We start from the raw sequence: 112,072 nt of genomic DNA, 5'->3' as shown, positions 1-112,072 counted from the left end.
GACATCAGGGACTTCGGGCGGTGGGCGGCGGAGCAGGACGACGCTCAGCACCAGGCACAGCATGCCTATGAGCACGATGCTCCATGCGCGCGCCGGTCCGTGCAGCATCCGTCTGTCTTCCACACCGCGTTCCTCAGAAGGTCCCCTGCTTCAACACGTCCTGCTTGGAGATTGTGCCCAGCAGGCGCCGCTCTCCGTCCACGACGGGGAGCCGCTCCAGGGAGGTCTCCGTGAAGCGGACGGCGACCTCGCTCAGGGACAGTCCCGGGGTAATCGGGCGCACGCGCATGTCCATCACGTCCGCGGCGATGGTGGCGTGCAGCTGTGAGTGGTCCGGCAGATGCCCCTTCAACTGGTCGAGCACCAGCGCGCCCCGGTACCGGCCCGCCTCATCAGTGACGTAGAGGTCCTGGCCCAGGGGCTGCTCCAGTAGGAACGCGAGCACCTGCTGGAGCGGCGCTGACGGAGGTACGCGCTGGTGCACGGGCTTGAGCAGCGCGCGGGCGCCTTCCTGGCGCAGCCAGTGCGGCACGGTGGCGGGGACGCGCACGTTGCGGCGGTTGAGCACGGAGGTGTACAGCGACTCCGGCTCCAGGCGCTGGCTGACGACCGCGGACACCACCGCGCTGAGCATCAGCGGCAGCACCAGCGGGTAGTCGCCGGTGAGCTCGAAGATGAGGAGCACCGCGGACACCGACGCGTGCGTGGTGCCCGCCAGCACCGCGCCCATGCCCAGCAGCGCGTAGGCGCCGCTGGGCGCGCCGCCGGGCAGCACCCATTCGGCGAGCATGCCAAAGGCGCCGCCCAGCAGTCCGCCGTAGAAGAGGGATGGGGTGAAGAGTCCGCCGGGCACGCCGGCGCCGGCGCAGGTGGCGGTGAGGGCCAGCTTCGCCAGCGGAAGCAGCAGCAGGTGGGCCAGGGAGAGCTTGCCGAGCAGCGCCCCGTTCACCGCGTCATAGCCGTTGCCCAGAAGCTGCGGCAGCCACACTGCCGTCACGCCCACCACCGTCATGGACATCAGGGGTAGGAAGGGCGCCAGCCACGCGGCGGCCCTGTCCAACAGGTCCGACATGACGTTGATGCCGCGCACGTAGAAGGCGGACGCGACGCCCAGCACCACGCCCAGCAGCATGGCCAGCACTAGCTCGCGCGGGTGCAGCAGCGTGTAGTGGGGAATCACGAAACTGGGGTGGTCCGCGATGAGGCCGCGTGACACGAGCGTCGCCACCACGCACGAGACGACGATGGGGCCGAACAGCTCCAGCGCGAAGCTGCCCAGCAGCACCTCCAGGCCGAAGAGGGCCGCGCCAATGGGGACGTTGTACGCGGAGGCCATGCCCGCGGACGCGCCGCAGGCCACCAGCAGGCGGGCCTGGCCGGGGCCCAGCCGCAGCCAGCGGGCCAGCGACGAGCCACTGGCCGCGCCGGTGGACAGCAGCGCGCCCTCGCGGCCCAGCGGCGCGCCCATCGCCACGGCGAGGATGGAGACCAGCCCCCGCAGCAGCGCGCGCGGCAGCGACAGGCGGCCGGACTTCACCCAGATGGATTCGATGATGCCCGCGGTGCCGTGGCCCCGCATGGGCCGGCCGACGATGAGCGTCAGCAGCGTCACCAGCGCGCCGCCGAGAATCGGGATGAGCACCCGGCGCCACGTGGGGGCCGCCGCGACGCCGGCCAGGAAGTCCTCGCCCGCGCTGCGCCAGAAGAGCTGCTGGGTGAAGCGCAGCACCTTGAGTAGCGCCACCGCGCCCAACCCCGCGATGAGCCCCACCGCGACGACGAGCAGCCAGAAGCGCTGCTCCGGGCCGGTGAGGCGCCCCATCAGCGCCCGGACGGATCCGCCCCGCCCGTGGGCGCCGTCCATGCCGGGAGGGCCGTTGGCTGCGTGTCGGGCACCCACGCGGATCCAAGTTAGGCGCTGCTTTCGGGCGGGAAGGGCCGGGGGCCCCGGGCTGGCCGTCACCCGGCCGTGGGACGGGGCCCCGCGCCGCCTCGCGCCGACCTGGGAACGGCTTGCGTCCGGGGCCGTATGCCTGATGGGGAGGGGCGGGCAGGCGGCTCCTGATTGGCGCGGCGCTTGCCCTCCTGAAACTGAAACAGGTGGCAGGTGTCCGCTCGAGGGCTGCCGCCGGGGGCGGGGCGTCCGTGCACCGGGCCGTTGGTGCGCCGCCTACCGCGAGGAGCGCCAGGCGGCGTGCATCGTAGGGCTGGCGGGCCGCCGCGGCCTCGCACGTGTTGGCCGCGGCGCTCCACGTCGCCGGAGCCCACCCAGGATGTCAGGGTGGGCCCTGCGCTCACCGCGTCAGTTGCTGACGACGATGTTGAAGCTCTGCACGGCGAAGTTGCCCACGCCGTCGTTCATCCACAGGTCGATGGTGTGCGCGCCGTTCACCATCTCCCGCGTGTCGAACTGCGCCGTCCACGTCCCATCCGACTGCTGGGTGCCCACGCGGATGCCGGACATGTCGCGGCTGAAGCCCACGTTCGTCACCGGGCCGAAGTTGTCGGTGACGCGTGCGCGCACGGTGATGGTGCCGCTGACGGTGCTGCCCGCGGTGGGGCTGAGCAGCGTGGCCGTGGGGGCCTGCACGTCGTAGTTCACCCGGCGCACGAGGTTGGCCGTCATGCCCGTCTCGCTGATGACGGAGATGCCCAGCGTGTTGACGCCCGGGGCCAGCGTCACCGACGTCTGAATCTGGCCGCCGCCGCGAGGCAGGTGGAAGGGCTCCCCTCCGTTGACGCGCACCGTGGTGGCGGAGACCGTCTGCACGTTGATGGCGTACTGGAAGGTGCCGTTGGGCAGCGGGCCGTAGATTTGGCCGTCCGCGAAGTTGGTGCTCACCACGGGCGTGCCCGCGTCCACCCACAGGTACAGCAGCTTCTCGGTGACGTTGCCGGCGCTGTCGGTGGCGCGCACCAGGATGACCTGGTTGCCGTAGCTGACGTTCACCGGGTGCTCCACGGTGCCGTTGCCGAACTCCAGGAGCGAGCTGTTCACCCACTGCGTCTCCACGCGCACGGGCGTCTGGTCCTGCACGGACGAGCGCACCGTCACCACCGGCGTGTTCACCGCGGCGTTCTCCGCGGGCGACAGGATGGTGAGGATGGGGGCCACCCGGTCCACCGTGAGGTTGACCTGCTTGGTGGTGACGCCGCCGAAGCTGTCTCGCGCGGTCATCTGGATGATGTTGGGGCCTTCTTCCAGGGTGATGGAGGTGTGGATGAGGCCGCCGTTGCCCGGCGTGAGGACGATGGGCGCGCCGCCGTTGATGATGAACGCGGCGTAGGTGATGACGGCGCCCGGCGCGCGCGGCGTGGCGTAGCCCCAGATGTCCAGCGCCGTCTCCCGCGTGAAGGCCGGCGGGTTGCCGATGGTGACCATGGGCGTCAGGTGGGGGAACGGGTCGATGATGAGGGTGCTCGACGCCGTGCTGCCCAGCAGGTTGGCCAGCGGGGCCTGCCGCTCCACGCCGGAGTACACCGCGCGGTAGTCCTGCGCTCCGGTGATGGTCCAACTGTCCACCGCGGGCACCCAGTTGAAGGCGTAGATGCCGTCGCCATCCGCGTCCACGTCCGCGCCCACGGGCACGCCCGCGACGTAGAAGGTGACGACGCCATGGGCCGGGCCCGGGACGATGGCGCCCCCGTTCGTCACGCGCGCCGACAGCAGGGTGCCGTTGCCAACGGTGACGCGGGCGTTGGCCGCGGGCGTCACGATGGTGGTGACGGTGGGCAGGCCCGTCACGGGCGGCAGGGGCGGGGTGTATGCCGCCACGCGCGCGGAGCCAGTGACGCCGGGCGCGCCGCCGGACGAAGCGATGAGCGTCACCGCGGAGGTGAGCGCGGGCAGCAGCCGGGGCGGCGCATTGACGGTGACGGTGACGGTGCCTTCGCCACCCGCGGGCAGGAAGAGGGTGACGGGGCTCACGGACGCGGTCCACCCGGGCAGGCCGCCCTGGGTGCTCAGCGTGTACGTGTCCGCCTGATAGCCGTGGTTCTTCACGGTGAAGGTGAACATGGCCTGCTGCGGCGACGGGTTGTCGATGCTCAGTTCCTGCCGCTCCGCGCCGACGACGGAGACGCGCACGCTGAAGTCACCGAAGCACGACAGGCCCAGGGCCGCGAAGGTGGTGGGGATGTCGAAGGTGGCCGAGCCGGTGCGCCAGCTGCCGTCCGGCGACTGCCGCGTCTTCATCCACTCAATCGCGTTGCGCAGGCGCGGGTCGGTGGCGGGCTCACGGCCCGCGAGGCACAGCGCGTAGATGGCGCTGCCGGTGGCGAAGTCGTTGGACTCCTCGTTGGGCAGGTTGCCCCAGCCCGCGTTGCCGGGGGACGTGCGGGTGATGAGCCGCTCGGCCAGGGTGTTGATGGCGCCGGTGTTGACGTCGTTGAGGCCGGGGCCCGCGGCCTTGAGGCCCAGCACCGTCCAGGCCACCTGGAAGGTGTAGGGCATGCCGTTGCCGGGCGCGCTGGTGTCGTTGTTGTTGAGGTTGGCGCGCAGGTACGCGGCGGCGCGGTCCAGCGCGGCCTGGTACGTGGCGGCGCGCGCGGGGTCCACGCGCTGCTTCGCCTGGGCCATGCCCGTCATGATGCGCGCGGTGGTGGACACGCTGCCGTGGTCCACGGGGAAGTGCGCGTGGTCGCTCGGCCACCGGCCGCTGGGCTCCTGCGTGGTCAGCGCCCAGTTGGCCGCGTTCACCAGCGCGTTGCTGTACTGGGTGGAGACGTTCTCGTCGTAGCCCGCCAGGCCGAAGACGGAGAAGGACGTCTTCTCGTAGCGGAACGCGGTGCCCTCGTGAATCCACGAGCCGTTGGCGAGCTGGTCATTGCGGATGCGCTGGGCCAGCAGCTCCAGGTTGGCCAGGTTGGTGCGCCCGTTACCGACGACCGCGTTCATGTCGTAGCCGTTGGCGCGCGCGCTCGACAGGCCGTACACCACCGCGCCCTGACGGTGGCAGGCCACGCAGTTGTTCTCCTGCGTCCAGTGCACCACGTCCGCGCTGAGGAAGTTGATGGCCCGCTGCGTGGACTGGGTGTTCGTCTGCGTCTGCGCGGCTGAGGGAAGGGCGACGACGAGCGGGACGAGCGCCACCAGCCGCAGCAAGAGCGCGGGGAGGTGGCGCCAGGAGGGACGCCGGGGGACGTGAGCCATCTGAGGTCTCCGAAGAGAGGCGGGTGCCGGGATTGGCACCTCGCGCGACCTCCGGGAGGAGCGCTCCAGACGCACGACGGCAGCGCTGGGCGAGCGCTCTCTCCGCGCTTCACCCAGAGTGGCTGTTGCGGCTTTGAGAGCATCCCCCCCGGACTGCGCGGTTGAAGGAATACTCCTGTGTTGTTGGAACTGTCCAGTCCTGCAGGTTTCGAATGAGTCACAAGATGTACGGGGTAGGGAGGACCCACTGGGTCATCCGTTTCCGATGATGTCGAAGGACTGTCCGAGCCCTCGCGCCAGAGCGGCGTCGTAGAGGGCGCGAGCGAGGGCCACGTCCTGGAGCGCGAGGCCGGTGGAGTCGAAAACGGTGATTTCGGTCGCGCGGGTGCGGCCGGGCTTCTTGCCGGAGACGACTTCACCCAGGGTCCCGGCGATTTGCTCGGGGCGGAGGAGGCCGTCATGCCGCGGCACGTTGACCTCGCCGGAGTGGAGGGCCTGCTCGGTGTCGTCGATGAAGACGCGGCCTTCGGTGAGCAGGCGCGCATCCAGCTCCTGCTTGCCGGGGGCGTCCGCGCCCATGGCGTTGATGTGGACTCCGGGCTGGAACCACTCGCGCTTCACCACGGGGATGCGAGCGGGGGTGGCGGTGCAGACGATGTCGGCGCCGCAGGCTTCCTGGGTGCTGACGATGCGGCCGCCCTTCTCGGCCTGGAGCGCCTTGGCGGCGGCCTCGGAGGTGTCGGCGAGCAGGAGCTCCAGGTTGTCGCCGAAGAGGGCGCGGTGCGAGTCGATGAGCACGCGGGCCTGCACGCCGCAGCCGACGAGGCCCAGGGTGCGCGGCTGCTTCTTCGCGAGGAACTTGGAGGCCACGCCGCCCGCGGCGCCGGTGCGCCAGGCGGTGAGCAGGGTGCCGTCGAGGATGGCCAGCGGGGAGGCGGTGTCCGGGTCGCTGAGGATGTAGAGCGCGCGGACGGTGGGCAGGCCGTGCTTCTCCGGGTTGCGCGGATGGGCGTTGACCCACTTCACGCCAGCGGCGCCGTCGAGGAACGCGGGCATGGCGCGGAAGTCGCCGTCGTAGGAGGGCAGGGACAGGTACACCTTGGGCGGCATCAGCGACTCGCCGAGGCCGTGGGCACGGAAGGCCCGCTCGACGGCGGTGAGGCCGAGCTCGACGGTGTACAGGCTGCGGAGGTCCTTCGCGCTGAGGATGAGGGTGGGCATTGCGGCGCTACATAGCGCTCCCTAATCCGGCTGCGCATCCACCCACTCCGCCAGGATGTCCGCGTGGCAGGGGCCGGGCTTGCACCAGCAGCCCAGGCGTTTGCCACGCAACATCAGCACGGCGGCGCGGTGGTCCGCGTCATGCCGGGTGCGCAGCCCCAGGTACCAGCGGAACGCGTCGAAGGCGTCTTCGTCCGGCCCCATGCGGCGCAGGGCTTCCTGGCGGATGCGTTCCTGCTCCGCCTCCGGAAGCGTCCCCAGCCACGGCGCGAAGTAGGTGCGCAGCATGGCGCCTGGAGTGCGCACGCCTCCGGGCTTGAAGGGGTTGCCGAAGCGGCCGGGCACCGGGTTGAGCGGGCTCGGCTTCGCATAGGCGCGGAAGGCCCGGCCCACGTACACGTCGAAGCCGTCGTGGACATGGACCGCCGTGGTGCGCGTCACGGTCATCGGCGTGGCCTCGCGGACGCTACTTCTTGCGCTTCTTGCCCGCGGCGGGTGCGACGACGGGCTCCGGGGGCTTCTCCGCGGCGGCCTTCAGCGTGTCGCGCTCCTCCTGCACCTTCGCGAGCTGCCCTTCCAGCTCGCTGACGCGCTCCTTCAACGTCGCGTTCTCCCCGCGCAGCGTGTCCGCGTCCTTGCGCAGCGTGTTCGCCTCCACGCGCGCCCGCGTCAGTTCGCGCGACGACGTGCAACCCACGGCGAGGGGAACCACCGCCAGCGACACCACCGTCATCCATGCCTTCATGTGATTCAGCTCCTGGACGCCCGGGCCCAAGGCCTTGAGCCCAGTCGGCCCGGCGTCGTGGCGCGGAGCGTAGGCATGGAGCCTGCGTCACAGGAAGCCGCGTCAATTGGTTGTATCTCCAACGACACTGTCGCGGACCTCGTGAATCCAGACGTGCTCCAGGCCCCAGGTGAAGAGCAGCCGATGCTTGGAGAGGACGGTGAAGCCCGGGGCCTCCACCGGCCGAGTCACGGTGATGACGCGCGTGCCGGGGCGGCAGGTGCGGAAGCGCTCCACCAGCCGGGCCCGCGTCCGCGGCGTCAGCGCCGTCCAGTTGGTGAAGACATGCGTGGCATCCTGGAGGTCCGCGCGGGTCGCGTCGCCCACGATGAGCTGCGCGCCTGCCTTCTCCACGGACTTTCGGGCCAGGTCCACGTGGTGCTGCATCAACTCCACGCCGCGAGCCTCCGCGCCCAGCCAGCGCGCGGCCAGCAGCGTGCGGCCCCGCCCCGCGCCCAGGTCCACCAGCCGCGAGCCACGGCCCAGCCCGGCCTTCCAGAAGAGCCACACCCCTGTGTGCACTGGCATCTCGCCGTACATCAGTTCCTTGAAAATCTGCCCGCTCGTCTGGAGGACTCGCGTCGTTTCGAACGAGCGCTTCAGGCGGTAGGGCGAGACGCGCACCTCGCGCAGCCACAGGCCCAGGTAGGGCGGAAGCAGCCGGGGCCTGCGCAGCAGCACCAGGACGTCGAAGAGCCGGGTGAACAGCTCAATGAACACGATGCTGATGCGCAGGACGACCAGCGCCGGCAGGGACATGCCGTAGTCGTCGTCCTGCTCGGGCGGGGGAGAGGGGCGCTCCGTCATGTCCGTGGAGCGCATGAGGATAGCACCCTGCTGTGGGGTGCTGGTTGCTCCATGTCAGCGGATGCGCATCAACGTGGTGCCGGAGCTGAGGAAGCCTCCTCCGGTGAGCACCTCGGGGACGCCATCGTGGTCGACGTCCAGCAGGACCACATCGTGCGGTGCGTACAGGGTTCCGAAGCAACGCGCGGAACCCCAGTCGCTGTGCCACTGCGAGGGCAGGACACAGACGGCCCGGAGTTCCGGTGTCGAGACCAGGAGCTCGGGAAGACCGTCCCCATCCAGGTCGCTCGCGGTGAGCCCTGCCGCGCTGCCGCCCGTTCGAAGGAACTGGCGGTCGTAGAACACGAAGTTGCTGGAGCCGAACATCGGGACCACTCCGCCCGCGGCGGACCCCGCGCACGTCACGGCCATGTCCATGTGCTCATCGAGGTTCAAGTCCGCGAACATCAGTCCTGAGGGAGCGCAGGTGGAGATCAATGGCGTGTACTCTCGTACCTTGACCATCGTGCCGTTCGCCCGTCCCTCGAACATGACCAGCTCGAAGCTTGGGTAGGTTCTCCGCAGCACGACCAGGTCCGCCCTCCCATCCCGGTTCAGGTCCTTCAATGCGAGCTGGCTCAACGTGGAGTAGGTGGTGAGCACGCCCGCAGCCACGAAGTGCCCCTCGCCCTGGTTGTGAAGGAGATGCACGTCATAGGTGGAGAACCCGCCATCTTCGCGCCTGGTGGCCACGGCCAGGTCAAGGTCCCCGTCTCCATCGATATCGCCAGCGGCCACCAGGCTCGAAAGGGCGCCCGAAGTCACTCCCTCTAGCGAAAGCTCCTCCGCCGCGGCGAAGGTCCCGTCCCCGTTGCCGCGCAGCAGCACCAGCGAGCGGTTGGGTGGCGTGCTCGTGGCACTCATCGCGAGCAGGTCCATTGTCGGGCCGGAGTCGAAGCGGTCCGCCAGCAGCTTCCATATGCCCGGGGGAACCGGAGCTGGGCCCCGGTGCTCGAATCCACCGCCCGTTCGGGTGAGGTGGGCCTGGACGCCGCCGTCGACGAGTGAAGCCACATCGGTGTGGCCATCGCCATCAAAGTCCCCCGTTGCGAAGAGCCAGCCGATGTCCGGACGCGTGGGCAGTTCCAGGTCCCAGATGACATGGACGGTGTTGTGCATGCCGGAGAGCACCGCCAGGTCCGTCTTGCCGCTGCCGTTGAAGTCCGCCGCCACCAGATACGAGGGGTTCATCCCCGTGGCGAGCGTCCTGGATTCGAAGGTTCCATCTCCTCTTCCTTGGAGGAGGGTGAGGGTGTCGCTGTCCGCGTGCACATAGGCCAGGTCCTGCGTGCCATTCCCGTCCAAGTCCCCCGCGATGAGGTGGCTCCGGTTTCCGAAGCTGTGCCACGTGTGCTGGTGCAGACGCACGGGCGCCGTGAAGCGGCCGTGGCCGTCACCTGTCAGCAGGTGGATGGAGGACTCCCGGTTCCCCACCACGAGGGCCACGATGTCGAGGTGGCCATCACCGTTGAAGTCCGTGGTCACCGCATGGGGCACGGGGCCGTCAAGCGTGCCCAGGAACTCCTTGGTGAAGGTGAGGAGCCCTCTGCCATAGAAGCCATGGAGGGAGGGGCCCACCACCATCAGGTCCACCAGCCCATCCTGGTCGAAGTCCCCCGTGACAACGGAGCCCCTGGGCGCGAACGGCTCCCGAAAGGCCACGGCCAGCCGGCCTCCGCCGGTGTGGCGAAGAACGAGCAAGCTGTCCCGCTGGGACACCACGACTTCAGGCGCGCCGTCACCGTCTATGTCCAGCACGGCGGGAGGCGTGATGTCATAGGTCGAGGAGTGGCTGACTGCGTCCAGCACGTAGTTGATGACAGGTTGCTCGAACGCGCCGTTTCCTTGCCCGCGCAAGAAGGAGACGCATCGGCAGTAGTTGGCTTCCGCCGCAATCAGGTCCAGCACGCCGTCCCGGTCCAGGTCCGCGGAGACCAGGTGCTCGGCCGTCACGGAGAGGTGGGGGGTGTTCTCCGCCTCGAACGCGCCGTTGCCGATTCCGCGGAGGAAGGTGACCCCGGGGCTGTTGTCGTGGCGGGCGGCGAGGTCCAGCTTCCCGTCTTGATTGAAGTCGCCAAGCGCCAGTCCATGGGACATGCCCGCGACTTCCTGGGTCACCCGCTGCACGGGGCCCGTGTCCAGATTCACCTCGCAGCGCCTCTCCGGTGCGGTCAGCGCCACGGTGTGCGTGCGCGTCGCGGAGGCGGTGCCAGGGACGGTGGCGGTGATGCGGAGCCGTGCCTCGGGCGCGGTACCTGGCAGGTCCGTGGGACGGTTCCAGCGGAAGGTGTGTTCGGTGCCCTGCGTGGAGGTCGAAAGCGAGACCAGGCCGGACGCGCGTTCGTAATAGGAGTCCGCCGCTTGGGTCGCGCGGGTGAAGGCGCCACTGCCCGTGGCATCGAACTCCACCAGGACGTCCGCGCGTTCCCCGTCCACCTGCCGCAGCGTGTAGGTCACCGGCTGGCAGCCACGGACCGCCGACGGCGTGTCGAGTCGGGTGACCTCCACGGGCGTGGGCTGCGACTTCACGGGCTCACCCGCCGTGGCCGCGGGGCTGTCACCTACGGCGTTGCGAGCCACCACCGAGATTGTCTGTGCCTTCGTGCTGGGCACGTCCTCCAACACGGCGCCGTGCTGGTCCGCGCTCACCTCGATGCGCACGCCCGACGGCTGAGCCATGACGGTGTAGCCGGTGAGGCGTGAGCGTCCGTCGGACACGGGGGGCGCCCACGCTACGGTGAGCGAGCGCACTCCCGGTTCGGCCTGGACGGAGGCGGGCGCGCCCGGCGGTGCATGCGTTCGCGCGGAGGCCGTGCTGCTGTCAGGTCCCTGGCCCACGTCGTTTCGCGCGGACACGGTGAAGGTGTACTCGGTGTCGTCCTGGAGGTTCGTGAAGGTGGCTTCGCTGGCCAGGCCCTCCACCTGGTGCGTGGTGCCACCGGGCGAGGCCGTCACCACGTAGCCGGAGACAGGCAGACCGCCGGTGTCCTCGGGCGGCTGCCAGGAGACGGACACCTCGCGCACACCGGGCGAGGCGGCCACGGACACGGGCGTGCCGGGCTGGGCGGCGGGCACCACGGCGGTGGACTCGGCGGACGCGGGGCCCGCGCCCACGGCGTTCACCGCGTGCACGGTGAAGGTGGAGGCCACGCCGTTGGTCAGCCCGCTCACGGTGGTTGTCCGCACGGGGCTGTCTGTCGCGACACTCGCGCCGCTCGGGTGGGCCGTTACCACGTAGTGAAGAACGGAGCGCCCACCGTCGGACGCGGGGGCGTTCCATGTGACACGCACCTGCCGGTCGCCTCGCTCCACCCCGAGCGCCACCGGCGCGGTGGGCACATCCGGCAGGTTCACGGAGTCCACGCGCGCCACGGGACTCACGCCCACGGCGTTGCGCGCGGTGATGGTGAAGCGGTAGGTGCCTCCGGCGCGCAGGCCGGTGACGCGCGCGGTGGTGCCCTCCACCTGCACCTGGATGCCGTCCTCGAGAGGTTCGACGCCCACGTCGTAGCCGGTAATCGCGCTGCCGCCGTTCTGCGCAGGCTCGAACCAGGAGAGCGTCACCGTGCCTGGGTCCGTCATCGCGGACACCTGGCGCGGTGCGGACGGGGCGGTGGGCTCGGGCGGTTTGGGCGGCCGGAGTTGTTCGCACCGGGAGGCATCCGCCACGCAGACGTTGGCGTCGGGGCAGCACGTCCAGCCGTCGGTGCAGGGGCAGGGCCGCTCACCCTCATTCACAGGGTTGATGCAGCCGGAGAACAGCAGTGCGCCGAGCAACAGGCTCAGGACGCGGGACGGAAGCCAATGCGATGTCTTCATTTCAAGCTTCACAACGAAAGGTGTCCACGCGTTGGACGAATCAGAATGCGCCCGTGAGGCCCAGGGCCGCGCCATCCGAGCTCAGGGTGGCCAGCGGCACGGTGTCCGAGTCGGGCCACAGGAACAGCAGCGCGCCGCTCAGCACCGCCGCGCCGCCGACCCCGTAGAGCACGCCGCTGGCGGTGTTGTAGGTCCGGATGCGGCGGTTGTGCGCGGCGGCTTCCTGCTGCGGCAGTTCGGGCGAGACGCTGCTCCGGATGTCTCGGGCCTCCAGCGTGGCCCACATGCCCGCGCCCGCGGAGGCCACGCCCAGCGCCAGCGCGCCCCAGCCGAGCTGCCTCCGGAGGCTCCCTGAGTCGGAGACCTTCGTCAGCGTCAGAGGCGGCGGCTCGCGGAACGCGAAGTCGGTGACGGTGTCGCTGCCGAAGGGCAAGGTGAAGATGTGCTGGAAGGCCGCGTGCGCGGCGCCGCGTGACGCCACGCGAGGCGCTTCGGCGGAGAGGGACTCCAGCCGCACGACGTCTTGCGCGGTGGGGAGCGCGTACTCCTGTGCTTCATCGCCCATGCGCCGCAGGAAGACAGGGCCGCGAGGAGGCGGGCGCAGCAGGCGCAGGGACTGGCCTTGCGCGTTGTGGAACTCGGCCAGACGAACGCCGTTGGCGTCCTCCAGGAGGTAGTGGGCGCCCTGGGCGCCGTCGACCTCGAGCCGCCGCTCCATCCCCGGGCGCAGGTCCACCAGCAGTTCGGAGCCCTTGGGCGGCCGAGCGTGGAGCTGGGGGCGGAAGCGCTCGTTCGGAATGGCCGCGTTGGCGCGCTCCACGAAGGCGGCGATTTCGCGGTAGCTGACCTGCCCGTCACCGTCCGCGTCCGCCGCGCCGAAGAGGCCCGAGCGCACCTCATGGTTGAAGACGCCGGCCTCGAAGGCCTCCCACTCGTGGCTCTCGCGGGCGGACGAGGTGGACAGCAAGAGGCCCACGTTGTCCGCCAGCGCCAGTCCCACCGCGCGCGTGAAGCCCGCGGGCAGGGGGCGCCGCTGTCCGCCGGGCCCGCGGCTGTAGGCCAGGAAGTACGAGTAGCACGCGTCGACGATGAGGTGGACGCGGTCGGCGCCGAGCTTGCCCACCACGTCCGAGGACAGCGTCTGCCCGGTGAGGGGACCGTCCTCCAGGCTGACGTAGCCCTCGCCGTTGCGCACGTTCCCGTGGCCCGCGTAGACGACGTAGGCCACCGTCTCCACGCCACGGCTGCGCGCGAGGGCGATGTCTTCGCCCAGCTTCTTCACGGAGGAGGCCAGCTCGGGGTGCTTGGGGTCCAGGGCCTCGGCGGCGGCCTGCGGGTGTAGCCGGCGCGTGTTGTCATCCATGCGCGCGAGCAGGTACGTGCGTGCGCCGAGCATGCGGAACAGGTCCAGGTAGCGCGCGGCATCGTCATCCGCGAAGCGCAGCGCGGGCTGGTCCGGTTCATGGCTGCGATTGACGCCGATGATGAGCGCGAAGGATGCGGTGCGCGGCGGAGGCGTCGCGGCCTGTGGTGAGGCGGCGCCCGCGGCCACCGGCAGCAGGGCGAGGAGCAGGGCGGCGAATCTCATGGGATGACCTGGAGCTGGAGCGAGGTGGCGTCCGCGCCAGCGGGGAGCACGGCGTCGAGGTCGCCCTGCTCCACGAGCGCCTCCATCTGCTTCACGGTGAGCGGCGACTCCAGGAAGACAGCGTGGAGGGTGAGGGCCCCGGGAGCGAGCGGATGAGAGATGGCTTCAGGCAGCTCGCGCAAGGTGTCGCCCGGGGGAATGGAGATGGCCGAGGGGTCGCTCGCCGGGTCGGTCCAGCTCGGGTGGTACCAGTAGACGCGGCCCGCGGTGTCCCGGGCGAAGACCATGAGGAAGCGGTGGGCGTCGGGGTTGCGGAAGGCGAAGGCCAGCTCTTGCTCGGGCCGAAGTTTCGGGCCCAGGAGGGTGGTGTGCCCGCCGGGCGCCACGGCATAGGCGAGCAGCCGCGCCTGGGCCGCCGCATTGCCCGCGCCCCGGGCGGTGAAGCCCGCGTCGTCGGTGGAAGCGGAGGGCAGGCGGACCACGAGCAGCGCGAGGCAGGCGACCGCCACAGGTGCGAGCGCCAGGGGCCACCAGCGGGGAACCCGTCTGTCGGACGCCGGGGGCGTGGGCATGGGACGGCGGGACGTTGGCGCCACCGAGGTGTTCGGGCTGGGCACCTGCCGGCCCGGAATGGAGGTTCCATTCCGTGCCTCGCCGACGGGGGCGAGCCGCGCTGGAGCCGAAGGCGCATGTGGGCCGCCCATGCCGTGGAGCACCCGCTGCCAGAGGGACGCGGGCGGCCGTGTTTCGAGCCCCAGGCCCCGGGCCAGCCGTGTCCGCGCATCCGGGGCGGAAGGGTCCAGCCGGGCGAGGAGGAGCTGCCGCTCATAGCGCTCGCGGCAGTGGGCGCAGTCCGGGAGGTGCTCGCGCATGCGCCGTTCGTCCGGGGGCGCGATTCGCCCGGAGAAGTGACGGTCGACGAGGGGGAAGAGGGCGCAGGCGGGGCTCATCGGGCCTCCGGAGTGAGGAGGAACTTCTTGAGGAGTTGGCGGACGCGCAGCTCCTGGTAGGCGAGGGTTGTGCGGCGCATGCGCAGGGCGGCGGCGGCCTCGCGCTGGCTGAGCTGGAGCACGAAGCGAGCCTCGAAGACGGGGGCCCATTTGGGCGGCAGGCTTTCCTGGCGGAAGCGCTCCAGGAGGAAGCTGGCGTCAAGCCCGGGCTCGGGTGGTGTGGGCTCTTCGGAGGCGGAGGACTCCACGGCGAGCTGGGCCAGGGCGTCCGACTCACGCCGCTGACGGCGCACCCGGTCCACGGCGAGGTTGTGGGAGAGCGTGTGCAGCCAGCCTGCCAGGGAGCCGCCCTGGAAGGAGCGGCGCGCGGCCTCGTCGGACACGAGCCGGAGGAAGACGTCGTGGACCACGGTCTCCGCGTCCACAGCCGGGAGGACGCGGACGGCGGCGCGGTACACCGTGTCGAAGTGGTCGCGGTAGCAGGCGTTGAGGACGCGGGCGTCTCCGGCGTGGAACCGGGCAAGCCACGGGCCTGTCTCCGCCGAGGTGTCGTCGCTCAAAGGGCCACGTCTGGAGGGGCCTACGGGGTCCACGAAATGCCCAACGTCCGGGGCGGGGAAAATGGACGAAACCATTTTCCGACGCGCTCTGTCCCACCGCTCATGTCAGGCGTTGGCCCAGGTCACCACCGCGCGCTCCAGCCGGTTCGCGGTCAGGTCCTCCGGGGGAGCAATACATGGGCCTGGTTCGTCCCCTATGGAATCCAGAGGGGGGCGAAGCCGATGCGCCAGCGCTGAGCGTACCCTTGAAGGTTGCCGGCACACCCGGGAGTTGGTTTGACGGGGCGCCTCGCATGGCATCGAGGCCACGGGGGATGCCCATGCGGCTGTCTTGGATGCTCTTGTTGCTGCTCATCGGGCCTGCGTGCTCGACGGTGCGTGTGGTCCGTCTGGACACGGGAGACGTGGCGCCCATCGTACACACACCACGTGATGCGGAAGGCGCCAGTTCCGTGGAACTTGACGATGAGGTGTTCGAGGCCGCCGTGGTGTCATTGGCCCGGGACGTGCGGCCCTCCCTGCATCCACTGCGCGATGCGCGACACCGCTTCGGTGTGCCGGACAGGAGCGGCGTCTATGTGTACGAACGCCGAGGCCAACGGCTGATTCCCGTGGAGGAGCGCGCGGATGGTCCGCGCCTGTTGATGGCTTATGCGGACGAGAGACTGACGCGCGACTACGGTCAATGGTGCGCGCAAAAGCGGCAGCCGGGTGACTGCCTTCGACTGCTGGATGAAGGCCCTCTGCTGGCCAGCGATGGGAAGTACACACTGGCGATGGCCATCGCCATGGACTCGGTCTGGGATGAGACGGCCGAGGCACTGCGCGACATGGCGGATCCGCAGGCCTGGATGGCGACGGTGACGGCGTCCGTCAGCATGTACTTGCTGCTGTGGGCCTTGCCAGAGCCGGTGAGCAAGGGTGTTGCTGCTCTCGTGACGGCGACCGCGATTGCCTACCTGGGCGTGGACACGGTGTGGCTCTTGCTGGATGGGTGGATTGCGCTGGTGCGCCAGGTGGACCGTGCCACGACCTTCGCGCAGCTCAGCGAGGCGGGTGAGGCTTACGGCGAGGTGCTCGGGGAGAACGCCGCGCGCATCTTTGTCATGCTGGCCACGGCGGCCATCGGGAACACGGCGGGGCTGGCGGCGAAGGCGCCCAGGCTACCGGGCTCCTCACAGGCGGCGCTGAACGTCGAGGTGCAGGCGGGCTACCGGTACGCGGCGCTCGGGCGCGTGGAATCTGTGGCGATGACGGCCGATGGTTTCACCGTCGCGCTGGCACCGCATGCCGTGGCGATGGCGGCCGGTGGCTCTAGCGGTGCGGGCCGCATACAGAAGCACCACATCGCCACGAACAAGAACGACGTCTCCGCTGCGCGTGGTGGGCCGTGGACGCCGGAGTTCAGGAGAATCTTCAAGCGTGCCGGGATGGAGCTGAAGGACCCGGAGAACATCGTCCAGATTCAAGGCCACCAAGGTCCGCATCCCCAGGCGTACCACGAACTGGTCTTCAGGCGATTGAACAGCGCGACCGCGCGTTGCCGCAGCGTAGAAGAGTGCCGCAAGGTCCTGACCAAGGCGCTGCAACAACTGGCCAGGGAAGCCGCCACCCAGGGAACGGAGATCAACAAGCTCCTGACCCATGGGCACCCGCGCTAGAACGCCGCCATGGCCCCTCGCTACTTCGACCTCTCCGAGGACATCCAATCCGGGAACTGGGATTTGGGCGACCCTCGCGATGCGCAAGGCAATGAGGTGGAGGACCCCTGGATGTTCCGGGCGGGACAACCTGTTCAGGTCCAGGGGCGCCTGACCATCCCCGTCGACGCGACGGGGAGGCGGTTGGACTTCTCGACCGCGGGCATCGGTGTGACACCGGTGGTTCACGTCAGCGTGGCATCGCTCTTCGCACAGCTGGCGCCCGATGACGTGCAGCTCATTCCCGTGGATGTTCCGGGGCAGCCGGACTCGTACCTCATCCTCGTCGCCACCAAGCTCATCCGCTGCATCGATGATGAGGCGTCCCAGGTGCAGTTCTGGAAGCCCGAGGACGACCTGCCCGAGAAAGTGGGGCAGTACTCCGCGGTGGATTCCATGCACATCGACCCCTCGAAGGTGGGCGACGCCAAGGTGTTCCGCACCTGGGGCTGGGACATCGCGCTCATCGTCTCCGAGGACCTCAAGAGCGCGCTGGAACAGTCCGGCGCCACGGGGATGAAGTTCACCCCCGTGTGACGCGGGCGGCTACTCCGGCTTCTTCGCACCCGTCCGCTGCCAGAACTCGCGCAGCAGAATCGTGGCGAAGCGGGAGTCATTCAGGATGTACCGCCGCCACAGGCGCTTGGGCTCGTTCACCAGGCGGTACAGCCATTCGAAGCCCGCGCGCGAAATCCACACGGGCGCGCGCTTCGCCGTCCCGGCGATGAAGTCCAACCCCGCGCCAATGCCAATGGCCACCGTGGGGCCCAGCTTGGAGGCCACCTGCGAAATCCACACCTCCTGCTTCGGGCTGCCCAGCGCCACCAGGAGCAGGTGCGGGTCCTTCTCGCGAATCTTCGCGACAATCGGGTCGTTCTGCGCGTCGCCGCCGTCCAGGCGCACCATGGGCGAATCCCAGCCCACCACCTCCACGCCGTACTGCTCGCTGACGATGCGGCCCACCTTCTCCGCCACGCCGGGGCCCGCGCCCAGCAGGAACACGCGCCACTTGCGCCCCGCCCCCAGTTTCATTAGCGGGAGGATGAGGTCCGAACCGGCGATGCGCTCGGGCAGCGGCACGTCCATGGCGCGCGAGGCCCAGACGATGGGCATGCCATCCACCACCGAAATCGTGGCGCGTGAGTACGCCTCGCGGAACTGCACGTTGTCCTCGGCCAGCACCACGTGGTCCACGTTGGCGGTGAACACGTAGCCGCCCTGGCGCGAGTCCACCAGCCGGCCAATCTCCGTCACCGCCTCCTCGAAGGTGAGCTGGTCGATGGCGAGCTGGCCGATGTTCAGGCGCGCTCGGCCAGTGGTGAACGGGGTCTGCGGGGGTACGGGCGTCGCGGCGGAGCTCATGGCTTCTTCACCGTCAGGTCGAGCACGGTCATGGAATAGGGCGGCAGCCGCTGGGTCAGGGAACCCGCGGCCTTCGCACCGGGAGTCTGCTCGGTGAACCCCCCAGGTGCGCCCGAGTAGCCCAGCACGCGCACGCTGTCGAGTGTCCCGCAGCCCTTGAGTTGAATCTGCGCCTGGGCGGCCTGGTCCGGGTCGAAGTTGAGCACCACCGCCACCATCTTCCCGCCCGCCTCGTCGCGCGAGGCGAACACGCTGGTGCCCTCGGTGGCCTTCGCGGGCACCCACCAGTCCTGGAAGCGGCTCCCCTTGCCGTCGAAGTTCCGGAACGCGCGGAACGCCCAGAACACCGGCGAGCCCTCGGTGGGGTACTGCCAGAAGTAGGCGGAGTAGATGTTCTCCTGCGCGAAGCGGCCCAGCGCCTCGGCCTGGGCCAGGCCGCCGCTCATGTGCCGGAAGGCGCCGAAGTTGTACTCACCAATGGAGATGCGCAGGCCCGGGTAGTTGTCGGCGACCCACTCCTTCATGCGCGGAATCAGCCGGATGGGCTCGCCAATCCAGGACTCGTCCTTGTACGTGGGGTCCCACAGCCCGCGCGTGGAGCGGATGCGGCGCGCGTTGGTGGCCGGGTCCGTGTTGCCCTCCAGGCCGACACCGACGTTCGTCTGTGGATAGAAGTGCAGGTCCACGATGTCGAGCAGCCGCACGCCCGTCTTCTTCTCGTGCTCGCGCAGTTGCCGCAGGTACCAGGGCAGCAGCGGCATGTTGCCGTGCGCGCGCCGGTCGGAGTGCGGCATCTTCCCCGGCGCGAAGTCCGCCGCGGACCACAGGTAGTTCGTCCAGCCCCACTCGGCCGGGCCCGCGATGAGGCCCTCCGGGTCTTCCTTCCGCACCACCGTGCCGTAGGCAATCGTGCGCTCCAGCAACCCGTCATACGACAGCGGCTCCGGGTGCACGTCGCGGTGCGTGGAGTTCCAGAGCATGGGCTCGTTGTCCAGGATGTACGTCTGGACGCTGCGCTGCCCTCGCTCCTGGTCCTTCTTCCGGATGGCGCGGATCCACTCGGCGATGAACTCCGGTGGGGCCTCGGTACTGGTGAGCGTCGGCGCGCCGGGCTTCAGCGGCGTGCCATCCCGGGCGAGCCCGTTGCCCGAGCCATTGTCCTCCTGCTGCTGCGAGCCGAAGCGCGACACGGGGAAGCCCACCGACTTCGCGTCCTTGGCCACCCAGCCCAGGATGGGCACCGTCAGCGCGGACGTCATCCCGTGCTTGCGGTTGGACTCCAGGAAGTCGTCGTAGCTCAGGCCGATGTCGACGTTCTGGTAGAACCAGTCGTTCGCGGTGTTCCACGCGCCGCCCAGCTTCCAGTTGTAGCGGGACGTGGGGTTTCCGCCCCAGCGGCGCGTGGTGGCGCCCACCTCGTACTGGTGCTTGTCGCGCTTCTCCGTCAACCCGTCGAAGGCGATGCCGTAGATGAGCGGGCTGATGCGGTGGCTCGGCGCGGTGCAGTCGATGGTCATCGGCGCTTCGCGGCCACTGCCCTGGCCCGTGCGTCCGCCCCCCGCGGCCAGCGCGGCGGCCAGTTCGGGCGGCAGCGGCACCAGCGACACCTTGTCGAACAGCACCCATTCACGGCCCACGCTCTTGGACGCGCGCAGCACCACGCGGTCGAACGGCTGGCCGCGCGGGTTGAGCTGCTCCATGGGGATGACAATCTCAGACCACTCACCGTCCTTGCGGACCTGGAGCTCGGGGATGATGGGGACGCGTGGGAAGCTGGCGGCGCCCGGAGCGTCCAGGCGGACCTCCAGGAACTCGCCGAAGGACTCTGGAGCGCTGAACCGGAACGACAGCGCGCCGAAGGTGCCCTCCAGCTTGGGCCGGTAGAGAATCCACCCGGCGTAGTTGAACAGGCGCATGCGCGCCGGCGCGCCCTTGGGGAGCTCGCGCTGCGCCCAGCCGAGGTCCTTCCAATCGGGGGACAGGCCTCCGTCGTACAGCATCACCGGCGCGGTCTTCTCTGCGCCGGGGCCGTTCGTGCCCGAGCCCGGCGCGTCGCCCGCGCCCGGCGCCGCCGTGGCCGCGTTGCTCGCGCCCGGCGCTTCCGCGCCGACGGCCCGCGCCACCGTCACGGTGCCACCGGCCAGCAGCGCACCCGCCAGTACAGCGGCGCCAACCTTCGTCCGCGAACGCATCACTCCGTCCTCCCTGGGGGCGCCGCCGTCACCGCGGCACAGCGCGCCTTCGTCCGCGAACGCATCACTTCATCCTCCATGGGTGGCGCCCACCCCGCCGCGCTAGAGCGCGACTTCGTCCGTGTCCTTGCGCGGGAAGATGCGGGCGGGAATCCCCACGGCCACGCTGTCCGGCGGCACGTCCTGGAGCACCACCGCGTTGGCGCCGATGCGCGAGCGCGCGCCGATGCGCACCGGTCCCAGGATGCGGGCCCCCGCGCCAATCCAGACGTCATCCTCGATGACGGGATAGCCGTTGTCCTTCGCGGTGCCCACGGTGTTGTTCCCGTAGAAGCGCACGCGGTCGCCAATGCGCGCGTCGCCGCCGATGACGACGCCCAGGCTGTGCACGAAGTACACGCCCTTGCCGAGCGTGACGTCCTTGCCAATCTCAATCCCCATCACCGCCGTCTGCGCCACGCGCAGTACGTGGTTGACCAGGGGGATGCGGTAGGCCAGCGCGGCCTCGCGGGCGCGGTTGAGCGCGGTGATGCGGTACGAATCACTGGTCAGCACCACCTTGGCGATGGACTTCGCGTCCGAGTTGCCATTGGCGGCCTTCGCCAGTTCCAGCGCATCCGTGACGAGCGAGCCAATCATCGATTCCCTGGCCTTCAGCATGGTGTGTGACTACTCCCCCCGGCCCTGCAGGTAGCGGGCGACCTCGCGGGCAATGCCCGTCCAGCCGCCGGCCTCGCCGCGCGCGCCGCGCAGATACTCCATCCCGTACACCACGGAGGTGCCGGCGAAGGCGGCCTTCTCCAGGCCCAGCTTGTCCGCGGCGTTGGCGGCGTGCATCACCGCGCGCGTCAGCACGCGTGACGCGTCCGGCGCCACCAGGGTGGCGGCCAGCAGCGGGCGGGTCAGGGGGTTGGTCTGGAAGAGCAGCCGCCACGGATTGACGTCACGCACGTCCGGGTGCTTCCGGGCCACCTGCGTGTCGAACATGCCGTAGCGGTGCGCGCGCTTCAGCCAGCGCTCGAAGGACACGTGGTCACTGCCGTGCAGTACGTACGCGTCACGCGCGAAGACGAAGGCGCAGCCGGCCTTCTCCAGCCGCACGCCCAACTCCACGTCCTCCGACTGTCCCAATGACTTGTCGAAGCCGCCCACGCCCACGTAGTCCGCGCGGGGGAAGGACACGTTGCCGGTGAACAGGTGGACGCCGCGGGCGCGGGCACCGGGCGTGGAGAGCTCCTCGGCCATGCGGTTGTTGAGGTACGCGTACCAGCGCTCGAACAACGGCATGTCGCCAATGGACGGGTCCGGCCGGATGCGGCCCAGCACCACGGTTCGCGAGCCCTCCGGATGGTGCGCCAGGTGCCGCTCCAGGAAGTCCGGGGCCACCTGCATGTCGTCATCCGTGACGAGCACCACGTCGCCCCGGGCGGCCATGACGCCCCGGTGCCGGGCGGCGGCGGCGCCCGCGTTCTGCTGCACCTCCACGCGCAGGGTGTAGGGCAGGGCCAGGGCCTGCAGCGGCTCGCGAGTGGGCTCCTTGGAGCCGTCGTCCACCACGACGACCTCGAACTGCTCGGGCGGCAGCGTCTGCCCGGCCAACTGCCACAGCAGCCGGGTGATGAGGGGCAGCCGGTTGTACGTGGCGATGACGACGCTGAGCCGGGGCGCGGAGGTGGAGCTCATGCCTTCTTCTTCTGGGACGCCGCCCGGCGCTGCTTCTTCGTCAGCCGGGGAAAGGTGACGCTGCCGAGGAAGCGCTCGCGGCCCACGAACTCCAGGGTCTTGCTGGCGGCGCCGAAGTCCGTCTCGCCCAGGGTGACGCAGAGGAGGCAGCCGTCGGCGGCCAGCGCCAGCGGCAGGCTGGCCGGATGGGTCATCAACGAGTCGATGACGGCGACGACACGCTCACCCCGGGACACACGCTCGCGCAGTTCCAACACCTTCTGCGCGGCGGCCGTGGGCGACAGGCCGGTGGCGTCTTCCAGGTGGACCTTCTGCGTGTAGGCGTAGGGCGCGCCCGCCTCCAGCACCGCCGTGGCGGCTTCCAGCGCCGGAGCACCCGGGTGGGCCGGCACCACCGTGAGGAAGCTCCACGCGTGGCGCTCCAGGGCGAACCACAGCCGTTGCAACGCCGGGGACGGAATGGCGCTGTCGGTCGAGGTGGCGTCGGCGGGAGGTGCGCTGGAATCGGCTGCCATGGGGAGGGGCTCGGTATAGCGCAACGCGTGGCGCCGGCCCAACGGCCTCTCCGGGCAGTCCGGGGCGCGGCGGCCCGCCTGGCTGCCGCGGAGCGCGCCGGTGACGCGCGACAGTCACCGCCTCCCGGACCGGGCGTTCCATCGCGCGCTCCCCAGGTGGTCCGGCGGGGCTCGCGAAGCCCTCCCCACCGCGAGCGTGAAGGGCGTGTGACGGGCTGGGTACGCGCCTACCCACGCCGTGGCAGGGGCAGGCAGGCGTGTTATGCCATCCAGTGTGCAGAAGATTGGCTATTTGATTCCCGAGTTCCCCGGACAGACGCACATCTTCTTCTGGCGCGAGTTGCAGGCGCTCCAGGGGAAGGGCGTGACGCCGGAGCTGGTGTCCACGCGTCCGCCTCCCGCGCGCATCATCTCGCACAGCTGGGCGCGCGAGGCCATGTCGCGCACGGAGTACCTGACGCCGCCGGGGCCGCTGGGGGTCGCCAAGGCCGCCGCGGAGGTGGCCCGCGCCATGCCCACGGGCTGGGCCCGGTGCCTGGCCTCCATCGCCCGAGCGGAGGGGCTGGACGCAAAGGGGCGCGCGCAACTGTTGGCCTTCGCCGTCATGGGCGGCCGGCTGGCGTCGCTGGCGCGGGAGCGGGGCTGGACGCACGTCCACGTCCATTCATGCGCCAACGCCGCGCACGTGGCGCTCTTCGCGAACCTGCTGTCGGGGTTGCCCTACAGCCTGACGCTGCACGGGCCGCTGTACGACTACGGCCCCAACCAGCGCGAGAAGTGGCGGCACGCGCGGTTCGCCTTCGTGATTACAAAGAAGCTGCTCAAGGAAGTGAATGACGAGCTGGCCGGCGCGCTGCCGTCGCGCATCGAGCTGGCACCCATGGGCGTGGAGCTGCGCAAGTTCAACCGCTCCGTGCCCTACTCGGCGTGGACGGGTGAAGGCCCGCTGCGCATCTTCTCCTGCGGCCGCCTCAACCCCTGCAAGGGCCACGCGGACCTCATCGACGCGGTGGGGATGTTGCGCGCGAAGGGGCTGGACGCGCGGCTGTCCATCGCGGGCGAGGACGAGGCCGGCGGCACCACGTACCGCAAGGTGCTGGAGGCCAAAATCCAGGAGACGGGCCTGGGCGACGCGGTGACGTTGCTGGGCGCGGTGAGCGAGGACACGGTGCGCGGTGAAATCGAGCGCGCGCACATCTTCTCGCTGGCCAGCCTCCAGGAGCCGTTGGGCGTGGCCATCATGGAGGCCATGGCCATGCGCGTGCCCGTGGTGGTGACGGGCGCGGGTGGGGTGCCGGAGTTGGTGGATGACGGGGTGGACGGAATCCTCGTGCCCCCGCAGCAGCCCCGCACCCTGGCGGACAAGCTGGAGACCGTGGCGCGCGACGCCCAGGAGGCCCACCGGCTGGGTGAGGCGGGCCGCCGCAAGGTGGAGACGACGTTCAGCAGCGAGCGCAGCGCGGACATGCTCGCGCAGATGCTCCAGCGGGCGGTGGTGTAGCGGGCTACACGATAGGAGGTCCCGCCGCGCTGGAAGGTGTTACCAGGCCGTCACTGGCCTGGTACGGGCCTTCCGCGGACTGGTGGGCGTCCTGGGGCGGCACCATGATGGGGCCGTCCTGACCGGGGGGCGCTGGGTTCGCCCGCCTGGCGGAGACCCGTGGGCACGGCGGGTTGGACCCGTTGCCACATCCCCCCATGGCGCATGACTGCCTGGGGGCAGGCACGAAGGGAGGCATCGCGGGTGAAAATGCCCGAGCAACCCACGTTCCATGCGCTCACCCGGCTGGAGCCGCTCGCCACGAGTGTCCTGCTGGTGGACGACAACGCGGCCAACCTGCTCGCGCTGGAGGCCGTCCTGGAGCCGCTGGGTCAACGGTTGGTGAGGGCGTCTTCGGGCCCCGAGGCCCTGCGATGGCTGCTTCGGGAGGATTTCGCCGTCATCCTGCTGGACGTGCAGATGCCCGGCGTGGACGGCTTCGAGACGGCCCGCCTCATCCGCCAGCGCCAGCGCACCCGCTATACGCCCATCATCTTCCTCACCGCGCACAGCCGCGACGAAGCCCACCTGGTGCACGGCTACGCGGTGGGCGCGGCGGACTACGTGGTGAAGCCCTTCCATCCGGACGTGCTGCGCTGGAAGGTGGAGGCCTTCGTCGGGTTGTACCTCCAGCAGCAGCGGCTCCAGCGGCATGAATCCGCGTTGTGGGCACGCGAGCGCCGGATGCTGGAGCAGCAGGGCGAGCTGCGCTTCCGCCGGCTGGTGGACACCATGCCCCAGTTCGTCTGGGAGCTGCTGCTGGACGGCACCATCGGCTATGCCAACCGGGGCTGGCTGGACTACGCGGGGCTGTCGCCGGAGCAGGGGCGGAAGTGGAAGGACACGCTGTACTGCCTGCACCCGGAGGACGCTCCCAGCCTTCGGAGCGCCTGGCAGGAAGCCCAGCGCGAGGGCCACCCGCTGGAGCAGGAGTGCCGGCTGCGGCGGGCGGATGGCGAGTACCGCTGGTTCCTGACGCGCACCATTCCAGAGCGCGACGAGCAGGGGCAGCTCGCCGGCTGGGTCTCCACGGCGACGGACATCGACGACGCGCGCCGGGCGGTGGAGACGCTGCGGGCGGCCAGTGAGGCGAAGGACATGTTCCTCACCATGGCGGCGCACGAGCTGCGCACGCCGTTGCAGGCCGCGCGGGGGTATGCGCACCTGGCCTCGGTGAAGGCGGGCGACACGCTGGCGCCGGGCGTGGACAAGGCGCTGCACGGCATCCACCGCAGCGTGAATCGCATGGCGAAGCTGGTGGAGAACCTGCTCGACGTGGGGCGCATCCAGCGGGGCGAGCTGCACCTGGAGCCGAAGTCGCTGGACGTGGGCGCGCTGCTGCGCGACGTGGCCGAGCACTTCGAGCCGCTGCCCGAAGGCCAGCACATCGAGCTGGACGCCCCCGAGGGACTGGTGGTGCCGGGAGACCGCGAGCGGCTGGACCAGGTGTTCACCAACCTGGTGTCGAACGCGCTGCGCTACTCACCGGAGGGCGGGCGCATCCGGCTCGCCGCCCGCGAGGAGGCGGGGCGCGTGCACGTGGAGGTGGTGGACCACGGGCTGGGCATCCCCGGCGAGAAGCTGGAGAACATCTTCGAGCGTTTCGGCCGCGCGCACGGGATTTCCTACGGCGGGCTGGGCCTGGGGCTGTCGATTGCGCGGGGCATCGTCGAACGCCACGGCGGGCGCATCTGGGCGGAGTCTCCCGGCAGCCAGGGCATGGGCAGCACCTTTCACGTCGTGCTTCCGGTGGAGCCGGGCAAGCCCGCGCCATGACGCCGCCGGGCCGCCTGCCTGGGTTGGCGGAAGAGGGGGAGGCGGATGGAGCCCGAGGCCGAGTCGGTCCACGAAGACGAGCTGCGTGACGCGTGGCCGGCGCTGTCGGCGCGAGAGCGGGTGGAGGGTTTCCACCTGCTGCCGCCCGAGCGCGCGCGGGACTTCTTCGCCACCCTGAATGCTCCAGCGCAACTGGGGCTGCTCGAGGCGCTCTCGCCCGGGGAGCGGGGCACGTGGCTGCGGGCGATGGCGCCGGATGACGCGGCGGATGTCGTGCAGCGGCTGTCTCCCGAGGCGCGGGAGGCCTGGCTGGCCCTGCTCGACGCGCCGTCCTTGCGTGAGGTGCGGGCGCTGCTGGCGTACGGCGAGGACGCAGCGGGTGGGCTGATGAACCCGCGCTTCGTCCGCGTGCGGCCGGAGATGCGCATCGACGAGGCCCTCAGCTACCTGCGCCGGCAGGCCCGCGAGCAGGTGGAGACCGTCTACTACGCCTATGTGCTGGACGAGGCACAGCGACTCAAGGGCGTGGTCTCCCTGCGCCAGCTCTTCCAGGCCACGCCGGACAAGGCGGTGCGGGAGGTGATGCGCACGGAGTTGATCCGCGTGCGGGAGGACACGGACCAGGAGGAGGTGGGGCGCCTCTTCGCCCGGTACGGCCTGGCGGCCATCCCCGTGGTGGACGACCAGGGGCTGATGAAGGGCATCGTCACCGTGGATGACATCGTCAGCGTGGTGCAGGCGGAGGCCACCGAGGACATCCAGAAGGTGGGTGGCACGGAGGCCCTGGGGGCGCCGTACCTGGAGGTGGGCCTGCCCGCCATGCTGAAGAAGCGCGCGGGCTGGCTGCTGGTGCTCTTCCTGTCGGAGATGCTCACCGCCACCGCCATGACGCGCTACCAGGATGAGATTGCCCGCGCGGTGGTGCTCAGCCTCTTCGTGCCGCTCATCATCTCCGCGGGAGGCAACGCCGGCAGTCAGGCCTCCACGCTGGTCATCCGCGCGTTGGCGTTGGCGCAGGTGCGCCTGCGGGATGTGGTCCGCGTGCTGCGGCGGGAGCTGCTGTCCGGCCTGGCACTGGGGTTGGTATTGGGCTCGGTGGGTGTGGCGCGCATCCTGCTCTGGCAGGTGCTGTTCCACCTCTACGGCGAGCACGCCTTCAGGGTGGCCCTCACGGTGGGGCTGGCGGTGTTGGGCGTGGTGACGTGGGGGACGCTGGCGGGGTCGATGCTGCCGTTCCTGCTGCGGCGGCTCGGTTTCGACCCCGCGAGCGCGTCCGCGCCCTTCGTGGCCACGCTGGTGGACGTCAGCGGGCTGGTCATCTACTTCACCACGGCGGAGCTCATCCTCCGTGGCACCCTGCTGTAGCCGCCGCGCTCAGCGCGGGTTCGCGGCGGAGGATGGGGCGTCCTCGTTGGGGTAGGTGATGGCGCCTGGTGGTGGCACGGGCGCCGCGGGCGCGGGGCCCAGCAGCCGGCTGTGGGGCATGGGCCACGCGCCGGTGTGCACGGCGAGCTTCCCCGTCATGGCCACGGCCAGCGATATCTGGAACGTGCAGATGTACGAGATGATGCCCATGTCCCCGAACACCTGGTTGATGTACGTGGCCACCAGTCCCACGATGATGAGCGCGGCGGCGCGGTACTCCGAGACGTCGGTGCGGTGATACGAGCGCACCACCAGGTAGATGGTGACGGCCAGGTACATCCACACGCCCGTGTAGCCCAGCAGCCCTCCGAACGCGAACAGCCCCAGCAGTGAGTTGTGCGGGTGGAAGCGGTACTGAGGGAAGACGAAGGCGATGTCCGGCAGTGGGATGGGCTCCAGGAACTCATGCCCGTAGCCGGTGCCCAGGATGGGGAACTGGGCCCACGTCGCAATCATGTCCAGGTTCTCGATGTCGCGGTAGTCCAGGTTGCCTTCGCCGCCCTGGCCGTCAATCAGCGAGCGGATGGTCTGCACCGGCGCGAAGACGGACGAGCCGGAGTTCCACCCCGCCGCGATGTACACGATGATGAAGGGCGCGAAGAACGGCAGCGTCCGCACCAGGAACCGCTTCAGCGGCGTCCACGGGTTGATGAGGAAGGCCGCCAGCAGGCAGCCGGCGAAGCTGACATAGGCCAGGCGCCGGTCGTTGAAAATCATCCCAATGCCAATGAAGGCGATGATGGCCAGGCCGCGCAGCATGTGCGCGGACTTGGGCTTCTCGATGAAGCGCATCGTCGCCACCAGCAGGGCGAAGACGAACGTCATCGAGTCGGAGTGGGACGTGGTGTACTCCACCTCCACGCCCAGCTCGTGCACCACGACCATGGCGAAGTAGGTGCTCACCGCGGACTTGGTGAGGCCCGCCAGGATGATGGTCTTCGCGAAGGCGGGCCAGTCCTCCGGGCCCCGCATGGCGTAGTGATACATCGCCACGATGAAGGGCATCATCGCGGCCTGGTGCCATTGCCACAGCGAGTTCTTGATGTCCCCGCCCCGGGCGATGCCGCGCACCTCCATCCAGAGGATGGCGACCAGGGACAGCGCCACCACGGCGATGAGCGGCCGGGGCATGGGCAGCGGCTCCGGGTCGATGGTGGACTTCGTCACCCGCCGGTACATCGCCAGCCCCATCAACCCGAGGATGAGCACGTCCACCAGCGGGAAGCGCAGCGCCCCGATTTTGGTGATGTAGCTGAGCTGCGCGAACATCAGCTCGCCCAGCGGGTGGAGCGGCGAGGGCCACAGGCCCGACTGGGGCCGTTCTGGCACGTAGTCCACCGCCAGGACGAGCCAGGTCACCACCAACACCGGGTACTTCACCGGCACCTTCAGGATGACCCACACCACCCCCACGCACAGCACAGGGGCCAACGCGACCACGGGGTGGATGACGGCGCCGCCCACGGTGGCCAGCACCAGGAAAGCAAGCAGTGCGCCGTAGCGCAGGTAGGGCGGCCGGTCGGGTGCGTACATCGAGACCCGGAGGAGGCTACATCCGGGGAGCGGGTTGGGATAGATGGAGTGGCACGTATGCCTGCTCCCCGCCCACGCGTCCTTCTGATTGCCGAGCTGTGCAACCCCGACTGGGTGAGTGTCCCGCTCGAAGGCTGGTCGCTCTACCGCGCTCTGGCCGAGGTGGCGGACGTGCACCTGGTCACCCACGTCCGCAACCGGGAGAACATCCTCAAACAGGGGGTGCAGGAGGGCTCGCAGTTCACCGCGCTGGACTCCACGCCGGTGGAGAAGCCGCTCGACAAGGTGGGCGAGGTGCTGCGGGGAAAGACGGGGGTGGGCTGGACGACGGCCACCGCGTTGAGCGCGCTGCCCTACTACTACTTCGAGGAGGTGCTCTGGCGCCGCTTCGGCCCGCGCATCGAGGCGGGTGAGTTCGACCTGGTGCACCGTTACACGCCCATCAGCCCCACCACGCCCAGCACGCTGGCGGCGCGGTGCAAGAAGGCGGGCGTGCCCTTCGTCATGGGGCCGCTCAATGGCGGTCTGCCCTGGCCCAAGGGCTTTGGCGGCGCGCGGCGGCGGGAGAAGGAGTGGCTGAGCTACATCCGTGACGTCTACAAGCTGATGCCCTTCTACAAGTCCACGCGGGAGAACGCGTCCGCCATCATCACCGGCTCGCGCGCCACGCGGGGGCAGGTGTCGGGGCAGTGGCAGGGCAAGACGGTGTACGTGCCGGAGAACGCCATCGACACCCGGCGCTTCGGCACGGAGAAGTCGGAGGGCCCGGTGGAGCTGCCCCTGCGCGTGGCCTTCGTGGGCCGCTTCGTGCCGTACAAGGGCATGGCCATGCTGATGGAGGCCGCCGCGCCGCTCATCCGCGAGGGCAAGGTGGTGCTGGAGTACATCGGTGACGGTCAGGAGATGGCCAACCTCCGGGCGCAGGCGGCGCGCGAGGGCATCGAGTCCGGCGTCACCTTCGCCGGCTGGGTGAAGCACCAGGAACTCCAGGGCCGGCTGGCGAAGAACCACATCTTCGGCTTCCCCAGCGTGCGCGAGTTCGGCGGCGCGGTGGTGTGCGAGGCCATGGCGCTGGGGTTGGTGCCCATCGTCATGGACTACGGCGGCCCGGGGGAAATCGTGAGCCCGGCCACCGGCTTCGCCATCCAGATGGGGACGCCGGAGGAAATCGTCCTGCGCGTGCGCGAGGTGCTGACGAAGCTGGCCGCGGACCCGTCCGTCATCCGCCCCATGGGCGAGCGCGCCCGGGAGCGCATCTTCAAGTACTTCACCTGGAGGGCGAAGGCGGAGCAGGTGCTGGAGGTGTACCGCTGGGTGAAGGGCGAGCGCGGCCAGCCGGACTGGGGTATGCCGCTGGCGGACTGAGGCGCGGCCTCACTCGTCCAGGTCCAGCTTGCGGTACAGCGTGCGCCGGTTGATGCCCAGGATGCGCGCGGCGGCGGCCTTGTTGCCACCCTGCGCCTCCACCACCCGGCGCACATAGGCGCGCTCCACCTCTTCCAGGGGCGCGTCTTCTCCCGAGGCGTGGCTGAGCAGCGACGTCAGGCCGCTTTCGCCGCCGCCCGGCAGGTCGAAGTCCTCCGGCACCAGCGTGTCGTGGTCCGCCAGGGCCACCGCGCGCTCCAGCAGGTTGGCCAGCTCGCGCACGTTGCCGGGCCACGCGTGGGCCAGCAGCCGTTTCAGCGCGCTGGCGGACACGCCCAGCACCTCGCGCTGCTGCTGCTCGCCCAGGCGCCCGAGGAAGAAGTCCACGAGGGGCAGGATGTCCTCGCGCCGCTCGCGCAGCGGGGGCACCTCGATGCGGATGACGTTGAGGCGGTAGTAGAGGTCCGCGCGGAAGCGGCCTTCACGCAGCAGCACCTCCAACGGCTGGTTGGTGGCCGCCAGCACGCGGGCGCGCACGGGTGTCTCCGTGCTCGAGCCCAGGGGCCGCACGCGTCCCGTCTCCAGGGCCTGGAGCAGCTTGGCCTGCACCTCCAGCGACAGCTCGCCCACTTCGTCCAGGAAGAGGGTCCCGCCGCCGACCGACACGAAGACGCCGGCCCGGTCCTCGCGCGCGTCGGTGTAGGCGCCGCGCCTGGCGCCGAACAGCTCGCTCTCCGCCAGCCCCGAGGGCAGGGCCGCGCAGTTGAGCTGGAGGAAGGGCTGGGTGCGCCGGCCGCTGGATTCGTGGATGAAGCGCGCCAGGGCGCTCTTGCCGGTGCCTGTCTCGCCGGTGAGCAGCACGGTGGCGTCGCTGCGCGCCGCGCGGCGGGACACCTCCAGCGCCTTCTGCATGGCGGAGCTGCGAGCCACCAGCCCGCCGGGCGTGTCGCCGGGGACGGCCGCGCGCAGGCGCACGATTTCGCGGCGCAGTTGCCGCTCTCGGAAGGCGCGCTCCAGCGTGAGGACGAGCGCGTCGATGTTGAAGGGCTTGGTGACGAAGTCGCAGGCGCCGGCCTTCACCGCCGCCACCGCCAGCTCCACGCTGCCGAAGGCGGTGATGAGCACCACCAACTGGCCCGGCTTGCGCGTCAGCAGCGCCTCCAGCACCTCCGTGCCGCGCATGCGGGGCATCTCCACGTCGGTGATGACCAGGTCGAAGGACTCGCGCTCGAAGAGGGCCAGCGCCTCCTCGGGCGAGGTGCGCCCCACCGCCTCGTAGCCCCGCGCGTCCAGGGATTCGCAGAGGAAGTCCACCACCCCCGCGTCATCATCCAGGATGAGCAGGCGCTTTCTGGGAGTGCTCATACCGCCCCCGTTCCTTCTTCCTTCTCGGAAGGAATGTGCACGATGAAGTGCGTGCCCTGTCCCGGGCGTGACGTCACCGTCACGGCGCCGCCGTGCTCCGCGACAATGGCCTTCACCACCGGCAGGCCCAGGCCCGTGCCGCCGTGGGCGCTCCAGGTGGTGAAGAAGGGCTCGAAGAAGCGCTCCAGCGCCGCGTCATCCATGCCCACGCCGGTGTCCTCCACGGACAGGCGCACGCCATGGCGCTCGCGCAGGCCGGGGGCGGGCTGGAAGGTGGACGGCGCCAGCGTCACCCGCACCTCGCCGCCTCGGGGCGTGGCGCGCAGCGCGTTGGTGAGCAGGTTGAGCGCCACCTGCTGCAGCCCGTCTCCGTTCGCCAGCACGCGAGGGAGCGGCTCCTCGGAATGGAATGTCAACCGGACGTCGCGCTTGCGCGCGTCGAACTCCAGCAGCTCCACCACCGCGCGCACGGAGGCGAGCGCGTCCAGGGACTCCAGCTTCGACGGTTTGCGGCGGGCCAGGTCCAGGAGCTGGCGGACGATGCGCTCGATGCGCTCCGACTGCTCCACCAGGATGCGCGCGTTGCGCCGCACGTCGTCGGGCAGGTCGGCGCGCGCGGCCAGGGCCTGGGCCCGTCCATTGAGGATGAGCAGGGGGGAGCCGATTTCGTGTGCCAGCCCCGCGGACAACTGTCCCACGGCGGCCAGCTTGTCCACGCGCCGCAGGCCCGCCTCCAGTGCCAACCGTGACTCGGCCTCGGCCGACAGCCGCTGCCGCGCCTCGCCCAGCTCCTTCACCATGCCGTTGAAGGCGTGGACGACCTCGCCCACCTCGTCGTCACTGCCGGGCGTCACGGTGGCCGTGAAGTCGCCGCCGCGCACCGCGCGCATCGCGCCCACCACGCGCTCCAGGGGACGTTGGAGGTAGAGCATCAGCAGCAGCCAGCCCACCAGGGAGATGCCAGTGATGAGCGTCAGCACCGACAGCACGGTGGCGCGGCTGGTGGACTCCAGGTCCTGTCGCAGCCCGTCCAGCGGCTTCACCACGGCGAGCGCCCCCACCACGACGGTGCTGTCGTCGCTGTGCAGGGGCAGGACGATGAGCAGGTGCGACAGCTTCTCGGGGCCCGCGAAGTGGGTGAGGGAGTGGTGCGTCTTCAGCACCCGCCGGGAGGCATCCTCCACCAGGTGCAGCGTCTGCGAACTGCCCGGGGAGCGCACCACCGGCACGGCCTGGGCGTCGAAGACGAAGACGTCCACGGTCGGGTCCCGGTGGTCCAACGACTCGAGGATTTCGTTCACGTCCGCCGCCTGCCCGTCCCGCAGCGCGTTCTCCATGGCCACCTGGAGCGCCGTGGCCAACAGCCGCGCTGCCTGCTCGGTGGCCGTCCGCAGGTCGTGCTCCTCCTTCTGGAGTTGGCTGTAGCCGTAAGCGCCCAGGATGACGGCGCTCGTCAGTGTCAGGCCCAGGCCCAGCTTCGTGGAGATGCGCACGCCGGGCACTGTGGCGAAAGTGCACAGGTGGTTCAATAAGCACCAGTTCCGCCTGCTCGCTGAGCATCGCCGTCCTCAATGATTCTCGTGGGTTGAACATCAGGCGCGATGGACCGGGACTTGCCCAGGGGCTGGGGCATGAACAGGACCCTGCTCCTTGGCCTCTGGGCCTTCTCCGCCGCCTGCTCGGGCGCGGGCACCCCCTCCGCTTCCGCTGAGCGCGCCGCGCCCGCCCCCCTGAAGGAAGGCGTGGTGCAGCTCGCCGAGGCCTCGCGGGCCTTCATCACCGTCACTCCGGTAAAGGCGGACGCCAGCAGCGCGGCGCTCCAGGCCCCCGCGCGCGTGGCCTTCCGGGACGGGGCGCTGTCGCGGCTGGTGGCGCCCCTGGCGGGCCGGGTGGTGAGCGTCCACGTGCGCACGGGCGACACGGTGAAGCCGGGCGACGCGCTGGTGACGCTGGACTGCCCGGAGGCCGCGGCGTCGCGCACGGCGGTGGCCACCGCGACGGCGGCGCTGCGCGAGGCCCAGTCCGCCTTCGAGCGCGAGGCGCGCATGTTCGAGCAGGGCGTCACGACGGAGCGTGAGCGCCTGTCCGCGGAGACGCGGCTGGCGGAGGCGCGGGCGGAGCTGGCGCGGGCGCAGGCGTCCGTGGGCTTCGTGGGCACGGGCAGCGGCACCACCGTGGTGCTGCGCGCGCCGATGGCGGGCACGGTGCTGGGCCGGAGCGCGGCGGAGGGCATCGCCGTGCAGCCGGGCGGGGACGTGCTGGTGGAGGTGGGGGACCCTTCGGCGCTGTGGGTGATGGCGGACGTGTTCGAGCGCGACCTGCCGCTGGTGCGTGAGGGCGCGCGGGTAAGGGTGACGATGCCGTCGGTGCACGCGCCGCTGGAGGGGAAGGTGGACTCGGTGGGCGCGGTGGTGGCGAGCGGCTCGCGGACGGCGCCGGTGCGCATCACCCTGGACACGCAGGAGCAGAGCCTGCGGCCCGGCATGTTCGGGCGCGTGCGCATCGACTCGCCGGACGCCAGCCTGACGCTGCCGGTGGAGGCGGTGCTGCTGCGCAACGGCAAGGACTCGGTGGTGTACGTGCAGCAGGACGCGGGCACCTTCGAGCGGCGGCCCGTCGTCGTGGCGCAGCCGGTGGAGGGACGGGTGCAGGTCATCGCGGGCCTGTCACCGGGGGACCCGGTCGTCACCCGGGGCGCGCTGCTGCTGGATGGCGCGGCGGACCAGCTCCTCTAGGCGCGGCGAGGACACCTACCCATGCTGCGAACACTCATCGCGTTCTGTGTCCGAAGCCGCCTGCCCGTCCTGTTGCTGACGCTGGGCATCGGCCTCTTCGGTGTGAAGGCCTATCTCGAAACGCCCGTGGAGGCGTTTCCGGATGTCACCAACCTCCAAGTGAATGTCATCGCGCAGATGCCTGGGCTGGCGCCCGAGGAAATCGAGCGGCAGGTGACGGTGCCCCTGGAGCGTGTGCTCAACGGCACGCCGGGCATGGTGCAGATGCGCAGCGAGAGCCTCTTCGGGCTGTCGCTCATCTTCCTCACCTTCGATGACGGCGTGGACCCGTTCAAGGCTCGCACCATCGTCGGGGAGCGCATGTCCAACGCGGACATGCCGGACGGCGCGGACGTGCGGCTGGCGCCCGAGGCCACGCCGCTGGGCAAAATCTACCAGTTCCGCGTGCTGAGCGACCGGCACACCCTCACCGAGACGCGCTCGGAGATGGAGTGGAACATCGCGCGGCACCTGCGCCAGGTGCCCGGCGTGGCGGACGTGCTCAGCCTGGGCGGCTTCCTCAAGGAGTTCCACGTCCAGGTGGACCCGTCGCGGCTGCTCGCGCACGAGCTGACGCTGGCGGACGTCACCGAGGCGCTGGAGCGCTCCAACCGCAACGTGGGCGGCGGCTTCTTGCGCCAGGGCGACCAGGAGTTGCTCATCCGCGGTGTCGGCTACCTGCGCGGCGCGCAGGACGTGCAGAGCATCGTCCTCAAGAGCGAGGACGGCACGCCGGTGACGGTGGGCGACGTGGCGCGGGTGGTGGCGTCTCACACGCCGCGTCGCGGCTCGGTGAGCCACAACCTGGACATGGACGTCACCGAAGGCGTCGTCCTGCTGCGCCGGGGAGAGAACCCCAGCACGGTGCTGGAGGGCGTGCACGCCAAGGTGGAGGAGCTGAACTCGCGGGTGCTGCCCAGGGGCATGCGCATCGAGGCCTTCTATGACCGGAACGACCTGGTGGGGCACACGCTGTCCACGGTGCACCACAACCTGCTGCACGGCGCGCTGCTGGTGGTGGCGGTGGCATGGCTGTTCTTGCGCAGCCTGCGCTGCTCGCTCATCGTCGCGTCCGTCATTCCCCTGGCGCTGCTGACGGCCTTCATCGGCCTGAAGATGGTGGGCCTGCCCGCGAACCTCATCTCCATGGGCGCCATCGACTTCGGCATCCTGGTGGATGGCGCGGTGGTGCTGGTGGAGAACGTGCTGCACGAGGCGGGGGTGCAGCGGCCCCGGCGGCGCAAGGAGATGCTGGGGCTCATCCTGCGCTCGGCGCTGGATGTGGCGCGGCCGACGTTCTTCGCGATGGCCATCATCATCGCCGCGCTCATCCCCGTCTTCACCCTGGAGCGCGTGGAGGGCCGCATCTTCCGGCCGCTGTCGCTGACGTACAGCTTCGCGCTGGTGGGCGCGCTCGTCTTCGCGCTGACGGTGGTGCCCGCGCTGTGCGCGCTGCTGCTGCGGCCGAAGGACGCGGAGGTGAAGGAGCCGAAGCTGCTCACCACCCTGCGGGAAGGTTACGGCCGCGCGGTGACGTGGCTGATGCCGCGCAAGCCGCTGGTGTTCGCGAGCATGGCGGCGCTGGTGCTCTTCACCGGCGTGGTGGGCTCGCGGGTGGGCAGTGAGTTCCTGCCGGAGCTGGATGAGGGCGACATCAACATCTTCGTGGAGATGCCGGCCAGCATCTCCCTGGGCAAGGGCGCGGACATCCTCCTGGAGGTGCGGCGCAGGCTGCTGGACTTCCCGGAGGTGAAGGAGGTGCTCGTCGAGCAGGGGCGCCCGGAGGACGGCACGGACAACGAGGCCGTCAACATGGGCAAGACGTTCGTCCGCTTCACGCCCGAGGAGACGTGGCGCAAGGGCTGGGACAAGGAGCGGCTGGTGCGGGAGATGCGCGCCTCGCTGCTGGAGATTCCGGGCGTCAGCTTCAACTTCTCGCAGCCCATCAAGGACAGCGTGGAGGAGGCCATCAGCGGCGTGCGCGGCAAGGTGGTGCTGAAGATTTTCGGCACGGACCTGGCGGCCATGCGCGGCACGCTGGAGCAGGCCGTCACGTCGCTGCAGAACGTGGAGGGTGTGGTGGACCTGGGGCTCTACCGCGACTCCAGCGTGCCGCAGCTCCAGGTGGTGCTGGACCGTCCCGCGCTGGCGCGTGCCGGCATCGACGTGTCCACCGCGCAGGACCTGGTGGAGACGGCCCTGGGCGGCCGGGTGGTGACGGAGCTGTGGGAGCAGGAGCGGCCCGTCCCGGTGCGCGTCATCCTGCCGGGCACGGAGCGTGACGACGAGGCGCGCATCGGCGGCATCCTGGTGCCCACCTCCAGTGGCGGACACGTCCCGCTGCGCGAGGTGGCGCGGCTGGAGAAGGCGCTGGGCCGCGCGAGCATCAACCGCGAGGCGAACAGCCGCACCCTGGCGCTGAAGTTCAACGTGGAGGGGCGCGACATGGGCTCCATCATCCAGGAGGCCATGGCCACCGTGGAGCGCGAGGTGACGGTGCCGGAGGGCACGTTCCTCAAGTGGGGCGGCGAGTTCGAGAACCAGGAGCGCGCACTGGGCCGGCTGGCGGTCATCGTGCCCATCTCCTTCCTGGTGGTGTTCGCGTTGCTCTACGCGGCGCTGGGCTCCATGCGGAGCGCGAGCGCGGTGCTGGCGGGGGCGCCCTTCGCCATGTGCGGCGGCGTGCTGGCGCTGGCCGTCACGGGCATCCCGTTGTCGGTGAGCGCGGCGGTGGGCTTCATCACGCTGCTGGGGCAGGTGTGTCTGGCGTCGTTGCTGGTGGTGAGCGCGGTGGATGACCGGCGGAAGGCGGGTGAGTCCCTGGAGGCAGCGCTGCCGGCGGGCGCGTCCAGTCGCTTCCGTGCGGTGCTGATGACGGCGCTGCTGGCGATGCTGGGGTTGATGCCGGCGGCGCTCTCCAGCGGAGCGGGCAGCGAGACGCAGCGGCCCTTCGCGGTGGTCATCATCGGTGGACTGGTGACGGCGGTGCTGGTGTCGCTGTTCGCGTTGCCGGCCTTCTACTCCGTCATCGTGGGGAAGCACGTCGCGTCCACGGGCTCGCGCGACGACGAGGACGAGGACCTGGACTCCGGTGTGGAGCACATCGGGCCGAAGGGGCACGGCCCGGAGCAGGGCACCGCGGGGGTGGCGGCGTGAGGTGCTTCAATGGGACGGGCGCCCAGCGGGCGTCAGTGGCGTGGCAGCCAGGCGCGCGCGGTGGTGAGGCGCGGTTCGGAGGACTCGCCGGTGGTCACTGGCGTCAGGGGGAGGTGGCGGCATGAGGCGCTTCATTGGGACGAGAGTCCGGAGGTTTCCTCCGGGCGTGGTGTCCGCGGGTGGTGGTGCACGGCGCGGCATGGCGGGCCGAAAGGCCCGGCACCGCTGGAGCATCGATGCTCTTCGGCGCGACACCGTCTTTGGACCCGTTCTGCGAAGCGGTGTGCGTTCAGCGAACGGAGGCCTGAAGCGCTTCATGCCGGTGCGTGCCCACTGGGCGGTGCCGGAGACGGAGCCATGCGGCGCCAAGCGAGGTTTCAGCACAGAGGGAGATCCATGGCTGTCGTTGGTGTCGGAAGGCGATCAGGGCGAGGCGGAGGTGACGGAATGAGGCACTTCACCGCATGGGGTGTGTTGTGTCTGTTGATGGCCGGGCCTGCTCGGGCCGTGCAGGCCGATACGCCGTCGCCGGAGCGACTCACGCAGGAGCGGACGCGGTCCGAGGCGACATCACCGGACCTGCTCACTCAGGAGCAGCGGCGGTCTGAGGTGGCGCCTCCGGAGCACATCACGCTGGAGCAGGCGCTGTCGTTGCTGGACGAGCGCAGCCCGTGGGCCGCGGCGGAGCGCTCGCGCATTGACGTGGCGGCGGCGGACCGCGTCGAGGCGAGCATCCTGCCCAACCCCTCGTTCAGCTACGGCACGCAGCTCCTGGCTGCGGGCGTGAACACCGGTTCGTCGGTGGTGCACGAGCTGTCGCTGGAGCAGCCCCTGATGATTTTCGGGCAGCGCGGCGTGCGCCGCGAGCTGGCGGAGCGCAACGTGTCCGCCGAGCAGGCGCGCGTGAAAGCCTCACTGGCGGAGCGCGCGCTGGCCGTGCGCGAGGCCTTCGCGGCGCTGCTGACGAACCAGGAGGAACTGCGCGTGCTGGAGGAGACGGCGGTGGACCTGGGGCGCGTGGAGAAGGTGGTGAAGGGCCGGGCGGCGGCGGGTGACTCCAGCCGGTATGACGTGGAGCGCATCGAGGTGGAGAGCCGCGCGCTGGAGGTGGAGGTGCTGAACGCTCGCGTCAACGTGGCCGACGCCTCCGGACGGCTGGCCGCGTTGCTCGGCATGGAAGGGTGGCACCCGAAGGCGCAGGGCTCGTTGCGGACCACCGAATCCCTGCCGGACCTGCCACTCCTGTGGGAGTCCGCCCAGCAGCGTCGGCCGTCGCTGGTGGCGGCGCGCGCGCGGCAGGCCGTGGCACGAGGCGGTCTGGACGTGGCCCGCAGGGAGCGGCTGCCAGTGCCGTCCGTGGCGGCGGGTGTCATGTTCACCCGGAACGAGCAGAGCACCATCGCCCTGGTGGGCGTGGGACTGCCGTTGCCGCTCTTCGACCGGAACCAGGGCGCCGTCGCCCGCGCGTCCGCGGAGATGCAGGCCGAGGCCCGCGCACTGGAAGCGGAGCTGGCCGAGGCCCGCGCGGAGCTGTCCCGGGCTCACGCCGTCCTGGAGGGTCGCAAGGGCGCGTTGGCGCGGCTGGAGCACGACGTGGTGGAGCGGCTGCCCACGGTGCGCCGGATGGCCGAGGACGCCTACCGCGAGGGGCGCGGAGGCATCCTGGAGTTACTGGACGCGTTCCGCTCGCTCAAGGACATGCGCGTGCTTCACCTGAAGCAGCAGGAGACGGTGAAGCTCGCTGAAGCCTCGGTGCTCTTCGCGGCGGGGCTGGATACAGCGCCCTGACGGGAGCTTGCGTTCGCGCCTGGCGGAGGTGCCCCGGCATGGCGGGGCATCACGCCAGGCGCGGGCGCGGGGCTCAGGGCAGGGTGGGCACGCGGTCGAAGTCCATGGTGCTCATGGGCGCGAAGGCCTCGAAGCGGTCCTCGCGGTGCTCTTAAGTAGGTCGCCAGAAGCATGCACAACTTCTGGGGGATGCGACCGGCAAGGAGCCCTGCCGAACTGGGGCTGACGGCAGACGACAGGCGGAAGCTGGAGTGGGCGCTGCGGCAGACACGCGACGCTCGCCACTTCCGTCGCCTTCTGGCCATCACGCTCATCGCCGAGGGCAAGGGCCCTGGCGAAGCTGCGCACCTGGCGGCCGCTGGACCTCTCGCCACAGGAAGCCCTCTGCAAGGCAGGCTGCCTCGCCGAGGGCTTCTGGCTGCGCGATTGGTTGGAGAATTTCTTTAGGGCAGCTCGCGCAAGAACTGCACGACCACGGCTCCCAGTCGCTCGGGTTGGTCAAACGGAAGACCGTGGGCGGCGTTCTGTACCTGTTCGATTCGCACACGTGGGTTGAGGCTCCGCAGTCCCATTGCCATCTCGAGCGTGACGACGGGGCTGCGGTCTCCAATGACGAGGAGGGTCGGGACGCCAATCGCGCTCATCACGTCGCGATACTCGGGGTTGGGCGGCGTGAGAACGTCGAAGGCGCCCAGGCGGGTGTTCAGTCTCGCCTCGGCAAGAAGGTCGATGATTTCGGGCGAGCGATGCGGGTTGCGGGCTCGGGCCTGTGCAACGAGGTCAGACTTGTGCAAGCCGAGGGCCCAGCGGTGTTGGTCGGCGACGTCGCTGTCGCGCACCTCGCGTTGACGCTCGGGGCTCAAGAATGTCGGGTCGACCAGGATGAGGCCGCGGAGGCCCCCCGTCCCTCGACTCGCCACCACTGCGGCGGTCATTCCGCCCATCGAGTGGCCAAGCAGCACCGGACGAGAGAGCTCCAGACCGCGGATGATGCCCACGACGTCGTTCGCGTGGTCGTCGTACCGGTAGCCGTGGTGCGGCGTGCTCGAACCGCCGTGCCCTCTGGCGTCGGGCATGACGACGTCGAATTGACCTTCGAGCACACGCGCCAGGGGAGTCCAGCAGGCGCCGTTCCCCATCAGTCCATGGAGCAGAACGACGGGAGGGTTGGCACCTCCGGTCCGGAGGTAGTGGATGTTGATGCCGTTCGTTTCGCAGACTCCACTCATCCAGGTCGTCATGGAGCTGTTCCTACCTGATCGCGAGGCCAGCTCGCAGCGAGCCAGCGCCCTGGGTGCCCCGCTGGCGGAGGCCTCGGTGCTGTTCGCTGCCGGCTTGGACTCAGTGCCCTGAGGAATGGGAGCCGCTCGCGCCTGGCGAAAGGACCGCGCCAGGCGCGGGCGCGGGGCTCAGGGCAGGGTGGGCACGCGGTCGAAGTCCATGGTGCTCACGGGCGCGAAGGCCTCGAAGCGGTCCTCGCGGTGGTCCAGGGCGCGGGCCTTCTGGATGAGGGCGCCCAGCTCCGCCACGTCATCGCGGGCCTTCAGCGGCTGACCGATTTCCTCCCAGAAGGAGAACAGGGCGTCATAGGTCAGCGGGCGCACCCAGTAGGAACCGCGCAGCTTCTCCGCGAAGGCGGCGGCCACATAGGACAGCCGCGTGGGCGGCGCTGCGCGGCCGTAGGCGGGACGGAGGACGCTCGACGGCAGGGGCTTCTCGATGAGCTTCGAGTCCCCACCCTCCGGCGCCTTGTAGCGGATGCGCAGCGTGCCGAAGGACGCGGAGGGCTCGGTCAGCTTCACCTCGTAGAGCGCGGTGACGGCGTGGCCCGCGCCGATTTCACCCGCGTCCACGCGGTCATCGGCGAACTGCTCCTTGGTGAGCATGCGGTTCTCGTAGCCAAGCAGGCGGTAGTGGGACACGGCCTTCGGGTCGAACTCCATCTGGAGCTTCACGTCCTTGGCCACCACCTGGAGCGTGCCGGTGAGGTCGCGCACGAAGATGCGGTGCGCCTCTTCAATCCGGTCCACATAGGCGTAGTTGCCCTCACCCACCTGGGACAGGCGCTCCATCAGCACGTCGTTGTAGTTGCCCATGCCGAAGCCGACGGTGGACAGGGTGATGCCCTTCGCCGCGCGCGCACGGATGCGCTCCCAGATGCTGTTGGCATCCGTGAGCCCGGTGTTGGCCACGCCGTCCGAGCAGAGGATGACGCGGTTGATGCCGCCCTCCACGAGGTGGGAGGCCGCGAGCGAATAGCCCATCTCCAGGCCCGCCTGGGCGTTGGTGGAGCCCTCGGTGTGCAGGCTGTCGATGGCTGCGCGGATGATGTGTGCGTGCACGGCGCTGGTGGGCTCCAGCACCAGGCGCGCGGTGGAGCCGTACACGACGATGGAGACCTGGTCGCGCTCATCCAGCTCGTTCACGAGCAGGTGCAGTGCGCGCTTCACCAGGCCCAGCCGGTTCTCCAGGTTCATGGAGCCGGACACGTCGATGACGAAGACGAGGTGGCTCGGCTTGCGCTGCGGGCGGCTGACCTCCCGCGCTTTCACGCCGACGTGGACCACGTGGTAGCCCTTGCGAACGGGAGACGGGAAGCCTTCGACCTGGACGCTGAAGGGCGCGCTGCCCTGGTGCGCGTAGCCGTAGTCGAAGGTGTTGACGAACTCCTCCACCCGGACGGCCTGCTCGTTGGGAAGGCTGCCGCGCTCCAGGTAGGCCCGCGTCAGCGTGTACGACGCGGAATCCGTGTCGACGGAGAAGGTGGAGAAGCGCTCCTCCTCCGTGTTGATGGTGGGATTGACGCCGTACCCCTGGAAGTACATGTGGAAGGGGGAGACCGGCGCGGGCGCCACTGCGGGTGCAGGAGGCTCGACGTCCCTGCCGACGAACCGAGGCGCGCTCTGAGGCTTCGGGGGGCCCGGACGGCCCAGTGGCTGCGAGGGCAGGGTGGACGCCGGTGGACCGTTGAGGGACACACCGTGGGGGCGGCTCATCGCGTTGGGGGGCTCGTAGACGCGGGTCGCGCCAGTCCGGCCGCCCGGACGGGCGACGGCGATGCGCTTGATGAACTCCTGATCCACGTTCACGCCCATGGTCGTGGAGCCCACGTCGATGGTCGGTGGAGCGCCGACGACACCTACCAGCTCCGCGGGTAGAGCTGAGAGGAGTTCCACGTCGACCCGGATGGTCCGGTCGAGACGCAGTTGGATGGCCGAGCGTGTGTAGGGCTTGAACCCTTCCTTCTCGAACGTGAGCGTGTACTCACCCGGTGGGAGCTGCGGGATGCGGTAGCTCCCTTGTGCATTGGTCGAGACTCTCAATTCCCCCTGGAGGTTGGGGGAACTCGCGGTCACGACAGCATTGGCGACGGGAACGCGCCGATATGCGTTACGCACCGTCCCGATGATGGTGCTGGTGTTCGGATGTCCGCCGGCATCGGGTTGGGCCCGGGAGGGATGGGCGAACAACAGCAGGAAGACGCACAGCACACTGCGAGCGACGGAATGCATCGTGGGCCACCTCGGAGGAACAAGAGGTGGCCATCTTCCAGAGAGCGCTCGTGGCGAACGTCATGGGCGCCTCGCCTCTTCATCACGGTTCCAGCATCAATCGCGCACCAGGATGCCGGGGCTAGGGGCTGTCCCTGATCTCGTGTTCGAGAGTCGACCCGGCGTGCCGGCCTTTCTGGCACGTTGGGGCAGGGCCTCAATCGGAGTTGCTGCCTGGCGCTAGGCATGATCAACGCGGGCTGTGCGCCGACATGAACTGAGCGATGTCGAGTGGAGCCGCATCGAGCCCCTGCTGGGCTCCAGGACGGGCCCTCGCTCGAAGCGAGGGGACCGTGACTTCATCAACGCCGTGGTGTGGCGGGTGAAGACCGGGGTGCAATGGCGGGATTTGCCCGAGCGGTTCGGTCACTGGAAGACGGTCTACAATCGGTTCCATCGCTGGACGAAGACTGGGCGCTGGGAAGCCATCTTCAAGGCGCTGCGGCTCGATGTGGATGAGCTTGGCTCCCTTGCTGACGCATCGGTCGTCCGGGCGCATCAGGACGCCGCGGGCGGAAAAGGGGGATCCGAAGCAATGCTTTGGGGCGTTCTCGAGGAGGTTTTTCAACGAAAGTTCACGCCGTCACTACGACGGGAGGTAAGCCGCTCCACGTCGCGCTGACGCCCGGCCAGCAGCACGAGTCCACAATGGCCGAAGAACTTATGGTGCACGCCGAGGGCGCCGCTTTCATTGCGGATACCGGCTATGACGCCGACCGCATCCGCGCCAACGTTCGAAAGCTCGGGATGAAGCCTGTCATCCATTCAAACCCGAGCCGTAAGCGGGCGTTGCCGTTAGACCGCACCCTGTACCGGATGCGCTACCGGGTGGAGTGCTTCTTCCACGATCTCAAGCGCTTTCGGGCCGTCGCCACCCGCTATGACAAGACGGCGACGAGCTACCTCGCCGTCCTGCACGTCGCATCCATGCTTCTTTGGCTGCGCTAATCAGGGACAGCCCCTAGAGCGGGTCCGGGTGGGCTGACTAGGCAATCGCCACGTCGAGAATTTCCGGGGCCTCCGTGTTGAACCCGAGCCGTTGAAGGAGCAGGCCGGTCGACACCGGTGGACATCGAGAGCTGTTGGCAACGCTCGATACCTCACGTGATGGCATCGCCCGCGACCAGGTCCGAGCTGCATCCGCGCATCACGATGCCGAGGTCATCGCCGCGTTCGATGAAGAGGGCGTTGGATGATGTCTGGTAGGTCAATGGAAGGGGCATCGTCGCCTTCCTTGGGCTTGCCGCGCCAATCCACCCGAAGGAGCGGCTTGTCCGGCGTCAACGCCCAGTCGATGAGGCGGCGAACGAAGCCGGGGCCCACGGCGGTGGAGTCCCAGGTGGGGACTCGCACTCGAATCCAGCCGCTGCCTGCGTCTGGGAGTCCTGGAAACTCCCGGCCGTGGACGGCCAGGACGCCCTCCTCGGCGGGTTGCTCCAGCGGATACTGGACGTGGAACCGCTTGTCGTCCGCGATGACGTGCAGGACTTTTTCCGGTCCATCCGCTGCGTCCACCCACCAGATGAAGAGGCGGCCTTCCCGGTGGAGCATACGTCGTCCCTTGCTACGCACGCCCATCCGCGTTGCCTCCTCTCAAGCCGCATCGGCTGCCCGCGCCGCGCCATTCCTACACACGAAACTAAAGTCCAACTCGAGTCTCATGCAAGACAGCCTGCGCAACTGCGCCCGTCCTTCCATCGCTGACGTTGTGCGCGGCCTTGACGGTGGCGCGGGACTCGGAGCGGCCTGCCGCGGCGTGCGGCAGGGTGGCGCCGCCCCGTGTTGGTGGCGGTGGTTCCTGAGCACGACGGTGGCGCGGCTTCAGTCTCGCTCCCGTCGTCGTTACGGCTCGTCGTCGAGGTCTTCGAGTTGCCCGGCTGCAACGTCGCGGTAGAAGGGCACCACTTCTTCGGCGAGCACCTCTCTCATTTCCTGGCGGGCGCTGTCGAAGTCACCCGCGCGCTTATGCTGGTACATGCGGTGAAGCGCACGCATCAGGCGCCAGGAGCCATCCTTGATTCGGCGCATGGCTTCCCGCAGAAGTTCCGTTGCGCCCGCTTGGGTCTGTAGCGCGGTGTCCGCGTCGCTGATGGCAACCTCTCGCGCGGTGCGCCTGAGCAAGCTCCGCACGTCATCCGTCAACTCCAGCGGGATGCCTTGGTTCAACACGCCATGTGCGAGGGCGCGCACCGGGTCCCAGTCGGGGCTGTCGTCCATTACTTCCTCCGCGTCTTTCTTCCGGGCTTGCACATCGACACGGGCCACTCTTCTTGGGCCTCGCAGCGGCGTAGGCACTCGTAGCAAGGGCCCGTCCACCCAGGCTCCGTCTTGCAGTCGCCGTAGAACCGAATGCACTCGCGCCGCCATTCGGGAAGGTCCCCGTTGTGGGCGTCGTCCCAGATGACGGGTGCCTCTTCTTCCTTGGCGGCCTCGTCCATGGCTGTCTTGACGCCTGCCATGTACATGGCGGCTTCGCTCGCCGTGAGGCCGCACGCTTCGGGGACGCCAGGGTTGCGCTGGATGCAGCACGACACGGTGTCAGAGCAGGTCGCGAGCGCGTACGCATCGCGACGGCTGGCGGTGCCGGTGGCGCTGTTCGAGCGCGTGCTTGAAGCCCGCGGCGTTCGTGTACCTGCGAGGGGGCATGCGGAGGCGTCCTAGGGACGTTGGGCCGCACTCTGAATACCCGCCAGGTCTGACGTGAGAATGAGCCCGCGTGACAGGGCCTGCGCGATGGCCTGATTCAGCAGGTCGGGTGAGACCTGCGCCGCTGCGCAGTCCAGCAGCGTTCTGCGCGGCGAAGTCCCTGGGATGGGACCGAACCAGACGCGCTCCGTTTCGCCAACGTCGGCATGGTGGAGCACGGTGCCCGCGGGGGCGCGGAACCGGCGTTGTCTCCACGCGGCTGGCAGCGTCAGGTGCATCCGTGAAGGCAGGACGTCCGACAGGTTGTGGAGCGCCAGGGCCGTCTGGTGGGAGAACACACCTTGCTGCTCGGACCAGAGCCAGACGGCGACCAAGTCCTCATGCTCACCGGCCGGAAAATGCACCAGCCGGTAGATGCCACGGCGCACACGGTGGAACCTCCCGGCCCCCACATGGTGGGCGAGCACCTGCGGCGAATACCCCGCCTCCAGTGCCTGCTGCGCCGTGAACAGGCCCGATTGCCCCGCGACGATGTCGAAGAGCCGGTCCCAATCTGGCTGGCCGCGTCGTGCCGTTCCCACGCACGAAACTAAAGTCCAATTTGAGTTTCGTGCAAGTCGCCACGCTCGACTGCACGAAACTCAAGTCCAACTTGAGTTTCGTGTACGCCGCCCGCTACCGGTTCTCGCCCTCACGCGAGGTCCGCACCCACTCGCCGCGCTTCTCCGCGCCGGGGCCGCGCAGCATGAGCCACACCTTCCACACCACGTAGACAGGCGCCCAGGCCAGGTCCAGCAGGCCGCGAACGCCCACGCCAGACACCCACCAGCCGCGCAGGACATACGCCCCCAGGCTGGCCACGCTGAAGCCCGCCACGCCCAGCGCCCATGGCATCGGGTTGTGGGACCACCAGGCGAACGCCCCGGCCATCACCGCGCAACCCACCGCCGCCAGCACCAACTGGCTCAGCGGCGGCACCAGCACGTCCATGGCGATGTCCAACAGCGTGCCATCCCTCTTCCGCAGGCCGTCCTTCAGCAGCGGCCACCCGTGCAGCTTGCGCATCTGCGCGCGGCCACCCTCCCAGCGCTGACGCTGCGAGCGGCTCTGCTTCTCCGCGGACACCATCTCCCCCAGCACGTCCGCCTCCCAGACGTAGTGCACGCGGAAGCCGTTGCGGGCCAGGCGGATGCCGTACTCCAGGTCCTCCACCACGCTGAAGGCGTCATGCGGCACCTTGGCCAGCGCGTGGTGCGTGAAGCACATGCCGTTGCCGCGCAGGCCGCACGACACGCCCAGGGCCTCGCGGCCCTGTGAGCGCACCTTGTGGAACATGCCCAGGGCAATGGTCATCAGCCGCGTGCGCCAGGACGCCGTGGGGTTCATCACCCCGTAGTGCGCCTGCATGGCGTGCGCCCCTTCGGCTCCGGCCTTCGAACCCTCGACACCCTCGATGCGCTTCGCGAAGGCGGTCAGCAGGTTGGGCGACACCACCGTGTCCGCGTCCACCACCACCACCGCCTCGGCGAAGCCGTCCTGCTGGCTGAACTCGAAGGCGTGGGCCAGCGCGTAGCCCTTGCCCCGCTTCGTCGTGTCCTGCCGCTCCAGGACGAAGGCGCCCGCCTCGCGCGCCTTCTGCGCCGTCGCGTCGGAACAGTTGTCCGCCACCACGATGATGCGCCGCAGGTGTGCCGGGTAGTCCACCTCGGACAGGTTCTTCACCGTCCGGGCGATGCCCAGCTCCTCGTTGTGCGCGGGGATGATGATGTCGAACTTCCGCGGCCCGATGCGCGTCGTCGGCGGCTGGGGCCGATAGGAGAGCAGCGTCAGGGACAGCAGATAGCCACACGCCACCGCCACGGGAAGCTGCGCCACGCACAGCGCCACGTCCAGCCACGTCCACGATGTCACGACATGCACCCCCGAGCGCGCTGTTCAGCGCCGCTCCAGCTCCGCCAGCACGGGTAGCTTCAGAATCCGCTCGACCTGCCACTTCTCCAGAATGCGCCGGCGGATGATGTCCAGCGCCAGCGCCGCGAAGATGCCCATGCCGATTCCGCCCACCACGCCCGCGGCGACGATGAGCTTCACCTTCGGCTTGGACGGCCGCTCCGGGAAGGTAGGCGGCGACAGGACACTGAAGCGGTGCTTCATGGACGCGCGGGAAATCTCCAGCTCCGTGCGCGCCTGGTCCAACCGCCGCATCTTCTCCTGGTGCCGCATCACCAGCATGCGCACCCGGTCCGCCGCCACCGACACCTCCGGGTCATCCGACGTGGCCGGCCCGCCGAACGTCGCGCCGCCCATGGCCGCCGTCGCCAGCCCGGACTCCAGCTCACCCGGGTCACCGCCGTTGCGCACGTACTCGTTGATGAGCTCCGTCATCTCCGAGCGCAGCGCAATCAACTGCGGCGAATCCTCCTGGAGCGAGGAGATGCGCTGCTCCAGGTCGGTGATGATGGGGTGCTGCGGCGAATAGATGACGCGCTGCTCGGACAACTGGTTGCGCAGCTCCGTCAGCCGCCGCGAGCGGAAATCCTCCACGTCGCCAATGGCCCGGCGCTTCGTCTGAATCATGAAGCGCATCTGCGCCAGCAGGTGGTCGGTGTTGATGCCCAGCGCGGCGTTGGCCGCGGCCGCGGCACCGCCCCGCCGTCCCTTCTTCTCCTCCTCCTTCTTCTGCCGGGCCTCCACGCGCTTCACCGCCGCGTTGAGCTGGCCAATGGCCTGCTGGATGCCCGCGGCCTCCTCCACCACCTGCTTCTCCAGGATGGTGATGGCCTCCTGCACCGCGCCCATCTCCGCCGCCTGGCGCATGTCGAGGAAGTTCTGCTGCGCGGCCTGCACGATGTTGAGCGCCAGCTGCGGGTCGGTCCACTCCACGCCGATGGAGACGGTGCCCGTGCCACCCTCCACGCCGACAATCATTGCCTGCTCCAGCATGGCGGTGAGCGCGTCGCGCTTGTCGTCGTCCGACATGGCCACCGGCGGCTTGCGCAGCACCTTCTCCTTCAGCCGGTTCAGCGGCGAGCGCTGCAGCTCCCAGTACTCCACCAGCTTCGCCTGCGCGACGATGGACTTGAGGTTGTCGTGCTTCATCACCATCTCCCACGCGGCGCGCGTGGGCTGGTCCGCGTCCACGGGGATGGAGCGCCCGGGGTTGGCCAGCGAGGAGATGATGAAGTTGCGCTGCGTCAGCATCCGCGTCTCCACGCGGTACTTGCGCGGCATGATTTTGCTGACGCCCACCGCCATGGCGGACACCGCGCCCATCACCACCAGGGCGAGGAACCAGTGCCGCAGCACCGCGTTCTTCAAAAAGAAGACCGCGTCGATGGCGAAGCCCCAGTCGATGAGGTCCGCGGGCGCGTTCGTCTCCGGGCGCTCCGGAGTGAACGCGGGCCGCGGCGGCACCAACTGGGGGCGCGGCCCGGGAGCCCCGGGCGCGGGGACCGTCACGGTGCCCTCCTGGCCCCAGTGCTCTTGAGGAGCGACTGCACCCGCCGGGTGAACTCCTCCTGGGTGAAGGGCTTGCCCAGGTAGCCGTTGGCGCCGGCCTCCTCGGCGTGCGCCTTGTCCTCCGGCAAGTCCCGGGCGCTCACCACCAGCACGGGCACGTCCGCCATCGTCGCCGAGCGGCGGATGTGCTCGCAGAGGTCATAGCCGGAGATGTCCGGCAGCGTCAGGTCCAGACACACGAGGTCGGGACGCGCGGCCGTCTCCATGTGCTTGAGCGCGGCGCGGCCACTGGGCAGCTCCACGACCTCCTTGAACCCCATGTCCCGCAGGTAGTCGCCCAGCATCTTCCGGAAGAAGGGGGCGTCCTCCACCAAGAGGACCGTGTGCAGGTCGGACTCCATCCGTCGTCAACCTTTCTGAAACTCGCTCAGCCGAACCCGAGCCGTGGCACCCAGACGAGGACGCCATACGTGTATGCCGCGTTGAAGAGGACGAACCAGAGGATGGCCTTCTTCAGCCCCCGCATCGGATGCGGATCCCTCGCCGCCTTGGCTGGCAGGGCGATGGTGAGGATGAGGACGGACATCAAGATGAGCTTCGCCATGGCGCCGGCCCTCAGAGAATACCAGTTTGCCGCACGGAGAGGCCCAGCGTTGCGGCCCACGTCAGCCGGGCCGCCGGCAGTTCGGGCGAGCGGCTCCACGTCCCGCGGAGGTCGGTATCCACGGACACCCACCGTGTGAGAATCCAGGAACCGGTGAAGCCTCCGGAAAGGATGCTGTCCCCACGACTTCCGCCCACGGCCGCGGCGCCGCCGCCAATGGCGGACACGCGCACGCGGGGCCCCAGGGCCCAGGTCCCCGTCAGCGTCAGGTCCGCCCGGGGGTAGACGCGCGCCGTGAGCCGGTCCGTGAAGGGGACGAGCCGCAGGTCCGCCCGGCCGTTGAAGTCCGCGGTGCGCGAGGGAATCCGGTGGCTCACCCCGACATTCAGGTTGGGGAGCAGCTCCGTCCGGGGCGCGTCCAGCGGGCCGGGCTCGGGCTCACCTTCGCCGGGGGGCACGGGGATGGTGTGCACCACGCTCACGCCCGCTCCGGCCTCCAGGGAGGTGCGCCTGTCCACCCGGTGCCCCCAGGCCTCTCGCAGCGTGACGATGGTGTTGTTCGCCCCGGTGGAGAAGCGCGCGTAGTTGAAGGCCACGGAGGTGGTGATGGCGCTCAGGGGTGACAGCGCGTGGCTGAGGGACACATCCGCGCGCGGGCCATACTGCATGGGCACCGCTTCGCGGGCGGGCCCGTCCAGGCCGCCGCTGATGGAGAAGCCGCCGGAGCCGGTAAGGTTCCACCGCCGCCCCAGCCAGCCGGTGTCCGCCGTCAGCGTCGTCGCGGAGGAGAGGAAGTAGACGGTGTCCGCCTGGGGCAGGGGCTGCAGGGGCCCGCCGTTTCCGGGGGGCCGCAGCGGCCCGTCGGGGGTACCCGGTGTGTCGCCGGGCAGGGAGCCCAGGTCCGTGGTGAGGAGGTTGACGCTGCCCAGCACCAGCTCCTCGGACAGGCGCAGGGACAGGCCGCGCTCGGGGCGCCACAGGCCGGCCAGGCGGCCCATGTGCTGGATTTCGGTGCGCGCGCGGGCGGTGACTTCGCGCAGGCTGATGCGCGGGGCGTACTCCACCTGGAGCGCGGTGTTGCCGTCGCGAATTTCCAGGCCCAGGAGCGGGGTGACGTCGGTGTCGCCCGCGACACGGGGGGCCTCGGGGGCGGGGTCCTCGTTGGAGCGCAGGCGCGAGTCGACGCGCGCGGCCGTGGCGTAGCTGACGGAGGCGGAGGACACCTCCAGCAACGCGACGGTGAGGACCGTCCCCAGCACGGGTTATTCCACCACCACCACGTCACCGGGGCGCAGGCGGAAGGTGGGCGCGCGCCCCTCGGCGTGGATGAGGTCGTCGTAGCGGAAGCGGATGCGCTCGGGCGCGGCGCCCTCTTCCTGGCGCATGACGAAGATGCGGTCCTTGTGGGCGTACTCGGTGAAGCCGCCCGCGCCGGCCAGGGCCTGCAGCAGGCTGGCGCCCGGGTCGATTTCCAGCGGACCGATGCGGTTGACCTCGCCCACCATGGTCACCTTGATGGGGCGCGCCATCTCCAGCGCCACGGTGACGACGGGGTGGTTGATGTAGTCCTTCAGCCGCGTCTGGATTTGCTGCGACAGCAAGGCCGGTGTGTGGCCCGCTGCCTCCACGTCGTCCAGGAAGAGCAGGCTGATGCGGCCGTCCTCGCGCACGCGGGCCTGCGTGGTGAGCGACTCCTGGTTCCACACGCGGATGTTGAGCAGGTCGCCCGCGGCGATGCGGTACGCCGAGTCCACCGGGGGCGGCTTCTCCTGGTAGTCATCCACCCAGGTGTACTTGCCCAGGCCCCGGCAAGCGGGCGCCAGCAGCAGCAGCGCGGCGCAGGCGAACGAGCGCCAGGGACGGCGCGGGGCGGAAGGCGGCTGGCGGTGCGTGGACGGCATGAGCGGTGGAACTCTCCTCACGGGGTGGGCGCGGCTTCGGGCGCGGGGTTTCCACGGCGGCGGGCGATGCGCACCACCTGGAGCACCTCGCCGGGGCGCACCGCGCCGGTGGCCAGCACCGCGACGATGTACAGCACGGCTTCCACGGTGATGCGCACCCACGGGTTCAGGAAGGCCAGCAGCGTCTGGTCCAGCACGGCGATGGCCGCGCAGATGACGGCCGTCTTGGCCATCATGGACACCAGGCGCGCGTCGAAGGCCGCCTTGCCCATGCGCCCCAGCAGGCTGATGGTGACGCAGATTTCCATGAGCAGCATGGACAGCGCCGTGCCCGCCGCGCCGCCGCCGTTGCCCAGCGCCGAAAGCATCAGCGGAACCAGCAGCAGGTTGAGGAGGGGGATCAGCACCACGCTGCCAATGACGCTGGTGATGGTCACCCACCACTCGCGGTTCGTCATGGTCAGCCACAGGCCGGCGTTCATCGTCACGAAGGCCAGCACGAACAGCGGCGACATCAGCCGCAGCGGCATGGCGGATTCGGAGAACGCGCCGCCCATCAGCCCCACCCACAGCGGGGCGCCCAGGACGATGAGCATCATCATGGGCACGGTGACGGCCAGCGTGCCCTCCAGCGAGCGGCGCGTCAGGTTCGTCAGCTCCGCCTCGGAGCGCTCGGCCGCGCGGGACGCCAGCGGCATCAGCACCCAGCCGAACACCGGGTTGAGGAAGAAGGTGAGGCCCGCGATGTTCCATGCGGCGCCGTACCAGCCCACTTCTTCGTGGCTGGAGACCATGCCCAGAATCATCACGTCCAGGCGCCCGTTGGCCGCCAGCGCCGCGCCGGTGATGAAGAAGGGCAGGCTGGCCTTGAGCACCTTCAGCGTGGCCGGCACGTCCACCTTGAAGGTGAGGCCCATGTGCTCGCGGGCCAGGTACCAGCCCACGCCCAGCTTCACCGCCTCGGACGCCACCAGCGGCACCGCCAGCCACGGCAGCGGCAGGCCCGCCACTGCGACGGCCAGCAGGCCCCCGCCCCACACCAGCTTGGTGACGATGTTGGAGACGGACAGCCCCGCCACCTTGCCCTTGGCGTGCAGCAGCGCGGCCACGGAGGCGTTGATGATGATGAGCGACTGGGCCAGGGCGAAGACGTAGACGAGCTGGCGCACCTCGGGCGGCTCGTCGAAGTGGGCCATCACCAGCGCCATGGCGCCCATCAGCACCGCGGTGAGGCCCAGCCGCAGCAGCAGCGTGCTGCCGAAGAAGTCGCTGGCGTGCTCGGGCCGGCGCGACACCTCCTTGCGGATGTACATCTCCAGGCCCAGGTGGGTGGCGATGAAGAAGACGGCGGAGAAGCTGTCGGCGTAGTTGAAGCGCCCGAAGCTCTCCGGTCCCAGGTGGGCCGGCAGCAGGAAGCGCACGCCCATGGCGATGGCGTACGTGGCCAGCAGCGAGCCACCGAGTTGGAGCCCGTTGCGCACAGCGCCCATCGCCTCATGCGAGCGCTCGCGCTCGCCCGCGTCCTGCGAAATGGAATGGCTGGGACTGTTCACGGTGGGAGCGTGCGGCCCCGGCGCCGGCCAGGACTGCCCGGGTGCATAGAAAACGAGCGGGGGCGGCACGTCAATGCCGCCCCCGCAAAGGTTGGGTTGCCTGGAGGCTTGCTAGCTGGCGCCGCGGCCCGTGAGCACCACCGGCACCGTCTGCAGCAGCAGGCGCAGGTCGCTCGTCAGGCTCCAGTGGTCGATGTACTGCATGTCCAGGTACATCCACTCCTCGAAGGAGATCTGGTTCCGTCCTGACACCTGCCAGATGCAGGTGAGTCCAGGACGCACGGACAGGCGGCGGCGCTGCCACGTCTCGTACTTGGCCACCTCGGTGGGCACCGGCGGGCGCGGCCCGACGATGCTCATCTCCCCGCGCAGCACGTTGATGAACTGGGGCAGCTCATCAATGGAGAACTTGCGGATGAAGCGGCCGATGCCGGTGATGCGCGGGTCGTGCTTCATCTTGAAGACGGGGCCCGTCTGCTCGTTGAGCGCGGCCAGCTTCTCCTTCAGCTCCTCGGCGTTCACCACCATGGAGCGGAACTTCAGCATGTAGAAGGGCTTGCCGTTCTGCCCCACGCGAAGCTGCTTGAAGAAGATGGGGCCCTTGGAGGTGAACTTCACCGCCAGCGCCACCATGCCCAACAGCGGCAGCAGCGCCCACAGCGCCGCCGCGGACACGCAGATGTCGAACAGGCGCTTCATCGCCATCTGGTGCGGCTTGGGGCTCACCGCCGCGAAGTGCAGGAAGCCGTCCGCCACCGCGCGGCGCTCCACCGGGCGGGCGCGGTCCAGGCGGAAGCTGTGCGCGGGCAGCGCGAAGGGCACGCCGAAGCGCTCGGCCAGCTTGATGGCCGCCTGCATGGACTCGCCCTGCTTCAGCGTGTTGCCGGCGATGTACACCTCATCCACCGCGGTGTTGCGGAGGATGTGCTCCAGGTCGTCCACCGAACCCATGACCGGGCCGGGCAGCTCTCCCACGGAGCCGTTGTCGTCGTGGAAGCGCACGTAGCCCAGAATCTGCCGGCGGCCCCGGTTGGCCAGGTCCTCACCGGTGTAGCGGCCCATGGCGCCCGTGCCCACGATGAGCACCGCGTCCATGGGGCGCTCCTGCGAGGCCACCGGGCGGAAGACGAACAGGCGCAGGAGCAGCGTCACCGGCCAGAAGATGAACAGCAGCGGGCCCACCACCGGCGACGTCACCACCGTCGGCACCGCCACGCTGCCCAGCGTCAGCACCGTCACCACCGCCAGCGTCGTCACCGACACCAGCGCGACGTGGTCCAGCTTGCTGCGCTCGGCGAAGCGCGAGTCGTACAGGCACAGCGCGGTGCCCGTCACAATCCACACCACCCACGCCGCGAGCACCAGCCCAGACACCTTCCAACCGGACTCCGCCGACAACTGGCCGCTCAGCCACGCCGAGCCCACCAGCACCGACGACAGCAGCACGAGGTCCACCGTGAGGTTCAGCTTCGCCGCGGACCCCGGGGCCAGCTTGGGCGGCCCCTGCACCTCTTCAATGACTTGTCCCTGAGCGTTGGCCGACCCAGGAGCACCGACCACCGCCGCACTTGCCGTTGCGCCGCTCATCGTGTCCACCCCCCTCTGCTCACTTTCGTGCAGTCGAAGCAGAGGTCGCCGTTGAGGCTAAAAATGTTCAAGTCGGAAGGAAACCAGTTTTGCCCGATATCGCGGCGAGGTGCAACCCCTGCCGCGTCACTAAGACGTGACCGCATGTGAAATCTTGTGACCGCCCTACCCAGGTTCGAGTTCACCGAGCGTCACCAACACATCGTGATTCACCGCGGCTCCCCGCGTTTCCTTCGTCACGGTTTCTTTGCATTTACGGTGCCGCTCTGACGCGAAGGCACGAATGATGCGAGGCGCCGGGTCATCCCTGGAAGGGTGCCAGGAGTTTCAAGAGGTTACACCTGCGACAAGGCGTTCGAGCCCGGTGTAGACGTTGAAGCGCTCGTTCCGGACGAACGCGGCCAGCGTCATGCCAGAACGCAGGGCCAGGTCCACTGCGAGGGAGCTGGCGGCGGAGACGCCCGCGACGATGGGAATCCGGGCCATGGCGGCTTTCTGGATGATCTCAAAGCTGACGCGTCCACTGACGGCGAGCACCACGGGCTGACGCGTCAACGGGAGGCGGGGAGCCCGGGGGCCCCGCACGGTGCCGGCCAGCACCAGCGTCCCTACCACCTTGTCCACGGCGTTGTGGCGGCCCACGTCCTCATGGGCGGCCAGGAGGTGGCCGTTGGCGTCGAGCACGGCGGCGGCGTGGACGCCTCCAGTGCGGGCGAAGTTGCGCTGCACGTCGCGCAGGCGCTCGGTGGCGCGGGCCACGGCGTCGGGGTGGAGCACCGGGCCGGGCGGCAGGGCCGGGCACACGGCGAGCAGGTCATCCACGCTGCGCCGGCCGCACACGCCGCAGGCGGAGGTGGTGAGGGTGCCCCGGCGGGCGGTGCTCACGCGCTCCACGTCGAGGAAGGCGCCGGGGGCGGGGGTGACTTCGATGACGTTGCCGAAGCCCTCCTCGCCTGGCCGTCCGCAGTGTGCCAGCCCGCCCAGGTCGTCCACGCTCTGGAGGATGCCCTCGGCGAAGAGGAAGCCGGTGGCCAACTCGCGGTCATGTCCTGGCGTGCGCATGGTGGTGGCCACCGAGTCTCCGCTGACGCGAATCTCCAGAGGCTCCTCCACCGCGATGTCGTCCTCCTGGGCCGGGAGTAGCGTGGCGCCGTTCCACCGCTGGACGAAGCGGCGCGTGACGCCGCGGGCATCCACGGGGGGCAGGGGCGCGGGGCGGCTCGGGCGCAGGTGGGCCAGGATGAGGTCCGCCACGGCGCGCACGTCGTCGGGGTGCAGCACGCGCAGGCCGGGTGGGAAGTCCGTGGGGAGTGCGGGCTCGGAGGAGAGCACCGCGAGGACCTCCGGGCGCGAGGGCGCCAGCGGCGGGCCCAGACCCTCCCGCCATACCTCCAGCTTGGGGAGGGGGCCGTCCTTCCAGCCTTCGACGAGCACCAGCTCCACGGCGCCCGCGGAGCGCTCGAGCAGCGAGGGAAGCGCGTCCGAGAGGGCGGTGGCCGTCGTGAGCTGGACGCCCGCGGGCGTGGTGAAGCCGGTGAGCACGGCGCCCGCGTCCTGGTAGCGAGCGGTGTCGCTGCCGGGCCGGTGCAGCGGATGGGCGTCGGAGGAGTGCTTCACCACGGCCACGCGCAGGCCTCGCGCGGCGAGCTCGGGAACGAGCCGGGTGAGCAGCGTCGTCTTGCCGGCGCCGGACCAGCCCACCACGCTGAGCGCGGGCACGCGGCTCATGCCAATGCGCCCACGGGGGTGAAGGTGGGCCGGTCGAAGAGCTCGACGTCGACGAGGTCGTCTTCGGCGAAGTCCGCGCGGCCCGGTGGGAGGAGGGCCCAGCCCTCGCCGTGGACGTTCTGGAGGATCTGCCCGGCGCCCTGGGGACGGAGCACGGCGCGCGGCGCGAGGCCGTCCCGGGCTTCCAGGGTGGTGGTGATGAGGTAGGTGAGGCCCGCCTGCTTGCGGCGTGCTTCGGAGAGGTGGGCGCGGACGCGGCGGCGCGTCTCCAACACACCTTGGTGTTTTAGAAGGAGCGGGCGCGCGAACTGGTCGAACGCCACGGTGGCCGCGCCGGGATTGCCGGGCAGCACGACGACGGAGGTGTCACCCAGCCGGGCCACGGCCACGGGCTTGCCGGGCTTGAGCGCGACGCCGTCCACGAAGAAGCGGGCGCCGAGCGCGGCGAGCACGCGTTTCACCAGGTCCTTGTCACCCACGGAGGCGCCTCCGGTGGTGATGAGGATATCCACCTGCGGGGCCAGTCGCGAGAGCGCATCGCGCAGGGCGCTCTCGTCATCGCGGGCGCGGGCGAGCTGGCGGACATCCGCGCCGGCCTCGCGGGCGAGCGCGGCCACGAGGACGAGGTTGCTCTCGTACACCTGGTGGGGCAGGGCCGGAGTGCCAGGAGGGACGAGCTCATCGCCGGTGGCGAGCACGGCGACGCGCGGCGCGGGGCGCACCCAGACGTCCGTGGCGCCCATGGACGCGAGCACGCCGAGCACCGCGGCGCCCACGCGCTGGCCCGCGTCGAAGAGGGGTGTGCCGGTGAGGACTTCCTCTCCGGTGCGGCGGATGTCGTTGCCGGGCGGCACGGTGATGAAGACGTCCACGCGGGTGCCGTCCTCGGCGGCGCGAGTGGCCTCCTGTCGGACGACGGCGTCGGCGCCGGGGGGCAGGGGCGCGCCGGTGAAGACGCGCGCGGCTTCTCCGGGCCGGAGGGGCGTGGAGGGGAGGGCGCCGGCGAAGATGGTGCTGGTGACGCGCAGGCGCGCGGGCCGATCGCGGGAGGCGCCCTGCGTCTCCTCGGCGTGCACGGCCCAGCCGTCCATGGCGGAGTTGTCACAGCCGGGCAGCGAGCGGGAAGCCGTGACGGGAGCGGCGAGGAACCGGCCCTGGGCATCGAGGAGCGGCACGCGCTCAGGCGCCGCCGGGGCGATGGCGTCGAGCGCGGCCTGCCGGGCGGTGTCGAGGGACGTGAGGGGCATGGAAGCGCCGCAGCCTATGTCGTGGAGCGCCCGCTGTGTCCACGGGGGGAGGGGACGCTTCGTCTGGGGGCGTGCGTGGGCGGACAGATAAAGTGGCCGCGGCAGGCGCGCGAACGGGGCATGAGCATGGAGCGGATCCGCACCGATTTCCCGGAGGTGACGCTGGCCATCCTCGCGGGAGGGCAGGGCCGGCGCCTGTCTGGCGTGCCCAAGGGGCTGTTGGAAGTGGAGGGGCGCACGGTGCTGGAGCGGCTCCTGGCGCTGGCCCCGTGCTTCGAGGACGTCTTGCTGGTGGCGAACGTGCCCGGGCCCTATGCGCGCTTCGGGTTGCGCACGGTGGCGGACGTGGTGCCGGGCAAGGGAGCGCCTGGCGGTGTCCATGCGGCGCTGGTGGCCGCGCGCACGCCCTGGGTGGTGGCGGTAGCGTGCGACATGCCGTTCATCACGACGGAGGTCCTGCGGGTGTTGCTGGGCGCGCGGGACGACGGCGTGGACGCGGTGTGCTTCGAGGCGCGGGGCAGGTTGGAGCCGTTGCTCGCAGCGTACCGGTCGGCGTTGGCACCGGCGTGGGAGACGACGCTGGCGACGGATCCGTCGATGCGGGAGCTGTTGTCCGGAGTGCGAACGCGGCTGTTGTCCGAGGCCGTGCTGCACGCGGTGGATCCGTCACTCCGGTCCCTGGCGAACGTGAACACCCCCGAGGACCTGGCGCGCTACGGTGTGGCGCTGCCGTCGTGGCGGGGGTGAGGGGAGCGTGTCTCCCGAGGAAGGCGCTCAAGAAAGGGATTGGGAACGCCCAGGGGTATACTGACAGGCCGTGAGACCCGCCCTGCGCGTATGGCTTCTGGTGCTTGCCTTGTTCTGGGGCGGTTGCGCCACCGCCTCGAATGCACCTCTCCAAAGCGGAGGGGCTGATGCGGAGAAGGAGTGTCGCTCGCCCGATGAAGACAGGTGCGTCGCACTCCTGTGCCAGGGGGACGCATGTGGCTTCTACCTCTGTGAGGACATGCCCGGTGCGGTGTCGCTGGCGCGCTTTCCTCCTGCGCGTCCGCCTGCTGCTGCCGCCGCGCCTGGCAGAGGGCCTCGGAGGCATTGGGGAGGTGGGCACCACCTTCCTCGAGGGGCAGTCATGGTCTTCCCCAACTGGAATGGCGCGCCCGAGCGGATCATCCCTCCGTCACGCCAGCTCACGCCCGGGCGCTGGGAAAAGCATCACATCTTTCCCCAGGCAGAAGACCTCTCGATGTGGTTCGGAATTCGAGGCGTCAAGATCCACGACTACACCATGCCGATTCCGCGTGACGTCCATCGGCGCATTCACGGTGGAGACGGACGCGGTGGCGCGTGGAACCAAGCCTGGCGCGACTTCAAGGCGGCAAAGCCGGGCGCCAGTCCCACGGACATCTACAGGTTCGCGGGGGAACTCATACATCGCTTCCAACTCATGGGCGGTCCGATTCAGCCCTACTATTCGCGCCCGGGAGTGTGAGGACGGATGAGCCGTTTCTTCTGGATGCACGAGGACAAGGCCGCGGCGGCAAAGTACGGAGGGGAGATCAACGCGTGGCACAAGCTGTCGCTCCCCGGCGTGAGCTGCGGCACTTGCGGCGAGACATGGGCCCATACGGGACACGAGTATCCGTGCGTCGACCTGGCTCAACTGCCGGAGCGCAACGAGTTCGCGCGTCCCAGGCCCGAGCCCTTCCCTGAATTCGCGCGTCTCCGTGAGCTGGTCCGGCCTCTGGTTCCTCCTGGTGCCGAACTGCCGCCCGGTACGGGCTTCGGTCCCTTGGTCGGACGTGCCACGGGCGTATTCGGTCCCATTGCCTGGGTATGGGGGCAGAAGCTGCTCGTGCAGCGCGAAGCCCTGTCGCGGTTGCATTCGGAGGGCGTACAAGGACTCCAGGCCTGCCCGACGCAGCTTCGTTTCCGGCAGAAAGACCCGCCAGAACTGCTGGAGCTACAGATTGAGCCCCACGGCAGGCTGCATCCGGACTGCATCCCGCCCGATGAGCCGCCACCGTGCGTGACCTGTGGCCGCTTTGGCCTGACGCGGCCGGATGCGCCCATTCTCGACGCGGCCTCCCTCCCCACGGGCCTGGACCTGTTCCGGGTCGGGAACTTCTCCACGATGATTGTCGGCACGGAGCGCTTCATGGAGGCAGTGCGCCGGCTGGACCTGGATGGCATCACCTTCCAAGCGCTGCCCGCGCACTGACGGCCGGCTCGCCAAGACTCGAGCCTAAGCAAGCAACCAGGCAGCACCCCCTGCGTCACCATGACTCATGGACCACGGCGGCCGGGAGTGGGAAACAGGCGGGGGAGAACCTCATGCTGAAGACCCCTCTTGGACGTTTCCGTGCAGTGGCCCTCGCGGAGGGCCTGTCCGTCATCGCGCTCTTCTTCATCGCCATGCCCTTGAAGTACGCCGCGGGCATGCCGCAGGCCGTGAAGTTCACCGGCTGGGTTCACGGCCTGCTCTTCGTGCTCTACCTCTTCGCGCTCATGGAGGCGGCCATCACCTACCGCTGGTCCTTCGTGCGCGTGGTGGGCGGCGTCTTCGCGTCGCTGCTTCCCTTCGGCACCTTCGTCTTCGAAGCGCGCCTGCGTCGCGAAGCGGCCGAGCCGGCCGTCGAGCCCGTGCCCTGAGCCACGTCGCGCACCGGACGTGACGGGTGGGACGCTCCGCACCGAGGCCGCCCGGAGTTCGCGCGGGCGGCCAAGCTGTGCCAGCATCCCGCGCGTTCTCCGACGGGAGGTCAGCATGGAGCGCGGCAAGTGGGACACGCCAGAGGATGTGGAGCGCGAGCTGAGCTCGCGGCTCGCGCTCGTGGAAGCGTCCGAGGGCATTCGCGGCATGCACTTCGCGGCCGTCCTCGACACCGTGCGCTTCCTCGGCGGTGAACAGGCGGTGGCTCCCATCCAGCAGGGCGGTGACTACCCCGCCGACCTGGACACCACCGAGTTCTACCCCGTCCCGCCCTTCATGCGCGTGTTCTTCTCCGCGGCCCGGCTGCTGGCACCGCAGCTCGGCGGCGTCGAGGAGGCGATGCGGCAGCTCGGCGTCCAGGGCACGCTGGCCTTCATCAACTCCATGTTCGGCGCAGAGGTCCGGCAGCAGGTGGGCGGCGAGCCCAAGCGCCTCGTGGAGATGCTCCCCGAGGCCTACCGCATGGCCATCAACTTCGGAGAGCTGCAGGTGGCGTGGACGGGCCCGCGCTCGGGCCGCATCCACATGCGCCGCATCTTCACCCCCGTGGCCTACAACGAGGGCATGCTCGAAGGCGCGCTGCTGGCCGTGGGTGCCCAGGACATCCAGGTGCGCGGCGGACAGACGTCCCTGCTGGACAGCGAGTACACGCTGTCCTGGGACTCGTGACCTGCTGCGTGTCGTGGATGTGGTAGGCCGCAGTACGTGCCGCGGTTTCTCGCCTCGCGAGAATGGGCCATTGCCAGTGCTGGTCCGTACACATCTGCTGGACGAATCGTGGTGAGCCCCTCTGTCACGCGGCTGATCCACGCATGACTTCGACGCGACTGTTCACAACCATGACGAAATAAATGATGTTCCACCGCGCCCATTGGCTAGAAGTGGGCGCCGAGCGCCCGGACATGTGCACCGGGCCTACGCAACGGAGGGACGTCTCATGAAGGCAAACAACTGGAAGAACCTGGCCGCAGTGGCGGGCGTCATGGTGTCGGTGAGCGCCGGCGCTCAGGAGTCGTCGGGGAGCTTTGGTTCGGAGGGGCAGTTCGTCATCAGCACGGATGCCTCCGCGAGCCTGGGTTACTCCACGCAGGGCAGCGGCATCGGCTACATCTTCCTGGAGCCCGGCGCGGACTACTTCCTCAAGAAGAACCTGTCCGTCGGCAGCGGCCTCCAGGTCCGCGCGCTCTTCGGCAGCGGTGACACGATTGCCGCCTTCGGCCTGAACGCGCGCGTCGGTTACAACATCCCGCTCTCCGACCGCGTCTCCGTGTGGCCCAAGGGCCAGGTGTCGCTGTACATCGGCGACGACATCCTGCCCTTCGCCAACTCGGCGCTCCCCGCCAACGTCACTGTCATCCTGGAAGGCTACGCGCCCTTCCTCTTCCACGTGACGCCGCACTTCTTCGTGGGCGGTGGCCCGCGCCTGGCCTTCGGCCTGGGCGATGACGTGGAGGTGAACTTCAGCGTCGCCTCCACCATCGGCGGCTACTTCTAGCCTCCGCCCCGCCGCGTCCTTCGAGGACGTGGACGTGCGTGTGGTGCATCAGGGGCCTCGGACGAGGTGGGACGCTACTCCCACCGCGTGCCGGGGCCCGCTTCATTTCCAGCCAAGGGCCCGGGCCGCCGCCGCCGTCAGTGGCTCCGCTGTTGAACGGGGCCGCCCTCTCGCGACAGGTTCAGCGCGGTACCCACCAGCGCGAGGTGGCTGAAGGCCTGCGGGAAATTGCCCACCATCTTGTGGGCCACCGGGTCGTATTCCTCGGACAGCAGGCCCACGTCGTTGCACAGGCCCAGCAGGCGCTCGAACAGCTCGCGCGCCTCGCCCTCGCGGCCCATCAGCGCCAGCGCGTCCGCCAGCCAGAAGCTGCACGCCAGGAAGACGCCTTCGCCCGGAGGGAGGCCGTCCCGCGTCTCGTGCGTGTGGTAGCGGCGCACCAGCCCGTCCTGGCACAGCTCGCGGCGGACGGCCTCCACGGTGCCGCGCACGCGGACGTCGTCGGGTGGGAGGAAGCCCACCATGGGAATCAACAGCAGGCTGGCGTCCAGGGACTGGCTGCCAAAGGCCTGGGTGAAGGTGTTGCGGCGCGCGTCGTAGCCCCGCGCGCAGATGTCCGCGTGCATCTGCGCCCGCAGCGCCTTCCAGTGCTCCACCTGCGCGCCGCGCATGCCGCGCAGGTTCGCGGTCTTCACCATCCGGTCCATGGCCACCCAGGCCATGACCTTGGAGTGGGTGAACTGCTGTCGCCCGCCGCGCACCTCCCAGATGCCCTCGTCGGGCTGGTCCCAGTTGCGCTCCACGAAGCGCAGCAGGTGCACGCTCACGTCCCAGGCCTCGGCGTCCGAACAGACGCCATGACGGAGCGCGTGGTAGAGGCAGTCGGCAATCTCGCCGAAGACGTCCAACTGGAGCTGACCCACGGCGGCGTTGCCGATGCGCACCGGACGCGAGCCCGCGAAGCCCGGCAGCCACGGCAGCTCCAGCTCGGTGACGCGGCGCTCTCCGGCTACGCCGTAGAGGATTTGGAGCTCGTCGGGCTCTCCGGCCACCGCGCGCAGCAGCCAGTCCCGCCAGGCTTGGGCTTCCTGGGTGTAGCCGGCGTCCAGCAGGGTCAGCAGCGTCAGCGTGGCATCCCGCAGCCAGCAGTAGCGGTAGTCCCAGTTGCGCACGCCGCCCATCCGCTCGGGCAGGGACGTGGTGGGCGCGGCGACCACGCCGCCGGTAGGGGAGTAGGTGAGCGCCTTGAGGGTGATGAGCGAGCGCAGCACCTGCGCGCGCCAGGGGCTCTCATGGATGCAGCGGAGCGCCCAGGCGCGCCACCACCGCTCCGTGTCCGCGCGCGTGAGGAAGGGGTCCGGCGGCTGCCGGGGCGGAGGCAGGTGCGAAGGATGCCAGGACAGGACGAAGGCCAGGCGCTGGCCTTCCGGCACGGCGAAGTCCGCGAGCACATGGCTGTGCTCCAAACGCAGCGGCAGCTCCGTGGACAGGTAGAGCGCGTCCGGGCCGGCCTTGGTGCTGACGCCTCCCGGAATCAGGCGGGCCCAGGGCGTGCGGTCGCCATAGCCGAAGCAGGGGGCGAACTCCAGGTGGAGCGGCACCTGTCCGGTGCGGGCCTCCACGATGCGAATCAAATGCGGCGTGTCCTCGCGCAGCGGCATGAAATCGCACAGGCGCACGGTGCCGGCGTCGGTGTGGAACTCCGTCTCCAGTACCAGCGTGTCGCGCACGTAGCGGCGGTGGACGCGCCGCACGGGCACGGTGGGGGCGATGCGCCAGAAGCCATGCCGCGGCTCACCCAGCAGCGCCGCGAAGCACGCGTCCGAGTCGAAGCGCGGCCAGCACAGCCAGTCGATGGTGCCGTCATTCGCCACCAGCGCGGCGCTGTGCGTGTCTCCAATGAGGGCATGGGCTTCGATGGGCAGCGCCATGCGGGAAAGCTAGGGACGCCTCCCGCGGCGTGTCCCTCCAGGAGCACCCGGGGCGGCGGGCCGTCCACGGGCCCCGCGGATGGCGGAGGAGGGGGCAGCCGCCCGCTCGCGACGCATCGACGCCATGCGACAAGACATGGGGCATGAGCAGGGAATGCCGCGGCGCGCGATTCGCTCCGGGTATGGGGTTGCCCGGACATGACTGTCCATGCGGGCCGGCCGTTCTCGATTGGCGTTGGTCCTCCGCGCGGGGGGCCACAGGGGGTGCGCGGTCTGGTGTTTCATCCGCATGTTTCACCCGCATGCGGGCCTCGCGGCGGCCCCGCACGCCAGGCGGGGAGGCGCGTACTGCTTCCTACCCACGTACCAGGTTGCGCAGAAGGAAGGCCAGATTGGCGGGGCGCTCGGCCAGCCGGCGCATGAAGTACGGGTACCAGTGCCGTCCGTACGGCACGTAGATGCGCACCGGGTGACCCTCCCTCACGAGTCGCTCCTGCAAGTCCCTGCGGATGCCGTACAGCATCTGGAACTCGAAGGCGCCGCGCGGCAGTCCGCGCTTCGCCGCGTGGTCCAGTGTCGCTTCAATCATCCGTTCATCGTGCGTGGCGATGCCGTGATACACGCCGCTGTCCAGCAGCACCCGCATGGTGCGAACGAAGCTGGCATCCACGTCCTGCTTGTCTGGGAAGGCCACGTCGGGCTTCTCCAGATAGGCACCCTTGCAGAGGCGGATGCGGATGCGCTGTGCGCACAGTTCCTTCGCGTCCTGCTCCGTGCGCCGCAAGGCGCTTTGCAACACGGCGCCGACATGGGGCTCGCCGAACTCCGCGCGCAGCCGTCGCACGATGTCCAGCGTCACCTGCGTCATCGAGCTGTCCTCCATGTCGATGCGCACGAAGGAGTCGCGGGCCGCGGCCTCGGCCACCACCGTGCGCGCGTTCTCCAGGGCCAGGGCTTCATCGAACAACAGCCCGCACTGGGTGAGCTTCAGCGACACGTTGGCCCGCACGCCCACCGCGTCGATGCGGGCCAGCAGCCGCTGGTACTGGCGCACCTCCTCCCGCGTCTCCTCGGGCGTCTGGACGGCCTCGTTCAGGTGGTCGAACGACGCCATGAGCCCGCGCGCGGACAGCGCCTTCACGGCGTCCACGGCCTCCTCCAGCGTCTCTCCGGCGATGAAGCGTGAGGCCAGCCGCCGGAAGGGGCGCAGGCGCATGGCGGCGTCCTCCAGTCCAGGGCGGCGGGCCAGGAACAGCAGGGCGGAACGGGGCAGGTGGGTGGCGTCGGTGCTCATGGTGTGGGTGGCGGCTCAGTCCGGGGGCTGCCGGAGGAAGTCCCCGGCCAGCGTGTTGAAGGCATCGGGGTGGCGCATGTAGGGCAGGTGGCTGGCGCCCCGGATGCGCGCCAGCCGGGCTCCGGGGATGTGCCGGGCCACGTCGCGGGCGGCGCGGGGCGGCACCAGCAAAGTCCCGGCCGCCCTGGATGACGAGCGTGGGCACCTGGAGTTCATGGAGCCGGGGCATCAGGTCCGTGGCCAGGATGTCCCGCAGCCGGCGCAGCAGCTCCACCGGGGACAAGCGCCGGGGCTCGCGCTGGAAGGTCTCCCACGCGCTCCCCGGATGGCAGACAACCCGTGAGCCCGCCCGAAGCGCCGTCATGGCGTTCGCCCGAGTCCCCTCCACGCCGCCCAGCCATGGCAACACCGTGTGGATCAACGGGATGCGGAAGAACCCCCGTTCCGTCAGGCGCAATGGATGGCGGCCGGTGCCCTGGTGGATCAGATGAAAGAAGGCAGGTGTCTCGTAACCCCAGACGCCGTGGTTCCCCGCCAGCAGCATCGGGCCTTTCAATGGCTGGTGCTCACAGCCCAGCAGCCGCGCCCGGTGGTACAGGGCCGACAGCGCCGCGCCCTGCTCGGCGAGTCGGAATACGGCCCGGCGCAGGCTGGCGAGCGGGGCATCCATGATGGAAAAACATGGGGATGCGTGGCGTCCCCAGCAGGCGGCGCCCTCCTCCTGGCCGCCGGGCAGCCGGGCGCCCCTGAGACGGCGGCGGCCCTGACAGTGGGGGTTCGTAGGAGTTTGAGTAATGTCAGCTCGCAGGCATACTCAGGTTGTCTGCTTCCTGGTGCATGCCGAATGTTCCGGCATGGGCAGCCCGTTCGACATCCTCATCGACCAGCATCGGGAACTGGAAGAGCGTCTCGAGCGTCTGGCATCGGGTGTGGAACCCGATGAGCTGAGGGGATTGACGGCGGAGCTGCTGGCATTGCTGAGGCTTCACTCACGACTGGAGGAGCGCTGCCTCTACCCGGTGATGGCAGGGGTGGAGGGCCGCGAGTCTTGTCGTGAGCAGACGGAAGACCATCTCACGATGCGTGAGCTGATGGCTGAGCTGGAAGAGCTGCCCTCGGGCCATCCCGAGTGGCAGGCGCGTCTGTTGACACTGGAAGATCTGGCGGTGGCTCATTTCCAAGAAGAGGAGAATGCACGACTGCCCCAGCTCATGACTGCCCTGGATTCCCTGTCGTTGGGCGACCTGCGTCGTGATTTATCGGCCACTTGGGACGAGCTGCTGTCACGCCCCCAGGTGTCCCAGGTGGCGGGGGAGGCCCCCCTGCTGGAGTCCCTGTATTGGGACGGCTAGGCCACTGTTGCCGCCGGGAAACAGGTGAGACCTGCGACAACGGGGCGAATGGTCCGTTGCTCAGTCACAACTTTTATCTCTTCCTTTAGACAAAACCATTTTTGGAAGGTAAGGGTATGGGCAGCATCACAAGCATCGAGCATCAGCCCCCCCTAGTACTGCATTACTCTTGTCGTTCCCCAGGTGAGGATTCAACGAATGTCCGTGGATAAAGCGTTTCGCGACATGATCCGCAATGAAATCGAGGTCCAGCTCAAGCCGCTGCGTGACGTGGTCGCGCGGCTGGAGGAGGGCACGGCGGACTTGGACGCGCTCCGCAACGTGGCCGAGCGCCTGGCCCCGCTGGCCGAGGTCGTCGGGCCCCTGTTCGGCGCCCAGATTCCCGCGGCCGCCAAGGCCGGCCGTCGTGGCCCGGGTCGCCCTCCCGCGGCTCGCAGCGCCGTGACGGCGGCTCCCGCGGCCGTGGGTGGCAAGCGTCGTGGCCGCAAGCCGGCGGCGGCGGGTGCTGACGGCTCGCGCGCGTGCGCCATCATCGGCTGCGGCAAGCCCAGCCGCACCAAGGGCTACTGCGCGGCCCACTACCAGAAGCTCCGCATGCTGGAGAAGACCAACCGTCGCCCGAGCGACTGGAAGGACTACGCCGATCCGGACAGCGTGGACGACATCAAGCTGCCGCGTGGACGCGCCGCGTCCAAGGCGTTGGCGGCTGCCGCTCAGGCTGGGCACGCAGGCTAGCCAGCGGCACGCTGCCCCGGCCCGGGCAGAGAGTGACCGCGCCCCCGTCGTTCCGCTCTGTTGCTGGGAGAGGAATCGGGGTCCGCCCATGCGGGAGAGACTTGCCCGTGGGGGCTTGCACGAGCATGAATGCCCGGGCCCATGAACAAACGCGATTTGGAGCCTGGAATCATCACCGACCTGGCCGGAAGGACCACGTACGGTGATTATCTGCAGCTCGACCGGCTCTTGTCGGCGCAGGTGACGCGCTCGCAACCGCCTCACCACGACGAGCTGTTGTTCATCATCCAGCACCAGACGAGCGAGCTGTGGATGAAGCTGCTCATCCACGAGCTGGGCGCCTGCATCCGTTACGTGCAGGCGGACCGGCTGGAGCCGTCGTTCAAGATTTTCGCGCGCGTGGCGCACATCCAACGGATGCTCTTCGAACAGTGGAGCGTGTTGGAGACGCTCACGCCGAACGAGTACCTGGAGTTCCGCGACACGCTGGGCAGCTCCTCTGGCTTCCAGAGCTTCCAGTACCGTGCGGTGGAGTTCCTGCTGGGCAACAAGGACGCGCAGGCGTTGATGCCCTTCCGCCACGTCCCCGCCATCCATGGCGAGCTGGAGCGGCTGTTCGAATCCCCCAGCCTGTATGACGAGTTCCTGCGCCACCTGTCGCGCATGGGGCATCCGGTGCCGCAGAGCCACGTGCAGCGTGACTGGCGCAAGCCCTACGAGAAGAGCCCGGAGGTGGTGGAGGTGTTCCGGCGCATCTACCAGGACGCCGAGGCGCACTGGGATGCGTATGAGATGTGCGAGAAGCTGGTGGACACCGAGGAGCGTTTCCAGCTCTGGCGCTACCGCCACATGATGACGGTGATGCGCATCATCGGCTTCAAGCAAGGCACGGGCGGCTCCTCGGGTGTGGGCTTCCTGCGCAAGGCGTTGGACCTGCGCTTCTTCCCGGAGCTGTGGGACGTGCGCACGGAGCTGACGCCGCCTCCTCCGCGCCACCGGCCCTGAACGTTCGCTCGACTGAAGACAGTCCAGCGCCTCGCGGGGCCGTCCATTCCGGTACGGCTCCGCGGAGGGAATGACGACTGTCTGGCATGCCAGGGTGGCCGGCCACGGATTGTCATGGGCGCGGGTTAGGCTTCACGCACCATGGACGCTGCCGAACCGCTGCTCTTCGATAAGGCGTACGTCCTCTGCTACCGCACCTTCGACATCGCGGAGGAGCTGGACCTGGAGCGCGCGCGCCGGGTGCTCACGGAGGACTCGCGCCGGCTCAAGCTGTCACGGGAGAACAGTCAGTACATCCAACTGCCCAACCCGCCGCTGGCCTATGAGCTGGGACGCCGGCCCCTGGCACTGCGGGACGGGCCCGTCATGGTGGATGTCACCGCGCGCCTGTTCGACCATGGCGCCGTGTCCATCATCCTCCAGGTGCCTGTCGTTCCGGGCACCTCGTTGAAAGCGCTCACGCGCATGGCGGACGAACTCTATGACAGCCAGGCGTTGGAGGACCTGGCGTTGGAATTGGTGGAAGGTGTGCGCCGCACCATCGCCCCCGCCGCGCAGGCGCCGCACCTGTGGGAGCAGAACGAGAGCTACACCGTCATCTTCGCCGAGCACATCCGGGGCAATCCCACCGCGGATGAGCTGGTGACGCGCGCGGACCTGGCCCGGCTGCTCCTGGGCGAAAGCGGCACGGTGCCGCTGTCTCCGCGTGAGAGCGAATCCGTGCTCCAGTCGCGCTTCAGCTACACCATCCAGGACCTGGTCGTCATCGACTGGAACAGCGCCTTCGTCTACGAGCCGTCCGGCTCGCGAGACATCCCCGACCTGTTGGAAATCGCCAACGCGCAGTTGTTGGAGTTCCGCTACTACGACGAGCGGTTGGACGCGCACATCACCCGCATCCACGAGAAGGTGCAGGCCGCGCGGCATGGGTGGGCCACGTTGTTCCGCAGCCCCTACCGCAGCCTGGCCCGGCAGACGCTCTCCACGCTGGTGGACCTCAACGAGTTCATCGAGCGCGTGGAGAACAGTCTCAAAATCATCGGCGACTTCTACCTGGCCAAGGTCTACGAGAGCGCCGTGCGCCGCATGCGCATCCCGCCGTGGCAGGCCGCCGTCACCCGCAAGCAGCAGTTGCTGGCCCAGACGTATGGCCTGCTCAAGGGCGACGTGGACATCGACCGCTCCCACACGTTGGAGGCCGTCATCGTCCTGCTCATCGTGCTGGAAATCTTCTTCGCCTTCTTCCGCGTCTTCGAGCACTGAGGCACCCGAGGGGAATCCCGTACTTCAGGGCAACGCGCTGTGCGGTTTCCACGCTTCGTCCGGCATGGGAGAATGAGGCTTCGAGGCAGGGAGCCATGCGTCCGTGCCGGGGGGAGTGGGGCATGAATGTGCCCGGAAAAAACGTGGGAGCCGCGGTGGACCGCATGTCGCGGGCCCTGGAGCGGCTGTCCGCAGCACCGCCGGTGGTGGCGGTGCTGGAGGAATTGCTTTGCCAGGCGTCCGCCACGCTGGGGGCTTCGGGTGCCTTCCTGTGCTGGTGGGGCGGGACGGGCGACTTGAGCACGCTCACCACGCACGGTGTGGATGCGGAGGCGGCCGCCATCTGGGCTCAGCAACTGCTGGCCCAGGCGCCCGCGCCGGGTGAGCCTCGGCTGCCCCGGGTGGTGGAGGACGTGTCGCGAGACGCGCTGCTGGCCTCCGAGCCGGACGCCCTGCGGCGCCTGGGGGCCACGGCCTTGCTGTCCCAGCCGCTCTTCTTCGCCTCCGGCATGGGCGCCGCCGGTGTGCTGGGCGTGCTCTTCCGCGAGGCGTGGCAGCCACGGGAGGAGGACCTGCGGCGCTTCGGCCTCTCGGTGAAGCTGGCGGCGCTGGCGCTGGAGCGCGAGCGCATGGCGGAGACGCTGCGCCAGTCCGTGCTGTCCGCGCGAGCGGAGGTGGAGGAGTCGGAGGTGCTGCGGCTGCGCCGCTTCCAGGCGGTGACGGAGGCCTTGGGCGGCGCGCTGTCCTCGGACGAGGTGGCGCGCGTGGTGCTGGAGCAGGGGCTTCCCGCGGTGGGCGCCGACGTGGGCCTGGTGCACCTGGTGGAGCCGGACGGGACGCTGGCGTTGAAGGCCGCGCTGGGGGTGTCCAACGCGCAGCGGGAGGCGCTCCGGGTGCCGCCCTGGCGAATCGGTGGTGTGCCGGGGCACGGCGCGGGGGCACCCGTGCGGCTGGAGACGCCCGCCGCGGCGCGAGACGTGGTGCTCGTGCTCGGGGCGCCGGTGTGGCTGGAGACGTCCGCCGCGGCGCGAGATGTGGTGCCCGTGCTCGGGGCGCCGGTGTGGCTGGAGACGCCCGCCGCGGTGCGGGACGTGGTGCCCTCGCTGGGGGCACTGCCCGCGCTGGTGCTGCTGCCCTTGCAGGTGGAAGGGCATGCCTTTGGCACGTTGTGCCTCGGCTTCTCGGAGGCGCGGCGCTTCTCGGTGCTGGAGCGGGCGTCCATCACCGGTCTGGGGCATGCGTGTGGCCAGGCGCTGGAGCGCGCGCGGCTGTACGCGCGGGAGCGCACCGCGCGGCTTCAGGCGGAGGCGGCCGGACAGCGCCTGCGGCTCCTGGCGGACGCGAGCGCGCTCGTGTCGGCGTCGCTGGACTGGGAGGAGACGGTGGCGGGCGTGGCGCGGCTGGCGCTGGGGCACTTCGCGGATGGCTGCGCGGTGGATTCGTACGAGGACGGCGTGGTGCGGCGGCTGGCCGTGCTCTATGAGAATCCACAATCGGCGCCGCGCGGGTTGGAGCTCCTGCGCTTCGCTCCGCAGGAAGGCAGCCCTACGTTGCTGGCGGAGGTGCTCGCCTCGGGGCGCCCGTGGATGATGGCGCGCCCCACCGCGGAGCCCGGGGACACCCGTACGGCGGCGGCACGGCTGTACGCGGCCGCGCGCGAGCTGGGCGTGGGCTCGCTCATCCTGACGCCGCTGGTGGCGCGGCAGCGCACGCTGGGGGTGCTCACCTTCATGCGGAGCGAGACGTCCGCGCCCTTCGACATCCCGGACCTGTCCCTGGCCGAGGAGCTGGCGGGGCGCGCGGCGCTGGCCATCGACAACGCGGACCTGTTCCGCAAGGCGCGCGCGGCGGAGGAGGAGAGCCGGCGCGGGGCGGCGCGGCTCCACGTCCTGGTGCAGGTCAGCCACCTCATCGCGGAGGCGGGGTTGGACCTGTCCATGGTGCTGGAGGTGCTGGTGCGCAAGGTGTCGGAGGCGCTCGGAGACGCGTGCGTGCTCCAACTGCTCTCCGAGGACACGACGCGCTTGGAGCTGGTGACGGTGCACCATCCCAACGCGGAGGCCCGCGCGGTGCTGGACGCATCCATGCGGCGCTGTCCGGGGCGGGTGGGAGAAGGGCTGTCGGGCCGGGTGGCGGCGACGGGGCAGCCGCTCTTCGTCCCGCGCCTTCAGGCCGAGGACCTGCGCGATGAGCGCGTGCCGGAGGGCATGCCCTTCCTCCGGCACTATGGGCCCCACAGCGTCATCGTCGTCCCGCTGGGCGTGCGCGGCCGGGTGCTGGGCACCCTGGGGGTGATGCGCGAGGCGCAGGGCCGCGAGTATTCGGTGGAGGAGCGCGCGCTACTGGAGAGCCTGGCGGCGCGCGCGGCGCTGGCCATTGAAGACGCGCGGCGATACGGCGCGGCCACGCAGGCGGTGAAGGCGCGGGACGAGCTGCTGTCGGTGGCGGGGCACGAGCTGAAGTCGCCGCTGAACGCGCTCCAACTCCAGATTCACCTGCTGGCGCGCATGGCCCGCGAGGCGATGGCCGTGGACGGGCTGGCGGAGCGCGCGGAGCGGGCGGCGAAGGCGGGCCAGCGGCTGGGGCTGCTCATCGATGACCTGCTGGATGTCTCGCGCCTCAGCTCGGGGCGGCTGGGGCTGAAGCGTGAAGAGGTGGACCTGGCGGCGCTGACGCGCGAGCTGGTGGGCCGCATGTCCGAGGAGCTGGCGCTGGCGGGCAACGAGGTGCGGCTGCTGCTGGACAGGCCGGTGTCGGGGCACTGGGACCGGCTGCGGCTGGAGCAGGTGCTGGTGAACCTGCTCACCAACGCGGCGAAGTACGGCGCGGGCCGGCCGGTGACGGTGGAGGTGGAGGCGGTGGGCCCGGTGGCGCGGCTGTCCGTGCGCGACGAGGGCATCGGCGTGTCGCCGGAGGAGCAGGAGCGCATCTTCGAGCAGTTCGAGCGCTCCGCGTCGGTGCAGCACTTCAAGGGCCTGGGCCTGGGCTTGTGGATTACCAAGCGCATCGTCGAGGCCCACGGCGGCAGCATCCGCCTGACGAGCGAGCCGGGCAAGGGCTCCACCTTCACCGTGGAGCTGCCCTTGCCGGCTTGAGCGCCTGGACAGCTCGCACTCGCTGCGCTCTGGTTCCGCGGATGATGAAGACGCGCGCACTCCACCGACTGGCCTTGCTCGCCGCCGCCGTGCTGGCCGTGGCCGCCCCGGGCTGCCGGCACGCGCCCCCGCTCGACCCGGGCCTGGACGCGGATGGCGACGGCGTCCTCAATGGGGAGGATGCCTGCCCCACCGTGCGCGGGCTCGCGCGGCTCCAGGGCTGCCCCGCGAAGGACACGGACGGCGACGGCGTGGAGGACGCGTTGGACAAGTGTCCGCGTCACGCCGGGCCCGCGTCGCGGGAGGGCTGCCCCATCCGCGACTCGGACGAGGACGGCGTGGAGGACGCGAAGGACGCCTGCCCGCGGGTGTTCGGCCTGCTGGAGCGGCAGGGCTGTCCCGTCGACGACCCGGACCGCGACGGGGTGGAGGGCGCGGCGGACAAGTGCCCGGACGAGCCCGGACCCGCCTCGCGCGAGGGGTGCCCCATCCGTGACGCGGACGGGGATGGCGTACCGGATGAAGAGGACGCCTGCCCCGACGAGGAGGGACTGCCCTCGCTGCGCGGCTGCCCGGAGCGGGACGTGGACGGCGACGGCGTGGCGGACCACCGGGACAATTGCCCGCGAGAGCGGGGCGCGGTGGACAACCAGGGTTGCCCGGCGGCGCGCAAGCAGCGCGTCGTCATCCGCCCGGACCGGCTGGAGCTGTTGGAGCGCATCACCTTCGCGCCCGGCACCGCCGCTCTCCAGCCGCGGGTCCAGCCGGCGCTCGACAACGTGGCAGACGTCCTGCTGGTGCACCCGCGGCTGGGTGTCATCGCCATCGAGGGCCACACGGACAACCGCGGGGACCCGGACGTGCAGCGGGAGGTGACGCTGGCGCGCGCGGAGGCGGTGCGGGACTACCTGGTGGAGCGGGGTGTCCCGCCAGACCGGCTGGAGGCGTGGGGATTCGGCCCGGACAAGCCCGTCGAGTCGAATGAGACTGCCCAGGGACGCGAGGCCAACCGCCGTCTGGACCTCCGGGTGGTGGCGCCGCGCGGACGGCCGTAAGTCCCGGACTCCCCGTGGGTGGGGGGTGTGATGTACACTCACCCACCATGAGTGCTTCCAGCCCCCTGTTCGGTGATTTGCTGCTCAAGCTGGGGATTGTCTCGCCCGGTCAGGTGCAGGAGGCGCTCGCCCTCCAGGCCCTCACCGGGCAGCGCGTGGGGGAAGCCCTCATCTCCCTGGGCTACGTCACGCGAGAGCAGATTCAGGACGCGCTGGGAGAGGCGCTCGGGCTGCACCAGGACAAGAGCCCCCTTCAGCCCGCGCTGGGCGAGCTGCTGGTGGGGCTCAAGTACGTGACGCTGGCGCAGCTCGACGAGGCGCTCGCGCGCCAGCGCCGCGACGGCCGCAAGCTGGGCGAAATCCTGGTGGAGCTGGGCCACTGCACCTACAAGCAAATCTACGAGGCGCTGGGGCTGCAGAACCGCATCGCCGGGCGGCAGGACCTGCCGCGCCCCTCCTCTGACGGCCGTCGCCGCGTGGTGGTGGTGGACGACAGCCCGCTGGCCTGCGCCTTCGTGCAGGAGGGCCTGGTGGCGCTGGGCTACGAAGTCCTCTGCTTCCAGGACCCGTTCGAGGCCCTGGAGAGCATGGGCCGTCTCCAGCCCGTCATCGTCCTCAGCGATTTGGAGATGCCCGGCCTGGACGGCGTGGAGCTGTGTCGCCGCCTGAAGGAAGGCCCCAGCCACGCGGTGCCCGCCATCATCCTCACCGCCAACGACGTGGAGGCCGAGCGCGTGCGCGGCCTGCGCGCTGGCGCGGATGACTACGTCAACAAGTCCGCGTCCATGGACGAACTGGCCGCGCGCATCGAAAGCGTGGTGCGCCGCACCGGCGAAACGGAGCGCATGCGCAAGCTGTTCGCGCGTTACACGTCCGACGCGGTGGTGGAGGAAATCCTCAAGAGCGCGGACGCGGTGGTGCTCACCGGCGAGAAGCGCGAGGTGACGTTGCTGTTCGCGGACATCCGCAACTTCACCGGCCTGGCGGAGAGCCTGCCTCCAGAGCAGGTGGTGGGGGTGCTCAACCAGGTGCTCGGGCGGATGTCGGACGCGGTGCTCACCTGCGGCGGCACGCTGGACAAGTTCCTGGGCGACGGGCTGATGGCCGTCTTCGGCGCGCCGGTGGCCCGTCCGGATGACGCGCTGCGTGCGCTCCAGTCCGCGAAGATGATGATGGATGCGCTGACGGACCTGCGCATCGAGGCGGAGGCGGAGTGGGCGGCGGGCGGGCGTGAGGGCCAGCCGCTGGTGCTGGAGCTGGGCATCGGCATCAACTCGGGTGTGGTGGTGGCGGGCAACATTGGCAGCACGGTGCGCGCCGAGTACACCTGCATCGGGGACGCGGTGAACGTGGCCGCGCGGCTGTGCGCGCTGGCGGGCCCGGGGGAAATCCTGGTGGGGGAGCGCACCCGCGAGCTGGTGGACGCCAACGAGACGGCCTTCGAGGACTTGCCTCCCGTGCGGCTGAAGGGCAAGCAGCAGCCCGTTCCACTGTTCCGCGCCTTGTAAGGGGTGAAGTCCACGCGCGCCTCGCGACCGGAAAGCGGCTATAGGAAGGGGTCATGAACGCCTCGTCTGACGAGCCCCCTCCGTCCCGCCGCTCCCCCGTGTTGTTCGTGGGGCTCGTCTTCGGACTCGGGTTGGTGGTCGCCGTCCTGGTGGGCGCGCTGAGCGGCTCCAAGGCCGTGCACGCCGACCGCATCCACCAGGACCTCGCCCTGCTGGAGGAGGCCCTGGGCCGCTACCGCGCGGACAAGGGCACCCTGCCGGAAGACGCGGACGTGGAGGAGCTGCTGGTGCCCGCGTACCTGCCCTCCGTGCCGTTGGACCCGTGGGGCCGGCCGTACCGCTACACGAGCAACGGCGAGGAAGTGTTCCTGTCCACCTTCGGCAAGAGCGGAGACCGGGGTGGCTCGGGCGAGGAGCAGGACCACACCAACCACGACGGGCACGCCGTGCCCAAGGTTGAGCCCGAGCGGACGTGACGTGCGGGCGGGCAGGCGCTGGGGCGTGCCCAGGCCCCGCGAGCCCGCGGGGGCGGTGTGCGCCGGGCCCTGGAGCGAGCCAGCGTAGGGCGGGTGCCCGCTTCCTGGCGTCGCCATGGCCACTGTTTCCTTCACGGGGAAGGGTCTTCCCGAACCTGGAGGGCAGCCATGGCCATCGTGTGCGTCACCAACCTGTCCCCTGAGTCCCTCGCGGCTGCCCACGTGGCGGCGGCCGTGGCGGGGCGGCTGCAAGAGTCGCTGCTGCTCCTGGGCGTCGCGGAGGGCGACGCATTCCTCGACGACGGCACCGGCGCGCTGGTCCTCACCCAGCAGCGGTTGGAGGCGGAGGCCGCGCGGCTCGAAACGCTCGCGAGGGTGGTGCACTACCGGCTGCAGGCGGGCACCTCCGCGGACGAAGTGCTCAGTGACGAGGAGTGCCGGCACGCGCGCTGGATTGTGGTGGCCGCGTCCGGCTGGCGCACCCCGGCGTGGCGGCGGGCCACGGTGCCCGAACGCCTGTCCCGTTACGGCTGCGCGCCGGTGCTGGCCGTGCGCAGCGACACCGCGCTGACCGACTGGGCGCGGGGCCGCAGGCGGCTGTTGGTGCTGGTGGGCGTGGACCCCGGCTCCTCCACCACGGGCGCCGCAGTGTCCTTCTTGCGCGAGCTGCGCCGGGTGGGGCCGTGTGACGTGCTGGCCACCTACGTGTGCTCGCCCATGGACGAACGGGAACGGCTGGGCATCCACAGCCCCGTGCACGTGGAGCTGCTGGAGCCGGCGCTGCAGGGCATGGAGGCGCTGGACCCCATCGTGGAGCGCGTGCTGCAACGCGAGGTGCGCGAGCAGGTGGGGGACCTGGTGGGCGAGGGCCGCGTGGAGGTGGTGCTGGAGCCCGGCTTCGGCCGTCCGGCGGACCACCTGATGCACGTGGCGCACACGCGCGGCGCGGACCTGATGGTGGTGGGCACGCACCAGCGCAGCGGGGTGAAGCGGCTGTGGCATGGCTCGGTGTCCGCGGGGGTGCTGCGGCACGCGGCGCAGTCCGTGGTGTGTGTGCCCCCCATGGTGCAGGCCCGGCGCGCGGACCGCCCGCCGCGAAGCGTGCTGGTGCCCGTGGACTTCTCCGAGGCCTGCACCAAGGCCATCTCCCATGCGCGCACGCTGGTGGGGCCCGGGGGCCGGGTACACCTGCTGCACGTCCACCGCCGCAAGCTGGAGGACCGCGGCTTCGCGGACCACTACGGCGTGCTGCCCGAGCCCGCCAGGGACAGGGACCAGGTGCTCCAGCGGCTGTGGGAGTTGGTGCCGCGCGACGAAACCGCCCAGACGGTGCGCTGGAGCGTGGAGGGTGTGACGGGCGAGGACGTGACGCTGGCCATCTGCCAGGCCACGGAGCGCGAAGGGGTGGACCTGGTGTGCGTGGGGACGTCCCTGGAGCCCTCGCGCCTGCGGGACGCCCTGGAGGGCGAGGTGGCCCATGAGCTGGTGACGCGTTGCCGCCGGCCCGTCATGGTGGTGCCCTCCGCCTGAGGCGGGTGTTTCAGACGGGGGATACCTGTCATCACATGAAAGGACTGTCAGGTGGTGGCGGCTCCGACGTGCCCGGTAGGGCACGTCTGCATTAGAATCTAGAAATCACGCATTTCCAGACGCAGGGGGGCCGCCGGTGACACCGCAGGGTTATCGTGAAGTGGAGCTCGTCTGTAACCGTTCCTCGCTGCTCCTCCATGGAGGTACGGAAGAGGAGCGGCGCTGCTGGGCGCAGGAAGCCGCGCGCAACTTCAACGTGGAGCTGGTGGAGGTGCGGCAGGCGGCCGAGCTGCCGCAAGCGCTCCGGCAGCCCAACGGGGTGGTGTTCATCCCTGACGTGGCGAAGCTGGGGCGGGACGCGCAGTTCGTCCTGCTGCAGTGCCTGCGGACGCAAGAGGAGCGGCCAAAGCTGGTGCTGGGCGTCTCCGGCTCGGCGGACGCGGCGCTGGCGCGCGGCACGCTGCGCGAGGACCTGCACTACCGTCTGCACAAGGCCCAGGTGGACTTGCAGAAGGACGGGCTGCGGGACGTGTTGAAGAGCCGCTGGGCGCAGCAGGCCGAACAGCTCGCGCTGAAGGCCGCCGCGGCCCGCGCCGCCGAGGAAGCGGCCCGCGAAGCGGCCATTGCCCGGCGTCCGGGTACGGTGACGCGCATCGCTCCCAAGCAGAAGAAGGTGAGCGGCGGCGCTCGAGCGAAGGCCGTGTCCAGGAACGCCGCCCGCTGAAGCCGCGCCTCAGTGCCGGTGCTTCTGCCCGCGCTTCGCCCTGGTGGCGGGGCGCGGCGTCTTCGCGGTGCCGCGCCTGGCGGCGGCGGCCTGTCCGGGCACGGACTTGCGGCCCACCTGATTGTTCGCTCCTGCCGCGGAGGCCGTCTTGGTGGACGGTGATTTGCGGCGCGCGGGGGCCTTCGTGGGCTTGCCACTCTCGATGACGCCGCGGGCCGCCTTGGCCGTGCGCCGCGTCCCCGTTGCCGCCGCCGTCTTCACGCGGCCGCGGGCCGGGGTGCCCCGAATCTTGGACTGGAGGTTGGCCACTCCCCGCGCAGTCACCACCGCGGTGCCCAGGAGGACCCGCGCGCCGCGCGTGCCTGCCTGGACGGCCACCTCCTTCACCCTGTCCACCAGCCCCCGCTTGGAAATCGCCATGGCGCGCCTCGTCTCCGTGACTGTCCTTCGCTGCCGCCAAAGGTAGTCACGGGCACACGGGCGTGAAGCCGTCCCCCTCCCTCTCCCGCACGCTGGCTCCGGCCATTCCAAGGTGGGCGGGAATGTGTGAAGCGGGGAAACTGGGCTAGAGTCCGGCGCACTGTCCCAATTCCTTCTCGGAGCAAGAGCATGTCCCAGGAAAACACCGGAAAGCCGAAGCGCGGCCTGAAGCGACCCATCGAGGTCGTTCGCGCGGAGCTGCTCAAGGATCCGGAGACGAAGAAGATCGCCGAGGCCGTGAGCATGAAGCTCGAGGACTACGTGGAGCTGGTCCTCAAGTACGCCCAGGACAAGGACAAGGAGGCCGAGGTCGCCGTCATCTCCGACGAGGAGCTGCGCCGCAACGGCTTCAACCCCCTCTCCTCCGAGGAGGCCGCCAACATCCTCATCAAGGGCATGAAGGGCGAGCTGCCCGGCTCCCCCCCGGACTTCGAGGCCTCCAAGTTCACCCAGGACAAGGCCTCCACCGCCGGCAAGCCGTCCCTCACCTCGCCTCCCGTGGGCGGCGCCGCCCCCACCGGTCCGCAAGATCCAGCCGCCCGCCAGGAACTGATGGATCAGCTCAAGAAGGGCAGCAGCGGCGGTAACCGTCCGTAATCCCTGGGACCACGGGCGGAGTCCGGTGGGGAAAATTCGACGAAAAAGGTGAGAGGAAACAATTCCCCACACGCACCGAGAATCCTCTCGAGTTTTCCTTCCGGCACAAATCTCCGCCTTCCAGGCATCTAGAATCCAAGGGGTACGATCATGGGCGCACTCAAGTCCGTTACGAACGTCATCAGCAAGGTCGCCAGCACGGTCAGCAAGATTGCCGGTGGCATTGCGAACATCGGCGGCAAGGCCATGGAGTTCCTCCAGAAGCCCCTGAGCTCGCTGGTGGACCCCATCGCCAAGTTCATCGGTGACAAGGTCGGCAAGCTGCCCCTGGTCGGCAAGTTCCTGGGCCCCACGGCGGAGAACCTGGTGAAGCAGGGCGCCGCGTCCTTCCTGGGTGAGGGCACGCTGGGCAGCCTGGGCTTCCTGTCCAAGATCGCCCCCAAGGTGCAGGACATCACCAACATCGCGCAGGCGGTCAAGGGCGCGGCGGACAAGGTCGGCGCCTTCGCGGAGAACCCGCTGGGTCTGCAGAACTTCCAGAACATCATCGCGCAGAACCACGCCCGCTTCGTGGAGTGATGATCCGCGCCTCTGGCGCGAACTGGTAGCAAGCCCCAGGGCCGGTCTCCCGCGAAGCTGCGGGGCCGGCCCTTCGGCTTTGCGGGCGACGCGGCCCCCGCGCGGCGGCGCTCAGTGCCCTGTCTGGGCCAGGCGCCGGGTGTCGCGGATGAGGCGCTCGGTGGAGTCGCTGTCCGCGCTGTCGTAGTAGCCGCGAATCTGCCCGGCGTCGTCCACGAGCACGAAGTGCGTCCCGTGGAAGATGGAGAGCAGGTCGTCCTCGGGCGCGCCGGGCTCTCGGCCCATGCTGACCTTGAAGCCCTGGACGATGGTCTCCTTCAACTGCTCGTAGTCGCCGGTGAGGAAGCTCCAGCGGGAGAAGTCCGCGCCGTGGCGCTCGCCATACTCGGTGAGCCGCTCCGGGGTGTCGTACTTCGGATCCACGGAGAACGACACCAACTGGAGCCCGGCGCCATGGGACGCGGTGGCGTCCTGCACGCCCACCATCTTCCGCGTGAAGGCCGGGCAGATGGTGGGACAGCGCGTGAAGATGAAGTTGGCCACGAAGGGCTTGCCCCGGAGCTGTGTGCTCCCGAAGGGCTGGCCGTCATGCCGGGTGAAGGTGAAGTCCGGCAGCGCGCCCAGCTGGGGCAGGGGCTCACCGCTCTGGCCGCGGATCAGCATGGCCCCCATGGTGGCGGTGACGCCAAGCGCGGCCACGGCGACACCCGCCCAGAAGCCCGGGCGCTGCGTGAGACGGGCCCGAGGGGCCGGAAGGACGGAGTCAGCGGACATGGCCCCGGAGGTAACGGAACCCTTGGAGTCACACAAGCGTGGCCGCTGGGGTGCGACATCCTGGCTACTTGGGGGGGATGATGTCACGAGTCTGTGACGACCCATCCCTTGTGTCACAATTTCGTGATTTCAGTGTTTTTGCATAAGTTTATACATAAATAACTGATCTTGCGGGGAAACATCCTCTCAGTCGTTACGAAAATGTGGGTACGTCGCCTCTCTGTTTTCAGGAGTCTGCCCCCCGTGACGATCTACTCCGTTCGCCGTGGCGATACCCTCAGCGCGCTGGCCCAGCGCTTCAACACCTCGGTGTCGTCGCTCGCGAAGAGCAACGGCATCTCCAACCCGGATCTCATCTACGCGGGGCAGCAGCTCCGCATCCCGGACGGCTTCGACGCGCCTCGTGCTTCGGGTGGCGGTTCGTACACCGTGAAGTCGGGCGACACGCTCAGCGGCATCGCGGGTCGGCACGGCACGTCGGTGGGCGCGCTGGCCAAGGCCAACAACATCTCCAACCCGGACCGCATCTACGCGGGCCAGCGGCTCACGATTCCGGGCGCGGGCGGCGCGGCGCCTTCCTCGGGTGGCGGTTCGTACACCGTGAAGCCGGGCGACACGCTCAGCGGCATCGCGGGCCGGTACGGCACGTCGGTGGGCGCGCTGGCCCAGGCCAACAACATCTCCAACCCCAACCTCATCTACGCGGGTCAGCGGCTCACGATTCCGGGTGGGGGCGGTGCGTCGCCCACCCGGCCGGCGCCGAACCAGCCGCCGGTGGGGGGCGTGGGTGGCCCGAAGCCGCCGACCGGTGGATCCGCCGGCGTGACGGTGCAGCAGCTCCGGGCGGTGATGCCCAACCTGTCCCAGGCGAAGGCGGAGCAGTACCTGCCCCACCTGAACCGGGCCATGGCGGAGGCGAACATCACCACGCCCATGCGCAAGGCGGCCTTCCTGGCGCAGCTCGCGCACGAGAGCGGCCAGCTCCGCTACATGGAGGAGATTGCCTCCGGCGCCGCCTACGAGGGCCGCAGGGATCTGGGCAACACCCAGCCGGGCGACGGCGTCCGCTACAAGGGCCGTGGCCCCATCCAGTTGACGGGCCGCGCCAACTACCGCGCCGCGGGCCAGGCGCTGGGCATCGACCTGGAGGGCAACCCCCAGCGCGCCAAGGACCCGGACGTCGCGTTCCGCATCGCCGGCTGGTACTGGTCGTCGCGCAACCTCAACACCTACGCGGACGCGGGCAACTTCCGCGAGGTCACCCGCCGCATCAACGGTGGCTACAACGGCATGGCGGACCGCGAGATGTACTACCGCCGCGCGCAGAACGTCTTCTGAGCCCGCGCTCCCAACGCGCGGTGCGGTGAAGCGGGGACCGTGGCCAGGGAGGCCCCGGTCCCCGTCGCGTTTCGGGCGAGCCCCATCCCGCCGGGGAGATGCCACGTCCATCCGGGGCGACCGCCGAACGCGCGTGGCCCCGGGAGACCCCCTGGTGTGCCGGCTGCATTGGACAGGCCGTTCCCACACGGAGCGCGTCCCATGCCTCGTATCGATTCGTCCGGCAGTTCCTCGTTGTCCACCATCGACACCCCCGCGGAGGCCGGAGCGGCGCCCCCGTCTCCATCGCGCGCCGCGGAGCCCCGCGCGCAGGCGTCCCCTCAGCGTAACGAGGTGCGCGCCTTCGATGGATCCGCCGCCAAGACGCCGGAGCCCTCGTCTCATGGACCCACGCCTGCTGGGGCGGGCCCCGCCCGGTCCGCAGGGGAGATGGTCGTGCTGGGAGGCTGGTCGCGCCCGGAGGGCTCGAAGGAGGCGCCCACGGACGTGCTCGAAGGCATCCGCGCGCGCCTGACGCGGAGCCTGGAGAACTGGACCGTCGGTGCCGACGACGTGCGGGCGGTGCACACCGCGCTGGGAAGTCTCCCGGCGGGCACGTACCGGGCCGCGCTGGAGCGCTTGCAGCAAGACGGCCTGCTGGGCGCATACGTGAAGGCGCAGGACGCGGGCTCGCGGCTCGCGTTCCTGGAGCAGGCGGAGTCGAAGGGCGCGCTCCATCGGCGCAGCGGGGAGTCGGGCCCGGTGGGCCCCCTGGGCTACCCGGCGGTGCCGGACGTCTTCGTCAATGACCGGCGGCTGCCGGGGGCGATGCGTGACGCGGTGAATGCACACGCCATCGACGTGGGCGCGGGCTTCTACCGGGCGCACACCGAATACCTCGGCCGGTATGCCCGCGCGGTGGATGGGGCCCAGAGCCTCCAGGAACTGGGTGCGCTGGGACCGCCACGCGCCGCGCACCTGTCCGAATCCCTCCTGGGCCTCGAGTGGAAGGACCCGTCGCGGCGGGACTACGAGGCGGCCTGGAAGGCGGGCATCGGCCAGCCGAAGACGCTCAACCTGACGGTGCAACACGTCAGCGCCCGGCAGCGGGAGCTCTCTGGGGAGCGCGCCGGGGGCACGGTGCAGCTTCACGGCAAGGTGGGTGTCAGCAGCGAGAGCGCCCAGTGGAGCGCGAAGGCGGCGCTCGACACCCGGGGACACGGGGAACTGAAGGGAGACGTGGGCGTCTCCGCGCGCGCGGGCCCCGTGGGCGTCGAGCTGTCACACGACAGCTCCGGCGAGACGGAGAGGAAGGTCAAGGTGAACCTGGGACTCGTGGAGCTCAGTCTGGCATCGGACGGCGAGCAGCGGGTCGCGGTGGGTGTCGGCTCGCTGTTCCAGGTGCACGCGACACTCAACGCGAAGAAAGCGGAGCTCGGGGGCGGCGTGTCAGCGAAGCTCAAGGCGGATGGGAGCCAGGCCAGCGCGGAGGCGGGCTTCTCCATGAAGGGCCTGACGGCGGAGCGGGCCCAGCAATCCTTCGGCCCAGGGCATCGGAACGTCTTCCAGCCGCCCGCCGAGCTGGCATCCCGCACGGCCTGGGATGCGCTGCCGGAGTCCACACGAGCGGCCTATGCGAAGGAGGGGTGGAATCGGGATGCGTGGACCCGGGCCTTGCCGCGCTGAGGATCAGGAATCCGCCTCGGGGGGCGGCAGGGGGCGAGGCCACACCAGGTAGCAGGCGATGAAGGGGAGGTACCAGGGCGCGGCCACCCACAGCCACGGCACTTTCGACGCCATCCGCGTCAGCATGAAGACGCCGCCGAACCAGAACAGGCCCTGGATCCCCAGGCCCAGGCTTCCGAGGTACTGGAGCGGGCGCGTCTTCGTCCAGGTTCCGAGGATGGCCAGTAGCGCGGGCGCGATGACGGGCAGTAGGTAGGGCGTCAGCAACGCACCCACATCGTCGAGCGTGCGGACATCCGGGAGGGCCATCAGGATGAGCTGCAACGCCAGGCAGAGGAGCGTGGCGGTTGTCGCCAGGATGGGCGAGCGGAGGAGGCGGGACGTGGGGGCCGCCGTCGTCGGCAGCCTCTGCTCACGCCGGGCCCGCTCCAGGGCGTCCGGGGGGACCTCCAGCGCATACGGGTAGCCCAACTCCAGCAGGGCCTCCACCGCCGCGGTGCGCACCGTGATGCCGGCGCTCCCCGTCAGGACACTGGCATCCCCCGGCAGCGTCATCAGGGACAGCAGGTAGTCCGTTCGCTCGCGCAGGGCCTCCGGGTCTCCAGCGGGACGCTGGGCAATCGCCGCGATGAGCGCGTCCACCTCCGAGGGGATGACGCCGGGCGAACTCAGGGCGTCCCGCAGCGCGGCCAGCGAAGGGGGGGCGGGAAGCGGCGCCAGGGATTCCACAAGGGAATCGCTCGTCGGCTCGGCGGGGCGGGTATGCGTGGAGGTCATGGCCGCGGAGACGTGAGTCTACCACCGGGCTCTGCGGCGAGTCCCCCGCGCGACCGTCCGGAGGGCGAGGGGCCGGGCCCTTCGGAGGGACATGTCCTCGAAGCGTGCGCACCCTTCCCCTGGGTGACTCTTTCACGAGGAGCGAGGCAGCGCATGGCGACGGAGCGAGCGCAGCGGTTCGTGGATGCACTGGCGAAGCTGGAGAAGGAGGGGGACCTGGAGGCCCTCGTCTCCCTCTTCAGTGACGACGCACAGGTGAGCAACGTGGCCTCGCCGCAGGTCTTCTCCGGCCAGGAGGGCGCCCGGCGGTTCTGGCGTGAATACAAGGGCACCCTCCAACGCGTGGAGTCCACCTTCCGCAACATGATTGAGGCGGGCTCCCGCGTCGCGCTCGAATGGGAGACGCAGGGCACCGCCCACAACGGCGCGGCGGTGGCCTATGAAGGCGTGTCCATCATCGAGTGGGATGGCGACCGGATCCGCCGCTTCTACGCGTACTTTGATCCGCACGCGCTCGGCCTGGAGCTGACCTCCGGCAACGCGCCGCGCTCGGAAGTCCCCGCCACCACCCCCGCGTGAGGCGTGAGGCCGCCCCGCCTCGGGGCGTCAGGTTGTTTCCTGTGAAGTGAGCCGCCGGGCTCGCCAGCCCGGACGTGCCCTTCACCCCTGGCCGGTGCTCGACACTGAGCCGTGACCTTCAGACACCTCCCGATTCCCAAGTGCGGACGCTACCGTCAGCCGCCGCGTCCCCGGACTGCCGACGCTGTCCGGACAGGGGGCCGCGGAAAATGATGCCGGTCCGCCGATTTTTGGGCGGTACCGTTCGACGCGGTGCGTTTTCCGGAAAGCCCGGACGCGATAGCGTTTGCTCCGTCCTCGGAGAAGGTGGGTTGGTGATGGTGTGGCGGAGGACACGAGCTCGGATGACCGGTCCTGACCCGGCAGTTTGCTTTGCGTCTACACGGAAAAGCCTGATGACCCGCTTTGCTGCCTTCTTCGTCGTCCTGTCGTTGATTGCCGCCCCCCACACCGCCTGGGCCCAGCAGCGCCAGACCGAGTCCGCGAAAAAGACCCGGGCGGTGAAGTCCTCCTCGAAGACGAAGGCCACGAAGACGAAGGCCGCGAAGCCGGTCAAGGCCACGTCGAAGCGCAAGCCCGCGAAGAAGGGCAAGAAGGCCACGCCGGCCGTGGATTCGAGGGGCGTGAACGCCCCGGAGCTTCAGGCCCAGCCCATGATGCAGGTGGAGCCCGCCAAGCCCCTGTCTGCGACGGACGACGCGCCCACCGTCCAGAAGAAGTCCGGGGAGGCCCCGGCGGAAGGGGGCGACTCGCTGGACTTCGACCTGCTGGAGCCCGCCGAAGCCGCGGCCGCCGCGCAGGTGGACCCGGACCTGGAGAGGCGCATTGGCCGGCGCCGCACGATGCTCAAGCTGCACCAGGGCCTGGGCTTCGCGATGGCCGCCGGTCTGGTCGGCACCACGGTGGTGGGCCAGCTCCAGTTCAACGACTCGTTCCGCGGCGGCGGTGATGACCGCAACCTGCTGGGCCTGCACCGGGGGCTCGCCATCGGCACGTCGGCGCTGTTCGCCACCGTGGGGCTGCTGGGGGTGCTGGCGCCGGAACCCTTCGAGAAGGAGTTCCAGTGGGACACCATCACCGTCCACAAGATGTTCATGGCGCTCGCCACCGTCGGCATGGTGGCGCAGATCGTCCTCGGCATCATGGCCACGGACCGTTTTGGCCGGCTGTCCGAGACGGACATGGCCACCGCGCACCAGATCTCCGGCTACGTGACGTTGGGCGCGGTGTCGGCCGGCGTCTTCACACTGTTCTTCTGAAGCGCATGCCTTTCGTAGTGGTTCCCTGGAGGTTGACGTGATTGCTCGACGAATCGCCCTGATCGCCACCCTGGTGCTCGCGCTGCCCGCAGTCGCGCAGTCGCAGGCCCGCACGTATAGCGTCAAGAAGGACGCCAGTTCGCTCACCTACAAGCTCAAGCACAAGCTGCATGAGGTGGTGGGCAAGGCGCAGCCCAGCGACGGCAAGGCCCGCCTGCTGCCGGACGGAACGCTCCAGGTGGCGGTGCGCGCCAACGTGAAGGACTTCGATTCGGGCAACGCCAACCGCGACGCGCACATGCTGGAGACGACGGACGCGGCCAGGTTTCCCATCATCGACTTCAAGGGCGTGGCCACCGGCGTGAAGCCGCCCACCAGCTTCCCGGCGAAGGTGCCGGTGAAGGTGAAGGGCCAGCTGACGTTCCACGGCGTGAAGAAGACCGTGGAGATTCCGATGACGGTGCTGTTCAAGTCGGAGAAGCAGGCGGTGGCCGAGGGTAGCTTCGACATCAGCCTGGATGCCTACAACGTCAACCGCCCGTCGCTGTTGATGGTGAAGGTGGACGACGTCCTGGTGCTGGAGCCCAAGCTGGTATTCGAGGTGGAGGGTACGTGAGTTCGACGCGACGAGGATTCCTCAAGGGCATTCTGGGAACAGGCGCGGCGAGCGCGGCGGCGACGACGCTGCCGGGCTGCGCGCCGGACATCAACCCCGCTCCGGTGACGGACGTCACGGCCAGCGAGCAGGGGACCGTGGACATCCTGGTGTCGCGCTATCCGGATTTGGAGCCCGTGGGCGGCGCGTTGACGGTCCGCGTTTCGGGTGAGCAGGTGCCGCTGCTGGTGGTGCACTCCAAGGACGACGGCGCGCCGAACGACTTCTCCGTGCTGTCGTCGTTGTGCACCCACGTGGGGTGCCCGCTGGGCTTCGACGGCAAGGACGTCATCTGCCCCTGCCACCTGTCGCGCTTCAGCGCCACGGATGGCGCGGTGCTCCAGCGGCCGGCCACCGTGCCGCTGCAGACGTTCGCGGCGGAGTACAACCCGAACACGGGCGTGCTGCGCATCAACCTGCGCGCGGGCCAGAGCGACTTCCCGGCCGCGGTGAACGGGCAGGTGGTGTTCCCGCTCAGCCAGTTTCCCCAGCTGCGTGACGTGGGCGGCTCGGTGACGGGGGTGCCGTCCGGGTACGGCAAGCGCATCTTCGTGTTCCGCTTGCAGGACGGCGCGCTGTCGGCGGTGGACTCCGTGTGCACCCACGCTTTCTGCGAGGTGAACTACCGGGAGCAGGAGGCGGACCTGTTCTGCGCCTGCCACGCATCCATCTTCACGCGCGACGGCGCGGTGACGCAGGGCCCGGCCACCCGCCCCCTCAAGAAGTTCACGGTGTCTGAGACGGGCGACTCCGTGGTGCTGACCGGCGTGGCGTGAGCCATGCGCCGGGCGCGGGTGGGCCTGACACAGGGCCCGCCCGCACCCGAAGGGAGCGCGGCATCGCTCAGCCGAGCCGGCTCCAGAAGGAGCGCTTGGAGGAGATGCGCTCCAGGGCTTGTTGCAGCTCCTCGTCGTGGTCGGCGCGCAAGGCGATGTCGCCCAGGGAGATGATGCCCACGATGCCGTCGTCACGCTCCACCACGGGGATGCGGCGCAGTTGACGGCGTCCCATCAGCCCGATGACGTCATGGAGCGTGTCGTCCGGCGTGACGGCCTCCACGTCATCCGTCATCACATCGGACGCGCGGAGTTGTTCCGGCGAGCGGCCCCCGGTGAAGGCGCGGACCACCAGGTCCCGGTCGGTGACGATGCCCACCAGCCGGTCCCGCTCGTCCACGATGGGGACGACGCCGCAGGACTCGTCCTTCATGATTCGCGCGATGTCCCGCAGCGGACTCTCCGGGCGCGCTGTGCGCACGTTGCGCGTCATCACCTCGCGGGCCAGCAGGGCCTCGTGACGCCAGCGGCCATTGCGGGCGCGGTCGTCCCGGCGGGAGGTGCTCGTCTCGGAGCGGCCCGCGACGGCGGTGTAGATTGGGGTGCTCGCTCCGTCACGCCGTGCGCCGGTGGACGAAGGCGCGCCTGTCCCAGCCCAGCGGTGGGTGCTCGCCTCGTCGCGGCCCGGGCCGAGGGAGGCGCTCCGGTCCATCCGGTAGCGTGGGCGCGCATCTCCATGGCGCTCTTCGCCATGGGCGCCGCGTTCACGGCCGTGGAAGCGTACGTCGCGGTAGGACTCCCCCTGTGGCGGTTGGGGGCGGGAGGGCTCGCCGCCGTAGCCGGAGCGGTCCCAGGGTCGGTAGTCGGCGCGTTGGCGAGAGAGCTCGACGTCCTGTTCGCCGGTGTCGTGCCGAGGGCCCCGGCCAGTGGCGTAGTGGCTGTCCCGGTCGTCCCGGCCGTAGGGGCCGCTGTCCTCCGGGGGCGCGCCGTACACGTCCTCGCCGGGCTCGTCGTCCACCTGGGTGCGCGGCTGGGCCATGCGCATCGTCGCCGCGCGGTGGTAGCGGCCCTGGCGGATGGAGGCCTCCTCGTCGCGGGCGGGGTTCCAGCCGGTGAGGTCGGACTCGGCGCGCTCACGCGAGCCTGGAGGCGCCACGTCCGCCTCGCGGTGGGTTTCGTCCCTGCCGTTGTCCATGCTTCTGTGGGCCATGACGCTCCTCGGGCGATGTCGGGTTCAAACTGCAACGCTGGTGGTGAGGCCGCGAGCCTCCAAGGTGCGGGCGTCCAGGCGAGTGGGTGCCTGTCCCTCCCTGGCGTTCCTCACCCCGCGGCCAGCGCGTCACCCAGGCGCACCAGGCCGCTGAATTCCTCCAGCTCCGCGCCCGCGTCCGGCGCGGCCACCGCGAGCGTCCCCGAGGGAAGGTGCCGGGTGAGGCGGTCGAGCACGTCGCGGTGGGCCTGGGCCCGCGCCTGCTCCACCGAGGCCAGGCGGGACAGCGCCGCCACCGCCTGCTCCGCGTGACGGTCGCCTCCCGTGTGCTCCAGCAGTGCCTCCGGCGCCGCGAGCACGTCGTCATGGGCCCAGCTCCGGTTCAGCACGTAGCCCGCGAAGGGCAGGCCCCGCGCGGCCAGCGTCTCGCGGAACCAGGTGGCCTCGCGCAGGGAGGCGGGTTCGGGGGACGTCACCAGCAGGAAGGCCGCGTCCGGCGACGCCAACCGCTGGTGCAGCCGCTCCGTGTGCAGCCGCATGCCGGAGAAGAGGCCGCCGAAGGCACCGATGAAGCCGCGCATCTCCTGGGTGAAGCCCGCGCCGAAGATGCCCGCCAGGACGCGGTCCACCACCGCCTGCGCGCCGTGCCACAGCCGCCCGCCGCGCGCCCGCTTCTCCGGGCCGAACAGCGACACGATGCGTTCGTCCAGGAAGCGCGCCAGCCGGCCAGGCGCGTCCAGGAAGTCCAGCGCGTGCCGGCTGGGGGGCGTGTCCAGCAGGATGAGCTCGTAACGGCCGTCCGTGAGGAAGGCGTCCAGGGCCTCGGCGGCGGCGTACTCCTGTACGCCCGCCACCAGCTCCGACAGGAAGCGGTAGAGGCGGTGGTCGACAATCGCTCGCGCCGCCTCGGGTGTGGGCGCCAACTGGTGCACCATGCGCTCGAAGATGGCGCGTGGGTCCAGCATCCACACGTCGAGGAGGCCCGTGCCCCAGGGGCCGTCGGCGAAGAGGCGCTCGGAGGGAATCGACGTGGGTTCGGGACCGCTCTCTTGGAGCCCCATGGTCTCCGCGAGCCTGCGCGCCGGGTCGATGGTGAGCACCAGCACCCGCCGTCCCGCGCGCGCGGCGGCCACGCCCAGGGCCGCCGCCGTCGTCGTCTTGCCCACGCCGCCCGCGCCACACAGGACGACGATGCGCTTGTCACGCAGCAACCGGCGCAGGTCGCCCGCGCTCACGGCGTGCGCCCCTGTGACACGCGCCGGGGCCCACCGCCATGCGGTCCGTGGCTCACGGCAGGGCCTCCTGCCAGGGCGCGTGCTCCGGATGAGGTGCGAAGCCCTCCGCCAGCGCCTCGACCAGCGCGGGGCCCGTGGCGTGGAGCTCCGGCAGGGTGAGCAGCGGCGCGCGCAGCGCGCGTGACAGCCGGACGGAGGCGGCCCGGGCCCGCTCCAGCCGCTCCAGCTCACGCCACCCCTGGTGCGGTCCGTGCGCGGCGAGCATCCGGTGCAGGGCGGCGCGGGACTCGGGCGTGAAGGGGTCCTCCGGCATCCGGTTGAGGACGGCCGCGGACAGCGGCAGCTCCAGCCGGCGCAGCTCGGCGGCCACGGTGAGCGCCTCGCTGACGGGCAGCGGCTCCGGCAGGCTGGCGAGGACCATCGCGGTGCGCGCCGCATCCTGGAGGAAGTCGAGCCCCTCCCGCACGTCGCGTCCGATGGGCCCTCCGGGCATCAGGGACAGCACGCGCTGGGGCAAGGCGGCCAGCGCCAGCGCGTGTCCCGTGGCGGGCAGGTCGACGACGGTCAGCGGATGGACGAAGCGTCCATCCGGCCGCGTGCGCCGGAGCAGGGCCAGCAACTGGTACATCAGCCCCATCTCCCGGAGCGCGGGCCCTGCTTCCAGGAAGCGGCGCAGGGCGCGGGTGCGCAGCGCGGCGTCGGCCAGCCAGCGCGCGGGCAGGGCACGCTCCAGGAAGTGCCGGTGCCCTTCCGCTGCGGAGAGGCGCACGAAGTGGAGCCCGGGACGCACCCGCGTCACCTGAGGCCCCGCCTGGCGCGCCCCAACGCGCGCCGCCAGGGGCGAAGGCCCGTCCTCCTCCGGCGCCAGCTCCGCCAGCAGCACGGTGCGTCCCGCGCGCGCGGCGGCCACGGCCAGCGCCGCCGCCAGCGTCGTCTTCCCCACGCCGCCCTTGCCCGATACGAGCAGCGCACGCCTGTCCCAGAGGGCTTCGAGCACCGGCCACCGTCCTGTCGCAGCGCCCCAGGCCGCGCGCTGTTCCCAACACGGTGTGGAAGGCGAAACGCCAGGGCAACCGAGGCCCCGGTGCGGCCGTCCCAGGCACGCGGCCGCTCGCGCGCCCGGGTGGCGCTGGGACTACAGCGCCTCGATGACCTTCTTGATTCGCTCGAAGGCCCAGTCCAGCTCGGCCTGGGTGACGATGAGCGGCGGCGTGAGGCGGATGACGGAGTCGTGCGTCTCCTTGCAGAGCACGCCTTCCTTCATCAACGCCTCGCAGGCGGGCCGCGCGGAGATGTCCAGCGCCACGCCAATCATCAGCCCCCGTCCGCGCACCTCCACGATGTGGCGGTTCTTCAGCGTCTTCAGCATGGCCAGGAACGACGTGCCCATCTCGGCGGAGCGCTCCACCAGGCGCTCGTCGCGCAGCACGTCCAGGGCGGTGCGCGCCACGGCGCAGCCCAGTGGATTGCCGCCGTAGGTGCTGCCGTGCTCGCCGGGACGGAGCACGCCCATGACCTCGTCATCCGCCATGACGGCGGACACCGGGTAGAAGCCGCCCGACAGCGCCTTGCCCACCACGATGACGTCCGGCCGCACGTCCTCGTGCTGGAAGGCAAACGTCTTCCCGGTGCGCCCCAGGCCCGTCTGGATTTCATCCACCATGAACAGCACGCGGTGCTGCTTGCAGAGCTCGGCCACCTGCTTCAGGTAGCCGTCGCGCGGAATCAGCACGCCGGCCTCCGCCTGGATGGGCTCCATCAGGATGGCGCAGGTGTTGGGGGTGATGGCGCGCCGCACCGCCTCCACGTCGTCGTAGGGCACCACGGTGAAGCCGGGGGTGAAGGGGCCGAAGCCCTGCCGGTAGCTCCGCACGGTGGAGAAGCTGATGAGGCTGATGGTGCGCCCGTGGAAGTTGTTCGCGAAGACGATGACCTCCGCCTTGTCCTCGGGGATGCCCTTGACGGTGTAGCCCCACTTGCGCGCCAGCTTGATGGCCGTCTCGCACGCCTCCGCGCCGGAGTTCATCGGCAGCGCGCGGCTCAATCCAGACAGCTCGCGCAGCGCCTTGTAGAGGTGGGGAAGCTGGTCATTGCGGAAGGCCCGTGACGTCAGCGTCACCTTCGCGGCCTGCTCGCGCAGCGTCTCCAGGATGCGCGGGTGACAGTGCCCCTGGTTCACCGCCGAGTACGCGCTCAGGCAGTCCAGGTACTTGCGGCCCTCCACGTCATGAACCCAGCAGCCCTCGCCCCGTTCGATGACGAGGTCCAGCGGATGGTAGTTGTGCGCTCCATACCGCTCCTCCAGGTCGATGAAGTCGCGCGTGGAGAGGGCGGGGGCGGCGTGCTCGGTGCTCATGGAACTCCCTGGGGAATCGGGTGGCGCGAAGCAGGACCATCGATTTCGATGAAGTCCTTCGACGTGTCCACCACCGCATTGCCCCAGGCGGTTGCTTCGTTGAGCACTGCACCCGAGCCCATGGCTCGCCGCGTCAGTGGACGGACCAGCGCTCCGCGATTTCCTCGCAGGCGAGCACCACGTCGCTCAGCCGCCGGATGTGCGCCCGCGGCGCGGTGAAGACCGTCCCCGCGAAGACGTCCACCACCTGGATGAGGCGGTGGTCACACGGGCCCAGCGGGCACAGGTGCTGCTCGGTGAAGCGCTGGAGCAGCGTGCCGATGTACTGCCCTGAGCGCTCATCCAGCGGCTGGTGCTTGGAGAAGTACAGCTTCATCAGGCCCACGCGCGCGTTGCCATGTCTGTCCATGCGCTGGAGCACGACCTCCGGCCGCACGCTGATGGTGACGCCCGCCACCTCCAGCACGGGAGGCTCCGCGCCCACCGCGCTGATGAGCGTCTCCTCCAAATCCAGCCAGGGCACCAGGTCCGCGAAGCGCTCGAGCGCCTCCGAGCACAGTTGCAGCCGCTGCGCCTCGAACTCCGACTGGGGCACGCTGCACGCGAAGCGGCGCTGGTGCTCACGGAGGATGGACAGGTCCATGCCCCGGCAGAGGAAGTCCGTAATCGCATGCGACGCCTCCGGGTAGCGCAGATACTGCTGCTCCGGCGGGTGCTTCTGGTCGTGGATGATGCGCTTGCGACGCGCGGGCGTGGCGACGAGGTACTCGCCCAACTTGTTCACGGACACACGCGGCAGTTCACGGATTTCCGCCATGGAATCGCTCCCCCTGGGTGCTGGCGAATGAGCACACAGTACAGAGGGGGGCTGACATGCATTGGACGGAGTGAGGGCTCACTCTCTCTGGGGTTCGCCGTAGGGGTAGGCGCTCCAGTAGGTGTCGGGCAATGGGTTGGTGCCGGCGTCGCTGCGCGGACCATCCCCGTCCCCAATCTCATCCAGGATGGCGCCGGGCGTGCGCTCCGTCGGGTCGATGGTGCGCATGCGATGCGTGACTTCCGGCGACTCGGCGGCGTCCGCCAGGTCGCGCTTCTCTTCGCTCTCTTCTGTCTCCGGAGCGTGTTGCCGCGGTTCCTCCGTACGGCCGTAGTAATCCTCGGGTGGCTGGATGCCCGGCTGTTGCTGCTTGTCGCGCTGAGCCATGATGGATGCCCTCCGCCACCCTACGTTCGTAACGGCACGGGCCAGCGGCAACGCGTCAACGGGCATGCACGCCAGGAGGGCAGGCCGGCGGACGGGATGGACGTCCCGGGTCGGGTGCGCCAAGACTGGCGGGATGGCCGAGCAATCCCAACAGACACCGTCCGCCGTGGCCGGGCCGTTGCTCCATCTGGGGTGTCAGTCCTGCGGCGCGCGTCTGGTGCTGGAGCCCGCGCTGCGGACCACGCGCTGTCCCTACTGCGCCGCGCCCGCCGTGGTGGAGCGTCCTCCGGTGCCCGGTGTGCCCGAGCCTGTCTTCGCGCTGGGCTTCGCGCTCACGCACATGGCGGCGAAGGCGCATGTGGCGCGGTGGTTGCGTTCGCGCAGCCGCTTCACGCGCTCCGGCATCCGCTCCGCCGCGCCGGGCGAGGTGCGAGGCGTGTACGTGCCCGCGTACCTCTACAGCGTGCTGGCGCAGGCGCGCTACCGCGCATCCATTGGGGAGAACTACCAGGAGACGGAGACGTACACGACGACGGAGAACGGGAAGCAGGTGACGCGCACGCGCACCGTGACGCGCACGGAGTGGCGTTCGCTGGAAGGCGAGCTGACCAGCTACGTGGCGGACGTGCTCGTCACCGCGTCCAAGGGGCTGGACAACGCGGAGCTGGAGGCGCTGGAGCCCTTCGACCTGCGCGGCCTGGCTCGCTACACCCCGGCGCTCATCTCCGGCTGGGTGGCGGAGGAGCCCTCGCTCACGCTGGCGCAGTGTCAGGAGCTGGCCCGGAAGGAAGCGGTGGAGCGCGTGGGCGGGCTGTTGTCGCGCTTCATGCCGGGGGACTCGCACCGGGGCCTGGAGCATCAGTCCCGGCTGGACTGGGAGGCGCTCGATGTGTGCCTGTTGCCCGTCTGGGTGCTGGCGGTGAAGTACGCGGAGGATGCGCCGCCGCTGCGGGTGCTCGTCAACGGGCAGACGGGGGCCGTCCATGGCGAGGCGCCCATCTCTTCGTGGAAGGTGCTGTCCGCCGTGGTGGCGCTGCTGGCGGTGCTGGCCTTGGGCTGGCTGCTCACGGGAGGTGGGCGATGAGCGCCGAATCGGTGAGGGTGGCGCCCTGCCAGCGCTGTGACTCCGCGCTGGAGGCGGAGGACCTGCGTTGCCCCATCTGCGGGCTGACGGCGCCGCCTCCGCCGCATGCCGCGGTGGAGCGCGCGCGGGCCCGCGTGGTGCGGTGTGATAGCTGCGGCGCGGCGGTGGAGTACTCCGTGGAGGCGAAGGCGCCCCGGTGTGGCTACTGCGGCTCCGTCACCCATGTGGAGACGACGGCGGACCCGGTGGAGCAGGCGCAGCACTGGCTCCCCTTCACCGTGGACACCGAGGCTGCGCGCGGCGCGCTGATGGGCTTCCTGGGGCGGGGCGGCTTCTTCCGGCCGTCCGGGCTGGCACAGGAGGCCTCGCTGGAGTCGCTGCGTCCGGTGTGGTGGCCGGCGTGGATGTTCGACGCGGGCGTGGACGTGAGCTGGACGGCGGACTCGAACGCGGGCTCGCGGCGGTCGGACTGGGCGCCGCACGCGGGCCGGACGCGCTTCGATTTCGAGGGCATCCCGGTGCCGGCCTCGCGCGGGTTGAAGGTGCGGGAGTGCGAGGCGTTGGCGCCCCACTACCAGCGAGGCTCCAGGCTGGACACACCCCATGGACCGGAGGGCGCGCACGTCGAGCGCTTCGAGGCCACGCGCTCGGGCGCCCGGCGGAGCGTGCTGGAAGCGGTGGAGCGCCTGGCCATCGAGCGCCTCCAGCAGGGCGTCATTCCGGGCAGCCGCTTCCGGAACATCCACGTCGCCGTGGCGCTGTTCAGCCTGCGCACCCAGCGGCTGGCCCTGCCCGTGTACGTGCTGGCTTACCGATACCGCGACAAGCCGTACCGGGTGCTGGTGCACGGGCAGGATGTGCAGGTGGTGTTGGGCGAGGCGCCCATCTCCCCGTTGCGCGTGGCGGCGGTCATCCTGGCGACGCTGCTGGTGCTGGTGGCCGTGTTGTACGGCGTGGGCGTGTTGTGAGCCCGCCGTGACGCCACGCGCGTCACGGTGTGTCGGGCTCCTCGGGCGTCGTGGACTCAGGGGCCGTGTCAGAGGGCTCCGGTGGGGAAGGCGGCTGGGATGAGGAGGCCTCGGGGCGTGCCTCGTCCGGTGCCTCCGTGGCGGCGTGCTGCACGTCCGCTGCGGGTTCCACCGTCTGGGTGATGCGCGCCTCCAGCGTCAGCTCGGCCACCTGTGACAATCGGACTGCGGACCCCGCGGCTTCGCCCAGGGGCGTCTCGGACGAGGGCTCTCCGGCCAGGGCCGCTTCCTCCACGGTCAGCCCTTCCGGATGCAGCCCGCCCTCGAGCAGCTCCGCCTGGTTGCGCCGGACCGTCGCCTCCACGGCGGCCTGCTCCACCTCCTGCGCGATGGCCTGACGGCCCCGGTGGCCTCCCTGCGAATCCAGCCACGCGCGCAGCGCCTCCGCCATCTCCGCGCCCGTCTGGAACCGCTCCGAGGGGTTCTGCCGCAGCGCCCGCAGCAGGATGCACCGCAGGGGCTCGGCGACACCCGCCGCCAACCGCTCCACCTGCTCCGGGCCCACCTGGGCCATCCGCGCCGCCACCTCCTTCACGGGCATCCACGTCGGCCCTTGCGCGTGAAGCTCCAGCGGCTCCGACTCCAGCACGGGCGCCAGGTCATCCACCATCAACGGGTGCCGGCCCGTCAGCAGCTCCAGCAGCACCAGCCCCAGCGAGAACAGGTCCGACCGGGCATCCACCTTCCGTCGCCGCAGTGCCTCGGGCGAGGCGTAGGCGATGTCACCTTTCACCAGCTCCTGGCTCGTCACCTCGCGCCCGGAGAGCGACGAGGCCGCCACCGTGAAGTGGGTCAGCTTCACCTCGCCATGGACGCCCACGCGGATGTTCCGAGGGCTCACGTCCCGGTGGACGATGTTCAGCGGCCGGCTCCACTCATCCGTGAGGCCGTGCGCGTGGCTCAGTGCATCCGCCACCTCCGCCGTCACGTGCGCCGCGAACTCCGCGGACAGGGGTCGCCGCCGCATGGCCGCCAGGTTCAGCACCGTGTCCAGCGAACGCCCTTCCACGTACTCCATCACCACGTGAGGCGCGCCGCGGTAGAGCTTCAGCAGCATCACCTTGGCGATGGCGGGATGGTTGAGCCGGAACGTGAGGTCCACCTCCTCCACCAGCCGTCGCCGCTCCACGAACGTGGCGGGGTTGCGCAGCCGCTTCACCACTACCGGACCGCTCAGGCCATTGCGGTAGCGGCGCTGCGCCAGCATCAGCAGTTCCCCCGTGGAGCGCATCTCCAGCTTGCGGACGAACTCGAACACCGTGCCGGCCACGGTGAACAGCACGCGTGGCCTGTGTGGACCTCCAGGAAGCTCCTCTGTCGTCGTGTCAGGCGTCATCATGGGCTCATGGACCTCTGAGGTTGAATGAAAGTGAGTGGATTTCCCGGAGGGCCAGGCGCCCAGGCCCCTCCCAATGAATGGCGGGCCGGCTCAGCGCCACGAGCGCAGCGTGGCCCAGAGCCGTTTCAGCGCGTCCCGCCACCGCCGCCACCCGGTGCTCGCGCGGACCTCTGTCAAAGCCCAGGGTGAGGCGGGCTCTGTGGGCGGCGCGAAGGACGCTGGCGGGCGCGCTCGCTCCGGGACACGCATCCAGTGGCGCAGCTCGCGCGCTTCCTCGTCCCCGTCGAAGAACTCCAGCGCCTCCTCGGTGACGGCCTCCTCGGGAGCGAGAGGAGGAAACAGGTGCTCATCCCAGGCCGAGTCCGCGCCCGCCAGCGCCGCGTCCAGCGCGTCGAACAGGGCCGCTCCCGAAGGAGGCCGCCCCGCCGCGGAGGGCGACAGCAAGCGCGCCACGATGGCGTCCAACGCCTTCGGGACGCGCGGGTTGCGGACAGAGGGCAGGGGAAAGCCACCGGACTCGATGCTGGCCAGCAGCCCGGCGGGCGGCAGCTGCGTCGGATAGGGAAAGCTCCCGGTGAGCACCTCGTAGAGCACCAGCCCCAGCGAGTAGAGATCATCCGTGGGCGCGAACGCGTAACGCGAGCCCGCGGGCCGAGGCTGCGCCCAGAAGCGCAGGGCCTCCGGGCTGCGATAGCTGGGGGTGCCCGGCGGCAGGGTGTCCTCGGTCAGCACGGGCGAGCACGCATGGTCCCCCGAGCCGAAGTCCACCAGCACCGGCTGCCCGTCCGACGCGCGAATGATGATGTTGTTGCCCTTGATGTCGCGGTGGAGCACGCCCGCGCGGTGGATGGCATCCAGCGTGAGCGCCAACTGCTGGAACACCTGCACCGCGCGCCGGGGCGTGGGCTGCGCGGCCAGGGCCCACTCGGACAGGGTGGGGCCCTCCACGTAACCCATGATGAGGACCAGGTAGCCATCGCGCGCATCCGGCCACCGCCGGTAGCCCAGCAGCTCCACGACGTTGGGGTGCTCCAGGCGCATGAGGACGTGGACCTCCTTCCAGGTTCGCGCGTCCGCCGCGGGCGAGTCCTCCTCCGAGGGGCCCTGGAGCGCGAACTTCAGCGCCACCTGCCGGCGCGTCTCGGATTCGGCCAGGAAGATGGCCCCAAAGCCCCCGGTGGCCAGCCTCCGGACGATGCGGAAGGCCCCCACCTCCTCCGACTCCTGGAGCATCAGCGGGTGCAAGCCCTCTTCCGGCATCACGGATGGACTCCTATTGGACCTTGGAGGTCCAATTCAGACGTGGTTCCAGCGGCTGTCATTGTGAGCGGCGTCATGATTCAACCTTGGAGGTCCATAGCATGACGTTTGCCCTTTGAGGTAGTGTCCTGACTTGGGAGGTAGGTTTCGGTGGAGGGGATGCACCAGGGTGGCGGATGGAAACTTGCAGGACCCTGCGGGCGTGCAACCCTCGGCCGTCATGCGTGAGCCCGTCGACCACAAGCTGGCAGCCGTGCTGGGAGGTGCTGCGCGTGACGCCCGCCTGCGTCTGGGCCTCACCCAGGGCGACGTCGCCGAACGCATGGGCATGGCCATGGAGGTCTACAGTCGCCTGGAGCGCGGGAAGATGCTGCCCCGGACCCAGACGCTGCGCCGTCTGTGCGACGTGCTCCAGGTCTCCGCGGACACGCTGCTGGGCGTGGGCCGTCCCGACGGCGCGCCCGTCATGCCCCGCAAGACGGTGAAGGAAGACCCGGTGGAGCTGCGCCGCATGACGCGCAAGCTGCGGGAGCTCGAACCCGGTCAGCTCCGCGCGGTGTCCCGGGTGGTGAACGCCGTCGTCACCGTGCTGCCTCAGCCGGCGGCTCCGGCGCCCGCCGCCCCGGCGAAGCCCGCCGCGCGTGCGGCGCGCAAGCGCCGGGCGACGGGCTAGCGCTGCTCAGCGCCCGCCTCGCGGCACTCCCTCCACGGCCTGGGAGCGCTTCATGACGCCTTTTCCCGCGCCGCGTTCACGTTGGACATCTGGCAGGGCAGGCGCGCCGTGAAGGTGGCGCCCTGGCCCAGCGTGCTTCGCACGTCGATGGTTCCACCCATGGCCTGGACGTTCTGCCGCGTGACGTACAACCCCAAGCCCAGTCCGCCGTAGTGCCGCTCGGAGACGGCGCGCTCGAACTTCTCGAAGATGCGGCCCACCGCCTCGGGGGGAATACCAATGCCTTCGTCACGGACGCTGAACCAGGCGTGCTCCGCCGTCCTGCCGACCTGTAGGTGGACGGGGTGACCCACGCCGTACTTGAGGGCATTGGAGAGGAGGTTCGATACCGCCTGCTCCAGCCGCCCCCGGTCCCACTGGCCCACCACCACCTCGTCCAGCTTCGCCTGGATGGGCGTCCCGGTGCGCTGGGACTCACCCTCGAAGCGCGCGGCCACCTCTTGGACCAGCGCTCCCAGGTCCACCGGCTCCAGCTCCAGGTGCAGATGACCGCTGCTGATGAGCGTCACGTCCAGCAGCTCGCCCACCAGCGTCGACAGCCGCTTCACCTGCCGCTGCATGACCTCCAGGTCCGCGGGCAGCCGCTCCAGCAGCTCCGGTCCGCGCCGCTCCTGGGTGGCCCGCGCCAGCGTCTGCAGCTTCAAGCTGAGCGGCGTCAGCGGCGTCTTGAGCTCGTGGCTGGCCACGGTGAGGAACTCGTCGCGCAGCCGGATGGCCTCATCCATGGCGGCCAGCAGCCGCTCGCGCTCCTGTTCGGCCTGCTTCCGCTCGGAGATGTCGATGACGGAGCCGATGTAGCCCAGGAACTCGCCGTTCAGCCCGAAGCGGGGGCTGGCCGAGTCGATGGCCCACCGGTACTCACCATCCTTGCGCCGCAGCCGGTAATCGAGCCGGAAGGGGCTGCGCCGCGCGTTGGCGCCGAGGAACACCGCCCCTGAATGCTCGGAGTCGTCGGGATGCACGGCCTTGAGCCAGCCGAAGCCCAGGCCTTCTGCCTCCGTCTGTCCCGTGAACTCGTACCAGGTCCGGCTGAGATAGATGCAGCGGCCGGTGACGTCCGTCACCCACAGCATCACCGGCGCGTGGTCCGCCATGTTCCGGAAGCGGGCCTCACTCTCCTGGCGTGCCAGTTGGGACGCCTTCTGCGCGGTGACCTCCCGCAGGGTGACGAAGACCCGGTCGCTCCGCTCCCTCGACGGCCGGGTCAGGGTGAGCATCACCTCGATGTGGCGGCCCCCCAGGGTCTGGAGCTCGGTCTCCAGCTCCAACCGTGTGCCGCCTTCCCAGAGCAGGAGGAGCTCGGCGGTGAAGGCCTTCAACGGCTCCGGGACGAAGACGCGGGACCGGGACAGGGACAAGGTGCGAAGCACCTCATCCCGGGTGCGCGCTTCGAGCAGGCGTACCGTGGCCTCGTTCACATCCACGACCTTCACCCGCTCCGCGGCCTCCATCACGAACCCGGGATGCGCCGCGAGCCAGGCACGCAGGTCCTGGACGCCGGAGGCACGCAGGCTGTCGAGCGCGGCCGAAACGGCGGTGAAGTCCTCTTCCCAGAGGGAGACATCCGCTCCGTTGAACAGCTCCTGGTAGCGCGCGTCTCCGGCTGTCTCAGCCCCACCCAAATGTGTCTCCTCCGTACCCCGGCTCGGGTGGATTGAGTCGACAGCGCGGATGCGTCCACCGCGTCACAAGGATTCTGGAGCCGCCAGGAGTCAACGAACAGGCGTCTTCCTGGCGGCTCACGGTCGAACGCCTTCCTGGGGGGCCGTTACGTCCGCCCGTCCGCCCGTCCGCCCGCTCGCCTTCCGCGCCGGACCCGCCAAGGTGCGCAGGGGCGCTCCCGTTCGTCGTCTTGGCTGTTCCGTGGGCGCCGCTGCGTGTGGGCGCCTTGAACAACCGTTCAGGCCAGGGCGTGGCAATCCAACGCACCCGGCAACCTTCGATTGGAGACGCGGCACCTTCTGGTGAGGATGCGGGGCCGGGGTCGATGACACAGATGGAGATGCGGATGCGCAAGCTGGCGTTGCTGTTGTTCGTGGGGTTGTGGCTGGGCTGCCGTGCGGATGGGACTGACTCCACGGAAGGCACACTGCCCCTGCATCCCCAGGAGACGTACACGTATCCCGGGTGCGCCAACGAGGACTACAACTGCCCGCGCTTGAAGACGGTGCACTGCGCGCTGGAGAGCCTGCGCACGGAGCGCGATAGCTGCCAGCAGGACAGTGACTGCGTGGCCGTCTCCGTCAACGGCCGGTGCACGGGCTATGGGGAGTGCCCCCCGGCGATGGTGAACACCGCCAGCCGCGCGGAGTTCGCGACGCGGGCCGCCGAGGAGGTGCTGCGCTACTGCACCGAGTCTCCCATCTGCGCCAGCACCGGCCAGTGTGCCTACCCATCCTTCGTGCCCCGCTGCAAGCAGGGGCATTGCGTGGCGGAGCCAGGCGACGCCGGTTCCTAGGCGCTTCGACCCCGGCTCTCATGGAGCTTGGGGGGGGGGCGGGGCAGGCTGCATTCCTGCTCACCGGGTAATGACAGACGCATGCGTGCCGTCCGTGCGGGCTCCATGCGAGGTGGGTCGAGGGGGAGTCACTTGTCACGCGGACATGGGCTCACCTAGAAGGCCACGCATGCTTCGCAAGCCTTTGCTCTCCTTGCTGCTCAGCGCGTCTGTCCTTTCCGCCGCGTGCTCCGACGACGAACAGAAGCCGGCTGTGCTCATCATCGACCGGGAGACGGTCGACTTCGGTGAGCTGGAGGTGGGCCAGGTCTCCCCCGAGCATCTCGTCACCGTTCGCAATGCGTCTCCGTCGGCGGTGGAGTCCGTGTCCGTCAAGGTGGAGGGCAGCGGGTTCACCATCGCCGCCAACACCTGCGAGCGCTTCCTCGATGCGGGCATGGAGTGCGAGGTGCGGGTGCGGTTCTCGCCCCGGCTGGCGGGGCCGAGCGAGGCCCGCCTCAAGGTGGAGGGCGCTCCCGACGTGGACAGCGCGATCCTCAAGGGCATGGGCGTCGGCTATGTGGAGGTGCGGAGCCTGCCCGGTGACGGAGCGCACGTGGTGGCCGAGGAGGAAGGCTGGTTCTGCGGCGAGCCGTGCAAGGTGCCTGTCCGCAAGGCGCAGGTGACCCTCCGGACCGCGCCGGCGGGGATTCCGACCTGGGGCGGAGACTGTGTCGTGGTGGCGGGCGGCGGCTGCTCGCTCGTCATCGACGGGACGAAGGTCGTCTCCCTGGAGGCGCTCGATTCCCTCCTGCGGTGGGAGGCGCGGCGGGGCGCTCATCCGCGGAGCGTGGCGGTTTCGGCCGGTGGTGACATCGCCGTCCTGGAGGCCGGGCAGTTGCAGCGGCTCAGCAGCACCGGGGAGGTGCTTTGGTCGGTCTCCCTGAGCGACGGGGTGGCGATGGCCCTGGATGGCGCGAGCAATGCCTACGTGGTGGACTCCTCCGGGCGGGTGACCCGGTACGACCCGAGCGGGCAGGTGCTGTGGACCGCGTTGGTGGCTGTCGAGAATCCCAGCTGGCCCGAGCTCGCGGTGAGCGCCAGCGGGCACGTCTACGTGCTGTTGAGCCTGGGCAACCATGAAATTGCGCGTCAACTCAAGCTCATCGCCGTCTCGCCGCAGGCTGCCGAGCGCTGGAGCCTGCTCTTCAATGAGGGCCAGTTCAACTACACCTGGGGCTTGGCGGTGAATGCCCAGGGTGAGGTCTATCTGGCCGGCAGTGTGCACAACCGGGACGCGACGTCCGGGCAGTCGGTGTTCGTGAAGTCCTACTTGCGGAAGTACAGCGCCGAGGGCGCCATCCGGTGGGAGACTCAGGACATCGGGAGCCTCTTCGCCGTCAACCCCGAGGGCGCGACGAGCACCCTCTCCCCCGGGGACGGAACCACCGAGGGCTTCACCCAGCGGTGGATTGGTGCGAACGGGATGACGCAGTGGAACGCGGCGGTCTCGAACGTGCCGGGCGTGGTCACCCTGCAGACCTTCTCGCCCTCCGGCACGCTGCTCATCGGCGGGCACGAACTCCTCGCAGGCGGAACGGAGATTGGTCGAGGCTGGTTCGCGGCGATGAACCTCACGACCCGCGCGCTCGGCCCGGTGACCTATGTCGAGGGGAGCACAGGGGGCGGAGGCCCGGTCCGTATCAGCGGCCTCGCGCTCACCCCGGGAGGTCATGTCGTGGTGACCGGTGGCTTCAGCGCCACTTGGGACCAGGACGGGGGCTTCATCCGGGTGTACGACGGGCGCGTGCTCACGGGCGTGCCGTAGCGCCCTCTCCGCGCGGGGACCACGTCTCCACCGCTGCATCGCCAGGTGGCCGGTAACGGACTGTTCCACGGGACGGGCCAATCCCTGACGCCGGTGCGCCCGCTTCCGGGAACAGCCACCCTGGTAGAGTCCCGCCCCAGCCATGACGACCCTTCGCAAGGTGATGCTCGTTGACGATGAAGATGACATCCGCACCATCGGCAATCTCAGCCTCAGCCGTGTGGGGGGATGGCAGACGGTGCTCGCCGCGTCTGGCGCGGAGGCCCTGGAGAAGGCCCGCACGGAGAAGCCCGACCTCATCTTGCTGGACGTGATGATGCCGGGCATGGACGGGCCCACCACCTTCGGCCGGCTGCGCGCCGAGGAGTCCACGGCGCACACGCCCATCATCTTCATGACGGCGAAAATCCAGAAACAGGAGGTCGCCCGCTATCTGGAGCTGGGCGCGCTGGGCGTCATCGGGAAGCCCTTCGACCCGATGACGTTGCCCCAGGAGATTCGCGAGTTGGTGCCAGGGTGAGTCAGGGGCTTCGCCTCTCCCGTCGCTCGGGCGTGTTGGCGGCGGGCGCGCTGCTGCTCTTGTGCGGCCTGTTCGCCATGGGCCGTCCATGGGCCACCTCCGACAATGACCGCTACCGCAGTGCGCTGCGGCACCTGCGCGTGGCCAGCGGCGACCTGGAGATGGACGTGCTGCGCGAACGCATGGGCCTGCGCACGCTTCACGGCTCGGACCCGGAGGACTTCGCCGCGCTGAGGGCCCGCGCGGACGCGCTGCGACAGTTCCCCTCCTTCCTGTCCGCCATGGACCGGCGCACGATGAACGCGGCGCTGGACCTGTTCGTCAGCGCGCTGGAGGAGAGCGCCGCGCTGCTGGAGCGAGCCCGCGCCGCGGACGCGCGGGGTGAGAAGGAAGCGGCGGACGCGGCCGTCCAGGCCCTGTTGGAGGGCACCGTCAGCACGCGGGCGGAGCGCCTCATCAACACCTACCTGGAGCTCTACGAGCGCACGCAGGCGCGCAACGAGCGCTCGCGCATCATCTTCTTCATCGTCTCCCTGGCGCTGGTGGCCTACGTGCTGGTGGTGATGGTGCGGCTGTCTAGGGCCACCGCCGACCTGGCCACGCTCAACACGGATTTGGAGCGGCGGGTGGAGGAGCGCACCAAGGCCTTGTCCGCCGCCAACGACGGGCTGCGCGCCAGCGAGGCACGCAAGGCCGCGATTCTGGAGGCCTCTCCGGACGGCATCCTGCTGCTGGACGGCGGCGGGGACTTGCTGGAGCTGAACCCCTCGGCGCAGAAGACCTTCCAGGTGGTCGCCGCGGACGTGGTGGGCCGCGACTTCCTCTCCGTGGCGCTCCCGGCGGAGCTGCCGGACGGTGCCCGTCAGAAGGTGCTGGCCGCGGGGCGGAACACCGCGTCGGGGCAGGCCACGCGGTTGGAGTCGCCGTGTCTGCGCAGGGATGGCAGCACCTTCCCCGCGGAGCTGACCATCGTCCGCGTGCCGGGAGAAGGTCCGCCTCGCTACACCGTCTTCGTGCGCGACATCACCGAGCGCAAGGCGGTGGAGCGGATGAAGAACGAGTTCATCTCCACCGTCAGCCATGAGCTGCGCACGCCGCTCACCTCCATTCGCGGCTCCCTGGGCCTGCTGGAGGGTGGCATCGTGGGCGATATTCCGCCCCAGGCGCTGGACATGGTGCGCATCGCCCGCACCAACACCGAACGCCTCATCCGCCTCATCAACGACATCCTCGACCTGGAGAAGATGGAGGCGGGCAAGCTGGAGCTGAAGGTCTCCACGCCGGAATGCGCGGACCTGGTGGAGTCCGCCTTCGCGAGCGTCCGGGGCATGGCGGACGGCGCGGGTGTCTCGCTCCACGCCGAGGTGACGGGCACGCCGCAGGTGAAGGCGGACCGGGACCGGCTGGTGCAGGTACTCACCAACCTGGTGTCCAACGCGGTGAAGTTCTCCCCGCAGGGCGCGGGAGTGACGGTGCGCGTGGGGGAAGAGGAGGACGGGCGGGTGCGTTTCAGTGTGGTGGACCAGGGCCCCGGCATCTCCCAGGAGCAGCGTGCGCGCCTCTTCGGCCGCTTCCAGCAACTGGACAGCTCGGACACGCGCTCCAAGGGAGGCACGGGGCTGGGGCTGGCCATCTCGCAGGCCATCGTGGAGCAGCACGGCAGCCGTATCACCGTGGAAAGCGAGGAGGGCCGGGGCTCCACCTTCACCTTCACGCTGGAGTCGGCCCGGCCCGCGTCCGTCACGCCGCCGCCCGTCATCCCCGAGGACGTGTCCCGCCATGAGGTGCTGGTGACCACCGCGGACGCGGAGCTGGCGTCGCTGCTGGGCGGGCTCCTCGCGCACGAAGGCTACCGCGTGGTGCGCGCCACCAGCCTCATCGAGGCGGCGAAGCATCTGGACACGGCCCTGCCGGACGCGCTGGTGGTGGACATGCGGCTTCCGGAAGGGCACGCGCTGGACTGGGTGCGGCGCCTGCGCGAACAGCCGCGCACGCACGAGTTGCCCGTGCTGGCGCTGTCCGGCCGCTCGGAGGACGCGGAGGGCGTTCCGCACTGGGTGGATTGGATGCCTCGGCCATTGGAAGAGTCACGGCTGCTCAAGTCGCTGCGCTACGCCACACGGCAGCCGGGCCAGGCGCGCGTGCTGGTGGTGGATGACGACGCCAGCACCCGGCGCACGCTGTGCGCGCAGATGGAGCGGCTGGGCGTGCAAGTCTTCGAGGCGGCGGACGGCGAGAGCGCGGTGGAACTCGCGCGCGAGACGACGCCGGACCTCATCGTCCTGGACGTCGGCCTGCCGCGCCTGGACGGCTTCGAGGTCGTCGACATCCTCCGTCAAGGCAAGGGCCGCGCCACGCCGCTCATCGTCTTCACGGGCCGGGATTTGACGCGCATGGATGAGCGGCAGCTCACCCTGGGCATCACCCGGCACTTCACCAAGTCGCGCGCGTCGGAAGAGGAGCTGGTCTCCTCCGTGCGTGACCTCCTCAACGGCCTGCTGGCGAGAAAGGCACACCCCTCATGAGCAGCAGGACACTCCTGTTCCTGGAGGACGACAAGGATTTGCAGTCCCTGGTGGGCACCTTCCTGCGTGAGAAGGGCTACCGCGTGGAGCCCGCGCGCAGCGCGGCGGAGGCGCAGGCCGTGCTCGCGCGCGTGCCGGTGGACGCCGCCATCGTGGACGGCCTGCTACCGGGGATGACGGGCGCGGACTTCATTCGCGAGCTGCGCAAGACACAGCCCAAGCTGCCCATCCTCTTCGCCTCGGCCTTCTGGAAGGACTTGAAGAGCCATGAGTTGCTCACGCGGCAACTGGGCGTGGTGCGCATCATCCACAAGCCCTACAAGCCGGAGGAGCTGCTCGTCTGGGTGAACCAGCTCTTCCCCGCGCCCGCCCTGCCGCCACCGCCACCGCCCGAGGCGTTGGAGGAGGCGGAGGAAGTGAACGTGGAAGTGGACGACCTGGCCGCCAGCCTCGCGGCGCTCAACGCGGAGTACGGCGCCCGGCTGAAGGAGAAGGTGGCGGCGCTGGAGGCGCTGCTCGTTCGCGGGCGCGGGGGTGACGCGGCGGCGCTGGAGGAGGCCTACACGGTTGTCCACAAGTTGCACGGAACCGCGGGCAGCTACGGCTTTGCGGAGGTGAGCATCCGGGCGGGCCAACTGGAGGCGGTGCTCTTGCCGGCCCGGGCTGGGGCGCCCGTGGATGTGGCGGCGCTGGACGCGTCCTTCCGCACGCTGGCCGCCGCGGCCTCCGTTCCGGTGAAGCCCGCCGCCGCGCCGCCGCAGTCCTCCGAGGGCGTGCTGCTGGTGGTGGACGAGGACGCGAAGCTGCTGGCCGAAGCGGAGCGCATGGGGCGCCAGGTGGGCGTGGGCGTGGTGACGGCGCGCACGGCGGACGCGGCGTGTGAGGTGGCGCGGCGGCAGTGGGTGGATGGCGTGCTGGTCCACCTGGACCTGGGCGGCCCACTGGGCGGCCTGGCCGTGGCGCATGCGCTGCGCGCGGAGGAGAGCCTGCCCGTGCTGCCGCTGGCCGTCACGGGTGCCCGGGACGTGCTGGAGGAACGGGTGGCGGCGGCGCACGCGGGGGCGTCCCTCTTCCTGCCACGGCCCTTCACCGCGCGGGACTTCTCCGCCGCGGCCGAGCGCATGGTGGCGGCGCGCCGCCCGGAGCGCGCGCGGGTGATGGTGGTGGATGACGACCCGGATGCCATCGCCGCGCTGACGCAGGCCCTCGCCAGCGACCAGATTGAGGTGGTGGGGCTGAGCGACGCGCACGGGCTGATGGAGGCGCTGGCGCAGCACCGGCCGGACCTGTTGCTGCTGGACGTGCAGATGCCGGGGCCCAGTGGCTTCGACCTGTGCCGGATCCTGCGCTCCACGCCGGAGTGGCAGGAGCTGCCGGTGCTGCTGATTACCGCGCACCTGGGGCTGGAGTTCCGGCTGGCGGCCTTCCAGGCGGGGGCGGATGACTACCTCTCCAAGCCGGTGCTGCGCGAGGAGTTGCGAGCGCGCGTGCAGGCCCGGTTGGAGCGCACGCGTCTGTCTCGCGAGCGGGCGGAGCGGGATGGGCTGACGGGCCTGCTGCTGCGCCGGCCCTTCCTGGACGGGCTCCGCGCCCGGCTGGCCGAGTCGCGGCGCCAGGGAAAGCCGCTGGCCTTGTGCTTCCTGGACGTGGACCACTTCAAGCAGGTGAATGACCGCTACGGTCACCTGGCCGGAGACCGCGTGTTGATGTGGTTGGGCCGGCTGTTGGGCGCGCGCTTCCGCCGCGAGGACGTGCGTGGCCGCTGGGGTGGCGAGGAGTTCGTGGTGGGGCTCTTGGGAGAGAGCGCGGGCAGCGCCTCGGAAATCCTCGCTCGCACCGCGGCGGAGCTGTCGGACATGACCTTCGACGGCGACACCGGCGAGCCCTTCCACGTCACCTTCAGCGCGGGCATCGCGGTGTCGCCGGGGGACGGCGACACGGTGGAGTCGCTGCTGCGGACCGCGGACGCGCGGCTGCTGCGCGCGAAGGAGAACGGCCGCAACCGCATCGAGGCGTGAGTCCCAGGGCTCACGGCTCGTTGAAGATGAGCAGCCCGCGCGACGTGTCCACCACATAGATGCGGCCGTCTCCCGGCACGCGGATGCCGATGGCGCCGTCGGTCAGCTTGTCTGTCCGGTTCCGGTCTGACTCCCGGAAGGTGTTGTAGTGCGCGATTTCGCGAGGCTGCGAGGGATTGGACACGTCCAGGACGCGCACGCCCTCATGGTAGTACGCGACGTAGAGCCGCGTGCCCACCAGCAGCATGTTGTGGACGGAGGTGAGGCCCCGCAGGCGGTATTCACCAATCTTCACGATGTTCGCCGGGTCGGTGACGTCCAGCACGCGGATATGGGAGCCCATCGTCTCGCCGCCCTCGAAGGCCACGGTGCGGCCATTGAAGGTACCCACCGCGTTGGCGTGGCTGAAGGCATGGGGATAGGTGTAGCGGCCGAGCAACTCCGGTGTCTCGCCGCCCAGCCCTGCGATGAGGAAGCCATCGTCGAGGTGGTTGATGTAGAGGCGCCCCTCATACGCGAAGGCGTCATGCGGATAGCCCACACTTCTGGGATACGTGAAGCGGGTGAGGAGCTGAGGCTCCAGCGGTTGGGTGATGTCGAAGATGAGCGTCTGCTTGTGGGATGGCGACATGGCATAGAGCCGGTTTCCATCCACGAAGAGGGTGTGCACGTCGACTGGGCTGCCACCGCTGGGGTGGTTGCGCACGAAGGCGGGCAACCGCGGGTCGGCCAGGTCGAACACGAGCAGGCCGGAGCGCGCGCTGCCTACGTAGAGCGCATTGTCTCGAGCCCACACGGCATTCCAGTAGTCGCTATGGCCGAAGCGGATGACCGTCTGCTGGACGGGGATGTAGGGATTGCTCACGTTGAAGACGGCGAGGCCGCCGCCGACGCCGCGCCGGTCGATGGCCACGACATAGGCGTGGCCATGGGTGACATACACGTCCACAGGCGTGTCCAGGCCCACGGGCATTTCGGACAGGAGCTGAAGGTTGGCGGACTCGGGCTCGCCCTCTCGCCACGTCATGCGCTCGGCGCGGAAGCTACCGCTCTGGCGCAGTGTGCTGCCTCGGCACCAGAGAACGCAGCCGGTGAGGCTCCGTGGCCCCTGGGCGTGACAGCCGATGAACGTGTAGCGGTCTTGGAGCCCGGTTTGGCTCGTGGGCTCGGAGGAAATGAAGAACCGCTCGCCATTCATGGTGGCTGCATGGGGCTTGCGTCCCATGACGGACATGGGCTGGCCCGATGCATCGAACTGGAAACCACCGTTCTCCGGGAGGACTCGTACGGTGCCGGGCTGCACCTGGGTCTCGTACCGGATTTCCGCGCGGTAGATGGCGCCCTGCCGCTCCAGGCCCGCGAGCGAGCCGAAGTCACAGTCTGGCATCACCAGTGTCTCCGGCGCGTTGCACGCCGCCTGGGACGTCTGCGCGGGACAGGACTCGAAGGCCCCGGGGTCCACCCATTCCCCCAGCTCCGGAAGCACCTCCCAGGGGCCGTTGTAGGCCGGTGGCGTGGGCCCCGGTGGCGTGGGGTCCGAGGAGGAGCATGCGGACAACGAAACGGCGCAAACAATCGCCAGCAGCGGGCGCGCGGCACGAACAGACATGAGGTGCAGCCTCTGGAGGAGGAGAATGGGCGCCCGCATCGTTTCGCGGGCGCCCTGTGTTCAGCATAGAAGCCATCGCGAGCGCCGCGAAGTGGCGCCCTCTGCTGGCTCACGGCTCGTTGAAGATGAGCAGCCCGCGCGACGTATCGACGACGTAGACGTACCCATCCCCGGGCACGCGGATGCCAATGGCGCCCTCGAAGGCGCCGTCCGCCCGGTGCGGGTCCGTCTCCCTGAAGGTGTTGAAGTGCGCCACCTGCCGGGGCTGGGTGGGGTTGGCCACGTCCAGCACGCGCACGCCCTCGTGGTACCAGGCGACGTACAGCCGCTCGCCCTTGAGAATCATGTTGTGGATGGAGGTGGAGTACCGCATGCGGTGCTCGCCAATCTTCACGATGTTCGCCGGGTCGGTGACGTCCAGTACGCGCAGATGCGAACTCGGCGACGAGCCGCATCCCGCCGGACGACTCGGCTTCGCCGCGCCGCTCCGCCCGCTCGGCCTCGAAGGTGCCCATGCTCCGGGTGGAGGACCGGGGCGTCTCCGTGCAACGGACATAGCAGCCGGTGATGACGTCGGGCCTGGGCGTCTCACAGCCCGCCAACGAGACGACGCGCTCTCCGGTGTAGGGATTCGACTGTCTGCCGGAGAGGAAGAAGGTGCCGCCGGTCGTCTTCCGCGTGGTGACGGGAATGCCCATGACCTTGTCGGGACCCCCATCCGCGAAGAGCTGGAAGGCGGCGGTGCCCGGCGTGACGGACGTGCCCCATCCGCGAGCCGCCTTTCCGACCGCCCGTCGCCCACATAGATGCCGTGTTGCTCCACCGCGGCGAGCTGGTCCGCGTTGCAGGACGACATGTCGAAGTTCGCCGGATCCGCGCAGGCCTCGAGGCTGGGGTTCTCCACGGTGAACCGGCACGCGGAGAACGCTCCCCGGTCAATCCAGTCACCCGGGTCGTCCAGCACGGTGTAGCCCCCATCCCAGGGCGCCTCGGGCCCCGCGTCCGTTCCGGCGTCCTCGGAACCCGCGTCCGTGCCGGAGTCCGTGGGCTGCTGCCCCGCGTCGGGAATGGGCGGAGGCGGGTCGTCATCACAGCCAGTGGTGGCGGACAGCAGCAGGATCAGGACGGACAGCAGGACCCATCCCGGGCGAAGCGGGGACGTCATGGAGGCACCTCATGGGGAAATGCGAGGCACTGCGGGGATGGCTGTCCCGCACCTGCACGCAGGCATACGCCCGTCATGGCGTTCCCGATTCGAGATGATTGCCAGATGAACGCCAAAGGACGGGCAATGCAGCGGTTGCTTGTTTCGGGGCGGGAAATGGTCCTGGCCTTGCGGGCGCGCGGCGCCTCGGCGCACGGCATGAATTGTCTTTCATTGCGGACGCGGCGGGAGTTCCACCTTCCGCCACCGCACGCCCGGCCGGGGTAGGGTGTGAGGCCACAGGAGGGTCGCGGTGGGAGGGAAACTGAGTCCGGGCATCTACCGGGTCCACAAGCCGGTGGGCGCCACGAGCTTCTCGGTGGTGCAGCGGTTCATGGAGGAGGCGAAGGCCGTGCAGCCGGGCAAGCGGATACCGGTGTGCCACGGCGGGACGTTGGACCCCTTCGCGGAAGGGCTGCTGCTGGTGTTGGTGGGGCAGGCGCCGCGCCTGTTCGAGCTGCTGCACGCCGTGCCCAAGGTCTACGAGGCCGAGGTCGTCTGGGGTACGGAGACGGACACGGGGGACCTGCACGGCCGGCCCGTCCTCCAGGGAGACACGGCGGCGCTGACGCCCGGGGCCCTGGACGCGGCGCTGGCGTCCTTCGTGGGCTGGCGGGAGCAGGTGCCTCCGGCCACCAGCGCGAAGAAGGTGGGGGGCGAGCCTGCCTACCGGAAGGCGCATCGGGGAGAAGCCGTGGAGCTACCGCCCTCGCGCGTGTACCTGCACGCCGCGCGCTGGCTGTCCCATGACCTGCCGCGCGCCAGCCGCCTGTGGCTGAGCTGCCGTGGGGGCTACTACGTGCGCTCGCTGGCCCGCGACGTGGGGCGCGCGCTGGGCTGCGGGGCGCACCTGTCCACCCTGCGGCGCACGGCGATTGGGCCGTGGGAGGACCCGGGGCTGGGGCAGCGGGTGTGGCTGCACGGACGCGACCTGTTGCCCTGGGCCCGCGTGCGGACGCTCACGGACGCGGAGGTGGGCGAGCTGCGCCGCGAGCGCCCCGTCCCAGCGAGCGGCCTCCAGCCGGCGGATTGGACACTGCCCCCCGGCTTCCCGGACCCGGAGGCCCCCATTCGGGGCTTCCACCAGGGGTGCCTCGCCTTCCTGCTACGGGAGCGCGACGGCGCGCTGTGGAGCGAGCTGGAGCTGCGCGGAGGGCTGTAGGCCCGCGCGCGGGACGCCCCGCCGTTGCCAAGGTGTCACGTGCCTCGCCCGAGATGGGCCCCCGGTGACAAGAGTCACCACCTGGGGGCCGCCCCGGTGATGACGGTTGTCACCGGTGATGACAGTTGTCACCACCCCGCCCAGCCCCGTGAAAAGGGCACCCGAATCCATAACCCACTGAAAAGACTTGGGACGCTCAGGTGCGCCCACCGGGACCGGTGTGTGGCACGCCACGCGCAATAGGACAGGACATCACGCTCCAGCACGGAGCGGGGCTCGAAGCACGGGGGGCCTGGCC

The 112,072-nt window shown here is 69.9% G+C and carries 94 protein-coding genes and 2 pseudogenes; 44 read left to right on the top strand and 52 right to left on the bottom strand.

The features are described 5' to 3' along the window. Positions 1–133 precede the first annotated feature (133 nt). The 10 genes from FMQ63_RS12660 to FMQ63_RS12615 all read right to left on the bottom strand — a co-directional run bounded on the left by FMQ63_RS12660 (position 134) and on the right by FMQ63_RS12615 (position 14,920). Positions 134–1,864 (bottom strand): chloride channel protein, encoded by a 1,731-nt coding sequence (locus tag FMQ63_RS12660; RefSeq protein WP_216609315.1) that lies wholly within the window; start codon positions 1,862–1,864, stop codon positions 134–136. 438 nt (positions 1,865–2,302) lie between these two features. Then, positions 2,303–5,152: an Ig-like domain-containing protein gene (locus tag FMQ63_RS12655; protein WP_225909660.1), complete on the bottom strand. Its 2,850-nt coding sequence runs from the start codon at positions 5,150–5,152 to the stop codon at positions 2,303–2,305. A 252-nt stretch (positions 5,153–5,404) separates the two neighbouring features. Beyond that, positions 5,405–6,373: an ornithine cyclodeaminase family protein gene (locus FMQ63_RS12650; RefSeq protein ID WP_011557370.1), complete on the bottom strand. Its 969-nt coding sequence runs from the start codon at positions 6,371–6,373 to the stop codon at positions 5,405–5,407. A 21-nt stretch (positions 6,374–6,394) separates the two neighbouring features. Next, positions 6,395–6,820 carry a DUF4326 domain-containing protein gene (locus FMQ63_RS12645; RefSeq protein ID WP_011557369.1) on the bottom strand — a complete coding sequence of 142 codons (426 nt, stop codon included), beginning with the start codon at positions 6,818–6,820 and terminating at the stop codon, positions 6,395–6,397. Positions 6,821–6,839: 19 nt separating this feature from the next. Next, on the bottom strand, positions 6,840–7,118 hold the full coding sequence (locus tag FMQ63_RS12640) for a hypothetical protein (protein WP_020480693.1): 279 nt from the start codon (positions 7,116–7,118) through the stop codon (positions 6,840–6,842). A gap of 102 nt (positions 7,119–7,220) precedes the next feature. After that, positions 7,221–7,979 (bottom strand): class I SAM-dependent methyltransferase, encoded by a 759-nt coding sequence (locus FMQ63_RS12635; protein ID WP_020478621.1) that lies wholly within the window; start codon positions 7,977–7,979, stop codon positions 7,221–7,223. A 39-nt stretch (positions 7,980–8,018) separates the two neighbouring features. After that, a complete protein-coding gene (locus tag FMQ63_RS12630) occupies positions 8,019–11,822 on the bottom strand; it encodes an FG-GAP-like repeat-containing protein (protein WP_011557365.1) in 3,804 nt (1,267 codons plus the stop codon). A gap of 40 nt (positions 11,823–11,862) precedes the next feature. Beyond that, on the bottom strand, positions 11,863–13,410 hold the full coding sequence (locus tag FMQ63_RS12625) for a hypothetical protein (protein WP_011557364.1): 1,548 nt from the start codon (positions 13,408–13,410) through the stop codon (positions 11,863–11,865). Further along, positions 13,407–14,360 (bottom strand): hypothetical protein, encoded by a 954-nt coding sequence (locus FMQ63_RS12620; protein ID WP_011557363.1) that lies wholly within the window; start codon positions 14,358–14,360, stop codon positions 13,407–13,409. The genes FMQ63_RS12625 and FMQ63_RS12620 overlap by 4 nt, the downstream gene beginning before the upstream one ends. Then, positions 14,357–14,920, bottom strand: a complete 564-nt coding sequence (locus FMQ63_RS12615) for an RNA polymerase sigma factor (RefSeq protein WP_020478620.1) — start codon at positions 14,918–14,920, stop codon at positions 14,357–14,359. Before FMQ63_RS12615 ends, FMQ63_RS12620 begins: the two co-directional genes overlap by 4 nt. A 320-nt stretch (positions 14,921–15,240) precedes the next feature. Between FMQ63_RS12615 and FMQ63_RS12610 the strand changes: the two genes are divergently transcribed. Both FMQ63_RS12610 and FMQ63_RS12605 read left to right on the top strand, forming a co-directional pair. Next, on the top strand, positions 15,241–16,581 hold the full coding sequence (locus FMQ63_RS12610) for an AHH domain-containing protein (protein ID WP_026113901.1): 1,341 nt from the start codon (positions 15,241–15,243) through the stop codon (positions 16,579–16,581). Positions 16,582–16,590: 9 nt separating this feature from the next. Next, on the top strand, positions 16,591–17,157 hold the full coding sequence (locus FMQ63_RS12605; protein ID WP_011557360.1) for a DUF1629 domain-containing protein: 567 nt from the start codon (positions 16,591–16,593) through the stop codon (positions 17,155–17,157). A gap of 9 nt (positions 17,158–17,166) precedes the next feature. Here the strand turns inward: FMQ63_RS12605 and epsA are convergent, their stop codons facing one another. The 5 genes from epsA to FMQ63_RS12580 all read right to left on the bottom strand — a co-directional run bounded on the left by epsA (position 17,167) and on the right by FMQ63_RS12580 (position 22,372). Beyond that, entirely contained in the window at positions 17,167–17,982 is an 816-nt protein-coding gene (gene epsA / locus FMQ63_RS12600; RefSeq protein ID WP_011557359.1) for an exopolysaccharide biosynthesis glycosyltransferase EpsA, read from the bottom strand. Next, a complete protein-coding gene (gene epsB / locus FMQ63_RS12595; protein ID WP_020478619.1) occupies positions 17,979–20,174 on the bottom strand; it encodes a GH44 family glycoside hydrolase EpsB in 2,196 nt (731 codons plus the stop codon). The genes epsA and epsB overlap by 4 nt, the downstream gene beginning before the upstream one ends. Positions 20,175–20,276: 102 nt before the next feature. Then, complete coding sequence (gene epsC / locus FMQ63_RS12590) at positions 20,277–20,834, bottom strand: serine O-acetyltransferase EpsC (protein WP_020478618.1); 558 nt, start codon at positions 20,832–20,834, stop codon at positions 20,277–20,279. A gap of 9 nt (positions 20,835–20,843) precedes the next feature. Then, a complete protein-coding gene (epsD, locus tag FMQ63_RS12585; protein WP_011557356.1) occupies positions 20,844–21,857 on the bottom strand; it encodes an exopolysaccharide biosynthesis glycosyltransferase EpsD in 1,014 nt (337 codons plus the stop codon). Continuing rightward, positions 21,854–22,372 (bottom strand): hypothetical protein, encoded by a 519-nt coding sequence (locus FMQ63_RS12580; RefSeq protein ID WP_225888386.1) that lies wholly within the window; start codon positions 22,370–22,372, stop codon positions 21,854–21,856. Before FMQ63_RS12580 ends, epsD begins: the two co-directional genes overlap by 4 nt. Before the next feature lie 274 nt (positions 22,373–22,646). Here FMQ63_RS12580 and epsE point away from each other — a divergent pair, with 274 nt between their 5' ends. From epsE to mgtE, 3 genes are all read left to right on the top strand, one after another. Beyond that, a complete protein-coding gene (gene epsE / locus FMQ63_RS12575; RefSeq protein ID WP_228556409.1) occupies positions 22,647–23,873 on the top strand; it encodes an exopolysaccharide biosynthesis GT4 family glycosyltransferase EpsE in 1,227 nt (408 codons plus the stop codon). A gap of 249 nt (positions 23,874–24,122) precedes the next feature. Further along, positions 24,123–25,688, top strand: coding sequence for a response regulator EpsF (gene epsF / locus FMQ63_RS12570; protein ID WP_020478617.1), 1,566 nt, complete (start codon positions 24,123–24,125; stop codon positions 25,686–25,688). Between the two features lie 45 nt (positions 25,689–25,733). Next, positions 25,734–27,053: a magnesium transporter gene (gene mgtE / locus FMQ63_RS12565; protein WP_011557351.1), complete on the top strand. Its 1,320-nt coding sequence runs from the start codon at positions 25,734–25,736 to the stop codon at positions 27,051–27,053. A 9-nt stretch (positions 27,054–27,062) separates the two neighbouring features. Here the strand turns inward: mgtE and wzy are convergent, their stop codons facing one another. Then, a complete protein-coding gene (gene wzy, locus FMQ63_RS12560) occupies positions 27,063–28,646 on the bottom strand; it encodes an exopolysaccharide repeat unit polymerase (protein ID WP_026113900.1) in 1,584 nt (527 codons plus the stop codon). A 57-nt stretch (positions 28,647–28,703) separates the two neighbouring features. Here wzy and epsH point away from each other — a divergent pair, with 57 nt between their 5' ends. After that, a complete protein-coding gene (gene epsH, locus FMQ63_RS12555) occupies positions 28,704–30,011 on the top strand; it encodes an exopolysaccharide biosynthesis glycosyltransferase EpsH (protein WP_026113899.1) in 1,308 nt (435 codons plus the stop codon). Between the two features lie 9 nt (positions 30,012–30,020). Here the strand turns inward: epsH and FMQ63_RS12550 are convergent, their stop codons facing one another. Together FMQ63_RS12550 and FMQ63_RS12545 are read right to left on the bottom strand one after the other, a co-directional pair. Beyond that, positions 30,021–31,376 carry a sigma-54 dependent transcriptional regulator gene (locus FMQ63_RS12550; RefSeq protein ID WP_011557348.1) on the bottom strand — a complete coding sequence of 452 codons (1,356 nt, stop codon included), beginning with the start codon at positions 31,374–31,376 and terminating at the stop codon, positions 30,021–30,023. After that, positions 31,373–32,869: an ATP-binding protein gene (locus FMQ63_RS12545; protein WP_020478615.1), complete on the bottom strand. Its 1,497-nt coding sequence runs from the start codon at positions 32,867–32,869 to the stop codon at positions 31,373–31,375. The genes FMQ63_RS12550 and FMQ63_RS12545 overlap by 4 nt, the downstream gene beginning before the upstream one ends. 138 nt (positions 32,870–33,007) lie before the next feature. On the opposite strand from FMQ63_RS12545, the gene FMQ63_RS12540 reads away from it, so the two are divergent. The 4 genes from FMQ63_RS12540 to FMQ63_RS12525 all read left to right on the top strand — a co-directional run bounded on the left by FMQ63_RS12540 (position 33,008) and on the right by FMQ63_RS12525 (position 39,094). Continuing rightward, complete coding sequence (locus FMQ63_RS12540; protein ID WP_011557346.1) at positions 33,008–34,111, top strand: efflux RND transporter periplasmic adaptor subunit; 1,104 nt, start codon at positions 33,008–33,010, stop codon at positions 34,109–34,111. A gap of 21 nt (positions 34,112–34,132) precedes the next feature. Next, positions 34,133–37,306 carry an efflux RND transporter permease subunit gene (locus tag FMQ63_RS12535; protein ID WP_011557345.1) on the top strand — a complete coding sequence of 1,058 codons (3,174 nt, stop codon included), beginning with the start codon at positions 34,133–34,135 and terminating at the stop codon, positions 37,304–37,306. Positions 37,307–37,427: 121 nt separating this feature from the next. Then, positions 37,428–37,757: a hypothetical protein gene (locus tag FMQ63_RS37890; protein WP_141276622.1), complete on the top strand. Its 330-nt coding sequence runs from the start codon at positions 37,428–37,430 to the stop codon at positions 37,755–37,757. After that, positions 37,754–39,094: a TolC family protein gene (locus tag FMQ63_RS12525; protein WP_011557344.1), complete on the top strand. Its 1,341-nt coding sequence runs from the start codon at positions 37,754–37,756 to the stop codon at positions 39,092–39,094. Before FMQ63_RS37890 ends, FMQ63_RS12525 begins: the two co-directional genes overlap by 4 nt. A 443-nt stretch (positions 39,095–39,537) precedes the next feature. On the opposite strand, the gene FMQ63_RS12515 is transcribed toward FMQ63_RS12525, so the two are convergent. Both FMQ63_RS12515 and FMQ63_RS12510 read right to left on the bottom strand, forming a co-directional pair. Then, on the bottom strand, positions 39,538–40,335 hold the full coding sequence (locus tag FMQ63_RS12515; RefSeq protein WP_011557343.1) for an alpha/beta fold hydrolase: 798 nt from the start codon (positions 40,333–40,335) through the stop codon (positions 39,538–39,540). Between the two features lie 168 nt (positions 40,336–40,503). After that, complete coding sequence (locus FMQ63_RS12510) at positions 40,504–42,606, bottom strand: von Willebrand factor type A domain-containing protein (RefSeq protein ID WP_011557341.1); 2,103 nt, start codon at positions 42,604–42,606, stop codon at positions 40,504–40,506. Between the two features lie 268 nt (positions 42,607–42,874). On the opposite strand from FMQ63_RS12510, the pseudogene FMQ63_RS38685 reads away from it, so the two are divergent. Next, positions 42,875–43,593, top strand: a pseudogene (locus FMQ63_RS38685) (IS5 family transposase); the annotation flags it as partial. A gap of 213 nt (positions 43,594–43,806) precedes the next feature. On the opposite strand, the gene FMQ63_RS12495 reads toward FMQ63_RS38685, so the two are convergent. The 13 genes from FMQ63_RS12495 to glp all read right to left on the bottom strand — a co-directional run bounded on the left by FMQ63_RS12495 (position 43,807) and on the right by glp (position 57,370). Beyond that, positions 43,807–44,196, bottom strand: coding sequence for a hypothetical protein (locus tag FMQ63_RS12495; RefSeq protein ID WP_020478863.1), 390 nt, complete (start codon positions 44,194–44,196; stop codon positions 43,807–43,809). Positions 44,197–44,487: 291 nt separating this feature from the next. Next, on the bottom strand, positions 44,488–44,862 hold the full coding sequence (locus tag FMQ63_RS12490) for a DUSAM domain-containing protein (RefSeq protein ID WP_011557336.1): 375 nt from the start codon (positions 44,860–44,862) through the stop codon (positions 44,488–44,490). Positions 44,863–45,302: 440 nt separating this feature from the next. After that, entirely contained in the window at positions 45,303–45,872 is a 570-nt protein-coding gene (locus FMQ63_RS12480; protein ID WP_011557334.1) for a type IV toxin-antitoxin system AbiEi family antitoxin domain-containing protein, read from the bottom strand. A 94-nt stretch (positions 45,873–45,966) separates the two neighbouring features. Next, entirely contained in the window at positions 45,967–47,211 is a 1,245-nt protein-coding gene (gene epsU / locus FMQ63_RS12475; RefSeq protein ID WP_011557333.1) for an exopolysaccharide biosynthesis GT2 family glycosyltransferase EpsU, read from the bottom strand. A gap of 15 nt (positions 47,212–47,226) precedes the next feature. Further along, the gene (gene epsV / locus FMQ63_RS12470) at positions 47,227–48,750 is read right to left on the bottom strand and encodes a PCP family exopolysaccharide biosynthesis protein EpsV (RefSeq protein WP_011557332.1); all 1,524 of its coding nucleotides are present in this window, start codon (positions 48,748–48,750) and stop codon (positions 47,227–47,229) included. Further along, positions 48,747–49,151, bottom strand: coding sequence for an exopolysaccharide biosynthesis response regulator EpsW (gene epsW, locus FMQ63_RS12465; protein WP_011557331.1), 405 nt, complete (start codon positions 49,149–49,151; stop codon positions 48,747–48,749). Before epsW ends, epsV begins: the two co-directional genes overlap by 4 nt. A gap of 26 nt (positions 49,152–49,177) precedes the next feature. After that, complete coding sequence (locus FMQ63_RS37390) at positions 49,178–49,354, bottom strand: hypothetical protein (RefSeq protein ID WP_011557330.1); 177 nt, start codon at positions 49,352–49,354, stop codon at positions 49,178–49,180. 11 nt (positions 49,355–49,365) lie between these two features. Beyond that, positions 49,366–50,613, bottom strand: coding sequence for an exopolysaccharide export protein EpsX (gene epsX / locus FMQ63_RS12460; RefSeq protein ID WP_011557329.1), 1,248 nt, complete (start codon positions 50,611–50,613; stop codon positions 49,366–49,368). A gap of 3 nt (positions 50,614–50,616) precedes the next feature. Then, positions 50,617–51,255 carry an exopolysaccharide export protein EpsY gene (gene epsY, locus FMQ63_RS12455; RefSeq protein ID WP_026114265.1) on the bottom strand — a complete coding sequence of 213 codons (639 nt, stop codon included), beginning with the start codon at positions 51,253–51,255 and terminating at the stop codon, positions 50,617–50,619. Between the two features lie 17 nt (positions 51,256–51,272). Beyond that, complete coding sequence (gene wzx, locus FMQ63_RS12450; RefSeq protein ID WP_020478864.1) at positions 51,273–52,808, bottom strand: exopolysaccharide biosynthesis flippase; 1,536 nt, start codon at positions 52,806–52,808, stop codon at positions 51,273–51,275. Between the two features lie 111 nt (positions 52,809–52,919). After that, positions 52,920–54,404: an exopolysaccharide biosynthesis polyisoprenyl-phosphate hexose-1-phosphate transferase EpsZ gene (gene epsZ / locus FMQ63_RS12445; RefSeq protein WP_011557326.1), complete on the bottom strand. Its 1,485-nt coding sequence runs from the start codon at positions 54,402–54,404 to the stop codon at positions 52,920–52,922. Positions 54,405–54,722: 318 nt separating this feature from the next. Beyond that, positions 54,723–56,123 (bottom strand): formate dehydrogenase accessory sulfurtransferase FdhD, encoded by a 1,401-nt coding sequence (gene fdhD, locus FMQ63_RS12440; protein ID WP_011557325.1) that lies wholly within the window; start codon positions 56,121–56,123, stop codon positions 54,723–54,725. Beyond that, positions 56,120–57,370 (bottom strand): gephyrin-like molybdotransferase Glp, encoded by a 1,251-nt coding sequence (glp, locus tag FMQ63_RS12435; protein WP_011557324.1) that lies wholly within the window; start codon positions 57,368–57,370, stop codon positions 56,120–56,122. The genes fdhD and glp overlap by 4 nt, the downstream gene beginning before the upstream one ends. 120 nt (positions 57,371–57,490) lie before the next feature. Here glp and FMQ63_RS12430 point away from each other — a divergent pair, with 120 nt between their 5' ends. The 6 genes from FMQ63_RS12430 to FMQ63_RS12405 all read left to right on the top strand — a co-directional run bounded on the left by FMQ63_RS12430 (position 57,491) and on the right by FMQ63_RS12405 (position 61,575). Further along, complete coding sequence (locus tag FMQ63_RS12430; RefSeq protein WP_011557323.1) at positions 57,491–58,117, top strand: molybdenum cofactor guanylyltransferase; 627 nt, start codon at positions 57,491–57,493, stop codon at positions 58,115–58,117. 70 nt (positions 58,118–58,187) lie between these two features. Then, on the top strand, positions 58,188–58,859 hold the full coding sequence (locus FMQ63_RS12425) for a TIGR02269 family lipoprotein (RefSeq protein WP_011557322.1): 672 nt from the start codon (positions 58,188–58,190) through the stop codon (positions 58,857–58,859). Positions 58,860–58,865: 6 nt separating this feature from the next. Further along, entirely contained in the window at positions 58,866–59,588 is a 723-nt protein-coding gene (locus FMQ63_RS12420; RefSeq protein WP_011557321.1) for a double-CXXCG motif protein, read from the top strand. A 113-nt stretch (positions 59,589–59,701) separates the two neighbouring features. Beyond that, on the top strand, positions 59,702–60,019 hold the full coding sequence (locus FMQ63_RS12415) for a DUF3817 domain-containing protein (protein WP_011557320.1): 318 nt from the start codon (positions 59,702–59,704) through the stop codon (positions 60,017–60,019). Positions 60,020–60,134: 115 nt separating this feature from the next. Further along, the gene (locus FMQ63_RS12410) at positions 60,135–60,749 is read left to right on the top strand and encodes a DUF2378 family protein (RefSeq protein WP_216608964.1); all 615 of its coding nucleotides are present in this window, start codon (positions 60,135–60,137) and stop codon (positions 60,747–60,749) included. A 268-nt stretch (positions 60,750–61,017) separates the two neighbouring features. After that, a complete protein-coding gene (locus FMQ63_RS12405) occupies positions 61,018–61,575 on the top strand; it encodes a hypothetical protein (RefSeq protein ID WP_171452275.1) in 558 nt (185 codons plus the stop codon). Positions 61,576–61,712: 137 nt separating this feature from the next. On the opposite strand, the gene FMQ63_RS12400 is transcribed toward FMQ63_RS12405, so the two are convergent. The 4 genes and pseudogenes from FMQ63_RS12400 to FMQ63_RS37880 form a co-directional block, all read right to left on the bottom strand. Further along, the gene (locus tag FMQ63_RS12400) at positions 61,713–63,506 is read right to left on the bottom strand and encodes a glycoside hydrolase family 15 protein (RefSeq protein ID WP_011557317.1); all 1,794 of its coding nucleotides are present in this window, start codon (positions 63,504–63,506) and stop codon (positions 61,713–61,715) included. Positions 63,507–63,861: 355 nt separating this feature from the next. Next, a complete protein-coding gene (locus FMQ63_RS12395) occupies positions 63,862–64,800 on the bottom strand; it encodes a proline dehydrogenase family protein (RefSeq protein WP_011557316.1) in 939 nt (312 codons plus the stop codon). Positions 64,801–64,815: 15 nt separating this feature from the next. Then, positions 64,816–64,965, bottom strand: coding sequence for a hypothetical protein (locus tag FMQ63_RS37385; protein WP_171452274.1), 150 nt, complete (start codon positions 64,963–64,965; stop codon positions 64,816–64,818). A gap of 130 nt (positions 64,966–65,095) precedes the next feature. Continuing rightward, positions 65,096–65,470: pseudogene (locus FMQ63_RS37880) on the bottom strand (acyltransferase); the annotation flags it as partial. 124 nt (positions 65,471–65,594) lie between these two features. Between FMQ63_RS37880 and FMQ63_RS12390 the strand changes: the two are divergent. The 10 genes from FMQ63_RS12390 (at position 65,595) to FMQ63_RS12345 (ending at position 77,543) form a co-directional block, all read left to right on the top strand. Further along, positions 65,595–66,152: a hemerythrin domain-containing protein gene (locus FMQ63_RS12390; RefSeq protein WP_011557314.1), complete on the top strand. Its 558-nt coding sequence runs from the start codon at positions 65,595–65,597 to the stop codon at positions 66,150–66,152. Between the two features lie 198 nt (positions 66,153–66,350). Beyond that, complete coding sequence (locus tag FMQ63_RS12385; RefSeq protein WP_026114266.1) at positions 66,351–66,887, top strand: Vegetative protein; 537 nt, start codon at positions 66,351–66,353, stop codon at positions 66,885–66,887. 129 nt (positions 66,888–67,016) lie between these two features. After that, positions 67,017–67,892, top strand: coding sequence for a tryptophan 2,3-dioxygenase (locus FMQ63_RS12380; protein WP_011557312.1), 876 nt, complete (start codon positions 67,017–67,019; stop codon positions 67,890–67,892). Between the two features lie 141 nt (positions 67,893–68,033). Further along, positions 68,034–69,155 carry a hypothetical protein gene (locus FMQ63_RS12375; RefSeq protein WP_011557311.1) on the top strand — a complete coding sequence of 374 codons (1,122 nt, stop codon included), beginning with the start codon at positions 68,034–68,036 and terminating at the stop codon, positions 69,153–69,155. Between the two features lie 122 nt (positions 69,156–69,277). Then, positions 69,278–72,250 carry a GAF domain-containing protein gene (locus FMQ63_RS12370; RefSeq protein ID WP_225909659.1) on the top strand — a complete coding sequence of 991 codons (2,973 nt, stop codon included), beginning with the start codon at positions 69,278–69,280 and terminating at the stop codon, positions 72,248–72,250. A gap of 41 nt (positions 72,251–72,291) precedes the next feature. Next, a complete protein-coding gene (locus FMQ63_RS12365; RefSeq protein WP_225909658.1) occupies positions 72,292–73,305 on the top strand; it encodes an OmpA family protein in 1,014 nt (337 codons plus the stop codon). Positions 73,306–73,352: 47 nt separating this feature from the next. Then, entirely contained in the window at positions 73,353–74,813 is a 1,461-nt protein-coding gene (locus tag FMQ63_RS12360; RefSeq protein WP_026114268.1) for an adenylate/guanylate cyclase domain-containing protein, read from the top strand. Positions 74,814–74,866: 53 nt separating this feature from the next. Next, positions 74,867–75,289, top strand: a complete 423-nt coding sequence (locus FMQ63_RS12355; RefSeq protein ID WP_011557307.1) for a type II secretion system protein GspG — start codon at positions 74,867–74,869, stop codon at positions 75,287–75,289. 168 nt (positions 75,290–75,457) lie between these two features. After that, the gene (locus FMQ63_RS12350; protein WP_011557306.1) at positions 75,458–76,819 is read left to right on the top strand and encodes a universal stress protein; all 1,362 of its coding nucleotides are present in this window, start codon (positions 75,458–75,460) and stop codon (positions 76,817–76,819) included. A gap of 136 nt (positions 76,820–76,955) precedes the next feature. Then, complete coding sequence (locus tag FMQ63_RS12345; RefSeq protein ID WP_011557305.1) at positions 76,956–77,543, top strand: Fis family transcriptional regulator; 588 nt, start codon at positions 76,956–76,958, stop codon at positions 77,541–77,543. A 9-nt stretch (positions 77,544–77,552) separates the two neighbouring features. Here the strand turns inward: FMQ63_RS12345 and FMQ63_RS12340 are convergent, their stop codons facing one another. Beyond that, the gene (locus FMQ63_RS12340; protein ID WP_225909657.1) at positions 77,553–77,963 is read right to left on the bottom strand and encodes a hypothetical protein; all 411 of its coding nucleotides are present in this window, start codon (positions 77,961–77,963) and stop codon (positions 77,553–77,555) included. Positions 77,964–78,152: 189 nt separating this feature from the next. On the opposite strand from FMQ63_RS12340, the gene FMQ63_RS12335 reads away from it, so the two are divergent. Both FMQ63_RS12335 and FMQ63_RS12330 read left to right on the top strand, forming a co-directional pair. Beyond that, positions 78,153–78,620 (top strand): hypothetical protein, encoded by a 468-nt coding sequence (locus FMQ63_RS12335; protein ID WP_026114269.1) that lies wholly within the window; start codon positions 78,153–78,155, stop codon positions 78,618–78,620. Between the two features lie 150 nt (positions 78,621–78,770). After that, the gene (locus tag FMQ63_RS12330; protein ID WP_011557301.1) at positions 78,771–79,199 is read left to right on the top strand and encodes a hypothetical protein; all 429 of its coding nucleotides are present in this window, start codon (positions 78,771–78,773) and stop codon (positions 79,197–79,199) included. A 111-nt stretch (positions 79,200–79,310) separates the two neighbouring features. Here FMQ63_RS12330 and FMQ63_RS12325 read toward each other — a convergent pair whose 3' ends face one another. Then, positions 79,311–79,973, bottom strand: a complete 663-nt coding sequence (locus tag FMQ63_RS12325; RefSeq protein ID WP_225888377.1) for an SCO family protein — start codon at positions 79,971–79,973, stop codon at positions 79,311–79,313. A gap of 243 nt (positions 79,974–80,216) precedes the next feature. Here FMQ63_RS12325 and FMQ63_RS12320 point away from each other — a divergent pair, with 243 nt between their 5' ends. Both FMQ63_RS12320 and FMQ63_RS12315 read left to right on the top strand, forming a co-directional pair. Further along, positions 80,217–81,311, top strand: a complete 1,095-nt coding sequence (locus FMQ63_RS12320) for a LysM peptidoglycan-binding domain-containing protein (protein WP_011557299.1) — start codon at positions 80,217–80,219, stop codon at positions 81,309–81,311. Between the two features lie 201 nt (positions 81,312–81,512). Beyond that, positions 81,513–82,976 (top strand): hypothetical protein, encoded by a 1,464-nt coding sequence (locus FMQ63_RS12315; RefSeq protein ID WP_225909656.1) that lies wholly within the window; start codon positions 81,513–81,515, stop codon positions 82,974–82,976. Positions 82,977–82,979: 3 nt separating this feature from the next. On the opposite strand, the gene FMQ63_RS12310 is transcribed toward FMQ63_RS12315, so the two are convergent. Continuing rightward, positions 82,980–83,753, bottom strand: a complete 774-nt coding sequence (locus FMQ63_RS12310; RefSeq protein ID WP_011557297.1) for a hypothetical protein — start codon at positions 83,751–83,753, stop codon at positions 82,980–82,982. Between the two features lie 153 nt (positions 83,754–83,906). Here FMQ63_RS12310 and FMQ63_RS12305 point away from each other — a divergent pair, with 153 nt between their 5' ends. The 4 genes from FMQ63_RS12305 (at position 83,907) to FMQ63_RS12290 (ending at position 87,022) form a co-directional block, all read left to right on the top strand. Beyond that, positions 83,907–84,332 carry a nuclear transport factor 2 family protein gene (locus FMQ63_RS12305; protein WP_026114270.1) on the top strand — a complete coding sequence of 142 codons (426 nt, stop codon included), beginning with the start codon at positions 83,907–83,909 and terminating at the stop codon, positions 84,330–84,332. Between the two features lie 395 nt (positions 84,333–84,727). Then, positions 84,728–85,591 carry a hypothetical protein gene (locus tag FMQ63_RS12300; protein ID WP_020478867.1) on the top strand — a complete coding sequence of 288 codons (864 nt, stop codon included), beginning with the start codon at positions 84,728–84,730 and terminating at the stop codon, positions 85,589–85,591. Between the two features lie 37 nt (positions 85,592–85,628). Beyond that, entirely contained in the window at positions 85,629–86,207 is a 579-nt protein-coding gene (locus tag FMQ63_RS12295; RefSeq protein WP_011557294.1) for a YceI family protein, read from the top strand. Further along, positions 86,204–87,022 (top strand): ubiquinol-cytochrome c reductase iron-sulfur subunit, encoded by an 819-nt coding sequence (locus FMQ63_RS12290; RefSeq protein ID WP_011557293.1) that lies wholly within the window; start codon positions 86,204–86,206, stop codon positions 87,020–87,022. The genes FMQ63_RS12295 and FMQ63_RS12290 overlap by 4 nt, the downstream gene beginning before the upstream one ends. 67 nt (positions 87,023–87,089) lie before the next feature. On the opposite strand, the gene FMQ63_RS12285 is transcribed toward FMQ63_RS12290, so the two are convergent. The 7 genes from FMQ63_RS12285 to FMQ63_RS12260 form a co-directional block, all read right to left on the bottom strand. After that, on the bottom strand, positions 87,090–88,232 hold the full coding sequence (locus FMQ63_RS12285; RefSeq protein WP_011557292.1) for a CBS domain-containing protein: 1,143 nt from the start codon (positions 88,230–88,232) through the stop codon (positions 87,090–87,092). 110 nt (positions 88,233–88,342) lie between these two features. Then, positions 88,343–89,467 (bottom strand): ArsA-related P-loop ATPase, encoded by a 1,125-nt coding sequence (locus FMQ63_RS12280; protein ID WP_011557291.1) that lies wholly within the window; start codon positions 89,465–89,467, stop codon positions 88,343–88,345. A 52-nt stretch (positions 89,468–89,519) separates the two neighbouring features. Further along, positions 89,520–90,464 carry an ArsA-related P-loop ATPase gene (locus tag FMQ63_RS12275; protein ID WP_011557290.1) on the bottom strand — a complete coding sequence of 315 codons (945 nt, stop codon included), beginning with the start codon at positions 90,462–90,464 and terminating at the stop codon, positions 89,520–89,522. Positions 90,465–90,602: 138 nt separating this feature from the next. Beyond that, a complete protein-coding gene (gene rocD, locus FMQ63_RS12270) occupies positions 90,603–91,823 on the bottom strand; it encodes an ornithine--oxo-acid transaminase (protein ID WP_011557289.1) in 1,221 nt (406 codons plus the stop codon). After that, a complete protein-coding gene (locus FMQ63_RS38370; protein ID WP_011557288.1) occupies positions 91,820–91,945 on the bottom strand; it encodes a hypothetical protein in 126 nt (41 codons plus the stop codon). Before FMQ63_RS38370 ends, rocD begins: the two co-directional genes overlap by 4 nt. A gap of 11 nt (positions 91,946–91,956) precedes the next feature. Beyond that, positions 91,957–92,640 (bottom strand): hypothetical protein, encoded by a 684-nt coding sequence (locus FMQ63_RS12265; protein WP_011557287.1) that lies wholly within the window; start codon positions 92,638–92,640, stop codon positions 91,957–91,959. Between the two features lie 78 nt (positions 92,641–92,718). Then, entirely contained in the window at positions 92,719–93,027 is a 309-nt protein-coding gene (locus FMQ63_RS12260; RefSeq protein WP_043613160.1) for a hypothetical protein, read from the bottom strand. Positions 93,028–93,091: 64 nt separating this feature from the next. On the opposite strand from FMQ63_RS12260, the gene FMQ63_RS12255 reads away from it, so the two are divergent. Beyond that, entirely contained in the window at positions 93,092–94,111 is a 1,020-nt protein-coding gene (locus FMQ63_RS12255; protein ID WP_011557285.1) for a hypothetical protein, read from the top strand. After that, positions 94,108–95,079, top strand: a complete 972-nt coding sequence (locus FMQ63_RS12250; protein ID WP_011557284.1) for a zinc ribbon domain-containing protein — start codon at positions 94,108–94,110, stop codon at positions 95,077–95,079. The genes FMQ63_RS12255 and FMQ63_RS12250 overlap by 4 nt, the downstream gene beginning before the upstream one ends. A gap of 22 nt (positions 95,080–95,101) precedes the next feature. Here the strand turns inward: FMQ63_RS12250 and FMQ63_RS12245 are convergent, their stop codons facing one another. Both FMQ63_RS12245 and FMQ63_RS12240 read right to left on the bottom strand, forming a co-directional pair. Continuing rightward, the gene (locus tag FMQ63_RS12245; protein WP_011557283.1) at positions 95,102–96,478 is read right to left on the bottom strand and encodes a serine/threonine-protein kinase; all 1,377 of its coding nucleotides are present in this window, start codon (positions 96,476–96,478) and stop codon (positions 95,102–95,104) included. Positions 96,479–96,568: 90 nt separating this feature from the next. Beyond that, entirely contained in the window at positions 96,569–97,738 is a 1,170-nt protein-coding gene (locus FMQ63_RS12240; protein WP_020478870.1) for a serine/threonine-protein kinase, read from the bottom strand. 220 nt (positions 97,739–97,958) lie between these two features. Here FMQ63_RS12240 and FMQ63_RS12235 point away from each other — a divergent pair, with 220 nt between their 5' ends. Beyond that, positions 97,959–98,411: a helix-turn-helix domain-containing protein gene (locus FMQ63_RS12235; RefSeq protein ID WP_044277805.1), complete on the top strand. Its 453-nt coding sequence runs from the start codon at positions 97,959–97,961 to the stop codon at positions 98,409–98,411. 50 nt (positions 98,412–98,461) lie between these two features. Here the strand turns inward: FMQ63_RS12235 and FMQ63_RS12230 are convergent, their stop codons facing one another. Then, positions 98,462–100,093, bottom strand: coding sequence for a PAS domain-containing sensor histidine kinase (locus tag FMQ63_RS12230; protein ID WP_011557280.1), 1,632 nt, complete (start codon positions 100,091–100,093; stop codon positions 98,462–98,464). Between the two features lie 365 nt (positions 100,094–100,458). Here FMQ63_RS12230 and FMQ63_RS12225 point away from each other — a divergent pair, with 365 nt between their 5' ends. The 5 genes from FMQ63_RS12225 (at position 100,459) to FMQ63_RS12205 (ending at position 107,799) form a co-directional block, all read left to right on the top strand. Next, positions 100,459–100,929, top strand: a complete 471-nt coding sequence (locus FMQ63_RS12225; RefSeq protein WP_225909653.1) for a hypothetical protein — start codon at positions 100,459–100,461, stop codon at positions 100,927–100,929. 169 nt (positions 100,930–101,098) lie between these two features. After that, on the top strand, positions 101,099–102,736 hold the full coding sequence (locus FMQ63_RS12220) for a PQQ-binding-like beta-propeller repeat protein (protein WP_026114271.1): 1,638 nt from the start codon (positions 101,099–101,101) through the stop codon (positions 102,734–102,736). A gap of 142 nt (positions 102,737–102,878) precedes the next feature. Beyond that, on the top strand, positions 102,879–103,256 hold the full coding sequence (locus tag FMQ63_RS12215) for a response regulator (protein WP_020478873.1): 378 nt from the start codon (positions 102,879–102,881) through the stop codon (positions 103,254–103,256). Further along, positions 103,253–105,781, top strand: coding sequence for an ATP-binding protein (locus FMQ63_RS12210; protein WP_011557276.1), 2,529 nt, complete (start codon positions 103,253–103,255; stop codon positions 105,779–105,781). The genes FMQ63_RS12215 and FMQ63_RS12210 overlap by 4 nt, the downstream gene beginning before the upstream one ends. Beyond that, entirely contained in the window at positions 105,778–107,799 is a 2,022-nt protein-coding gene (locus FMQ63_RS12205) for a response regulator (protein WP_011557275.1), read from the top strand. Before FMQ63_RS12210 ends, FMQ63_RS12205 begins: the two co-directional genes overlap by 4 nt. Before the next feature lie 10 nt (positions 107,800–107,809). Here FMQ63_RS12205 and FMQ63_RS12200 read toward each other — a convergent pair whose 3' ends face one another. Together FMQ63_RS12200 and FMQ63_RS12195 are read right to left on the bottom strand one after the other, a co-directional pair. After that, entirely contained in the window at positions 107,810–109,447 is a 1,638-nt protein-coding gene (locus FMQ63_RS12200) for an LVIVD repeat-containing protein (RefSeq protein WP_011557274.1), read from the bottom strand. Between the two features lie 70 nt (positions 109,448–109,517). Next, on the bottom strand, positions 109,518–109,802 hold the full coding sequence (locus tag FMQ63_RS12195; protein WP_020478874.1) for an LVIVD repeat-containing protein: 285 nt from the start codon (positions 109,800–109,802) through the stop codon (positions 109,518–109,520). A 1,063-nt stretch (positions 109,803–110,865) separates the two neighbouring features. On the opposite strand from FMQ63_RS12195, the gene truB reads away from it, so the two are divergent. Continuing rightward, a complete protein-coding gene (gene truB, locus FMQ63_RS12190) occupies positions 110,866–111,774 on the top strand; it encodes a tRNA pseudouridine(55) synthase TruB (protein ID WP_011557272.1) in 909 nt (302 codons plus the stop codon). Positions 111,775–112,072: the final 298 nt, after the last annotated feature.

Origin of the sequence: Myxococcus sp. CA005, from assembly GCF_006518205.1 — a bacterium.
GTDB classification, from domain to species: domain Bacteria; phylum Myxococcota; class Myxococcia; order Myxococcales; family Myxococcaceae; genus Myxococcus; species Myxococcus xanthus.
The sequence above is the reverse complement of the archived record's forward strand: the minus strand, read 5'-3'. Positions and strand labels throughout refer to the sequence as shown.

Coding starts and splice junctions, on each gene's coding strand:
- FMQ63_RS12250 (WP_011557284.1), top strand. CDS start 94,108: ATGAGCGCCGAATCGGTGAGGGTGGCGCCCTGCCAGCGCTGTGACTCC.
- FMQ63_RS12535 (WP_011557345.1), top strand. CDS start 34,133: ATGCTGCGAACACTCATCGCGTTCTGTGTCCGAAGCCGCCTGCCCGTC.
- FMQ63_RS12300 (WP_020478867.1), top strand. CDS start 84,728: ATGACCCGCTTTGCTGCCTTCTTCGTCGTCCTGTCGTTGATTGCCGCC.
- FMQ63_RS12395 (WP_011557316.1), bottom strand. CDS start 64,800: ATGAGCACCGACGCCACCCACCTGCCCCGTTCCGCCCTGCTGTTCCTG.
- FMQ63_RS12400 (WP_011557317.1), bottom strand. CDS start 63,506: ATGGCGCTGCCCATCGAAGCCCATGCCCTCATTGGAGACACGCACAGC.
- FMQ63_RS12365 (WP_225909658.1), top strand. CDS start 72,292: ATGATGAAGACGCGCGCACTCCACCGACTGGCCTTGCTCGCCGCCGCC.
- FMQ63_RS12640 (WP_020480693.1), bottom strand. CDS start 7,118: ATGAAGGCATGGATGACGGTGGTGTCGCTGGCGGTGGTTCCCCTCGCC.
- FMQ63_RS12215 (WP_020478873.1), top strand. CDS start 102,879: ATGACGACCCTTCGCAAGGTGATGCTCGTTGACGATGAAGATGACATC.
- FMQ63_RS12375 (WP_011557311.1), top strand. CDS start 68,034: ATGGACGCTGCCGAACCGCTGCTCTTCGATAAGGCGTACGTCCTCTGC.
- epsW (WP_011557331.1), bottom strand. CDS start 49,151: ATGGAGTCCGACCTGCACACGGTCCTCTTGGTGGAGGACGCCCCCTTC.
- FMQ63_RS12325 (WP_225888377.1), bottom strand. CDS start 79,973: ATGTCCGCTGACTCCGTCCTTCCGGCCCCTCGGGCCCGTCTCACGCAG.
- FMQ63_RS12655 (WP_225909660.1), bottom strand. CDS start 5,152: ATGGCTCACGTCCCCCGGCGTCCCTCCTGGCGCCACCTCCCCGCGCTC.
- FMQ63_RS12385 (WP_026114266.1), top strand. CDS start 66,351: ATGTCCGTGGATAAAGCGTTTCGCGACATGATCCGCAATGAAATCGAG.
- FMQ63_RS12620 (WP_011557363.1), bottom strand. CDS start 14,360: ATGAGCCCCGCCTGCGCCCTCTTCCCCCTCGTCGACCGTCACTTCTCC.
- FMQ63_RS12495 (WP_020478863.1), bottom strand. CDS start 44,196: ATGCTCCACCGGGAAGGCCGCCTCTTCATCTGGTGGGTGGACGCAGCG.
- epsY (WP_026114265.1), bottom strand. CDS start 51,255: ATGCCGTCCACGCACCGCCAGCCGCCTTCCGCCCCGCGCCGTCCCTGG.
- FMQ63_RS12515 (WP_011557343.1), bottom strand. CDS start 40,335: ATGACGACCTGGATGAGTGGAGTCTGCGAAACGAACGGCATCAACATC.
- FMQ63_RS12315 (WP_225909656.1), top strand. CDS start 81,513: ATGCCTCGTATCGATTCGTCCGGCAGTTCCTCGTTGTCCACCATCGAC.
- FMQ63_RS12405 (WP_171452275.1), top strand. CDS start 61,018: ATGAAGGCAAACAACTGGAAGAACCTGGCCGCAGTGGCGGGCGTCATG.
- FMQ63_RS12510 (WP_011557341.1), bottom strand. CDS start 42,606: ATGCATTCCGTCGCTCGCAGTGTGCTGTGCGTCTTCCTGCTGTTGTTC.
- FMQ63_RS12305 (WP_026114270.1), top strand. CDS start 83,907: ATGGCGACGGAGCGAGCGCAGCGGTTCGTGGATGCACTGGCGAAGCTG.
- FMQ63_RS12645 (WP_011557369.1), bottom strand. CDS start 6,820: ATGACCGTGACGCGCACCACGGCGGTCCATGTCCACGACGGCTTCGAC.
- FMQ63_RS12255 (WP_011557285.1), top strand. CDS start 93,092: ATGCACGCCAGGAGGGCAGGCCGGCGGACGGGATGGACGTCCCGGGTC.
- FMQ63_RS12370 (WP_225909659.1), top strand. CDS start 69,278: ATGAATGTGCCCGGAAAAAACGTGGGAGCCGCGGTGGACCGCATGTCG.
- FMQ63_RS12220 (WP_026114271.1), top strand. CDS start 101,099: ATGCTTCGCAAGCCTTTGCTCTCCTTGCTGCTCAGCGCGTCTGTCCTT.
- FMQ63_RS38370 (WP_011557288.1), bottom strand. CDS start 91,945: ATGGGCTCGGGTGCAGTGCTCAACGAAGCAACCGCCTGGGGCAATGCG.
- glp (WP_011557324.1), bottom strand. CDS start 57,370: ATGCCCCTCACGTCCCTCGACACCGCCCGGCAGGCCGCGCTCGACGCC.
- FMQ63_RS12310 (WP_011557297.1), bottom strand. CDS start 83,753: ATGACCTCCACGCATACCCGCCCCGCCGAGCCGACGAGCGATTCCCTT.
- FMQ63_RS12635 (WP_020478621.1), bottom strand. CDS start 7,979: ATGCGCTCCACGGACATGACGGAGCGCCCCTCTCCCCCGCCCGAGCAG.
- FMQ63_RS12335 (WP_026114269.1), top strand. CDS start 78,153: ATGTCCCAGGAAAACACCGGAAAGCCGAAGCGCGGCCTGAAGCGACCC.
- FMQ63_RS12650 (WP_011557370.1), bottom strand. CDS start 6,373: ATGCCCACCCTCATCCTCAGCGCGAAGGACCTCCGCAGCCTGTACACC.
- FMQ63_RS12605 (WP_011557360.1), top strand. CDS start 16,591: ATGGCCCCTCGCTACTTCGACCTCTCCGAGGACATCCAATCCGGGAAC.
- rocD (WP_011557289.1), bottom strand. CDS start 91,823: ATGAGCACCGAGCACGCCGCCCCCGCCCTCTCCACGCGCGACTTCATC.
- FMQ63_RS12610 (WP_026113901.1), top strand. CDS start 15,241: ATGCGGCTGTCTTGGATGCTCTTGTTGCTGCTCATCGGGCCTGCGTGC.
- FMQ63_RS12430 (WP_011557323.1), top strand. CDS start 57,491: ATGAGCATGGAGCGGATCCGCACCGATTTCCCGGAGGTGACGCTGGCC.
- FMQ63_RS12490 (WP_011557336.1), bottom strand. CDS start 44,862: ATGGACGACAGCCCCGACTGGGACCCGGTGCGCGCCCTCGCACATGGC.
- epsC (WP_020478618.1), bottom strand. CDS start 20,834: ATGCTGAAGGCCAGGGAATCGATGATTGGCTCGCTCGTCACGGATGCG.
- wzy (WP_026113900.1), bottom strand. CDS start 28,646: ATGTACGCACCCGACCGGCCGCCCTACCTGCGCTACGGCGCACTGCTT.
- FMQ63_RS12200 (WP_011557274.1), bottom strand. CDS start 109,447: ATGCGGGCGCCCATTCTCCTCCTCCAGAGGCTGCACCTCATGTCTGTT.
- mgtE (WP_011557351.1), top strand. CDS start 25,734: ATGGAGCCCGAGGCCGAGTCGGTCCACGAAGACGAGCTGCGTGACGCG.
- fdhD (WP_011557325.1), bottom strand. CDS start 56,123: ATGAGCCGCGTGCCCGCGCTCAGCGTGGTGGGCTGGTCCGGCGCCGGC.
- FMQ63_RS12630 (WP_011557365.1), bottom strand. CDS start 11,822: ATGAAGACATCGCATTGGCTTCCGTCCCGCGTCCTGAGCCTGTTGCTC.
- FMQ63_RS12360 (WP_026114268.1), top strand. CDS start 73,353: ATGAGTGCTTCCAGCCCCCTGTTCGGTGATTTGCTGCTCAAGCTGGGG.
- FMQ63_RS12660 (WP_216609315.1), bottom strand. CDS start 1,864: ATGGACGGCGCCCACGGGCGGGGCGGATCCGTCCGGGCGCTGATGGGG.
- epsH (WP_026113899.1), top strand. CDS start 28,704: ATGCCTGCTCCCCGCCCACGCGTCCTTCTGATTGCCGAGCTGTGCAAC.
- epsF (WP_020478617.1), top strand. CDS start 24,123: ATGCCCGAGCAACCCACGTTCCATGCGCTCACCCGGCTGGAGCCGCTC.
- epsA (WP_011557359.1), bottom strand. CDS start 17,982: ATGAGCTCCGCCGCGACGCCCGTACCCCCGCAGACCCCGTTCACCACT.
- FMQ63_RS12240 (WP_020478870.1), bottom strand. CDS start 97,738: ATGCCGGAAGAGGGCTTGCACCCGCTGATGCTCCAGGAGTCGGAGGAG.
- FMQ63_RS12245 (WP_011557283.1), bottom strand. CDS start 96,478: ATGATGACGCCTGACACGACGACAGAGGAGCTTCCTGGAGGTCCACAC.
- epsD (WP_011557356.1), bottom strand. CDS start 21,857: ATGAGCTCCACCTCCGCGCCCCGGCTCAGCGTCGTCATCGCCACGTAC.
- FMQ63_RS12235 (WP_044277805.1), top strand. CDS start 97,959: ATGCGTGAGCCCGTCGACCACAAGCTGGCAGCCGTGCTGGGAGGTGCT.
- FMQ63_RS12330 (WP_011557301.1), top strand. CDS start 78,771: ATGGGCGCACTCAAGTCCGTTACGAACGTCATCAGCAAGGTCGCCAGC.
- FMQ63_RS37390 (WP_011557330.1), bottom strand. CDS start 49,354: ATGGCGAAGCTCATCTTGATGTCCGTCCTCATCCTCACCATCGCCCTG.
- FMQ63_RS12260 (WP_043613160.1), bottom strand. CDS start 93,027: ATGGCTCAGCGCGACAAGCAGCAACAGCCGGGCATCCAGCCACCCGAG.
- FMQ63_RS12410 (WP_216608964.1), top strand. CDS start 60,135: ATGGAGCGCGGCAAGTGGGACACGCCAGAGGATGTGGAGCGCGAGCTG.
- FMQ63_RS12265 (WP_011557287.1), bottom strand. CDS start 92,640: ATGGCGGAAATCCGTGAACTGCCGCGTGTGTCCGTGAACAAGTTGGGC.
- FMQ63_RS12525 (WP_011557344.1), top strand. CDS start 37,754: ATGAGGCACTTCACCGCATGGGGTGTGTTGTGTCTGTTGATGGCCGGG.
- FMQ63_RS12285 (WP_011557292.1), bottom strand. CDS start 88,232: ATGGCCCACAGAAGCATGGACAACGGCAGGGACGAAACCCACCGCGAG.
- FMQ63_RS12420 (WP_011557321.1), top strand. CDS start 58,866: ATGAGCCGTTTCTTCTGGATGCACGAGGACAAGGCCGCGGCGGCAAAG.
- FMQ63_RS12380 (WP_011557312.1), top strand. CDS start 67,017: ATGCCCGGGCCCATGAACAAACGCGATTTGGAGCCTGGAATCATCACC.
- FMQ63_RS12205 (WP_011557275.1), top strand. CDS start 105,778: ATGAGCAGCAGGACACTCCTGTTCCTGGAGGACGACAAGGATTTGCAG.
- FMQ63_RS12415 (WP_011557320.1), top strand. CDS start 59,702: ATGCTGAAGACCCCTCTTGGACGTTTCCGTGCAGTGGCCCTCGCGGAG.
- FMQ63_RS12540 (WP_011557346.1), top strand. CDS start 33,008: ATGAACAGGACCCTGCTCCTTGGCCTCTGGGCCTTCTCCGCCGCCTGC.
- FMQ63_RS12350 (WP_011557306.1), top strand. CDS start 75,458: ATGGCCATCGTGTGCGTCACCAACCTGTCCCCTGAGTCCCTCGCGGCT.
- FMQ63_RS12625 (WP_011557364.1), bottom strand. CDS start 13,410: ATGAGATTCGCCGCCCTGCTCCTCGCCCTGCTGCCGGTGGCCGCGGGC.
- FMQ63_RS12225 (WP_225909653.1), top strand. CDS start 100,459: ATGACACAGATGGAGATGCGGATGCGCAAGCTGGCGTTGCTGTTGTTC.
- FMQ63_RS12355 (WP_011557307.1), top strand. CDS start 74,867: ATGAACGCCTCGTCTGACGAGCCCCCTCCGTCCCGCCGCTCCCCCGTG.
- FMQ63_RS12340 (WP_225909657.1), bottom strand. CDS start 77,963: ATGGCGATTTCCAAGCGGGGGCTGGTGGACAGGGTGAAGGAGGTGGCC.
- FMQ63_RS37890 (WP_141276622.1), top strand. CDS start 37,428: ATGAGGCGCTTCATTGGGACGAGAGTCCGGAGGTTTCCTCCGGGCGTG.
- FMQ63_RS12580 (WP_225888386.1), bottom strand. CDS start 22,372: ATGGCAGCCGATTCCAGCGCACCTCCCGCCGACGCCACCTCGACCGAC.
- epsB (WP_020478619.1), bottom strand. CDS start 20,174: ATGCGTTCGCGGACGAAGGTTGGCGCCGCTGTACTGGCGGGTGCGCTG.
- FMQ63_RS12390 (WP_011557314.1), top strand. CDS start 65,595: ATGTCAGCTCGCAGGCATACTCAGGTTGTCTGCTTCCTGGTGCATGCC.
- FMQ63_RS12550 (WP_011557348.1), bottom strand. CDS start 31,376: ATGAGCACTCCCAGAAAGCGCCTGCTCATCCTGGATGATGACGCGGGG.